Consider the following 108,632-nt stretch of genomic DNA (forward strand, 5'->3'; position numbering starts at 1 on the left):
TGATGCCAATCCTCTCGCGAAGGATTGTCGCATCGATCATCGCTTGCTAATCGCTGCGCCATGCTGCCGCCGCCCGAAGTCATCCGCGTCTCGCAACCCCGCGTCGCCTGCGACGGTGCGACCGATATTCCCGGCGGCGCCGCGCTGGGCCATCCCCGCGTCTGGCTCCAGATCGACGAGCACGGCTATATCGACTGCGGCTATTGCGACCGCCGCTTCGTGCTGATCGGCGGCGCGGCGGACGGCGTCGACCCCGCCACGCTGCCCGACATCTCCGAGGGTTCGAGCCCGCAGTAGTATCCGGGGCGGTACGCGCCTATCTTGGCGCACATGACCGATCCCCGCTCCTTCCTCTATCGCGATGCGCTCGACCCAGAGGCGGCGCTGCGCCTGACCGCGTCGGTGCTGGCCAAGGCCGACGACGGCGAGCTGTTCCTGCAATATCGCAAGGCGGAGGCGTTCGGGTTCGACGACGGTCGTCTGAAGACCGCCAGCTACGATACCAATGCCGGCTTCGGGCTGCGCGCGGTGTCGGGCGAGATGACCGCCTTCGCGCATGCCAACGAGCTGTCGGAGGCCGCGATCCGCCGTGCCGGCGAGACGATGGCGCTGATCGACCCCTCCGCGCAGCCGAAGGCCGCGCCCCCGGTGCGCACCAATACGCGGCTCTACACCGATGCCGATCCGCTCGACCTCATCCCCTTCGCCGACAAGGTGAACCTGTGCCAGACGATCGACGCGGCCGCGCGCGCGCGCGATCCGCGCGTGGCGCAGGTGTCGGTGGGTCTGTCGGGCACGTGGAGCGTGGTCGAGGTGGTCCGCCCCGACGGCTTCGTCGTCACCGACGTGCGCCCGCTGGTCCGCCTGAACATCTCGATCGTCGCCGAAGCCAACGGCCGTCGCGAAACCGGGTCGTTCGGGATCGGCGGACGCTATCTCTACGACCGGCTGTTCGACCCGGCCACCTGGAACCGCGGCATCGACGAGGCGCTGGCGCAGGCGCTGGTCAACCTCGACGCGGTCGATGCGCCCGCGGGCGAGATGACCGTGCTGCTCGGGCCGGGCTGGCCCGGCGTGCTGCTGCACGAGGCGATCGGCCACGGGCTGGAGGGCGACTTCAACCGCAAGGGCACATCCGCCTTCTCGGGTCGGATCGGCGAGCAGGTCGCGGCGCGCGGCGTCACGGTCGTGGACGACGGCGCGATCGCCGACCGCCGCGGCAGCCTGACGATCGACGACGAGGGCACGCCGACGCGCGAGACGATCCTGATCGAGGACGGCTTCCTCAGGGGCTATATGCAGGACCGCCTGAACGCGCGGCTGATGGGGGTGGAGCCGACCGGCAACGGACGCCGCGAAAGCTATGCCCACGCGCCCATGCCGCGGATGACCAACACCTTCATGAAGGCCGGGCAGGACGACCCCGCCGAGCTGCTCGCCCGCGTGAAGAGGGGCATCTTCGCCAAGTCGTTCGGCGGCGGGCAGGTCGACATCGTCTCGGGCAAGTTCGTCTTTTCCTGCACCGAGGCCTATCTGGTCGAGGACGGGAAGATCGGCGCGCCGATCAAGGGCGCGACGCTGATCGGCGACGGCCCCAGCGTACTCACCAAGGTGCAGGGCGTCGGCCACGACTTCGCGCTGGACGAGGGCATCGGCGTCTGCGGCAAGGGCGGGCAGAGCGTGCCCGCGGGCGTGGGCCAGCCGACCCTGCTGGTCGGCGGGCTGACGGTGGGCGGGACGGCGGCCTAGGCCGGCTTAGAAGCCGTTGATGAGAAAGTCCAAAGCCCCTTTGATCGCCCGTTCCTCATGCGCGAGCGAGGCCACCGGGACGGTCAGGGCTTTTGCATCGACCGTGGTCGCGAAATGGGTAGCCAGAACCCACGGCTTGCCGTCGATGCCGACGTGAGGGTCGAGACGCGATACGGAGGGCGTCGCGTCCTTCATGGCGATCAAGGGGATGACGAGGCGCGTCGCATGCACGGAGGCGAGCGGAGATTGAACGTCTACGACCAGCGTCCGATCGGCGAGGCGATAGACGTCGAATTGCGCCCTCACCACGCCTTGTATTTCTCCAGCGGGTGACCGTTCTCTTCATACCAACGGTTCCATGCCTCGATCTTCGGCGCGTTCTCCTCTCGCCAACGCCGCTCCTGCTCCACCTTGGTGGCGCAGAGAATCGCGTCCTCACTGATTTGCGAAAGATTCAGTCCGGCAGCACGCGCCGCGGCGACGACGCCCGTGTCGATCGACAGATTGACGGACTTTCGCTTGCCGGACCTGATCGGTCCGTGTTTCATGCGTGATAGTTATGCGCATCCCCATGCGCTTCAACGGAGCGCATCATGGAGTTCTTCCCCGCCCTCACCACCGGCCACCGCGCCTTCGTCGCGAGGCAGCCGGTGTTCTTCGTCGCGACGGCGGCGGAGGGCGCGCGCGTCAACCTCAGCCCCAAGGGGATGGACAGCTTCCGCGTGCTCGACGACGCCACCGTCGCCTATCTCGACGTCGCGGGCTCGGGCAACGAAACCAACGCGCACCTGCTCGCCGACGGGCGCATCACGATCATGTTCTGCGCCTTCGACAATCCCGCGCTGATCCTCCGCATCTACGGCAGCGGGCGCCCGGTGCTGCCGCAGGACGACGAATGGGCGACCTTGGCGCCGCGCTTCACGCTGCTGCCGGGCACGCGCCAGATTTTCGTCATCGCGGTCGATCAGGTGCAGACGTCGTGCGGCTGGGGCGTGCCGCACATGGCGTTCGAGCGCGGACGCGAGACGCTTTCGACCTATCACGAGAAGCACGGCGACGCGACGCGCTTCGCCAAATATGCGGTGCGCACGCACAGCATCGATGGCCTGCCCGTGCGAAACCCGACCGTGCCGCCCCCCGCGTCGGTCGCGTGATGGCACTGGTCGAACTGGGGCGCTACGACCGCAACCTCGCCAACATCCTGGTCGCGCGGCTGGAAGCGGACGGCATCCCCGCGCTCGCCTTCGATGGCGGGGCGTCGATCGCCGACGGCAGCTGGCTTCTGATCCCGGTCCGGGTGATGGTGGACGAGGACGACCTCGACGCGGCTCGGGCGATTGCCGGCACTGCCTGAAAATCGGGCAGTCGTTCCGCGCTGCACAATTTTTACCTTGCGTTAGTGATTGGCGCGCCGGCTCCGCCGCAAGCCTCCCCCTTGGATGGCGATTGGCACGCCGCTTGCGGAGCGTCTTTTCGGATCATTCGGAAGGGGGCGCGATGAAACTGGTCATTGCCATCATCAAACCGTTCAAGCTCGACGAGGTGCGCGAGGCGCTGACCACGGTCGGCGTGGCGGGGATGACGGTGTCGGAGGTGAAGGGCTTCGGTCGGCAGAAGGGCCAGACCGAAATCTACCGCGGCGCCGAGTACAGCACCAACATGGTGCCGAAGATCAAGATCGAGGTCGTCTGCGCCAGCGATGTCGCGGACCGCGTGGTCGAGGCCGTACAGGCCGCCGCGAACACGGGCGCGATCGGCGATGGCAAGATCTTCGTGCTGGATGTCGGGCAGGCGGTTCGCATCCGCACCGGCGAAACCGACGATACCGCACTCTGAGGGGGGTGAGATGATGAGACTGTCCAAACTGGCTGGCGGTGGCGCGGCGATCGCGCTGACCGCGCTGTCTGCGGCACCCGCCTGGGCACAGGCGCCCGCGCCCGCGCTGGTGGTGAACAAGGGCGATACCGCCTGGATGCTGGTGTCGACCGTGCTGGTGACGATGATGATCGTCCCCGGCCTGGCGCTGTTCTACGGCGGCCTCACCCGCGCGAAGAACATGCTGTCCACGATGACGCAGATCGGCGCTGTCGCGTGCCTCGCGATGCTGATCTGGGTCATGTACGGCTATACCATGGCGTTCGGCGACGGCGGCAACGACATCATCTCCGGCTTCGGCAAGGCGTTTCTCGCGGGCATCACGCCGGACTCGGTCGCCGCGACCTTCACCGCCGGCGTCGGCATTCCCGAATATGTCTTCGTCTGCTTCCAGATGACCTTTGCGGCGATCACCATCGCGCTGGTGCTGGGATCGGTGGTCGAGCGGATGAAGTTCTCCGCGGTCATGGTGTTCGGCGCGGTGTGGCTGACGATCGTCTACTTCCCGATCGCGCACATGGTGTGGGCATCGGGCGGGCTCTTCTTCAAGATGGGCGCGCTCGACTTCGCCGGCGGCACCGTGGTGCACATCAACGCCGGCGTCTCCGCGCTGGTCGCGTCGCTGATCCTGGGCAAGCGCCTGGGCTATCCGACCGAGCGGATCGTGCCGCACTCGCTGACGCTGACGGGCGTCGGCACCGGGCTGCTGTGGGTCGGCTGGTTCGGCTTCAACGCGGGCTCGGCGCTGGAGGCCAACGGCTCCGCCGCGCTGGCGATGATCAACACCTTCGTCGCCACCGCCGCCGGGGGCCTGTTCTGGATGCTCGCCGAGCGTCTCAACGGCCACAAGGGTTCGGCGCTCGGCTTCTGCTCGGGCATCATCGCCGGGCTGGTCGCGGTCACGCCGGCGGCGGGCAATTCCGGCCCGTTCGGCGCGATCGTCCTGGGCGCGGTCGCCTCGATCATCTGCTTCTACGCCGTGTCCGTGCTGAAGCCGAAGCTGGGCTATGACGACGCGCTCGACGCCTTCGGCGTCCACGGCGTGGGCGGCATCGTCGGCGCGATCGGCACCGCGATCGTCTATGCTCCGTCGCTGGGCGGCCCGGGCAAGCCCGACTATGCGATCGGCCACCAGCTGACGACGCAGCTCATCGCGGTCGTCACCACCATCATCTGGGCCGCGATCGGCACCGTGATCGCCACCTTCATCGCCAAGGCCGTGACCGGCCTGCGCGTCAGCGCGGACGTCGAGCGCGAAGGCCTCGACCTCGGCGAACACGGCGAGCGCGCCTACAATTCTTGACGAGATCGCGCCGGCGGGACGGTCCGCCGGCGCCCCACGGGTTCCTCCTGCGAACGCACTCTGGCCCGGTACGGCGACGTACCGGGTCTTTTTTCGTCTCAGGACGGCAGGCGGATCTCGAACAGCGTCGGCCAGCGCTTGCCCGTCACGAACAACCGCCGCCGGGCCGCGTCCCAGGCGATGCCGTTGGCCACCGATTCGCTATCGGTCACCCCGGTCTCCGCCAGGATCGCGCGCAGGTCGACGACGCCCGTCACCCGCCCGGACGCGGGATCGATCCGGACGATGAAGGGCTGGTGCCAGACGTTGGCGAGGATGGTCCCGTCCACCACCTCCAGCTCGTTCAGCTGGGTCAGCGGCCGCCCCGCGATCGTCACCCGCAACGTGCGGCGCACCGCCATCGTCGCCGGATCGTGGAAGGTCAGCGTCGCGCTGCCATCGGAACGTACGAAGCCGGCGGTATCGCTCGCCAGCCCCCACCCCTCGCCCGAATACCGCAGCATACCGCGCGACTTGAGCGTGCGCGCGTCCCAGCGGTGCGCGATACCGTCGTGCCAGGTGAGGCTGACCAGCTCGCCGCGCCACGCGGCCACGCCCTCGCCGAACTGGGCGGCGGGGATTGCCGCGCGGCGCTGCACCTTCCCGGTCGTCAGATCGACACGACGGACGTCGGACCGGCCCTCCAGCCCAACGCTCTCCACCAGCGCGTCGCGGTCCCAGAGCAGCCCTTCGGTGAAGGCGTTGGTGTCGTGCGGGTAGCGGGCGACGACGATCGGAACGATCAGCGGTGGCCGCGGCGCGGCATCCTCTGCCACGGGCGCAGCCTGCGGCACCGCCGCGACGGAGCCGGCAAACGCCAGCAACGGAATTATCGACCAGCGCATCATCCGTGTCGCGCTACGCCCGGCGAGCGACCGGGGCAAGTTGCGCGCGGCGGGGACCGGACGCCTCGACATCCGGCACGGGCTTGGCGCATCGCCACCCGCGGCTCGCGAGAAAACGGTATGGGAGCCACTCTACGTCCATGGCCGTGCTTGGAAGCCGATATCCTCCGCTTGATCCATGGACGACACAGCCTTCGTTCGAGCTCGGGAACGTAGGGGAGGGCCAAGGTCAGGTGGAGACAGGATTCGACGCTTGGCGCGCCGACCGCGGCTCCCCGGCGTGCGATCGAGGGCATCGACCGACAGGTCGCCCGTGATGCAGCCGGCGGGCGGTCGTGCCCATATCGTGACGGGGCCCATTCGGCGTCTTATCGCGGATCGTAAGGGTTCTGTCCGGCGGGACGGAGCAGATCGACGACGGGTTGGTGGAAGAATCCGCTTGTGGTTGGGCCTCGGCTGTTGGGAGACCTCTGCCACAGGCCACGCCGTGCTCCCGCGCAGGCGAGGAGCCCAGGGTTGCGCGTCCCACAAGTCGTGGCTCTGCCTGGCCCTGGGCTCCTGCCTGCGCATGCGCACGGCGTGGACGCGGCGATGTCGCACCCATTTTGCCAGCGTCCCGCCGTCGCCGGCAACGAGGCGACGCCACGTGCCAGCGGCTCGATACCATGTCGGGTTCGACGTTCACTCGTCCGGCATCGTCCGGACACGAGACATCGCACGCCTTATATATGTTCGAAAGGAATGAGGTCGTCGCAGCTCCCCACCCCGAGCGCTCCAACATGAAAACGGCCCGCCCGGCAATCGCCGGGCGGGCCGCATTCCCACCGATCGGAGGACGATCAGCCCTGGTTCGATTCCAGGTTCACCGCCGCATACTTGCCGCGGCGATCGACCTCGATCTCGAAGCTCAGGCGGTCGCCCTCGTTCAGGGTCGGCATCCCGGCGCGCTCGACGGCCGAGATGTGGACGAACGCATCGGGCTGGCCGTCGTCGCGCTGAATGAAGCCGAAGCCCTTCATCGCGTTGAAGAACTTGACGGTGCCGGTCGCCTTCTCGCCGGTCAGCTGGCGCTGCGGCGCGCCGCGGCCCGCATCGCGGCCCCCGTCACGACCGCCGAAGCCGCCGTCACGCGGTGCGCGCTCCTGAACCGCCATCGGCTCGCCCTCGATCTTGAGGTCGGTCGCCGAGATGCGACCGCCACGATCGACGAGCGTGAAGCCCAGCGGCTGCCCCTCGGCCAGCCCGCTCAGGCCGGCCTGCTCGACCGCCGAGATGTGGACGAACACGTCCTCGCCGCCGTCATCGCGCACGACGAAGCCGAAGCCCTTCTGCGCGTTGAAGAACTTGACCACGCCGGTGCCCTCGCCGACGACCTGCGGGGGCATGCCGCCGCCACGGCCGCCGCCGAAGCCACCACCGCCGCCGCCACGGAAGCCGCCACCGCCGCCACCGAAACCGCCGCCGCCACCATAGCCGCCGCCACCGCCGCCGAAGCCGCGCCCACCACCGCCGCCGCCGAAGCCGCCGCGGTCGTCATAGCTGAACCCGCCGCCGCCGAAGCCGCCGCCGAAATCGTCACCGCCGCCGAAGCCGCCGTCGCGCTTGTCGCGTCCGCGTCCGCCGCGGTTTCCGCGGCCGCCCTTGTCGTAACTCATAAACCTGTTCGTCTTCCCGGTCCGTCCGACACTCTCATCAGGGCCACGCGCAGGACGGCGAACGCGGCTCCCCGGGCGCATATCTGTTGCGCCTCGATCCACTGCATAGCCTATCCGATCCCAGACCGCGAATCGTTTCGCGCATCTTTTCGTGTCTTGTCCACAAGTAGCGCTATGGTCGTCGCACCGGCGCCACGCTCCGTCGCCCGTTGAGCCCGACGCGGCTGGGCGCTAGAGCGCGGTCATGACCGTTCATTTCCACGAACAAGACCTCCCCGGTGACGTCTTCGCGCCCGGCGCCGCCATCGCCGTCGATACCGAGACGATGGGGCTCATCACGCCGCGCGACCGTTTGTGCGTGGTGCAGCTGTCCGACGGGCTCGGCGACGAGCATCTCGTCCGCTTCTCGCCCGGCAGCGACTATGCCGCGCCGCACCTGCGCGCGATCCTCGCCGATCCGACGCGTCTGAAGCTCTATCATTTCGGGCGCTTCGACATCGCGGCGCTGCGCCACTATCTCGGCATCGTCGCGGCGCCGGTCTATTGCACCAAGATCGCGTCGCGGCTGGTGCGCACCTATACCGATCGCCATGGGCTGAAGGAGCTGGTCCGCGAGCTGCTGGGACAGGACATCTCGAAGCAGCAGCAATCGTCCGACTGGGGCGGGCCGGAGCTGTCCGACGCGCAGCGCGACTATGCCGCCTCCGACGTCCGCTTCCTCCACCGGCTGAAAGACGAGCTCGACCGCCGTCTGGCGCGCGAGGGCCGCACCGCGCTGGCGCAGGCCTGTTTCGACTTCCTGCCGGCGCGTGCCGAGCTGGACCTGGCCGGCTGGCCGGAAACGGACATCTTCGCGCATGTCTGAGCGGGCGGTCCGTGCCGTCTCCGCCCGACAGCGCTGGGCGCTGCCGGGCAGCCGGCATGACCGCATCATCGCCACTGCCAATTGGGTACTGCCGGTGTCGATCGGGGTACTCGCCGCCTTCCTGGTGATGGCGCCGCTGACGATGGCGGGCGATTCGTCGTTCATCCTCGACAAGAACCGCGTCGAGGTGGCGAAGGAGCGGCTGAAACTGCAGCAGGCGCGCTATCGCGGCACCGACGGCAGGGGGCAGCCCTTCTCGCTGACCGCGGGGTCCGCGGTGCAGCGCAGCTCCGCCGAGCCGGTCGTGCGGATCCAGGACCTCGCCGCGCAGATCCGCCTGTCGGACGGTCCCGCCGATGTCACCGCCCCCTCCGGCCGGTACGACATGGACAGCGAGCAGGTGAAGGTCGACGGCCCGATCCGAGTCACCGGGCCGAACGATTATACGCTGAATACCAACGACGCGGTCGTCGACCTGAAGTCGCGCCGGCTGCAATCGACCGGCGCGGTCAACGGCACCGTGCGGCAGGGGCAGTTCAGCGGCGACCGGATGAGCGCCGACCTCGAATCGCGGACCGTCACGCTGGACGGCAATGCGCGCTTGCGGTTCGATCCGCGAGCAACGAAATAGCCGCGATGCGAACCGCCGTCCTCCCTCTCCTCGCCGCCGCCCTGTCCGTCGCGTCCGGCGCGGATGCGCAGACGCGGCACGACACCAATGCGCCGATCGATTTCGGCGCCGACCATATCGAGTTGCAGGATCGCGCCAATCGCGCCGTGCTCGCCGGCAACGTCGCGGTGAAGCAGGCGGAGATGACGCTGAACGCCGCGCGGATGACCGTGGCGTATACCGGACAGGTGCTGAACGGGAACCCGCAGGTATCGCGACTCGACGCCTCGGGCGGGGTGACCGTGCGCCGGCCGGACCAGACCGCGCGCAGCCAGTTCGCGATCTACGACCTCAACCGCCGCGTCATCACCATGCTGGGCGCGGTGCGGCTCGACCAGGGCGGCAACACCGTCAACGGCGGACGGCTGACGATCAACCTCGATACCGGACGCGCGGTGATCGACGGCTCGTCGGTCGCGGGCGGCGGCGGCGGATCGGGTGGCACCGTGACGCAGGCGCCGGGCGGGCGCGTGACCGGCACCTTCTCGGTCCCGCGCCGCGGCAATTAGGTCCGCGACGACGGAGCTTGCCTCTCCGGCGGAGGACATGCATGAATCCTGCCAAACGGGTATCGTTCACCATTCGATAACCCTGTTCTGCGAGGCGTGACGGTGATGGACAGCATGACGACCCCCCTCGACCGTGTGGAGCCGATCCACGAGGCGCCGGTGTCGAGCGGACTGTCGGTGGTGTCGATCGCGAAGAGCTACGACAAGCGCGTGGTGCTGACCGACGTGTCGGTGTCGGTGGGGCGCGGCGAGGTGATCGGGCTGCTCGGCCCCAATGGCGCGGGCAAGACGACCTGCTTCTATTCGGTCATGGGATTGGTGAAGCCCGATTCGGGGCGCATCATGCTCGACGGCGCGGACATCACCGGGCTGCCGATGTATCGCCGTGCGATCCTGGGTCTCGGCTATCTGCCGCAGGAGACGTCGATCTTCCGCGGGCTGACGATCGAGAAGAACATCCTGACCGTGTTGGAGCTGGCGGAAAAGGACCCGGCGATACGCGCGGAGAAGCTGGAGACGCTGCTCTCCGACTTCGGCCTCGCCCGGCTGCGCGACGCGCCCGCGATGGCGCTGTCCGGGGGCGAGCGCCGCCGTGCCGAAATCGCGCGCGCGCTGGCCGCCGATCCGTCGATCATGCTGCTGGACGAGCCGTTCGCCGGTATCGATCCGATCTCGATCGCGGATATCCGCGACCTGGTCTGCCAGTTGAAGGAGCGCGGCATCGGCGTGCTCATCACGGACCATAACGTCCGGGAAACGCTCGACATCGTCGACCGTGCCTATATCATCTACGATGGCAAGGTGCTGTTCACCGGCAGCCCCGAAGAGCTGGTCGCGGACGAGAACGTGCGTCGCCTGTACCTGGGCGAGGGCTTCACGCTGTAGCGGCCATGACGACGCGGACCGTCTTTCGATGAGCTATTCCCGATGAGTCTGGCCCCGCGCCTGGACCTGCGTCAGTCGCAGTCGCTGGTGATGACGCCGCAGCTTCAGCAGGCGATCAAGCTGCTGACGCTGTCCAACCTGGAGATAGAGGGCGTCATCGCCGAGGAGATCGAGCGCAACCCGCTGCTCGATTCCACCCCCGCGGCCGAGGACGGCGCCAGCGCCCCCCCTGCGGAGACCCCCGTGCGGGACGAGCCCGCCGGCGCCGACGAACTGGTGATGGCCGGCGAGGCGACGGGCGAGGCGCTCGACGTCGATATCGCGGCCGAGCGGTTCGACGACGGTCCCGGCGATCACGCCGGGCCGTCGAGCGGCAATACGGTGTCGCCGTCCGCGGGCGAGGCGCCCGACCTCGACGCCTTCGCCGGAAGCAACGAAAGCCTCGCCGACGTGCTGCTGACGCAGGCGGGCGCGGCATTCGACGACGGCGACCTGTTCATCGCCCGCGCGCTGATCGACCAGATCGACGAGGCGGGCTACCTGCGCGCCGACCTGCTCGACATCGCACAGCGGCTCGGCGTGCCGCTGGCGCGGGTCGAGGCGGTGCTGGCGACGATCCAGCGCTTCGAGCCGACCGGGGTGGGCGCGCGCTCGCTCGCCGAATGTCTCGCGATCCAGGCGCGCGAGGTCGACCGCTACGACCCGTGCGTCGCGGCGCTGCTCGATCATCTCGACCTGCTCGCGCGCGGCGACCTGACCCGGCTCAAGCGCATCTGCCGCTGCGACGACGAGGATATGGCGGACATGATCCGCGAATTGCGCGGCTACGACCCCAAGCCCGGCTGCCGCTACGGCGGCGAGGCGCCGCCGCCGGTCATCCCCGACCTGACCGTGACGCGCGCGCGGGACGGCTGGGCGATCGAGCTGAACGCCGCGACGCTGCCGCGGGTGCTGGTCAACAAGAGCTACTACAGCGAACTGGCGTCCGGCCCGCAGGACAAGGCCGGCAAGGCATGGCTGGCGGAGAAGCTGGCCAGCGCCAACTGGCTGGTGAAGGCGCTCGACCAGCGACAGCGCACGATCATCCGCGTCGCGACCGAGATCGTGAAGCAGCAGGAGGCGTTCTTCCTCCACGGCGTCGCCCATCTGCGCCCGCTGACGCTGCGTCAGGTCGCGGACGCGATCGAGATGCATGAATCGACCGTCAGCCGGGTGACGAGCAACAAGTATCTCAGCTGCGCGCGCGGGCTGTTCGAGCTCAAGTACTTCTTCACCTCGGCAATCGCCGCGGCGGATGGGGGCGACGCGGTATCGGCGGAAGCGGTGAAGAGCGCGATCCGCGCCCTCATCGCGAACGAAGGGGCGGCGATCCTGTCGGACGATACGCTGGTGGACATGCTGAATGCCAGGGGCTTCGGCATCGCGCGCCGCACCGTGGCGAAGTACCGCGAGGCGATGGGGATCGGCAGCTCCGTCCAGCGGCGCCGGGCGCGCGCGCTGGCGGGCTAGCCCCCTTCCGTCACCCCGGGCTTGACCCGGGGTGACGAAGGGACGCTCAGTTCGGCCCGGTGGCCGGTCCCTCGCTCGCCGCCACCGTCGGCGTGACCGGCGGTGTCCCCGACAGGGCGACCGCCACCGCGCGGTCGTACCATGCCGCCAGGTCGCGCTTCATCGTCACCAGCGCCTCGGGGTTGAGATAGATCATGTGCCCGCCCGGATAGTAGGTGAAGCGCAGGTTCGGGCGCTGCGACGGCTCCAGCATCATGTGCCCCAGGTCGTTCTCGGTCCCGAAGAACGGCGTCGCCATGTCGTACCAGCCGTTCATCGACAGCACTTGCAGGTACGGGTTGGCGCGCATCGCCGCGGCGAGATCGATCGCGGTGTTGGGATTGTTCTGCTGCCCCATGCGGTTGGGGGCGTCGTGCCTCCAGTTCCACGTCCAGCCCGCCGCGTCGCGTGCCGACAGCCGGTACGGCATCTCGGTCCTGTAGCCGAGCCGATGGGTCACGTAATCCTGGAAGCTGCCGATGAAGGCGCCGCTGATCGCCTCCGACGACACGTCGGTTTCCGGCCGCTCGCCGGCGGCATCGCTGTCGGTGCCGATGTAGCGCGAATCGAATCGGCCAACGACGCGGCGCTGGTCGCGCAGCAGCTCCTTCTGGAACCGCGGCAGATCGACGCGCAGATTGGCGCGCTTGACGAAGTCCGCCGACAGGCCGGTCAGCTCGCTCATGCGCTGCGCCACCTGGTCGCGCTCCGCGGCGCCGATGTCCTGCCCCTTGGCCAGCGCGGACATGTACGCGCCGGTCGCGAACTCGCGCGCCTGCTGGACCGCGGTGGCGACGTCGGCGGGGCGGTTGGGCAGCCGGTTGTGGTACCATGCGGTCGCCGCATAGCTGGGCAGGTAGTTGATATAGACCTGATCCAGCCCCGGCTGGCGATAGCCGTAGTTCATGATCGAGCTGAACAGCACCACCCCGTTCAGCGCCATGCCGCGCTCCTGCAGCTGATACGCCAGCGCGCCCGAGCGCAGCGTGCCGTAGCTTTCGCCGAAGAGGAACTTGGGGCTGTTCCAGCGCCCGAACTTGGTCGCGTAGCGCAGGATCGCCTTCGCGAAGGCGTCGGCATCCTCGTCCACGCCATAGAAGGCGGAGGGCCTCATATCGCCCAGCGGACGCGAATAGCCCGCGCCGATCGCATCGAGGAACACCATGTCGGTCTTGTCGAGCAGCGTATAGGGGTTCGGCGCGACGTCATAGGGTGCCGGGCGGATGAACTCCGGGTTGCCGGTCTGGAGCCGAACCGGCGCGAACGATCCCATGTGCAGCCAGAAGGTCGGGCTGCCCGGGCCGCCGTTGTAGAAGAAGGTGACCGGGCGCTTCGTCCCCGGCTTCGTCCCGTCCAGCGTGTAGGCGGTGTAGAACATCGACGCGGTCGGCTTCCCCTCCAGATCGCGCAGCGTCAGCGTGCCCGCGGTCGCGGTATAGCCCAGCCGCTTGCCCGCCACCGTCACGCTGCCGGTCGATCGCTCCTCGCGCTCCTCGATCGGGGCGTTGGCATAGCTCGATTCGACCGCATCGCGTTGCGCCTCGGCGTTGCTGTTCGACGATCTGGCCGCCCTGTCCTGCGCGACGGCGGGACAGGAAGCCAGCAACAGTCCGGTGGCGAGCGCGACACGCATCATATTTCTTCCGTTCTTCATCGACATGCCCCGTCATCGACCGTACGGCCCCCGGGCGTCAACGACTGCTTAACCACGTTGCGGCATCGTAACGGCATGAACGGCACGTTCCATTTCCGGGTCGATCCCGAACGCAATCTGATCGTCACGACGATCGACGGCTTCTTCGACGAAGACGTGTACGCCCGGTACATGGAGGCGCGCGCCGCGGCGTTCCGCGAGTTGCGCTGCGGTCCCAACGAACATCTGTCGCTGTCCGACCTGCGCGGGATGAACATCCAGTCGCAGGACATCGTCGCGGCCTTCTCCGCGATGCTGGCACAGCCGACCTATCAGTCGAAACGGCTGGGCCTCGTCATCGGATCGTCGCTGGCGCGGATGCAGCTGAGCCGGGCGCTGGGGACGCGAGCCGGGGGCAATGCCCGGGTGTTCGAGCACTATGACGACGCGGAGCATTGGGTGCTTACGGGCGAGATCCGCGACCCGGCCTAATCGTCCTCGTCCTCGAACCCGACCAGCGCCAGGGCGCGCGCGCGGATCTGGCGCGTCATGCACCAATGCACCAGCGCTTCCTCGCGCCCGTGCGTCACCCATACCTCGCGCGGGGAGATTTCGGTCAGCGTCTCCGTCAGTTCGTCCCAGTCGGCGTGGTCGGAGAGGATCAGCGGCAGCTCGATATTCTTCTGCCGCGCGCGCTGGCGCACCCGCATCCAGCCCGAGGCCATCGCGGTGATCGGGTCGGGCAGCCGCCGCGACCAGCGGTCGTTGAGCGCGGAGGGCGGGCACATCACGACATGCCCCGCCATCGCCGCCTTCGGCACCCCCGTCGCGGGGATGAGCTCGCCCAGGCGGACGCCCAGCTCCTCGTAGAGATCGCACAGCCGCTGGAGCGCGCCGTGGATGTAGATCGGCGCCTCGTGCCCCCGCGCCCGCAATTCCGCGATCACGCGCTGCGCCTTGCCCAGCGCATAGGCGCCGACCACCACGCACCGGGTCGGATTGGCGCGGAGCCGCGCGATCAGCTTGTCGATCTCGTCCCCGGTGTCCGGGTGGCGGAAGACGGGAAGCCCGAACGTCGCCTCGGTAATGAAGACGTCGCACGCGACCGGCTGAAACGATGCGCAGGTCGGATCGGCGCGGCGCTTGTAGTCGCCCGACACCACGACGCGCTCGCCGCGGTGGTCGAGCACGATCTGCGCCGAGCCCAGCACATGCCCCGCGGGGACGAAACCGATCGTGACGTCGCCCATCGTGATGCTGCCGCCGTACGGCACGGGGTTGCCCGCCTGCGGACCGTAGCGCGCGTCCATGATCGCGAGCGTCTCCGGCGTCGCCCATACCGCGCCGTGCCCGCCGCGCGCATGGTCGGCATGACCGTGCGTCACCAGCGCGCGCGGCCGCGGGACGGAGGGGTCAACCCACGCATCGGCGGGCCGGACGTAGATGCCGGTCGGATGCGGTTCCAGCCAATCGCCCAGCGTCGCCATCTCCCGTGAACCCGCGACGCGGCGGATCGTATCCCCGCACCCGCTCGTTGATGGCGCACACGACGGGAGAAAGACGATGGTCGGAGATGGCCTGTGGAGTTTCGTGGTGATCGCCGGGCCGATCATCCTGGGGCTGGCGCTGCTGTACGCAATCCTGCGCAACCGCCGCACCCGCGAGCAGGAGGCGCGCACCGAGCAGGCGACGCACGAGCTGTATCGCGAAACCTCGGCAGAGGATCGCATCCATACGCCTTGAACGAGTTCACGCGGAGGCGCGGAGGCGCGGAGGGGTTGCGCATCGGGGCATGTCCTGGCCTTCACGGCGATGGGTTCGCGCGGAGCCGCAGAGGACGCAGAGGAAAGGTGCCGCAGGCCGATACATCTTCCTCCGCAAGCGTAACGATGCTGCTGCCGCGGACCCTTCCCGCTAGCGCGTGCTCTGCGCGAACATCACTACTGCGCTGGCGGGGAGCACGATCGTGTCACCAAAAGCGCGCCTCTCCGCGTCTCCGCGCCTCCGCGTGAACATCACTCTGGCGGCACGCCCCCCGGCTTCCTAGATCAACGACTTGTCCGCGCTGCCCCCCGCCCTCTCCGACTGGTTCGCGCGCCGTGGATGGCAACCGCGGCGGCATCAGCTGGCGATGCTGGAGGAGGCGCGCGCCGGGCGCCACGCGCTGCTGATCGCCGCCACGGGCGCGGGCAAGACGCTCGCCGGCTTTCTGCCCACCCTCGCCGAGCTGATCGACGCGCCGACCGAGGGCCTCCACACGCTCTACGTGTCGCCGCTGAAGGCGCTGGCGGTCGACATCCAGCGCAACCTCGTCACGCCCGTAGACGAAATGGGTGTGGCCATCCGCGTCGAGACCCGCACCGGCGACACGCCGTCCGACCGCAAGGCGCGGCAGCGCGTCAAGCCGCCGCACATCCTGCTCACCACGCCCGAATCGCTCTCGCTGCTGCTCAGCTATCCCGATGCCGCGACGATGTTCGCCGGGCTGCGCACGATCGTGGTGGACGAGGTCCACGCGTTCGCCACCGGCAAGCGCGGCGACCTGCTGGCGCTGTGCATGGCGCGGCTGCAGCGGATCGCGCCCGCGCTGCGCCGGGTCGCGCTGTCCGCCACGGTCGCCGACCCGGACGGCTATCGCGCCTGGCTGGCCCCCGACGGCGACATCGACCGCGTCGCGCTGGTGGAGGGCGACACGGGCGTCGATCCCGACATCGCCATCCTGCTACCCCAGGGCCGCGTGCCCTGGGCAGGCCATTCGGGCCGCTACGCCGCCGAGCAGGTGATGGCGGAGATCGAGACGCATCGCACCTCGATCGTCTTCTGCAACACCCGCAGCCTCGCCGAGCTGATCTTCCAGGACCTGTGGAAGGCGAATGCGATGCAGCTGCCGATCGGCATCCACCACGGCAGCCTGGAAAAGGAAGCGCGCCGCAAGGTGGAGGGCGCGATGGCGGCGGGGCGGCTGCGCGCGCTGGTCGCCACCGCCAGTCTCGACCTGGGGGTCGACTGGGGCGATGTCGATTGCGTGATCCAGATGGGCGCGCCCAAGGGATCGTCGCGCCTCCTCCAGCGGATCGGCCGCTCCAACCACCGGCTGGACATGGCGAGCGAGGCGATCCTCGTCCCCGGCAACCGCTTCGAATATCTGGAGGCGCGCGCCGCGCTGGACGCGGTGGAGGCGGGCGAACTGGACGCCGACGTCTTCCGCATGGGGGCGCTCGATGTGCTGGCGCAGCACGTCATGGCCTGTGCCTGCGCCGCGCCGTTCGATCAGGCCGAAATGCTGGACGAAATCCGCTCCGCGCTCCCCTATTCGGCCCTGACCGACGAGCTGTTCGACCGCGTGCTCGGCTTCATCCGCGATGGCGGCTATTCGCTGCGCGCCTATGATCGCTTCAAGCGGCTGACGCAGGATGCGGACGGCAAATGGCGTGTCAGCCATCCGAAGTTCGTCGCCCAGCATCGCCTCAACGCCGGGATCATCGTCGAGGCGACGATGCTCAAGGTCCGCTTCCGCAACGGCCGCGCGCTCGGCAAGGTGGAGGAAGGCTTCGCCTCGACGCTCAGCCACGGCGACACGTTCTTCTTCGCCGGGCTGAGCCTGGAGGTGGAGAAGATCGACACCGAGGATCTGATCGTCCGCGCCACGTCGCGGCCGGCGCGCATCCCGACGTACGGCGGCAGCCGGATGCCGCTGTCGACGAACCTCGCCAACCGTGTCCGCCATTTCCTGTTCGAGCCCGGCGAGTGGCACCGCTTCCCGGACGACGTGCGCGAATGGCTGGAGATCCAGCAGCGCCGCTCCACCCTGCCCGCCCCCGATCAGCTGCTGGTGGAAACCTTCCCGCGCGAGGGCCGGCATTACATGGTCGCCTACAGTTTCGAGGGCTGGAACGCGCACCAGTCGCTCGGCATGCTGGTGACCAAGCGGATGGAGACGATGGGACTGAAGCCGCTGGGCTTCGTCGCGAACGATTATGCGATCGCCTGCTACGGGCTGGAGCGGGTGGAGGACCCCGCCGCACTGTTCTCCGCCGACATCCTGGAGCATGAATTCGTCGAATGGGTCGAGCGATCGCACCTGCTCAAGCGTGCGTTCCGAGAGGTGGCGGTGATCGGCGGGCTGGTCGAGCGCCAGCATCCCGGCAAGCGCAAGACCGGCAAGCAGGTCACCTTCTCCACCGATCTCATCTACGACGTGCTGCGCAAGTACGAACCGGGGCACGTGCTGCTGGAGGCCGCCTGGGCCGACGCGCGCGCGCGGATGACCGATGTCGGCCGCCTCGCCAACCTGCTCGAGCGCGCCGCCGATACGATGGTGCACGTCGACCTGCCGCGCGTCACTCCGCTCGCGGTGCCGGTCCTGACGCTGATCGGTCGTGAGAAGGTCGCCACCGGCAGCGCCGACGACGCGCTGCTGATCGAGGCGGAGGCGCTGGCAGCTGAGGCGATGACGCTGGACTGAGCCCCCCGTCCTTCCGGCGGCGGCGGGGACGACGCGGTGGTTCGCGCTGGCAGAACGGCCGGATCGGGCGTAGCATGGACGCCATGGAGAGGTGGATCGCGCTGGCGCTGATGGCGGTGGCCGCGCCCGCGGCGGCGCAGGAGGCGGTCGCGCCTGCGCCGGCCGCCGAACCCCCGGGCGAGGACCTGTCCTTCCTCACCGCCGACACCCGCATGACCGTGCCGGTCCAGATCGCCGGCGCCGGGCCCTACGACTTCGTCATCGACACCGGTGCGCAGCGCAGCGTCATCTCGCGCCAGCTGGCGCGGCACCTGGGCCTGCCGGCGGGGCGGCGCGTCCGGCTGACGGCGATGGCGGGGACCAGCGAGGTCGACACCGTCATCGTCCCCTCGCTGTCGGTCAGCACGCTGGGCGGCCAGCAGATCGAGGCGCCCGCGCTGGAGGCCAACAACCTCGGCGCGCCCGGCATGCTCGGCATCGACACGCTCCAGGGGCATGCGCTGGCGATCGATTTCGATACCGAGCGGATGACGGTCGTCCCCACCGAACGCCGCCGCACCCGCCCCGCGGGCCCCGACGAGATCGTGATCCAGGCACGCGACATGTTCGGCCAGCTGGTCGTCACCAACGCGACCGTCGCGGGGCGGCGGGTGCGCGTGGTGCTCGACACCGGCACCGCGGTCAGCCTGGGCAACCCCGCGCTGCTCCGGCTGCTGGGCAAGCAGCGCAAGGGTGAGCCGGCGATCTTCACCAGCGTGCTGGGGCAGCAGCTGATCGGCGACTATGCGGTACTGCGCGAGATGACGCTGGGCAGCGCCACGATCCGCTCGCTCACCGTCGCCTTCGCCGATGCCGCGCCGTTCCGTGCCTTCGGCCTCCGCGACAAGCCCGCGATCCTGCTCGGCATGGACGCGCTGCGGCTGTTCCGCCGGGTGCGGATCGATTTCGCCAATCGCGAACTCCGGCTGGTGATGCCGCGCGACGCCATCCGCGCTTCCCCCTCCTAACCAGTTGCGCGGCGCGACTTTCGCTGCGACGTTCCCGCCCGAGAGAATGCAAGGGAGAGCGCATGCGCAAGGTGGGTTTGATCGCCGCGGCCGTGATGGCGGCGGTGCCGGTGGCAGCGGGAGCGCAGGCGCGCGCGGACGAAAAGGCGTTCTTCGACCTCTACAAGGAGATGGTCGAAACCAACACCGTCGCGAAGGTCGGCAGCTGCACCAAGGCCGCGGCGCAGGTGGGCGCGCGGCTGAAGGCGGCCGGCTATGCCGATGGCGACATCACCTATTTCTCGGTCCCCGAGCATCCCCAGGACGGCGGCATCGTCGCCGTGCTCAAGGGGACCGACGCGGGCGTGAAGCCGATGCTGCTGCTCGGGCACCTCGACGTGGTCGAGGCGAAGCGCGCCGACTGGCAGCGCGATCCGTTCACGCTCGTCGAGGAGGGCGGCTATTATTATGCCCGCGGCACCGTCGATGACAAGGCGATGTCCGCGATCTGGGCCGACGCCATGGTCCGCTTCAAGCAGCAGGGCTACCGCCCGAAGCGCACGATCAAGCTGGCGCTGACCTGCGGCGAGGAGACGACCTGGGCCTTCAACGGCGCGCAGTGGCTGGCGCAGAACAAGCCCGACCTGATCGCCGCCGAATTCGCGCTGAACGAGGGCGGCGGCGGGCTGCTCGATGCCAAGGGCAGGCGCCAGCTGCTGAGCGTCCAGGTGGGCGAGAAGGCGGCGCAGAACTATACGCTGCTGGCGACCAACCCCGGCGGGCACAGCTCGGCGCCGACGCCGGAAAATGCCATCTACGAGCTGGCCGACGCGATCAAGGCGGTGCAGGGCTACGAATTTCCGGTGAAGTTCACCGACACCACCCGCGCCTTCTTCGCCGCCAATGCCAGGATGCGCGGCGGCGAGCTGGGCGGCGCGATCACCCGGCTGCTCGCCGATCCGCAGGACAAGGCGGCGGATGCGATCGTCAGCCGCGACAAGGTCATGCACTCGACGCTGCGCACCACCTGCGTCGCGACACTGGTCGAGGCGGGCCATGCGGAGAACGCGCTGCCGCAGCGCGCCACCGCGAACGTCAACTGCCGCATCTTCCCCGGCGAGACGGTCGATACCACGCTCGCGACGCTGAAGGAGTTGGCCGGGCCCAAGGTGACGGTCACCGCCAACCAGCCGATCCGCCCGATCGCGGTCCCCCCGGCGCTCGACCCGAAGATCATCGGGCCGATGGAGGCGGTCGCGAAGAAGCACTTCCCCGGCGTGCCGATGCTGCCGACCATGTCGACCGGCGCCACCGACGGCATCTTCCTGGAGGCGATCGGCATCCCGGTCTATGGCGCGCCGGGCACGTTCCTCGATCCCGACTTCAACGGCATCCATGGCCTGAACGAGCGTATCCGGGTGTCGTCGCTGTACGGCGCGCGCGATTATCTGTTCGATCTGGTGAAGGCCTACGCGGGGTAGGAAGGGCCAGTCGGCCCGCCCCCGGCGTCCCGTCACCCCGGCCTCGTGCCGGGGTCCAGGGCTCCGCAAACCGTCAGGCGTGAGGCGCGGGAAGCCCGTGACGATCACACCGGCAGATCGATCGCCACCACCAGCCCGGGCGCAGCATCGCCCAGCCGGACCGCGCCGCCGTGCAGCCGCGCCACCGCCGCGACCAGCGACAGGCCCAGCCCCGCGCCGGTGCCGCTGCGCGCGCTGTCGAGCCGCCCGAACCGCCGCAGCGCCGCCTCGCGATCATGGGGCGCGATGCCGTCCCCCCGATCGGCCACCGACACCGTGACCATGCCCGGCGCGGTCGTCAGCGCCAGCGTGATCGTGCCCGCGCCGTATTTCAGCGCATTGTCGACCAGATTGCCCAGCGCCTGCCCCAGCAGTTCGCGGTGGACCGCCAGCACCACGCCGGACGCCGCCGCGACACGGATGTCGCGCCCGGCATCCTCCGCCACGGGGCCGTAGATCTCGGCGATATCCTCCAGCTCGCCCCCCAGGTCGACCGCGGTGAAGCTCTCGGTGCCGATCCCCGCCTCGGCACGGGTGATGCGCAGCGCGGTCTCGACCAGCGCCAGCAGCCGCTCGCCCTCCGCCAGCGCGCGATCGACCGCCTCCAGCGCGGCAGGCTCGGTCACCACCACCGCCGCGCGCTCCAGCGCGGAGCGCAGCCGGGTCAGCGGCGATTTCAGGTCGTGGGCCAGACCGTCGGTCGCGATCTTCAGCTCAACCACCAGCGCCTCGACCCGGTCGAGCATCGCGTTCACCGAGCCGGCGAGATCGGCGAAGGCATCTCCCGTCGCATCCGCGGGCACGCGGCGCGACAGGTCGCCGTCGCGTACCGCCCCCAGCGTCGCCACCGTCGTCTCCAGCCGTAGCACGATCATCCGTGCCGCCAGCCACGATGCCAGCGCGGCGAAGGCGACGGCGAGCGACAGCGCGAACAGCATCGCCGCCTCCAGCACGCGCACCGCGCGCCGCTCGCCCTCGACCACGCTGCCGGTCAGCAGCCGGCGACCGCCGGGCAGCGCGGTGGCGCGCACCCACATCGCCTCGGGCAGCGGGCGTCCGATGCGGTACAGCTCGACCGCGCCGGCGTGGGCGTCGGTCGCGACATTGGGCGGCCAGGCCGACAGGTTTCCCGCGATCGGCCGGCCCGCGGCATCGGCCAGCAGCAGCACGGTGCCGGGCGTCAGGTTGCGCGTCACGCGCTGCGCCACCGTATCGGCCAGCGCCGCATCGCCGCTGTCCTGCCGCACCGTCAGCAGGTCCTGCCGCAGCACCTCCGCGCTGGCCGCCGCGCCGGCGAACACCTGTCCGCGCACCATCGTACGCAGCGCGAACAGCAGCGTCCCCGCCGCCGCGATCTGGAGCAGGAAGACCAGGGCGGCGAAACGGAAGGTCGTGGAACGCAGGAACGTGCCCCGCCCCGACGCGCGGCTCAGGGCTCCACCCCCAGCCGATAGCCCGCACCCCGCACCGTATGCAGCAGCGGCGAGGCGAACCCCTCGTCCACCTTCTTGCGCAGCCGGCTGAGGTGGACGTCGATCACGTTCGTGCCGGGGTCGAAGTGATAGTCCCACACGCCCTCCAGCAACATCGTACGCGTCACCACCTGCTCGGCATGGCGCAGCATATATTCCAGCAGCCGGAACTCGCGTGGTTGCAGCTCGATCGTCTTGCCCGCCCGCGTCACGCGACGCGCCAGCAGGTCCATCGACAGGTCGCCGCACGACAGCACCGTCTGCACCGCGGGCGCGCTGGTGCCGCGCCGGATCAGCAGCTTGATCCGCGCCAGCAGCTCCGCGAACGCGAACGGCTTGACCAGATAATCGTCCGACCCGCCGGTCAGACCCTTCACCCGGTCCTCGGGCGATCCCAGCGCCGACAGGATGATGACCGGCGTCTCGATCTGTGACGCGCGCAGGGCGGCGAGCACCGCCATCCCGTCCATCCCCGGCAGCATCCGGTCGAGCACGATGCAGTCGTAGCTGCCGTCGGTGGCATGGAACAGGCCGTCGCGCCCGTTGGCGGCGCGATCGACGACATAGCCTTCCTCGGTCAGCCCCTTCGAGACGAAGTCGGCCGTGGTGTCATCGTCCTCTACCAGCAGGATCTTTGCCGACACGCTTCGTCTCCCCTTGCGCTGCGAGCGCCCGTGCCAGCGTCACGTGCACCGCCTGCATGCCGCGCCGGACACGCAGGTCGACGCTGTCGCCTGATGCCACCGCTTGCTCGATCGGGGCAAGCGAGGTCGCACCGCGACCGTCGACCGCTTCCATGACGTCACCCACCTGCAACCCGGCACGCTCCGCCACCCCGCCCGCCCGCAGCGAGGTGACGGTCAGCGCCGCGGGCGCACCGCCCGCCGGCATCGCCACGGTCGCGCCCAGGACGTCGGCGTCGGGTATCCGCGACGCGTGCAGCACGCGCACCGACATGAACGCCCCCACCAGCGCCACCGCAAGAAAGATCAGCAGCGCATGACGCAGCTGGCGCAGCGCATTGCCGGCACGCCGATCATGGGGTTCGACAGGGAGGCGGAGGTGCTCCATCCGGCTTTTCTAGCCGCTCAGCCCTGTGCACGACGTGGGCGCAAGATGACGGATCGCTCATCTTTCCGACAGCGCCCCGCCAGCCGCGCGCGCGCATAGCGGACGCATCATGCCACATGCCCCCGCTCCGCTGACCGACACCTGCGAATCCGGCCGCCACCTGCCCGGCACGCGGATCGTGACCGATGCGCGCGGGCTTCAGCACACGCGCTGCCGCCGCTGCGGCTGCGAGCTGGCGCGCATCCCCGCCATCCGGCGCTGGTACCAGTCGGGCATGCTGGGCGACTGACGACCGCACCCAGCATGACGAAACGGTAAGCCGCCGCCCAGCCCCGCCTCATCCACGAGCGCGTAACAGCGCATCATCTTCGACATCGTCATCCCGGAACCCACCATGGCCGATCCCATCTTCTTCGATCCTACCGGCAGGCGCAGCCGCCGGTCGCGCCGCGTGCTGGCCACGTTGCTGGGGATCGTTTTGATCGCCGCGATCGCCTTTGCCACCACGCTGATGATGGTCCGTCCGGCGCGCGACCTGGCGCTGCCGCTGCCCCAGGCGCGCGCCGCCGCCGCGCACGGGGCCGATGCGCCGCGCGGGCTGGCCCGCTGGCTGCCGCATCGCACGACCAGGGCGACGAACAGCGCGGAGCTGGACGTCGGCTTCTACGTGCCCGGTGACGATGCCAGCATCGCCTCGCTGCGCCGCCATGTCGGCGCGCTCGACTGGGTCGTTCCCGCCACCGTCGCGATCGCCGGGCCGCAGCACAAGGTGACGGTGGAGCCGGACCCGAAGTTCGATCGCATGATCGCCGCGATGCCGCATCCGCCCAAGGTGCTGCCCATGGTGCAGAATTTCGACAACGACCGGGCCGAGGGCGACTGGGACGGCGCCGGCGCCGCGTCGCTGCTGGCGAGCCCGGCGAAGCGCGACCTGTTCGCGCACCAGCTGGCGACGATGGTCGCTGAGCGCCACCAGGGCGGCGTGGTGATGGATTTCGAGGCGCTGCCGGCGTCCGCGATGCGCGACTACCTGACCTTCCTGCGCACGCTCCGCGCGGCGCTACCCGCGGGCAGCCAGTTGGCGGTGACCGCGCCGGCGGAGGACGAGGCGTGGCCGCTCGCGGCGCTGGCGCAGGTGTCCGACCGCGTCATCTTCATGGCCTATGACCAGCATTGGGAGGGCGGGCAGGCCGGCCCGATCGCGGCGCAGGGCTGGTTCGTCCGGCAGGTCGAGGATGCGAAGCGCAGGATCGGCGCGAACAAGCTGATCGTGGCGCTGGGCAGCTACGCCTATGACTGGCACGGCGACGACACCGATGCGCTGTCGATCGAGGAGGCCTGGCTGGCGGCGCACGACAGCAGCGCGCCGATCACCTTCGACAAGGCCAGCGGCAACGCCGCCTTCGCCTATGACGAGAACGGCCAGCACCACGACATCTGGATGATGGACGCCGCGACCAGCTGGAACCAGCTGCGCGCGCTCGACAGCATGGGACTGCGCGACGTCGCGATGTGGCGGCTGGGCAGCGAGGATCCGGGTTTCTGGAACGACCTCGCCGCGTTCCGCGCGCACAGGCTGCCCGACCTGCGCCGGATCGATTCGTCGCTCAATACCGACGTGGAGGGATCGGGCGAGATCCTGCGCATCACCGCCACGCCGACGACCGGGCAGCGGCTGCTGCGCGTCGATGCACAGAACATCGTCCGCGACGAACGTTATGCCGCGCTGCCGACGCCCTATGTCGTCCAGCGCACCGGCGCGGCCAACCCGAAGCTGCTGGCGCTGACCTTCGACGACGGACCCGACGCCACCTGGACCCCCCGCATCCTGAACGTGCTGGAGGCCGCGCACGTCCCCGCGACCTTCTTCGTCATCGGCGAGAATGCGCTGGCGCACCCCGCGCTCCTCAACCGCATCGTCAGCGACGGCAGCGAACTGGGCAACCACAGCTACACCCATCCCAACATGGCGACGCTGGGCCCGAGCGGCACCGCGCTGGAGATGAACGCGACGCAGCGGCTGGTGCAGGCCTATACCGGGCGGATGCTGACGCTGTTCCGCGCGCCCTATTTCGGCGATGCGGAGCCGACCACCGCGGACGAGCTCGGGCCGGCGCTGGCGGCGCAGCGCGCGGGCTATACCGTCGTCGGGCTGCACGTCGATCCAAACGACTGGCAGCGTCCCGGCACCGACGCGATCGTCCAGCAGGTCGTCGACCAGGTGCACGGCGCGACGCCGACCAATTCGGCCAACGTCATCCTGCTCCACGACGGCGGCGGCGATCGGTCGCAGACGGTGGCGGCGCTGCCGCGCATCATCGCGACGCTGCGTAGCGAGGGCTATACCTTCGTCCCGGTATCGCAGCTGGTCGGGCTGACTCCGGCGCAGGCGATGCCGCCGGTCGCCGGGCACGACCTGTGGGCGGTGCGGACCGATGTCGCGGTGTTCATCGCGCTCGCCGCGGTGACGGCGGTGATCGCGTGGCTGTTCTACATCGCCATCTCGCTCGGCATCGCGCGCGCGCTGATGATGACCGGGCTGGCATGGGTGCAGGCACGCCGCCGCCGCGCCGAACCGCCGGTGTTCACCCCGACCGTCTCGGTCGTGATCCCGGCCTATAACGAGGAACGCGTGATCGTCGCCTCGGTCGAGCGGGTGCTGTCGAGCGACTATCCCGGGCTCCAGGTCATCGTCGCCGATGACGGATCGAAGGACGCGACCAGCCATCTGGTCCGTGAGGCGTTCGGCGACGATCCGCGCGTCCAGTTGCTGACTCTGGTCAACGGCGGCAAGGCCGCGGCGCTCAACCGCGCGCTGCAGGAGGCCACCGGCGAGGTCATCATCGCGCTCGACGCCGATACCCAGTTCGAGCCGGCGACGATCCGTCGCCTCGCGCGCTGGTTCGTCGATCCGCGCATCGGCGCGGTCGCGGGCGATGCGCGCGTCGGCAACCGTATCAACCTGGTCACCCGCTGGCAGGCGGTCGAATATATCACCGCACAGAACCTGGAGCGTCGCGCGCTCGCCGGGTTCGACGCGATGACCGTGGTGCCCGGCGCGGTCGGGGCGTGGCGGCGCGCGGCGCTGGACTCGGTCGGCGGCTATCCCGAGGATACGCTGGCCGAGGATCAGGACCTGACGATCGCGATCCAGCGCGCCGGCTGGCGCGTGACCTACGATCCCGCCGCGATCGCCTGGACCGAGGCGCCTGAGACGTTCCGTGCGCTCGCCAAGCAGCGCTTCCGCTGGGCGTTCGGCACGCTGCAATGCCTGTGGAAGCATCGTGGCGTGCTGCGCCGGCGCAAGCCGTCGGGGCTGGCGCTGGTCGGGATGCCGCAGGCGTGGCTGTTCCAGATCGTTTTCGCCGCCATCTCGCCGCTGATCGATCTGGCGCTGCTGCTGTCGATCGTCGGCACCTTCGTCCGGGTGATGCAGCACGGCTGGGCGCAGACCGCGGGCGACGTGTCGACCATGGGGCTCTACTGGCTCGCCTTCACCGCGATCGACGTGGCGTGCGGCGCGATGGCCTATCGCCTCGACGGCCACAAGATCCGCTATCCGGCGCTGCTGCTGGTCGCGCAGCGGCTGGTCTATCGCCAGATCATGTACGGCGTGGTCCTGCGCGCCATCGCCGCGGCGGTACGCGGGCGGATCGTCGGCTGGGGCAAGCTGGAGCGCAGCGGGCGCGTCGACGGGGGGCCGGCGGTGGCAAGCCATTGATCTCGGGACTCCGGTAGGGCATGGCCTACGGGATGGTTCCCGTTCCGTTCGCCACGCTGTCGTTCGCCGGCCATGACTTCCGCGCGCTGCCGCAGGGCGCGCTGTTCTGGCCCGCACGCCGCGCGCTGCTGGTCGCGGACCTCCATCTGGAGAAGGCGAGCTGGTTCGCGCGCGGTGGGCAGATGCTGCCGCCGTACGATTCGATCGCGACGCTGGGCGAATTGTCCGCGCTGGTCACGGCAACCGGCGCGCAAGAGGTGTGGTGCCTGGGCGACAGCTTCCACGATGTCGCCGGATGCGATCGCCTACCCGCGCAGGCGCGTGCGCTCCTCACCGCGCTGACCGGCGCGACGCGCTGGACCTGGATCACCGGAAATCACGACCGCGCCTATGTCGACCGTTGCGGCGGCGCCGTCGTGGACGAGGCGGCGGTCGACGGCCTGATCCTGCGCCATGAGGCGCAACGCGGCGAGGCGCGCCCGGAACTGTCGGGCCACTTCCATCCCAAGCTGCGCGTCCGTGTCCGTGGCAAGATGATTGCCCGCCGTTGCTTCGTGGCGACGGCGACGAAGCTGATATTCCCCGCCTTCGGCGCGCTGACCGGCGGCCTCGACGTCACGCATCCCGAAATCGTCCGCGCGACGGGGGGCAGCGGCGAGGCGCTGGTCGCGCTGGAGGACCGCCTGCTCCGGTTCCCGCTGGCCGCGTAGCGCCTCCGCGGCCCCGGCTCAGACCATGACCCCCATCAGCAGCTTCGGCAGCTGTCCGCTCTCCCCGCGCGCCTCCGCCATGAAGCGATCCTTCAGCGGGGGCAGGCGGTCGACCGCGGAAATGCCGAACCGCCGCACCGCGCTCGCCGTCCTGCCCGGCAAGCCGAACAATCGCGTCAGCGTATCCGTCGCCGCCGCCACCATGAACGTGTCGAGCGCGCGCCAGTTCTGATACCGCGCCAGCAGCTGAGCATCGCCCGCCTGCAGCCCCAGCCGGCGTCCCTCGACCAGCACCTCGACCAGCGCGGCGACGTCGCGATAGCCCAGGTTCACCCCCTGCCCCGCGATCGGATGAATGCCGTGCGCCGCATCGCCGACCAGCACCAGCCGCTCGTCGGTAATCCGGGCGGCATGGTGGAAGCCCAGCGGGTAGCTGGCGCGCGGCGAGGCATGCGACAGCGCCCCCAGGAACCCGCCCATCCGCTTCTCCGCCTTGGCCAGAAACCCGCGGTCGCCCAGTTTCAGCATCCCCGCGGCATGCTCGCTCGCCACCGTCCACACGATCGCGGAGCGGTGACCGATCTCGTCGTCGGGCAGCGGCAGCAGCGCGAACGGCCCGGAGGAATAGAAGATTTCGTACGCGATATTCTCGTGGCTGCGCTCGTGATGGAACGCGCCGATGATCGCGGCATGGTCGTACTGCCACCGCGCCACCGCGATACCCGCCGCCTCGCGCGTCGGCGACTGCCGACCCTCCGCGGCGACCAGCAGGTCGGCCGTGACCGTCGCGCCCGACGACAGGGTCGCGCGCACGCCATGCGCATCGCGGTCCACCGATGTCGCGCGGGTCCGCATCCGCAGGTCGACGCGCTCGGCCGCCATCGCCGCCTCGTACAGCGAAGCGCGCAGCAACCGATTCTCGTACATCGTCCCCAGCGCGGCATCGTCCGCGTCCGGGATGAAATCCAGCTTGCCCGGCGCCAGTCCGTCGCTGACGCGGATCTGGCGGATGGCGCAACCCTTCCCCGCCAGCGCCGCGCCGACGCCGATCGCGTCGAGCATCTTGTGGCTGGCGCTCGCCACCGCGCTCGCGCGACCGTCGAAACCGGCGGTCAGCGTGACCGCCGGGTCGGCGGGATCGACCACGATCGCGGAAAGCCCGTGGCGGTCGAGCGCCACCGCCAGCGCGCTGCCCACCAGCCCGCCGCCGAGGATGAGGACGTCTGCATGGTCTGCCTGGTTCATGGTCCTGCCCTACGCGTCCGTCACGCCTCTGCCAACCGCGCGCCGGGGGCTGGCGGGCGCGCGCCATCTTGACGCCAGACTCGCCCGCGCGGAGAATACGCGCACTTTCACACATCGTTGCGGGGTTGGGGTATGGCGACGCGGGCGGATCCGCCGCTGTGGCGCGAAACGATCAAGGCGGGCGTGGTGCGCAGCGGCGTGGTCGCGACGGCGGTGGCGCTGGCCGGCGGCACCATCGCGGCCGCGCTCAGCCTGGCGAGCTACAGCCCCGGCGATGCTGCGTTCAACACTGCATCGGCGGGGGTGACCGGCAATCTGCTGGGGTCGCCCGGGGCATGGTTCGCGGATCTCGCGCTGACCATCTTCGGCCCCGCCGTCGCGCTGCTGTTGCCGATCGCGCCGGTCGTCGCGATGCGGCTGTGGCGAGACCAGCCGGCGGGCGAATGGTGGCGGATGCTGCGTTTCGCGCTGCTCGGCGTGGCGCTGATGGCGGTCGCGCTCGGGTGCGTCGCGCCCGGCGCGGTGCCGGCGCTGCCGTTCGGCTGGGGCGGGCTCGTGGGGCTCGGCACCGTCGGTGCGGTGCGCGCCGGTTTCGGCATGGTCGGCGATGCGCAGGTCACGTGGTGGGGCGTCGTCGCGCTCGGCATCGTCGCGGGCATTGCCGGAGCGGTCGTCTGGGGTCGCAGCCTCGAGATCGACTTCGCCCGCTTCGCACCGCGCCCCCGGCTGCAGCGCGCTCGCGCCGGTGACGACGCCGACGACATGCCGGAGGAGGATGAGGACGATGCTCCCTTCACCCTCGCCCGCGCGCCCGCCCCGCGCGCGGTGGCGCAGCCGGACGACCGCCCCGCCCCGGTCATCGGCGAGCGCACCGTCGCGCCGTCGGCCGCCCGCGCGCAGCCGCAGTCGCAACAGCGGCTCGACCTGCGCGACAGCTTCGTCCTGCCCTCGCTCGACCTGCTGACCCCGGCGCCCGCGAACCAGTCGAACCCGATCGACAAGGCCGCGCTGGAGCGCAACGCGCGCCTGCTGGAGACGGTGCTCGACGACTTCAACGTGAAGGGCAACATCACCGAGGTGCGCCCCGGCCCCGTCGTGACCATGTACGAGCTGGAGCCGGCGCCCGGCATCAAGGCGACCCGCGTCATCAGCCTGGCCGACGACATCGCGCGCAACATGTCCGCGATCTCCGCGCGCGTCGCGACGATTCCCGGGCGTACCGTCATCGGGATCGAGCTGCCCAACGCGCGGCGCGAGATGGTGTCGCTCCACGAACTGGTCGCCAGCCAGGCGTTCGAGGATCAGTCGGCACAGCTGCCCGTCATCCTGGGCAAGAACATCGCCGGCGATCCCGTGATCGCCGACCTGGCCCCCATGCCGCACCTGCTCGTCGCGGGCACCACCGGCTCGGGCAAGTCGGTCGGGCTGAACGGCATGATCCTGTCGCTGCTCTATCGGCTCACCCCGGATCAGTGCCGGATGATCATGATCGATCCGAAGATGCTCGAGCTGAGCATGTACGACGACATCCCGCACCTGCTCTCCCCCGTCGTCACCGATCCCGCCAAGGCGGTCCGCGCGCTGAAATGGGCGGTGGAGACGATGGAGGATCGCTATCGCCAGATGTCGTCCGTCGGGGTGCGCAGCCTCGCCAGCTTCAACGACAAGGTCCGCGCCGCGCGCGCCAAGGGCGCCCCGCTCGGTCGCCGGGTCCAGACGGGCTATGGCGAGAACGGCCAGCCGATCTACGAGGAGGAGCAGCTCGACTACGACGTTCTGCCGCAGATCGTCGTCATCGTCGACGAGCTGGCGGATCTGATGATGACCGCAGGCAAGGAGGTCGAATTCCTGATCCAGCGGCTGGCGCAGAAGGCGCGCGCCGCGGGGATCCATCTCATCATGGCGACGCAGCGGCCGTCGGTCGACGTCATCACCGGGGTCATCAAGGCGAACCTGCCGACCCGCATCAGCTTCCACGTCACCAGCAAGATCGATTCGCGCACCATCCTGGGCGAGCAGGGCGCCGAGCAGCTGCTGGGCCGCGGCGACATGCTCTACATGCCCGGCGGCAAGGGCATCGTCCGCGTCCACGGCCCCTTCGTCAGCGATGACGAGGTACGCGCCGTCACCGATCACTGGCGCGCGCAGGGCACCCCCGATTACATCCAGTCGGTGACCGAGGAACCGGAGGAAAGCTTCGCGCTCGACGGCGCGCCGACCGGCGAGGACACCGCGGAGGACCAGCAGTATCGCGCCGCGATCGCCCTGGTGTGCGGCAGCCAGAAGGCATCGACCTCCTGGCTCCAGCGCCAGCTGCGCATCGGCTACAATTCGGCGGCGCGCCTGATCGAGCGGATGGAGAAGGACGGCATCGTCGGCCGCCCCGATCACGTCGGCCGGCGCGAGGTGCTGCGCGACACCGACGGCAACCCGACCTGAGCCGATTTGCGAGTCCCGACAAAAGCCGTTATATTGCGGCCACTTGCCGGGACCACCCGGACGAATGTGGCCCGGCCTCTTGATGGAGAGGATGGGCCATGACCCTGACACAAGCATCCCACGACGGAGCCGTGGCCGCTGCCATGCTCGTGACGATGGCGCTGGCGGTGTTCGTCGCGCAGATGATCGCGACCGGCCTGATCGCGCTGGGCGAGTGGGCGATCGGCTGAACGCACCAGCCGACCGCCGATACCGTCAGCCGAGATGTTCGGCGAAGAACGCCGTCGTGCGGGCGTCCGCCTGCTGCGCCGCCGCATCGGAACGCCGCGCGCCGAACTCGGTCGCGAAGCCATGGTCTTCGCCCGGATAGTCGACCAGCGTCACCTTGGGGTGATCGTCCAGCCCCTCGTGCATCCGTGCCTGCGTGTCCTTGTCGACGAAGCCGTCGTCACCGGCGATGTGGAGCAGCAGCGGGTGCGCGATCGCATTCTTCTCGCCCAGCAGCCCGTCGACCCCGACCGCATAATAGCCGACGCTGGCATCCACGTCGGTCCGGGCCGCCGTCATATAGGCCAGGCGGCCGCCCAGGCAGTAGCCGACCGCGCCGACCTTCTTCCCACCCGATGCCTCGCGTGCATGACGGATCGTCGCCTCGATATCGCGGATGCCGCCGTCCTGGTCGAACTTTCCCATGAGCGACAAGGCGCGCTGCATTTCCTCGGGAACGTCGGGGTCCAGCTCGATCCCCGGTTCCATCCGCCAGAACAGGTCGGGCGCGACCGCCAGATAGCCGTCACGCGCCAGTGCGTCGCACTTGCTGCGGATCCCGGCGTTCACCCCGAAAATCTCCTGGATGACGACGATCGCGGCGCGCGGGGTGCCTTCGGGCGTCGCCTGATAGGCGGGCATGCTCTGTCCGTTCAATGTGGCGATCGTGATGTTCGTCGTCATGCAGGCTCTCCCTCGATCCGATGATCCCATGCCCGATTCGTGCGACCGTTGCGAAACACCCCGGTTCGCGGGCATATACGCGCCTCACGCTAATGCGCGCCCCTCGCGCGCTCAAGGGAGCGCGATCAGGATGAAGGTGACGATCGAAGCCGACTGCACGCCCGAGGAAGTGCGCCGGATGATGGGACTTCCCGACCTCACCCCGCTCCACGATCACTATATCGCCAAGATGCAGGAAGCGATGGAGAAGGGCACGATCGGCCCGGAGATCATGGGGGCGATGCTCAAGAGCTGGGCACCCGCCACCGATGCCGGAATGGACATGTGGCGGCAGTTGTTTTCCGCCACCGGCACCGGGACCAAGTCGGGCGGGTGACCGACACGATCTTCGCCTTGTCGAGCGGGCGTCCGCCGGCCGCGATCGCGGTCATGCGGATCAGCGGGCCGCGGGCGGACGCTGCGCTCGGCACGTTGGCCGGATCCCTTCCCGCTCCCCGGACGGCATCGCTCCGCGCCTTGCGCGATCAAGCCGGAGATCTGCTCGACCGCGCGCTGGTCATCCGCTTTCCCGGTCCGGCGACCGCCACCGGCGAGGATCTGGTCGAGCTCCATCTGCATGGTGGGCGCGCCATCGTCGCATCGGTCGAGCAGGAGTTGAGCCGGCTGCCCGGGCTGCGCCTCGCCCAGCCGGGAGAGTTCACCCGCCGCGCGTTGCAACACGGTCGGTTGGATGTGATCCAGGCCGAGGGGCTGGCCGACCTGCTCGAGGCCGAAACGGAAAGCCAACGGCGTGTCGCGATAGCGGCGAGCGAAGGCCGCGTCAGCCAGACCGCGCGCGAATGGCTGGGCCGCGCGGCGGACATCGCCGCCCGCGTCGAGGCGGAGCTCGACTTCGGGGACGAGGACGACGTTGCCTCCCATGCCGGCTACCACCCCGCGTCCGACGCCGGCGCGTTGGCGTGCGACATCGAATACGCGCTCGCGCAACCGAGCGTCGAACGCCTCCGTGACGGGATAACGGTCGTGCTCGCGGGGCCGCGCAATGCCGGGAAGTCGTCGTTGTTCAACGCGCTGCTTCAGCGCGACGCCGCCATCGTCACCCCGATCGCCGGCACCACGCGTGATGTGCTGGAGGCCGTGGTGTCGCGGGCCGGGATCCCCTATCGACTCGTTGATACCGCAGGGTTGATCGGGGACACGACAGACGAGGTCGAGCGGATCGGCATCTCGCGGGCACGTGACCTTATCGACCGGGCGGACCTCGTCCTGTGGCTCGGCGTACCGGACGATGCACCGTCGAACGCGTTGAAGGTTGCGAGCCAATGCGACCATCGCCGGCCCACGGACGAGCATGACATTGCGACGTCGGTCCATGTGCCTGAAACGGTCGACGCCCTCTGGACGGCGATCGACCAGCGGTGCCGCATCTATGTGGGGTGGAGCGACGGCATGGCCTTTCGGGAGCGGCAGCGGGAGGATATGGCATCCGCGGCCCGGGAGCTCCGCTGCGCCGCCAACGAAGACGATCCCTTGCTACAGGCCGAGCACCTGCGCCTTGCGACACGGTGGCTCGCCCGATTATTGGGCATCGACGCCGCGGAGGAAATGCTCGACGCATTGTTCCGCCGCTTCTGTCTCGGTAAATAGGCGTTCCACGTGAAACAATTTGATGTCGTCGTCGTCGGAGGCGGACATGCCGGCACCGAAGCCGCAGCCGCGGCCGCGAGGCGGGGCGCTTGCGTCGCGCTCATCTCCCAAGCCAAAAGCCAGATCGGCACCATGTCGTGCAATCCCTCGATCGGCGGCCTCGGAAAAGGCCATCTCGTTCGCGAGGTTGACGCCTTTGATGGCCTGATGGCGCGAGCCGCGGACGATAGTGCCATCCACCATCGCATGCTCAACCGATCGAAGGGCCTTGCCGTCCAGGGACCGCGCATTCAGGCAGATCGCACGCGCTATCGGAATTCGATCGCCCGCCAGCTGTCGACCTATCAGAATCTCACCATCGTGGAGGGTGAGGTCGTCGACCTTGTCGTCAGCGGCGATCGTGTGATCGGGGCGATACTGGCGGAGGGTGATACCGTACGATCCGGCGCTGTGGTGCTCGCGACGGGCACCTTTCTGGGGGGCAAGATCTTTCGCGGTGAAGAACGTCTCGACGGCGGGCGCGTAGGTGAAAGCGCTGCGCATCGGCTTGCGGCGCGGCTACGCGACCTCGCTCTTCCGATGCATCGTCTCAAGACTGGCACCCCTCCCCGCCTGGACGGACGAACGATCGATTGGGGTCGCCTCGCGCCGCAGCCAAGCGATGACGACATATGGTGGATGTCGACGATGCCGGCGGCTGAGCGTCTGCCGCAACTGGCATGTGCCATCACGCGAACCACGCCAAGAAGCCATGATATAGTCCGGCGGGGACTGGCATCCTCCCCACTCTTCGGCGGCGCCATCGAAGGTCAGGGCCCACGCTATTGCCCGTCGATCGAGGACAAGATCCATCGCTTCGGCGACCGCGACGGTCACCAGATATTTCTCGAGCCCGAAGGCCTGGACGATCATCTCGTCTATCCCAACGGCATCTCGACATCCCTCGATGCTCGGGTCCAGCAGGAGATGGTCACGAGTGTGCCCGGGCTTGAGCGCGCTCGTATCACCACGATGGGGTATGCCGTCGAATACGATCACCTCGACCCCCGGTCGCTGGACCACCGGCTCGCCCTTCCCCAACTGAAGGGATTGTTCTGCGCTGGCCAAATCAACGGCACGACGGGCTATGAGGAGGCTGCTGCACAAGGACTGATCGCCGGGCTTAACGCCGCCGCCCATGCGTGCGGTCTGCCCCATGTCACCATCGACCGCGCGGCGGGCTACATCGGAGTGATGATCGACGACCTCGTTCTGCAAGGCGTCACTGAACCATATCGAATGCTCACAGCAAGGGCGGAGTTTCGACTTTCCCTCAGAGCCGACAATGCGGAGACGCGCCTTTCTACCATCGCGATGGAGGCGAACTGCCTCAGCGGACAACGGCTGTTTCACGTGGAACGGCGACGCGAGCTTCGCGATCGGGCCAGGAGCGGCGATACCAACATACCCGTAAAGGATATCGACATCCTTCGGGAGGTTGAAGAGGACGCTCGCTACGCCCCCTATGTGGCACGGCAGGAAGAAGAGGTGGCACGCATTCGGCGTGACGAAAAGATTGTGCTTCCGCCCGCGACGTCATTGTCGGATGTGCCGGGGCTTTCGACAGAAATGATCGATCGTCTAAGGTCTTCGGCTCCGAGCACGCTTGGCGAGGCATCGCGGATAAGAGGAATTACGCCTGCGGCACTCGCTGCGCTATGGCTGCACGCGCGGAAAGCATCATGAACGAGGACGACGCGCACGATTGGGTGTCAGAGCGGTTCGGGGCTGCGGCCGTTGACCGTCTCCGCCACTATGAAGATATCCTGCTAACGGAAAGTGAGCGCCAAAACCTCATTTCACGTGGAACGATCCCGTCACTGTGGACCCGACACATCGTCGACTCAGCGCAGCTTATCGCCTTTGCGCCGGGCGATGCCAGCCGCTGGTGCGATATCGGAAGTGGCGCGGGGTTGCCGGGGCTCGTCGTGGCGATACTGCTACCAATAGAGGTGGTACTCGTCGAACCCCGGCGCAAGCGAGCTGAATTTCTGGCGGATGCCGCGAGCACACTTGCCCTCCCAAACGTTCAGGTCTCTCAATCGATGATCGAGAAGACGACCCTAGCTGGAAGGATAGATGTCATTTCAGCTCGCGCCGTCGCGCAACTCGACACAATTTTCCAGCTGACGAGCCATCTGGCTTCTTCCGCCACCCGTTTCATCCTGCCCAAGGGGCGGTCGGGTGTGGATGAGCTTGCGTCGGTGAAGCGTAACTGGCAAGGCGTGTTCCACGTGGAACAGAGCGTTTCAGACGCGGAATCCATCATTGTCATCGCTGACGGAGTGACGCGACGATGTTCTGCATCGCGGTAGCCAATCAAAAGGGCGGTGTCGGTAAGACGACGAGCGCCATCAATATCGCGACCGCGCTCGCGGCGTCCGGCCACTCGGTACTTCTGATCGATCTTGATCCGCAAGGTAACGCATCGACCGGCCTGGGCATTGCGCAGAACAAGCGCCAGCGGTCGAGCTATCACGCCCTGATCGATCGCGGCGGTCTGGTGGAGGCCGTTGTCCCGACGGGTATTCCGCACCTCGATGTCGTCCCGGCGACGGTCGATCTGTCCGGCGCGGAGATCGAGTTGGTCGATCTGGAGCAGCGAACGCATCGCCTCCATCGAGCGATCGAAGGGGCGTCCCGGCATTGGGATATCGTCCTGATCGACTGCCCGCCGTCCTTGGGTCTGCTGACCATCAACGCGATGGTCGCTGCCGATGCCCTCCTCGTGCCGCTTCAGTGCGAATTTTTCGCCCTGGAGGGGTTGAGTCAGCTTCTCAACACGGTCGAGCGGATACGATCGCGTTTCAATCCGTCCCTATCGATCCTGGGTGTTGCGCTGACGATGTACGATCGCCGCAATCGACTGACCGAACAGGTGTCGACCGATGTCCGTGCCGTTCTGGGCAAGGTCGTATTCGACACCGTTATCCCCCGTAACGTGCGCCTGTCGGAGGCCCCGAGCCATGGCCTGCCCGCCCTCATCTACGACCATCGTTGCAGTGGATCGGAAGCGTATATGGCACTGGCGCGAGAGGTCATCCAGCGTCTGCCCCGCCAGGAGGCCGCGGCATGAGCGACGCATCTTCCCGGCGGAACCGGGGCGGTCTCGGCCGCGGTCTCAACGCGCTGTTGGGTGATGTGGCGCAGGACGAGCGCGAAACGGCATCGGACGGCGCCGCTCGTGGGTCGGTCCGGATGATCCCGGTCAGCGCGATCGCCCCTCATCCCGATCAGCCGCGTCGTCACTTCGACGAACATGCGCTGGAGGAACTGTCACAGTCGATCGCCGAGCGCGGCGTGATCCAGCCGATCATCGTCCGGCCCCATGGCCACGATTATCAGATCGTTGCGGGCGAGCGCCGCTGGCGTGCGGCACAGCGCGCACGCCTTCACGAAGTTCCGGTCGTCGTCCGCGACTATAGCGACAGCGAGACGCTGCAGATCGCGCTGCTGGAGAATATCCAGCGGCAGGACCTCAACGCGATCGAGGAAGCTCAGGCTTACCAGCGGCTGCTCGACGAATTCGGGCATACGCAGGAAGCGTTGGCCCGTGCCGTCCACAAGTCGCGCAGCCATGTCGCTAACCTGTTGCGATTGCTCGATCTTCCTTCCGAAATTCAGGCTCGGGTGGTGGAGGGATCGCTGACCATGGGCCACGCCCGCGCGATTCTGGGGGCGGCCGACCCGATCGCGCTCGCCGATCAGGTCGTCGCACAGGGCCTGTCGGTGCGTCAGACCGAGAAGCTCGCCGCCGACGTGAAGCGGGGAACGTCGGGCGACGAGAGCAAGCGCGCTCGTGGCATCTCGGGCAGCGTCCATGGCAGCACGGGCAGTGCCGACATTGAGGCGCTGGAGCGCCAGCTAGCCGATCTGCTCGGGCTCAACGTCCATATCGTCTTCGCCCCCGACGGGCATGGCTCGATCACGCTCGACTACAGCACCCTCGAACAGCTCGATATGGTGTGTCAGCGTCTCAGCGGCGAGCGGATCTAGCCCCTCACGGTCGATCGCGGCGGCTTGCAGTCACTTTACGCCCGGAGACCTCAAAGACCGGCTACGCTTCGTGATCCCGTGAAAGGATCGCCCTATCGCTTCGCCCGTCGCGCCAGGCGGAGCAGAAACGCATCCGCGACGACCCGTCCCGCCAGCCCCGCGCCCATGACCTCCCGCTCGGTACGCCGCGCCGCCATCAGCGCGGCCTGAAGGTCGGGAAGCGTCCAGCGCCTCACCGCCGCCGCCGTGGCTGCCTGCTCCTTCCAGAACACGCCCCGACGCTTCATCGCCTGTTCCGCCGGCTCGCCGCCCTCCATCGCCTGCTTCAACTCTGCGAGCATCGTCAATCGCCGCGCCAGCGCGCGCAGGATCGGGATCGGGGAGACATCCGGGCCCGTGCCACGCAGCGCCTCGAGCAGCGGGCCGACGTCGCCGCCGGTCGCCGCCAACACCACGTCGCCCATCTCGCCGTCGACGAGTTCCGCGCCGATCGCCTCCAACGCGGCCTCGTCCGCCTCCTGCGGACGGTCTGGCGCCGCATCCAGATAGAGCGCCAGCTTCTCGACCTCACGCGCCATGATCGCGCGGTCGCCATCCGCCGCACGGGCGATCCGTTGTGCCGCCGCCGGTATCAGCCGAAGCCCCTCCCCCCGCGCCAGCTCCGCAACGAGCGCGGCGACATTGCGGGCATCCGGCGGATAGCAGGCGAAGGCCAGCACCCGGTCCGACTCGATGCCCGCCTTCACCAGCTTGCCGGTCGCCTTCACGGTCGGCGCGATCATCACCGCTGGATTGCCGGCGGCGGGCGCTGCCAGCAGCCCCTCCACCGCCTCCAGCGACTCCTCTCCCGCCGTGGTGATGCGGATGTGTCGGGCCTCTCCGAACAGGGATATCGCCGCCGCCTCGTCCGCCAGCCGCGCCGGGTCGCTCCGCAGCGTCGCACCGTCGAGGTCGATCCGCTCCGCCCCCTCCCCCAGCGCGCGCGCCAGCCGAGCCGCGAACGCCATCGCCGTGGATTCGTCGGGGCCGTGGAGCAGATAGAGCCGGATATCCGCCGGCGGACGATCCAGCGCAGCGGTCAGCCGCGCCTCGGTCGCCTTCATCGCCTGGCGGGCGCCGGCGCCTGCACGCGCCGCGCATATAGAGCGAGGCGTGCGACGATCTGATCCGCCACCGTGTCCGACAGGCGTTCCAGCGCGCTGCTTTCTGCCGCGATCGTCGCATATTCGGAGCCGACGACGTCGATCCCCGCGTCGGACCCCGCGGTCGCGTCGACCAGCACCGTCCCCTGCGCGGCATCGACCAGCTGGTAGCGGGCCCGCAACGTCCGCCGCTCGCGCGACACCGCATCATCGGCCCGCGCGCCCAGCCCGACGATCGTATCGTCCAGAACGACATTCAGCCGATACCGCGCCGGCCCCTCGCCCAGCGCCGCCAGCCGGTCGCGCAGCGCGTTCGCGACCAGCCAGCCCGACTTGCCCTGGATCGGCGCCACCTCGATCCCGGACAGGGTCGCCGCGATCGGCCCCGCGGTGCTGCCGCTATACAGCGGCGTCAGTCCGCACGCCGACAGCGCCACGGGCAGCAGCAAGGCAGCGAGCGCCCTCACGCGACCAGGTTCACCAGACGATCGGGCACGACGATGACCTTGCGCGGGGCCTTGCCCTCCAGCGCGCGGACGATCTTCTCCGACGCCAGCGCGGCGGCCTCGACCTCCTCTTTCGGCATGCCCTTGGGTAGCATCAGCGTATCACGCAGCTTGCCGTTGACCTGGATCGCGATCGTCACCTCGTCATCGACCAGCATCGCCGGATCGACCGCGGGCCAGGCGGCGTCGGCGATCAGCCCGCTTCCGCCCGCGAGCGCCCAGGCTTCCTCCGCCAGATGCGGCACCATCGGCGCGGACAACAGGACGAGCGTCCGCACCGCCGCCCGCCGCTCGACCGAGGGGGGCGCCTTCTCGATCGCGCTGGTCAGCGCATAGAGTGCCGCGACCGCCTTGTTGAACTGCAATCCCTCGACCGCGGCATGCACCGCGGCGGTCGTGCGATGGACCTGCTTGCGCAGGGCCAGGTCGTCCCCCTCGACCGGCGCGGCGTCGGGCGACAGCTCGGCATCGACCAGCCGCCAGAGCCGCTGGACGAAGCGCCACGCGCCCTCGATCCCGTTCTCGCTCCATTCCAGATCGCGTTCCGGCGGCGAGTCGGAGAGCATGAACCAGCGGACCGCGTCCGCGCCGTACTGATCCACGATCGGCTCGGGATCGACCGTGTTCTTCTTGGACTTGGACATCTTCTCGACGCGGCCGCGCCGGATCGGGATCGACGCACCGTCCTCGGTCTGCGCGAACAGCGCCCCGCCCTCGCCGACGATCAACGCGTCCGGGGATATCCAGAGGGCACCGGGAGGTCCCGCATAGTCGGGGATGTCGAGCTGGTACGTCTCATGCGTGACCATACCCTGCGTGAACAGCCCGGTGAACGGCTCCGCCAGGTCGATCAACCCGACATGACGCAGCGCCCGCGTCCAGAAGCGCGCGTAGAGCAGGTGGAGGATCGCATGCTCGACCCCGCCGATATACTGCCCCACCGGCAGCCAGCTCTCGGCCACCGCACGGTCGAACGGACGATCCTCGGGCTGGCTGGCGAAGCGGATGAAATACCACGACGAGTCCGCGAACGTGTCGAGCGTGTCGGTATCGCGCAGCGCATCGGCCCCGCAGGACGGGCACGCGACATGCTTCCACGTCGGATGGCGATCGAGCGGGTTGCCCGGCACGTCGAAGGTCACGTCCTCCGGCAGCTCCACCGGCAGCTGCTCGCGCGGCACCGGCACCTCGCCGCACGCCGCGCAATGGATGATCGGGATCGGGGTGCCCCAGTAGCGCTGGCGGCTCACCCCCCAGTCGCGCAGCCGCCACACGGTGGTGCCGTGTCCCCAGCCGCCGTCTTCGGCGCGGCGGATGACCTCGCGCTTGGCGTCGACCACGTCCATGCCGTCGAGAAAATGCGAATTGACCAGCGTCCCCGCGCCCGTCCACGCCTCGTCCCCGTCGAAATCGGGGTCGGTCCTATCGCCGTCCGATACCACGCGCCGGATCGGCAGCGCATATTTGGAGGCGAAGTCGAAATCGCGCTGATCGTGCGCCGGCACCCCGAACACCGCGCCGGTGCCATAATCCATCAGGACGAAGTTCGCGATGAACACCGGCAGGTCGCCCGCCCCGAACGGGTGAGCGGCGGTGATCCCGGTATCGAAGCCCAGCTTTTCCTGCGTTTCCAGCTCGGCGGCGGTCGTGCCGCCCTGCTTGCACCGCTCGACGAAGGCCGCCGCGTCGGCATTCGCTGCCGCCACCGCGCGCGCGATCGGGTGATCCGCCGCCACCGCGACGAAGCTGGCGCCGAAGATCGTGTCCGGGCGCGTGGTGAAGACCTCGACCGAGCCGCCGTCCGACAGCGCGAACCGGAATTGCAGCCCCTGGCTCTTGCCGATCCAGTTCTCCTGCATCAGCCGCACCTTGTCGGGCCACTGGTCCAGCCCCGCCAGCCCGTCGAGCAGGTCGTCGGCGAACTGCGTGATCTTCAGGAACCACTGCGACAGCTTGCGCTTCTCGACCAGGGCGCCGGAGCGCCAGCCGCGCCCGTCGATCACCTGCTCGTTCGCCAGCACGGTCATGTCGACCGGGTCCCAATTGACCGCCGATTCCTTGCGATAGACCAGCCCGGACGCGTAGAAGTCGAGGAACAGCGCCTGCTCGTGCCCGTAATAGCTGGCGTCGCACGTCGCCAGCTCACGCGTCCAGTCCAGCGCGAAGCCCAGCCGCTTCAGCTGCGCCTTCATCGTCGCGATGTTCTGGCGGGTCCACGCGCCCGGATGGACACCCTTCTCCATCGCCGCATTCTCGGCCGGCATCCCGAACGCGTCCCACCCCATCGGGTGGAGCACCTCGTGCCCGGTCATGCGCCGGTGCCGCGCCAGCACGTCGCCCATCGTATAGTTGCGGACGTGTCCCATGTGGATCTTCCCCGAGGGATAGGGGAACATCTCCAGCACGTACGTCTTCGGCTTGGCGCTATGGTCGTCGGCCGCGAAGGTGCGCGCCTCGTCCCACGTCTTCTGCCAGTGCGCGTCCGCCTTCAGCGCGTTGAAACGGGAGGCCATCGTCGGTCGTCGCCCCGCCTCAGCCGGTGATCGCACCGCGGCGCAGGTCGCGCGCACGGGTCAGGATGATGTCTTCGAGCTTCTGCGTCGTCGCCGCCTCGACCGGGGCGGACACCCATTGCCCGCCGCGGCTGACCTCGCGCAGCGCGGCGACGCGGACGGCATCGGCGCGCAGGTCCTGGTCCAGGATCGACACCGTCACCTTCATCCGCTCGCCGGGCAGCTGCGGATTGACGTACCAGTCGGTCACCACCACGCCGCCGTTGGAATCGGTCTGGAGCAGCGGCATGAAGCTCAGCGTGTCCAGCGTCGCCCGCCACAGATAGCTGTTGACGCCGATCGTCGTGACCCGGGACGCGGCCAGGTCACCCTCGGGTCGGCCACCGCGACCGCCGCAGGCGGAGAGAGCCAGAGCGGCGCTGAGCGCGACCGCAAGACGCGAGGGGCGGAACATCGGCATCGTCCTTCAGGAAAACGGGCAGGAAAACGGACAAGCCATCGCTCTACCCGCGCGCCTCACCCCCCGCAAGCGCGCCACATTGTGGACATAGTGCAACAGCCCGTCGAAAAGCGCCCGCGAGATGGCGCGTCGGTCATGGACTCGGAACCGAATCCTGATAGGTCCACTCTATCGATCGGCAGGTAAGGTGCCGATCAAAGGGGATGGGAACGAATCGTGGCTGTGCGTCGCCACATCGCTGTAGGGGTCGTCGTGGCATCGCTTGCCGCGGCCGCTGCGGCCGTTCCTGCGGTGGGCTTCGCCGACAACAGCGCACGTGTCGCCCGCAAGGCCCCTGTCCTGCCGCGCAGCGCCGGCTCCTTCACCCCGTCGGCGGCCGATCCGAAGCTGGCGGCGCTGTTCGCACGCGGTGGGCTGGATTCGACCGACTTCCGCTTCACGCCGTCGGAGGCACGCAACAGCAATCGCTCGATCACGGTCGCGGTACGCGCGCGTTCGTCGACCGCGATGAATCGCGACACGACCCGCTTCGCGGCCACGGCGCCGACCATCGGCGTCGCCCCGATCGCCTACAATCTGGGCGTCGCGGTGGGATGGAAGCGGTTTGCCGTCTCGGGCGACGTGGCGAAGGTCGACCTGGGTGTCGTCCCCGGCAGCCGGGAGGCGGCAGACGTCGCGCTCAGCTATTCGGGCAACAAGTGGACAGGCCGCCTCAGCGCCACGGCCGATCGCGCCCTGCCGGGCAGCGTCCGATCGCTGGAGGAGCCGCAGAGCTATTCGCTCGATGTGGGCGGCAGCTATTCGATCACCCGCAACATCGACCTGACGGCCGGCATGCGCCTCAAGAGCGAGCGCGACCGCCTGACCCGTATCGACGACGACCGCCGCGACAGCCAGGCCGTCTACGTCGGCACCGCCTTCCGCTTCTGACACGCTGCGGTCGGGGGTCGGCCGCGCATCCACTGACACGCCGTCGTCGGGCGACGGCGCGCGTCCTGTTGCGAGAGTGCGGCACAGACCTTCTCCGCGTCTCCGCGCGAACCAGCCGTCTTCGCGGCGCCGCATGGATCACGACCAGCCGTCGATCGCAGCGAACCCGGAGAACCCCAACCCCCGCACCCGCCGGAACCGCCGCTCGTTCATCCCACCGAGCGCGATCAACGGCACGCCCAGCCCGCGCCCGATGATTGCGGCCCGCAGCGGACCTCGCACCCCCGCGCCCGGATGCGACCGCGTCGCAAACACCGGCGACACGAACAACACTCGCGCCCCCGCACGAACGCCCCGCACCGCCTCGGCCCGGTCGTGCGCCGGCCAGGTCACCAATCCCTGCCCGCGCCGCGCATGGACGCCCTGCTCGCCCGCCATCCGCACCGCCCCTGCCCGCACCATCACCAGCCCGCGCCGCCGCGACACTCGCCGTACCTGCGCGAACAGCCGCCTTCGTTCGCCCGGCGGAGTCGCATAATGGCGAAACACCACCCCGCCACCGCGCGGCAGCCGCTCGAGCGCATCCCACAGCGCCTCGCCCATGCGTTCGTCGGTGAACAGCCAGCGGGTCGGGACGGGGTGGCGGCGCTGCATCGCGGCCCGTATAGCGCGCGCGATGAACTCTGCCGACCAACTAGGCGCGATCCGCGCGCGCATCGCCCACACCGCGAAGATCGCGCGGCGCGATCCGGCCGACGTCACGCTGATCGCCGTGTCCAAGACCCAGCCCGAAGAGGCGATCCGCCCGCTCCTGGCCGCCGGCCACCGCGATTTCGGTGAGAACCGCGTCCAGGAGGCGCAGGCCAAATGGCCCGCATTGCGCGACGCCTTTCCGGGCGTCCGATTGCACCTGATCGGCCAGCTCCAGTCGAACAAGGCCGCCGATGCGGTCGCGCTGGCCGACGCGATCCACGCCGTCGACCGCCCCTCGCTCGTCACCGCGCTCGCGCGCGCGATGGAGGCCGCCGCGCGACGTCCCGACTGCTTCCTCCAGGTCAACATCGGGGAAGAACCGCAAAAGGGCGGCTGCGCCATCGCCGACCTCCCCGCTTTGCTCGAGCAGGCACGCGGCGCCGATCTGCCCGTCGCCGGGCTGATGTGCATCCCGCCCGCCGGGCTGGAGGCGGCGCCCTATTTCGCGCTCTTGTCGAAGATCGCCCGCGACCATGGCGTCACCGGGCTCAGCATGGGCATGTCCGACGATTTCGAGACCGCGGTGATGCTGGGCGCGACCCACGTCCGCGTCGGCTCGGCACTGTTCGGGGCCCGCGCGTGACCCGCTTCGCCGCGCTGCTGTTCGACTTCGACGGCGTGCTGATCGAGAGCGAGTATAGCGGCAACCGCCACATCGCCGAGTATCTGACCGACATCGGCCACCCGACCACCGCCGAACAATCCATGGCGAAGTTCATGGGGCTGGCCGGCGCCGACTTTCTGGCGGCGGTGGAGGGCTGGATCGGCTGCCCCCTGCCCGAGGATTTCCACGCCCGCCGCCAGCTCGAAAACGAGCGCTGCCTGGCCGAGGGGATCGAGGAGGTCGCCGGCGCGGTCGCCTTCGTCCGCTCCCTGCCCGCCACCCTGCCGCGCGCGATCGTCTCGTCCAGCCGGGTGGGCTGGATCCGCACCCACCTGATGCATCTCGGCATCGCCGATGCGTTCGAACCGCACCTGTATTCCGGCAGCGAGCATGTCGCCCGCGGCAAGCCCGCCCCCGATCTGTACCTCCACGCCGCCGAACGGCTCGGCGTCCGTATCGGGGATTGCGCCATCATCGAGGACTCGCCCGTCGGTGCGACCGGCGCGGTCGCCAGCGGGGCCTATGTCATCGGATTGGTCGCCGGGTCGCATTGCGGCCCGGACCATGCCGATCGGTTGCGCGCGATCGGCGTCGACGCCATCGCCCGCGATTTCGCAGAGGTCGCCGCGCTGCTCTAAAGCTGGTGCCCTGTACGGTCGCGCTTCGTCGCCAGATACCGCGCATTGTGCGGGTTGGCGGGCAGGAAGTGCGGCACGCGCTCGACCACCGACACCCCTGCCGCCTCCAGTCCGGCGACCTTGGCGGGGTTGTTCGTCAACAACCGCACCCTTTCCTGCCCCAGGAGACGCAACATCCGCGCCGCCACGCCGAAGTCGCGCGCATCGATCGCGAACCCCAGCCGCGTATTGGCATCGACCGTATCGAACCCCTGGTCCTGCAACGCATAGGCGCGCAGCTTGTTGACCAGCCCGATCCCGCGCCCCTCCTGCCGCAGGTAGAGCAGGATGCCCCATCCCGCGGTCCGGATGGCGGCGATCGCCGCATCCAGTTGCGGCCCGCAATCGCACTTCAGGCTCCCCAGCACGTCCCCGGTCAGGCACTCGCTATGCAGCCGCACCAGCGGCGCCTGACCGTTGGGCGTCCCGATCAGCAGCGCGACATGCTCGTCGGCGCTTTCCGGGGTGCGGAATGCGACAACTTCGGCATCTTCCGCCTGCGCCACCGGAAGCCGCGCGCGCACCGCCAGCCGCAGCCGCGTCGCATCCTCATGCGCATCGATGTCGCCGATCGTCACCGAAACCTCGGGCGCGGCCGTACCACCGACGAAGAACGCCGGCAGCAACCCCGCCACCCGCGCCAGCCGCAAGGCGGCTGCCAGAATATCGTGCGGTTCCGGCGGGACGGTGCGGAACGGACCCTTCATCGGCATGGTCAGATCCAGCTGCGGGTCCGACAGCGCGGTCGCCATCGCCATGTCGAACCACGGCGCCCGCTCGATCAGCACCGGCCGGTCCGGATCGGCCGCCGCACGCTGGTTGGTCAGCTTCAGCGTCTCCGCGCGCCCGCTGGAGATCAGGATCGCGTAATCGTCGCCGAATGACGCCAGCCGATCCGCATCCGCGGTCTCCACCGCCAGCATCGTCACGTCGCCGATCGCGATCGGCCAGCCGCGCCGCATCGCGTCGATCGCGCGGGCCGCGTTGCGCGCGTCGCTCACCAGTCGAACTCGGTCATGATCGGTACGTGGTCGGACGGCTTCAGCCAGCTGCGGCAATCCTCGAACACGGTATGCCCGCGTGCGGTCGCCGCCACCTGCCCTGTCGCCCACATATGGTCCAGCCGCCGCCCGCGATCGTTCTTCGTCCAGTCGGGCGAGCGATAGCTCCACCAGGTGTGCAGCCGCGCCGGTGCCGGATGGAAATGGCGCCCCAGGTCGACCCAGTCGTTCGACGCCTTGAGCCGATCGAGCGCCTCGACCTCGATCGGCGTGTGGCTCACGACCTTCAGCAGCGCCTTGTGGCTCCACACGTCGCTGGGCAGCGGCGCGATATTGAAATCGCCGGTCAGGATCGTCGGCACGTCCAGCCCCTCCGACCAGCGCGTCATCCGCTCGACGAAGTCCAGCTTCTGCCCGAACTTCGGGTTCACCTCGCGGTCGGGCACGTCCCCGCCGGCCGGGACATAGACGTTCTCCAGCCGCACCCCGTTCGGCAGCCGGACGCCCAGGTGCCGCGCCTCGCGATTGGCCTGCCAGTCGAGCCGGTCGTCCTCCACCACCGGCACGCGTGCGATCGTCGCCACGCCGTGATGCATCCGCTGGCCGTGGAGCAGGACATGCTCGTAGCCCAGCGCGCGGAATGCCTCGACGGGAAAGTCGGTGTCGATCACCTTGGTTTCCTGAAGACACAGCACGTGCGGCTGCACCTCGCGCAGGAATCGCTCGACGATGTCGAGGCGAAAGCGGACCGAGTTGATGTTCCAGGAGACGATCTTCACGCGGATGTCGTTAGACCGCGGCCCACGGGGGGACAAGGGTCGCCCCGCGGCGGTTAGGCCTCCCGGGCGCCCCGTCGCAAACGGAATGGCCCCCGCTCCGGGGGCAAGGAGCGAGGGCCGACCGGCGTTCGTCACGCAGGCGGGACGGGGAATGTTCCGGGCAACAGGGGGAAAATCCCGGTAGCACCCCCGACCGCGATCCGGCTTCTAGGTCACCGTCCCTGTCGCTTCGATGAACGGAACCGCCGGTCTTCGTTCAGCCTGCGCGGCCCTGCCTCCGCGGGTCGTTCCAGCGGAACGTTCCGTCGCTCACCGGCGCATTGAACTTCTGATCCGACAGCCGGATCGTCGTGCGGTTCCCCTGGCTGTCGAGCGCCACCCAGCCGCTCAGCAGCAACCCCGCGGGCGCCGCGGCGCTGCGCTGGAACACCAGGGTGATCCGCCCGTACTCGGGATGCTTCGGGTCGTAGGCCTCGACCGACAGCACGGCGGGGTTCGGCGACGGCACGACCTTGGCGAACGTCGACAGGTCGCGACGGGGATCCAGCAGCACGCCCAGCGGCGAATTGCCGATCGGCCAGCGCTGGACCTGGCGCACCGAATAATCGATGAAGGTCAGTGCCTTGCCGTCGCCGACGATCAGCAGCGGCACGCCCTTCTGATACTGGAAGCGAATCCTGCCCGGCTTCTTCAACGTCAGCGTGCCGGTCAGCACCTGTCCGTTACGATCGGTCTGGCTGAACGCGGCCGTCATCGTCTCGACGCTCGACAGGTGGCGCTGCACCGCGACCAGATCGGGGTTGACCTGCGCCGCGGCGGGAACGGCGACGAGGCCGGCCGCAGCCAGCGGAAGTAGGAAGCGATTCATGCACACTCCGGGATTGAGCATCGTGCGATGCCACGACCGCTTTGAACGCGCACTGAACTGGACGGTTCAGATGGGGCGGTTCAGGTGAAGAGCGAGATGATACCCGGCGTGTTCTCCCCGCCGACCCAGCCTTCGTGGATCATGCGGAACGCCACGAACACGATCACCGCCAGCCCGACATAGGCGATCCAGCGATAGCGATCGATGATCCGGGCGATGAAGTTCGCGGCCAGACCCATCAGCGCGACCGACAGCAGCAGCCCGATGACCAGGATTCCGGGATGCTCTCGCGCCGCCCCCGCGACCGCCAGCACGTTGTCGAGGCTCATCGAGACATCGGCCACCGCCACGGCCCAGGCGGCAGAGGCGAACCCCCTGGCCGGGGTGAGCGCGGCGCTCTCGCCGTCCATCTCGGACGCGTCCGGGCTGTGGCTGCCGTGACGGATCTCGCGCCAGAATTTCCAGCTGACCCACAGGAGGAGCAAGCCGCCCGCGAAGATCAGACCGACGAGTCCCATCAGCCAGGTGACGATCAGCGCGAAGAAGATCCGCAGCACCAGCGCCGCGCCGATGCCGATCAGGATCACCTTCTTGCGCTGATCCGCAGGCAGTCCCGCCGCCAGCGCGCCGACGACGATCGCATTGTCGCCCGCCAGCACCAGGTCGATCATCAGCACCGAACCGAATGCGGCCAGCGCCGAGGGATCGGACAGGTTGGAGAAATCGGCGACGATATGCTGCCATATGTCGCCGAGCGACCCCGGCCCCTGGATCGAGCCCGCAGCGGCTGAGCCTGCTGCGGCAAGCATGGCGATCAGGCTCAAAACGTCACTCCCCGTGTTCGACCGGCATCAATGATGCGCCGGGGCATAACGTTCCGCGGCGGGAATGTCATAGCGGGAACGATGGCGTCCCCCCACGGACCCGGCGCCGAGCCCTATTGGTTCATGCTGTCGAAGAAGTCGGCGTTGGTCTTCGAATCCTTCATCTTGCCGAGCAGGAATTCGACCGCGTCGACGGTCCCCATCTGCATCAGGATACGCCGCAGCACCCACATCTTGGACAGCTGATCCTTCTGCACCAGCAGCTCTTCCTTGCGGGTACCCGACTTGCCCACGTCGATCGCCGGGAAGATGCGCTTGTCCGCCACCTTGCGATCGAGCACGATCTCGGCGTTGCCGGTGCCCTTGAACTCCTCGAAGATCACCTCGTCCATGCGGCTGCCGGTGTCGATCAGCGAGGTCGAGATGATGGTGAGCGAGCCGCCCTCCTCGATATTGCGCGCCGCACCGAAGAAGCGCTTCGGCCGCTGCAACGCATTGGCGTCGACGCCGCCGGTCAGCACCTTGCCCGACGAGGGAACGACGGTGTTGTAGGCGCGGCCCAGGCGGGTGATGTTGTCGAGCAGGATCACCACATCCTTCTTGTGCTCGACCAGGCGCTTGGCCTTCTCGATCACCATTTCGGCCACCGCGACGTGGCGCGTCGCCGGCTCGTCGAAGGTGGAGGACACCACCTCGCCGTTCACCGTGCGCTGCATGTCGGTGACTTCCTCGGGGCGCTCGTCGATCAGCAGGACGATCAGGAACACCTCGGGATGGTTCGCGCTGATCGCACGCGCGATGTTCTGCATCATGATCGTCTTGCCAACGCGCGGCGGGGCGACGATCAGGCAGCGCTGGCCCTTGCCGATCGGTGCGACGACGTCGAGCACGCGGCCCGACTTGTCCTTCAGTGTCGGATCCTCGATCTCCATCTTCAGCCGCTCGTCGGGATAGAGCGGCGTGAGATTGTCGAAGTTGACGCGGTGACGGACCCGCTCGGGATCCTCGAAATTGACCTGGGTCAGCTTCACCAGCGCGAAATAGCGCTCGCCGTCCTTCGGCCCGCGGATCTCGCCCTCGACCGTGTCGCCGGTGCGCAAGCCGTGCTTCCGCACCTGGTTCGGACTGACGTAGATGTCGTCGGGACCGGCCAGGTAATTGGCCTGCGGCGAGCGCAGGAAACCGAATCCGTCGGGCAGCACCTCGATCGTGCCCTCACCCATGATCTGCTCGCCGTTCTCGGCCTGCACCTTGAGGATCGCGAACATCAGATCCTGCTTGCGCAGCGTCGACGCGCCCTCGACGCCCAGTTCCTCGGCCAGCTGGACGAGGTCGGCAGGCGCCTTCTTCTTCAGGTCTTTCAGGTGCATGGATATGTGTCCGAGATGATTCGGGTGTGGGAAGGATGCTCGACCGGCGACAGGAACATGCGCAGGGAATGTAGCTTAGGGGGACGAAGCTGACAGGAGCACGGCGCGACCAGGACGGCCGCATCGTGGGCGCGAGGTAGGAGTCGGCTGCGGCTTAGTCAAGCCGCGACGCGCGTCAGAACGGCTTCACGATCACCAGGATGACGATCAGCGTCACCGCGATGCCGGGGACTTCGTTCAGCATCCGCAGCGCCCGATTGGACACGCCGCGCCGTCCGCGCGCCAGCTTCTTCGAATAGCCGACCGCCCAGCCGTGATAGCCCGACAGCAGGAACACCAGCAGGATTTTGACATGAAGCCAGCCGAGCCCCGGCAGGCCGTCTGCAATACCGGCGTTGAGCGCGAGCAGCAGCCCCAGCAGCCAGACGATCACCATCGCCGGGGTCAGGATGATGCGGCGCAGCTTGCTTTCGCGGTCGATCCACCGCGCTTCCTCCGCGGCGTCGCCCAGCCCTTCCTGGTGATAGACGAGGTACCGCGGCAGCATGAACAGTCCCGCCATCCAGAAGATGACGAAAATCAGGTGCGCGGCCTTCACCCAATCGTAGGTCACGCCCAGGAATCCAGCGATCATGCGCCCCTCACTCGTGCCAGCAGCTGCTCGACATGCGCGATCGGCGTATGCTGCCCGATGCCATGCCCCAGGTTGAAGACATGCGGTCGCGCCGGGAACGCCGCCAGAACGCGATCGATCCCCCGATCGAGCGCCTCACCGCCGGTCAGCAGCGCCAGCGGATCGAGGTTCCCCTGCACCGGCAGTCCGACCGGCAGCACCGCATCGGCCCATACCGGATCGACCGTCTCGTCCAGCCCAACCGCATCCACCGCGGTACCGGCGGCATAGGCCGGCAGCTTGCCCCCCGCCCCCTTGGGAAAGCCGATCACGGGCACACCCGGACACCGCGCCCGCACGCCGTCGACGATCGCGCGGTTGGGTGCGATGACCCAGCGGTCGAACTGGTCGGGCGACAGGCTGCCGGCCCAGCTGTCGAACAGCTGCACCGCCTCCACGCCATTGGCGATCTGGCCCGCGAGATAGTCGATCGTCGTTGCCACGATCGCGTCCACGATCTGCCCGAACGCCGCCGGGTCGGCATAGGCGAAGCGGCGCGTCGCCTCCTGATCGCGGCTCCCCTGTCCGGCGACCATATAGGTCGCGACGGTCCAGGGCGATCCGGCGAACCCCAGGAAGGTCGTCTCCGGCCCCAGCATCCCCGCCACGCGCGCGACCGTCGCGTAGACCGGGTCGAGCCGCACCGGGACCGCTTCCAGCGACGCCAGTGCGTGGTCGACCAGCGCCGGCGCCAGCCGCGGTCCCTCGCCCGCGCCGAACGACAGATCCTGGCCCAGCGCCCAGGGAACCATCAAAATGTCCGAAAAGAGGATCGCACCATCGAACCCGAAGCGCCGGATCGGCTGGATCGTCACCTCGGCCGCGGCCACCGGATCGGTCGCCAGCGCCAGGAAGCCGCCCTTGTCGGCTCGCAGCGCGCGATATTCCGGCAGATAGCGCCCGGCCTGCCGCATGAGCCACACCGGGGGACGTTCGCGTCGCTCGCCCTTCAGGACGCTCAGCAAGGGCTTTTCCACGATCGGGCGACCATCCTTCTTCAGTAAATGGATTCTTAAGAGAGTTGTTGCTGATGTAGGCGCGTTGGTTGCGGGGCTTATGCGGTCGTCCCGGAAATGCCAACAGCTTGACCGCGCGGACTCCGCGGCGGCTGCGGGATTCGATTCGTTCGTCCCCGTTATCCACAGCCTGTGGAGGAACCGCGGCGCTGGGGACGGGATTGTGGACGAATCGCCGTCCATCCACGTCGCGATCGGACGCTTGGCCGGGTGGCGAAGTTACGCTAGCCACCATCCCCATGTTGTCCACAGATCGGCCCCGCTGACCCCATCATGGTCCGTCTGCACCTCCATCTGCTGTCTGATTCCACCGGCGAGACGCTGGAGAACATCGCCAAGGCGGCGCTGGCGCAATATGACGACGTCGAGACGGTGCGCCATTTCTGGCCGATGGTGCGCACCGAGATGCACCTCGACCGCATCCTGCAGGAAATCGCGCAGAACCCCGGGCTCGTGATCTTTACGCTGGTGAACCCGACCACGCGTGCCGCGCTGGAAACACGCTGCCGTGCGCTGGGATTGCCGACGGTCGCGCCGCTCGATCCCGTCAACGACGCGCTGTCGATGCTGCTGGGGCAACAGGCCAAGGCGCGTCCAGGCCGCCAGCATGTGCTGGATGCCGCCTATTTCGAGCGGGTCGACGCGATCCAGTTCACGATCGCGCATGACGACGGCATCGCCTGGGAGGAATGGGAAGAGGCCGACATCGTGCTGGCGGGGGTCAGCCGTTCGTCCAAGACGCCGACGTCGATCTACCTCGCCAACCGCGGGTTCAAGACCGCGAACATCCCGATCGTCGTCGAAAGCCCGCCGCCGCCATCGCTGTTCGGCTTGCGCAATCCGCTGGTGGTGGGGCTGACGACCAGCGCCGACCGGCTGATCCAGGTGCGGCGCAACCGCCTGCTGTCGCTCAATCAGCCACCGGAGACCGATTACGTGAATCAGGACGCGGTCACGCGCGAGATCGCTTATGCGCGGCGGATGTTCGCCGATAACGGCTGGCCGGTGATCGACGTGACGCGGCGTTCGATCGAGGAAACCGCGGCGGCGATCATCGCGCTGGTCAACGAGCGTCGCGGCCTGGCGGCCCGGGCGACCGACTGATGCTGATCCTGGCGTCCCAGAGCGCATCGCGCACCGCGATGCTGTCGGCGGCGGGGGTACCCTTCACCGCGGAGCCGGCGCATGCGGACGAGGCCGCGGTGAAGGAAGCGATGGCGGGGCAGCATCCGCGCGACATCGCCGATGCGCTGGCCCAGCTGAAGGCGATGAAGGTATCGGCGCGGCATCCCGGGCATCTGGTGCTCGGCTCGGACAGTCTGGCGGTGCTGGACGACGGTACGATCCTGGACAAGCCGGCCAGCCGGGAGGAGGCGTTCGACCACCTGACCCGCATGTCGGGGAAACGCCATGACCTGGTCAGTGCGGCGGTGATCGCGGAGAATGGCCAGCCCGTGTGGCGCGTCGTCGACAAGGCGAAGATGTACGTCCGCGCGCTGTCGCCGGCCTTCATCGACGCGTATCTCGACGCGGAATGGCCCGCGATTGCGGGGTGCGTCGGGTGTTACCGCATCGAAGGGCCGGGCGCGCAGCTGTTCGCACGCGTGGAGGGCAGCCAATTCACCGTGCTGGGGATGCCGCTGCTGCCGGTGCTCGACTATCTGCGGACGCGAAAGGTGCTGCCGGCGTGACGAAACCCTATGCCGAGGTGATCGGCGACCCGATTTCGCACTCCAAATCGCCGCTGATTCACGGTTTCTGGCTCGAAAAGCTGGGGATCGAGGCGGATTATCGCGCGACCCGCGTGGCGCCGGACGCGCTGGGGGCGTTTCTGGCGGAGCGGCAGCGCGATCCGGCGTGGCGCGGGTGCAACATTACCGTACCGCACAAGGTGGCGGCGCTCGATCATGTGCCCGATCCGGGCGGGATCCGCGGGTCGATCGGGGCGATCAACACGGTGTTCCGGGGCGAAAACGACGCGTTCGTGGGCACAAATACCGACGCTGCGGGCTTCCTGTCGCCGATCGCGGACCTCGATTGGGCGGGTAAAAGCGTGATCGTCGTGGGGGCGGGGGGTGCCGCGCGCGCGATCCTGTTCGCTTTGTCGAGGGTGGGGGCGGGCCGCGTCACCATATTGAACCGCACGCCGTTGAAGGGTGCGGCGCTGCTCGCACAATTCGGACTGAAGGGCGATGCGCTGCCGCTGCCCGCTCGGCTGCCCGCGGCGGCGCTGCTGGTGAACACCAGCGCGCTGGGAATGACGGGCCAGCCGCCGCTCGATCTCGACCTCTCGCCGCTGTCCGACGACGCGGTGGTCTACGACATCGTCTATGCGCCGCTGGTCACCCCGCTGCTGGCGGCGGCGGCGGCGCGGGGGCTGGATACGGTCGACGGGCTGGAGATGCTGATCGGTCAGGCGGCGCTCGCGTTCGAGCTGTTCTTCGGAGCCGCGCCCCCACGCGAGCATGACGACGAGCTGCGATCGAGGTTGGCATCGGGGCGGACCGCATGATCCGCGTCGGGCTGACCGGGTCGATCGGGATGGGCAAATCGACGGTGGCGGCGATGTTCGCCGATGAGGGCGTGCCGGTGTTCGATGCCGATGCCACCGTCCACCGGCTTCAGGGACCCGGCGGCAAGGTGGTCGCCGCGATCGAGGCGCGCTTCCCCGGCACCACGGGCGCGGGGGGCGTCGACCGCACCTCGCTGGCGGAGGCGGTTCTGGGCGACGATGCCGCGATGAAGGCGCTGGAGGCGATCGTCCACCCCGCGGTGGGGGCGGAACGCGCCGCCTTCCTGGCGGAGCATGCCGACGCGCCGGTCGTCGTCTTCGACGTGCCGCTGCTGTTCGAGACGGGGGGCGACCGGCATGTCGATGCGGTCGTCGTCGTCTCCGCCGCGGCCGCGGTGCAGCGCGACCGCACGCTCGCGCGCGCCGGCATGACCCCCGCCAAGTTCGATGCGATCCTGGCGCGCCAGACCCCCGACGCGGAAAAGCGCGCCCGCGCCGACCACGTCATCCCCACCGACGTCCCGCTGGAGGAGACACGCGCGGCCGTGCGCCGGGTGATCGCGGCACTTGCCTAAGCCGGATCAAGGTCGGATAACGCTACGTCCATGCGCGAGATCGTCTTCGATACCGAAACCACGGGCCTGAGCTTCGCCGGCGGCGACCGGATGGTTGAAATCGGCTGCGTCGAACTGGTCAACCGGGTCGAGACGGGGCGCACGTTCCACGCCTACTACCACCCCGAGCGCGACATGCCGGCCGAGGCGGAGCGGGTGCACGGACTGTCCGCCACCTTCCTGGCCAAGCATCCCGTCTTTGCCGCGGCGGTGGCCGACCTGCTGGACTTCATCGGCGACGCGCCGCTGATCGCGCACAATGCGGGATTCGACTTCTCCTTCCTGAACGGCGAGCTGGAGCGGTGCGGGCAACCGCTCGTCTGCATGTCGCGGATGGTCGATACGTTGCAGATCGCGCGGTCGCGTCACCCCGGCGCGAAGCACACGCTCGATGCCCTGTGCAACCGCTACGGCATCGACCGCTCGCACCGCGTGCTGCACGGCGCGCTGCTCGACGCACAGCTGCTGGCGCAGGTCTATGTCGAGCTGACCGGCGGGCGCCAGATCGGGCTGGGGCTGGTCAGCGATGCGCCCAGGGTGGTGGTGGTGGAGACGGTCGCGCCGGTCGTCACCAAGGTGCGGCCATTGCGCGTGTTTTCGCCGTCGCCCGCGGAACTGGCGGCGCATGCGGCGTTTGTGAAAGGGGTGAAGGATCCGTTGTGGGGGCCCGGCGCGTCCGGTTGACGCGGCAGGCATCGGCGAGGGGGTTCGACGCCGGTGCGACAGACTGGAGAAAGATATGGAAATCCGCATTTCAGGCCATCAGGTGGCGATCGGCGACGCGCTGAAGGCCCATGTCGATGAGCGTCTCCAGGGAATCGCCGACAAGTATTTCGCGCGCGCGATCTCGGCCGAGGTCACCTTCGGCAAGGGTCCGCACGACAATGGCTTCAAGTGCGACATCGTCGCGCACGTGATGCGCGGGCTGGTGCTGAAGGGGCGGCACGACGCGCATGACGCGCACCTCGCCTTCGATGGCGCGGCGGAGAAGATCGAGAAGCAGCTGCGGCGCTACGTCCGCCGGCTCAAGGACCATGCCCCCGCGCATGCCGCGGCGGAGGCGGAGCGCGAGAGCAACGGCTACGACAATGCCGGCTACACGCTGTTCGCGGAATCGATCGACGAGGAGGAGGCGGGCGATGCGCCGCTGGTCATCGCCGAGACGCGCGTCGACGTGCCGGATGCCAGCGTATCGGACGCGGTCATGATGCTCGACCTGCGCAACACGCAGGCGCTGCTGTTCAGGAACGCCGGCACCGGCGCCTATAACATGGTCTATCGCCGCGGTGACGGGACGATCGGCTGGGTCGAACCGCAGCGCGGCGGCTGAGCCACGCCGCCGCTGCTGCCTCCGACGAACCGGATCATGATCGACCTGAGCGACCTCCTGGTTCCCGATGGCGTTGCCATCGGGCTGACCGCCGCCACGAAGAAGACGCTGTTCACGCAGATCGGCGGGCTGGCCGGCCCGCTGCTGGGGTTGAACCCGCGCGAGGTCGCGGAGGCGTTGCTGGCGCGCGAGAAGGCCGGGTCGACCGGGTTCGGCGGCGGGGTGGCGATACCCCATGCGCGGATCGAAGGGCTCGACCGGATCGCCGTCCTAGTCGTCCGGCTGGCGCAGCGGCTCGACTTCGGCGCACCCGACGATGTCGGGGTCGATGTGGTGGCGGCGATACTGTCGCCGCCGCAGGCGGGCGCGGCGCACCTGAAGGCGCTGGCCCGCGTCGCGCGGCGGTTCCGCGACCGGCGCTTCGTCGAGAAGCTGCGCGGCGCGGGGTCGCCCGATGCGGTCTATGCCCTGCTGACGACGGACGAGACGCGTGACGCGGCCTGAGGGGGCGGAGGCGCATTATCGTGCGCTCGAGTCGCTCTATGCGGCGGCGCCGATCAACCGCTTCTTCGCATCGCGGATGGAGATCGCCGAGGCGGGGCGGTCGACGATCCACTTCACCGTCGACCAGCGCCATTTCCACGCCGCGGGCGCGGCGCACGGTACCAGCTATTTCAAGATGCTGGACGACGCCGCCTTCTATGCGTGCAACAGCCTGGTGACCGACCGCTTCCTGCTGACCACACAGTTCAGCCTCCTCCTGACGCGTCCGATGCGCGAAGGGCCGGTGGTCGCGGAGGGACGCTGGGTCAGCGGACAGCGCCGGGTCTTCGTCGCGGAGGCACGGCTGGTCGCCGCGGATGGCGAGGAGGTGGCGCGCGGGACGGGCACCTTCATGCGGTCGCAGATCCCGCTGGCGACACTGCCCGGCTACGCGCCGGCGTGACCGACTCGGCCCGATGACGGCGCGATTGCCGACTCACCTGACGGTCGCGGCGTTGCTGCGTCGGGTCAACGATGCGGGCGGGCTGGGCGTGGTGCGCGCCTCGGGCGACGCGCAATCCGGTAGCCTCTTGATCCTGCTCGACGAAGGCATGCGCGTCCGCGCGCTGGAGCGGATGCGCGACCTCGACGACCGCGATACGCTGGTACCAGCGGGGCCGGCATCGGGCGAGGAACGCGCGGTGGAGGAGTATTGGCAGGCACGGCGCGCCCGCGACCCCGATCTGTGGGTCATCGAACTGAACGTCCCGCACGCCGAACGGTTCGTCGCTGAAACGATCCTGCACGATTGATTCCGTTAACCCCTGGCCGGATAGGCGGTTCCCATCACAGGCAAGCGTTGTGCCGGTGCGGGGTGCGATCCCGAACGGTGACGCAGTCGGGGGGAATACCGGCCGATCCTGAAGCCTTGCGCTTCTCCAGCGATCGCGTCCGCACGCCCACCGCATAATATCGACGTGGAATGCTTTTTACTTCGCGCGTTGCGACGCTCGCAACGTTCACCCTTTCGATGGTCGGGTTGATCGCCCAGGGTTCCGCGGCGCTGGCCGCCGAGAGCGCTTCGATTCCCACGACCACCCCGGTGACCGTCGCCGTCGCGACCGCGGTTCCGACCGCCGCCTTCCCCACCGCCCCGCTGTCGTCGGTTCAGGGCACCATGCCCGCGGTGATGATCCAGACGCCGCCATTGCCCGCCGATGAGGCCGTGAGCACGCCGTCCGAGAATGAGCAGGTCGCCTATCCCACGCTCGCCGCTGCCGTCGCCGATCAGTCGGTGCCGTCGAACACCGGCGACGACCTGCGCTGCCTCGCCGGCGCCATCTATTTCGAGGCCCGCGGCGAGCCGCTCGCCGGCCAGCTGGCGGTGGCCGAGGTCATCCTGAACCGTACCCGGTCGCGCCGCTTCGGCGGCGACGTGTGCAGCGTCATCACCCAGCCGGGCCAGTTCTCCTTCGTCCGCGGTGGCCGCATCCCGGCCGCGCCGACCAACGACGACTGGCGCACCGCCGTCGCGGTGGCGAAGGTCGCGCTGAAGGATGCGTGGGAAAGCGACGCGTCCGAGGCGCTGTACTTCAACGGCCGTGGCGTCGGCCACCCGGCGCGGGTCCGCATCGCCGCGATCGGCAACCACCTGTTCTATCGCTGATAGACGTCGCATCGGCGGCACGGAGGGCTTTACCTCCGTTCCTTGGATGTTCTATCCGGCGGGGATGCTGTCTCCGCCTCCCTCCTGCACCGACGCCGGCGACGACGCGCTATGCGCCGCCGATGTCGCGCGCGGCGTCACCCGGATGCTGCTGCGCCACGAGCTGACGGCGATCGGCGAAGTACCGCTGGAGGGCGGGCGCCGCGCCGACCTGATGGCGCTGGATGCGCGCGGACAGCTGGTGATCGTCGAGATCAAGGTGTCGCGCGCCGACCTGCTGGGCGATGCCAAGTGGCAGGATTATCTCGCGCATTGCGACCGCTTCTACTGGGCGGTGCCGGCCGGGTTCGATGCCGCGCCGATCGACGGCCCCGCGTTCCTGCCCGAGCGGACCGGCCTGATCGTCGCCGATCGCTACGACGCGGCGATCGTGCGCGAGGCGCGGACCGATCCCCTGCCCGCCCATGTCAGGAAGCGGTGCACGCTCGCCTTCGCGCGGCGCGCCGCGCGGCGGCTGATCGCGGCGCACGATCCCGAGGCGGGCGTGGCGGTCTAGCGCAGCTTCGGCCCCGCCACCGCGCGCGGCGCCTTGCGCGGCGTATCCTCGATCAGCTTCAGGATCGCGGTCGCCCGGCTGTCGCGCCTGGCATAGTCGCGCGCCGACAGGCCGGCGACATTGTCGGTCTGGTCCGGATTGCCGCCCGCGGCTAGGATGGCGCGGGTCAGCGCCAGATCGCGACGCTCGACCGCGCGGATCAGCGGGGTTTCACCGCCGGCATTGCCGAGGTTGGCATTGGCGTTGGCGGCGGCGAGGATGCCGACCAGCTCGCTGTTGCCCGCCTCCGTCGCCAGCATCATCGCGGTATTGCCGTTGCGATCGCGCAGGTTCGGGTCGGCCCCCTTCGCCAGCAGATAGCGCAGATAGGTCGCATCGCCGCGCTTCGCGACGATATGGATCGCGCCCTCGCCACTGCCGATGTCGCGGGTGTTGACGATCGTCTGCCCGGGCTGGTCGAGGATCGCGATGACGGCGTTGCCGTCCGCCTTTCGCACGGCCTCCAGGAACTTGTAGCTTTGCGACTGCTGCTGCGCGGCGGCGGGGGTGGCGACCGCTGCGACCAGCGGGAGGAGCCAGGGGAGGGTCGAGCGGTGGGACATAGGCCTCTGACACGGAAAAGGGGGCAGGGTTGCGGATCGCGATATAACCCATCACATCTGCCGTCACCATGAACATGCGTATCCCGGCCATCGCGCTGACCCTTTTCCTGGCCGGATCGCTCGCGGCCTGCTCGTCCGAACCGGCCGCCACGGCCGCGGCGCAGCCGCCGCTGGCGGGGGCACGGATCGGGGGGGCGTTCCGGCTGACCGATCAGGACGGGCGCACCGTGACCGACCGCGACTTCGCGGGGCGGTACCGGATCGTCTATTTCGGCTACACCTTCTGCCCCGATGTCTGCCCGGTGGACGTCCAGAACATCGCCGCCGCGCTGAAGCTGATCGAGGCGAAGGATGCCGCGCTGGCGAGACGGATCGTGCCGATCTTCATCACCGTCGATCCGGCGCGCGACACGCCCGCGGTGCTCAGGCAGTTCGTCAGCGCGTTCCACCCGCGCATGGTCGGGCTGACGGGCAGCGAGCAGGCGATTGCGGCCACCGCCAAGGCGTATGGCATCTATTACGCGCGCGGTAAGGGGACGGCGGACGGTTACATGATGGACCACAGCCGCCAGATCTATCTGATGGGGCCCGATGGTCAGCCGCTGGCGCTGCTGCCCGAAACGCCGCCGCAGGCGATGGCGGACGAGGTCATGAAATGGGCGCGCTGACGGGTCGTTTCTGGGAGGACGTGCCGCTCGACCGGCTCGACCGCGCGCAGTGGGAGGCGCTGTGCGACGGATGCGGCAAATGTTGCCTGCACAAGCTGGAGGATGAGGAAACCGGCGAGCTGATCGCGACCAACGTCGCGTGCCGGCTTTTGGATCGGCGCAGCGGTCAATGCTCCAACTATCGCCATCGCCGGGCCTATGTGTCCGAGTGCGTGCGGCTGACCAGCGGCAATGTCGATTCGATCGACTGGCTGCCCTCGACCTGCGCCTATCGGCTGCGGGCCAACGGCGAGCCGCTGCCGGCATGGCATTACCTGGTCAGCGGCGACCGCGAGGCGGTGCACCGCGCCGGCGAGTCGGTGCGCGGCTGGACGATCAGCGAGGACGATGCCGGCGACCTCGAACATCATATGGTCGACCGGCAATTGTGACGGGTGAGTTCGACGTCGTGCGGCATCCCCGCGCACGGCGCACGAAGCTGTCGTTCGACCCGCTGACCGGCCGCGCGCGACTGACGCTGCCGCCGCGCGCTTCGGTCGAGCGCGCGGTCGTCTGGGCGCGGGGGCAGCAGGCGTGGCTGGCGCGCCAGCGTGACGCCATGCCGCAGCCGCGACCTTTCGTCGCCGGCGCGACGATCCCCGTGGAGGGGGCTGAGCTGCAGTTGATCCACGACGCGGGGGCGTCGCGACTGCCGGTGGTGGCAGGCGGTTGCCTGACGGTCGGGGGGCCGGCGGACATGGTCGAGCGGCGCGTCGCCGCCTGGCTGAAGCGACGAGCGCTGGCGGTGCTGGAGGAGGAGACGAATCTTTATGCGGCCCGCGCCGGTGTCTCGGTCGCACGGGTGGGGATCGGCGATCCGCGCGGGCGCTGGGGCAGCTGCGCGCACGACGGCACGATCCGCTACAGCTGGCGGCTGATCCTGGCCCCGGTGGAGGTGCGGCGGGCGACCGTCGCTCACGAGGTCGCGCACCGGCTGCACATGGACCATTCGCCCGCCTTCCACGCGGCGGTCGAGCGGCTGTTCGGCCGCGATCCCCGTCCCGAACGCACGTGGCTACGCACGCACGGGGCGGCGCTTCACTGGTTCGGGCGGTCCGTGTCGCGCGGCGGCTGAGCGCGCGGCGCATCACGCCGCGGCGCCTGCTGCTGGCCCGTCACGCGGTCGAGCCAATCCTGATCCAGCCGCTCCGTCCCGGTATCGGGCGGGGTGAGGTCGTCGCGGGGGCGTGACGGTGGGGGGGGTGACCGGACGCTCGACGCCGAAGCCGGTGTCGTCATCGCCCGGTACCGGCGGGCGCGGCGGCGTGTCGCCGACCGACCGACCGTCGTCGTCGACGAAGCTCATATTGTCGGGCGCGCCGTAATAGCTTTCCGCATCCGGCTCCAGCTGCGCCTCGGGCAGCGTCACCTGGGTGTCGAACTGCTCGATCGGGCGGCTGGCGACCGCGGCGCTCATGAACTGCGCGAACGCCTTCGCGGGAGCGGTGCCGCCGTGGAGCCCGGCGATCGCACGCGCGTCGTCGCGGCCCATCCACACCCCCGTCGTCAGCCCGCTGGAAAAGCCGAGGAACCAGCCGTCCTTGCTGCTGCTGGTGGTGCCGGTCTTTCCCGCGACCGGACGCCCGATCTGCGCCGCACGCCCCGTGCCCGTATTGACCGCGGTCTGGAGCAGGTCGGTCATCTGCGCGGCGACGTACGGTGCCACCAGCACGCGGCTGCGATCCACCTCGTGGGTGTAGATCTCTTCGTTGTCGGCGGTGACGCGGGTGATGCCGAACGGCGTGATCTCCACGCCCTTGTTCGCGACGGAGGCGAACGCCCGCGTCATGTCGATCAGCCGCACGTCCGAGGTGCCCAGCACCATGGAGGGGTGGGTGTTGACCGGCGTGGTGATGCCGAAGCGGCGCGCCATGTCGGCGACGGTCTGGAAACCGACCGCCTGCCCCAGCTTCGCCGCGATGGTGTTGAGCGAATAGGCGAAGGCGGTGCGCAGCGTCACCTCGCCCGAATTGCGGCGCGAATCGTTGCGCGGGGACCAGCCGTCGATCGTCACCGGCTCGTCGATCTCCTTGTCCTCCGGCGTGCGCCCGGCCTCGAGTGCTGCGAGATAGACGAAGAGCTTGAAGGCGGAGCCGGGCTGGCGCTGCGCCTGGGTGGCGCGGTTGTAGATCGAGCTGACGTAATCGGTGCCGCCCACCATCGCGCGCACCGCCCCGTCACGGTCGATCGATACCAGCGCACCCTGCGCACCGCGCGGCACGTTGGCCCGCACCGCGGCATCGGCGGCGCGCTGCATCGCCGGGTCGAGCGTGGTCCACACCTCCAGCGGCTTGACCGTCTCGTCGATCAGCAGATCGAGCTGCGGCAGGGCCCAGTCGGTGAAGTAGCGGACGCTGTTCTGTTTCGGCGCGGGGGCGAGCGCGACATCGGCGGGGTCGGCGGAATCGGCCTGCCCCTGGGTGATGAAGCCGTTGCGCACCATCTGTTGCAGCACGACGCCCGCGCGGCCCTTGGCGGCGTCGGCATCGGCGGTGGGGGAGTAGTTGGACGGCGCCTTGACCAGCCCGGCGATGACCGCCGCCTCCGCCAGCGTCAGCCGGTCGGCGCCGTGGCCGAAGAACTTCCGGCTGGCGGCGTCGATGCCATAGGCGCCGCCGCCATAATAGACCTTGTTCAGATACAGTTCGAGGACCTGATCCTTGGTGAACTTGCGCTCCAGTGCCAGAGCCAGGATCCACTCGCGGAACTTGCGACCGAACTTCTTCTGGTTGTTCAGGAAGATGTTACGCGCGAGCTGCTGCGTGATGGTCGAGCCGCCCTGGATCCAACGGCCGCGCTCGATCCGGATCGCGGCCGAGCGCGCGATGCCGATCGGGTCGACGCCCAGATGGCTGCGGAAGCGACGATCCTCCACCGCGACCGTCGCATCGCGCATCACCGCGGGGATGCGATCGTAGGGAAGCCATTCGCCGTAGCTCGGCCCGAGCGACACCAGCACCGAGCCATCGGCGGCATGGACGCGGATCATCTGCCCGTTGGGCGAGGACTTCAGGCTTTCGAAGCTCGGCAGCTGGGCACGCGCGATATAGACCGCGGTAACGAGCGCACCGAGCAGCAGTACCGCGAGCGCGATCGCCGCCTTCGTGGCAAACCACAACCGCCCCCGCCAGCGCGAGGGGGTTGCGGATCGGCGTTTGGGGGAGGAGGCGCGGGCCATGGCGTGCGCCTTGCCGGATAAAGGCTTAGGCCATGGTTAACAAGAAATGGATTTCAGGCCGCGGCGCGCGCGCGGAAGTCGAGCGACACCGAGTTCATGCAATAGCGCAGCCCGGTCGGCGGCGGGCCGTCGGGGAAGACGTGGCCGAGGTGGCTGTCGCACCGCGCGCAGCGGGTCTCGACACGCGTCATGCCGTGGCTGGTGTCGCGGTGATCGGTCACCGCATCGGGCGTGATCGGCTGGGTGAAGCTGGGCCAGCCGGAGCCGGAATCGTATTTGTCGACGCTGTCGAACAGCGCCAGCTCGCACGCGGCGCAATGGTAGATGCCGTCGGCCTTGTTATCGTTGAGCCGCCCGGAAAAGGCGCGTTCGGTGCCGGCCTGGCGCAGGACGTGATATTGTTCGGGGGTCAGCCGCTGCTTCCACTCGGCTTCGGAGAGATTGATCTGTTCCATGGGCGCGATCTGGTTCCGGGAGGGTCGTTGTTCAATGGGTTGCGTGATCGATCCGTGTCAGCCGCGCGATGACGTGGATCAGCCCGGTGCGGGCGGCGATCGACAGCAGCGGCGCGGACAGGGCGGGGCGTTCCGCGAGTGCGCGTACCGTGCCGGCGATGCGCAACGGATGCGCGGCGCGATCGGCGAAGTCGCGCTGCCACCGCGGGGCGGCGTTCGCCCCTCCCGCGAGCCACGCCGATGCCGCGGACGCGCCGCTGGCAAGCGCGATGCCCATTCCCTCGCCGGCAAGCGAGGGGATGACCGCGGCCTGGTCGCCCAGACGGAAGCGGCCGGATACACCGGCGGTCGCGCGCCAGCCGTAAGGGACGTTGGCCACCGCCTCGACCGCGGAGCCGTCCCCGGCGTAAAGGCGATCGCCTAGGGCGGGGGCGTCGTCGGCCAGCTCGGCCAGGAGCCGCGCGGGATCGCCCGCCGCGTCGAGGCGGGAGCGATGCACCGCGAGGCAGATGTTGGTGCTGCCGTCCTCCTGCCGCGCGATGCCGGCATAGCCACGGTCGAACAGATGCAGCTCGATGGCGTCCCCGACGAGCCGGTCGAGCGTGACGCAGCGCGACCGGCGCTGGCGAAGGCCGAGCGTCGGGTCGCTGCCGCGGGCGTCCGCCGGGCGGGCGGCGCCGCGGACGTCGTGCTTGCCGGTGGCCAGGAAGAGGGTTTCGGGGGTCAGCGTCGCGCCATCCGCGGTGCGGATCGTCCCTTCTTCCACCGCGCGTACCGCGACGCCGCGCTCGACCCCCGTGCCGAGCGCGGCCGCGTGGTCGATGAGGAGGGTGTCGAGGTGGCGCCGCGATACCGCGATGGCGGGGGCGGGCAGGCGGGCCTCCGCCATGCGCCCGCCGGCGAAGAGGCGGACGCGGGTGATCCGCTCGACGCTGAGGCGGTCGCGCTCGATCCCCAGCGCCGCGAGCGCATCGAGCGTGCGCCAGCTGAGGAAGCCGCCGCACAAGGCGTCGCCGGTGTCGCGGTGACGCTCCAGCACGGTGGCGCGGATGCCGGCGCGCGCGAGCACGATAGCAGCGGCGGCGCCCGCCGGCCCGCCGCCCAGGATCAGCGGCGTCATCGGTGGCGCTCGACGCACAGCCGGAAGGGGAAGGCGCGGTAGATACGCGCATCCTCTACCCCCGCCGCGTCGAGGATCGCGGACCATTCGCCGGGGCGATAGCTGCGCGCGATCGACAGATGGCCATCGTGGCGGACGATCGGATGCCAGCGGAACAGCGCCGCGAGCAGCGGCCAGCCGCGATAGGCGAAGGCGTGCCGATGCAGGTCGTTGACCAGCCAGCCGACCGCGGCATGGCGTTGCATGAAGCGCAGGAAGGCGACGAGCTGCGCCTCGGTCATATGGTGCGCGACGAGGCTGGAGACGATGAAGTCCCATGTCTCCCCCGTCAGACCGGCATAGTCGCCGGTCCGCCAGTCGATGGCGGTGCCGGGCGGCGTGTGCGCGCGCGCCGCCGCCTCGCTACGCGGGTTGAGATCGATGCCGACCAGGTCGAACGCGACGCCGCGACGCTCCCCCCAGCGCGCGATCCGACGCAGCATATCGCCGTCGCCATAACCGACGTCGAGCAGGCGATAGCGCTGCCCCGGCGTCGTCAGCCGGCGCAGGAAGGCGAGCGTCGGGCGGGCGGCGAGCGTGACCCGGTTCACCCTGGCCAGATCGGCGACGACATCGGCATAGGTGGCGGCGGGCAGATCGTCCGAGTCCATCCATTCCTCGGCGACGGCGCGGGTCGCGAGCGTCATGCCGACCGTCCGAACGCGAACCCCTCCGCGGCGAGGCCGGGACCGAAGGCGAGCGCGATGCCGTAATCGGGCACGGGGCGTTCCAGCAGGCGGGCGAGAACGAACATCAGCGTCGCGGAGGACATGTTGCCGTTGTCGGCCAGGACGCGTCGCGACGCGTCGAGCGCATCCGTGGGCAGATCGAGCGCGATGGCGACCGCATCCAGGATCGAGCGTCCGCCGGCATGGACCGCCCAGGCGTCGGGTGTGCGACCGCCGGTGATCGCGGTGACCAGCGCGGAGTCCCTGAGTGCCGCGGCGATCCGGCCGGGCACCTCGCCCGAGAGATGCATCGCGAAGCCGCGATCGGTGATGTCCCAGCGGATCAGCGCATCCGAATCGGGAAGGGTGGTGGCGAAGGGGCGCCCCATCGGCAGCCCGACGGCATCGGCGGTGACCAGCGCGGCGGCGGCGCCATCGCCGAACTGGAGCATCGCCAGCAGCGGCTCCAGCCGATCCTCCGCCTGCAGGTGGAGCGTGGACAGCTCGACGGTGACGACGAGCACGCGTGCCTCCGGTTCCGACCGGACGATGTGGCGCGCGGTGCGCAGCGCGGCGACCGCGGCGTAGCAGCCCATGAAGCCCACCAGCGTCCGCTCGACCGCGGGCGACAGGCCGAGCGCGGCGGCAATGCGCTGGTCGATACCGGGGGCGACGAAGCCGGTGCAGCTGGCGACGACCAGATGGGTGATGGCGCCGGTCGACACGCGGGTCGCCAGATCGGCGATCGCGGCAAGCGCCAGCACCGGCGCCGCCCCGGCATAGAGCGCCATCCGCGCGGCGGTACCGGGATGCGGTTCCGCGGCGTAGAAGCCGCCCGGTGCGACCGGCGGGTCGGGAAGCACCGACCAGCGGTGGCCGATCCCGGAGCGTGCGGCCATGCGATCGAAGAGCTTCGCCTCCGCCGCCGGCAGGCGCGCGCGCGCCCAGTCGACGAACGCGGCATGGATGTCCTGCGCGGGAACGGCGGTGCCGATGGCGTTGATATGGGGCTGGGTCGCCATCGCGACTCTCAACGCCTCAGCCCGGGATTCGGGTACCGGATCGCCTCAACGGGCGAACCTATCCGCCGGGATAGGATGGTGCGGTCGAGAAGACTCGAACTTCCACGTCCTTTCGGACACAACGACCTCAACGTTGCGCGTCTACCAATTCCGCCACGACCGCACGTGGATGTACGACGGGGCAGCCCCGACGTTTGGCAAGGACGCGCCCCTAGCATCGCCATTATGGACTGGCAACGTCGAAAAACGCGGGTCAGCCCGCCTCGCCGACGAAGCTGAGGTCCAGCCGTTTCGAACTGGCGGGGACGTCGACCTGCGCCGAATTGAAATCGATCGCGGCGTTCGGCGCCAGCGTGCGCTGCTGCGGGGTGATCGTCCAGCTGAACACGATCTTGTCCTGCGCATCGCGCAGGTCGGCGCGGATGTCGGGGACGCGCTGGCGCGTGGGCGACGGGTTGGTGATCTGCCCGCTGACCGCGAACAGCTCCGAGCCGTTTGCCATCTTGCGCCGCTCGATCGGGTTGTCGACGATGCGCAGCGGCAGCTCTTCCGGCCCGATCGACAGGCCGATCTGCTGCGCCAGCCCCGGCGCGGTCGTCCACAGGATGATCCCGACCGCGATCAGCATCAGCAGCCCCGCCGCCAACGACGCGATCGTGCGTACCCGCGTGTTGTTGCGGGTGGGGCGGAACGGCGGGCGATGCGCGAAGGCGTCGTAGCCGGGCGTCCCGGCCGGCGGTGCGACGAACGGCTCGGGCGGGGGCGGGGGCGGGGGCGCCGCGGCCGGCATCGGGGCGGCCGGGGGGACATCCTCCACCGCCGCGGCCGGTATCGCTGGCGCTGCCTCCGGCTCGTCCTCCGGCTCGTCCTCCGGCTCGTCCTCCGGCTCGGGCGGATCCTGATACCAGCTGTGGCGGCAGTTGGCGCAGCGCACGGTGCGCCCCGTGGTCCCGATCGCGCTGTCGGGGACCAGGTAGCGGGTGCGGCATTCGGGACATTCGAGAAGCATGGACGCAGGCACCGGCTGGACGGAAACCGAATCTAAACACCTGTCCCGCCCCGATGGCAAGCACGTCGCGCCGTGCTTGAAGCGTCCGAAGGCGCGTGCGATGGCAGGCGACGTTTACACAGGTTGAGGCCGGGTGGCGGGAATCGTCCAGTTCGAGAATGTCGGATTGCGCTACGGCCAGGGCGACGAGGTGCTGCGCGACCTGTCGTTCGCGCTGGCGCCGGGCGAATTCTATTTCCTGACCGGCGCCAGCGGTGCGGGCAAGACGTCGCTGCTGAAGCTCCTCTACCTCGCGCAGCGCCCCAGCCGCGGCGTGATCCGGCTGTTCGGCACCGACGTGGTGACGCTGCCGCGGCAGCGCATTCCCGGTTTCCGGCGGCGGATCGGCGTCGTCTACCAGGACTTCCGCCTGGTGCCCCACCTGTCGATCGCCGACAATGTCGCCTTGCCGCTGCGCATCGCCGGCGTGCTGGAGAGCGAAGTGCGCGAGGCGGTGGGCGAGATGCTGGCCTGGGTCGGCCTCACCCACCGCGCCGATGCGCGCCCGCCGACGCTGTCCGGTGGCGAGCAGCAGCGCGTGGCGATCGCGCGTGCCGTCATCGGCCGGCCCGAGATCCTGGTCGCGGACGAGCCGACCGGCAACGTCGACGAGGCGATGGCGGAGCGGCTGATGCAGCTCTTCGCCTCGCTCAACGGCCTGGGCACGACGGTGGTGATGGCGACGCACGACCTCAGCCTCCTGAACCGCGTGAAGGCGGCGCAGATGATCCGGATCGTCGATGGCCGGCTGCACGATCCCACCGGCAGCCTGCGCTTCCCGCCGGCCCGCCCGGCGGAGCGGGGCGCGGCATGACGCCGTCGACCACCCGCGTTCTCGACGCCGCGCGGCAGGGGCGCGTCATGGCGTGGGTGCTGGCGATCATGCTGTTCCTGACCATCCTCGCCGCCGCCGCCGCGATCGGCACCGCGGCGGCGGCGGGCGCGCTGGGTCGCGAATTGGCGGGACGTGCTACGGTACAGGTGACCGCGGCCGACCCGCCGGTGCGGCAGGCGACGGCGGCGCGGGTGCTGGCGGCGCTGCGGCAATCCTCCGCCGTGCGCCATGCCGAGCCGGTGCCGGCGGCGGAGCTGGAGCGGTTGCTGGGGCCATGGCTGGGCGAGGCCGGCAACGACGACCTGCCGATCCCCGCGCTGATCGACATCGATCTGGCCGATCGCGTCGATGCGGTGGAGCGCGTGCGCACGCTGCTGAGGCAGGTCGCGCCGGGCGCCACGCTGGAGCGGCACGGCGATGCGATGGCGCCGGTGGGGCGGTTGCTGACGAGCTTCACCACGCTGGCGGTCGTGCTGGTCGCGCTGATGGCGACCGCGACCGGGGCCGTCGTGGTGCTGGCGGCGCGCGCCGGGCTGGACGCGCACCGCACCACGATCGAGGTGATGCACGGGCTGGGCGCGACCGACGTGCAGGTCGCCCGGCTGTTCCAGCGGCGCATCGCGCTGGACGCCGCGCTGGGCGCGCTGGTCGGCGGGGTGGCGGCGTGGATCGTCGTGGCCGTGCTGGGATGGCAGGTCGCGGCGGCGGGGTCGCAACTGCTGGGCGGCGCGGCGCTGGGGCAAGGCGGCTGGATCGCGATCATCGCGCTGCCCTTCGTCTTCGTCGCGCTGGCGGCGACGGTGGCGCGCCGGACGGTGACCGCATCGCTGGCGCGCACGCTGTGATCCGCCGGCTGATCGCGCTGGCGCTGCTGGGCTGGGCGCTGGGCTTCGTCGCGTTCATGTGGCTGTTGCCCGGCCCGGCCGCGCCGGCGGTGCGTACCGACGCGATCGTCGTGCCGACGGGCGCCGCGGGGCGGATCGCCCGCGGTCTGGAGCTGCTGGAGGCGGGGCGGGCGCGGCGGATGCTGGTGACGGGGACCGCACCGGGGGTGACGCGCGCCGACCTGATCCGCGTGGCGGGGCATGCCCGCACGATCGCCTGCTGCGTCGATCTGGGCGCGGATGCGGTGGATACGCGGGGCAATGCGGAGGAAACCGCGGCGTGGCTGGCGCGGCATCGCTACCGCACGATCCGGCTGGTGACGTCCGACTGGCATGCGCGGCGGGCGCGGCTGGAGCTGGCCTACGCATTGGGGGACGGGGTGGACATCGTGGTCGACGGGGTGCCGAGCTTCCCCACGCTGGGGCAGGCGTTCAACGAATACAACAAGCTGCTGCTGCGCGCCGCCGCGATCGGCGGGCAGGCGGTGTGGCGGCGCGTGCCGCATGGGGGACGGGCATGACGGCGTGGCGGATCCTCAGGGCGCTGGCGTTCCGGCTGGTGTTCTATGCCGGATCGGTGCCGATCCTGTTGATCGTGCCGCTGGTCGCGTTGATCGGCGGGCAGCGGATGATGGTCCCCTATGCGCATGGCTGGTCGCGCTTCCATCGCTGGGCCGCGGCGACCTTCCTGGGGGTACGCACCCGGTTCGAGGGGACGCTGCCCGACCATCCCGTGCTCTACGCCGCCAAGCACGAGGCGATGTACGAGACGGTCGAGCTTTCGTTCCTGCTCCATGGCCCCGCCGTCGTGCTGAAGCGCGAGCTGATGCGGATCCCGTTGTGGGGCTATGCGACGAAGGTGTACGGCGCGATCGCGGTCGACCGCGACGCGTCGGCCAGTGCGTTGCGGCGGATGGTCAAGGACGCCGGCGTGGCGAAGGCGCAGGGGCGCTCGGTGATCGTCTATCCGGAGGGAACGCGCGTCCCGCACGGCGCCACCCCGCCGCTGCGCTCGGGATTTGCCGGGTTGTACAAGACGCTGGGCTATCCGGTGGTCCCGATCGCGACCGACAGCGGGCGGTTCGTGCCGCGCAGGGGCTGGCCGCGCGCCGGCGTCGTCACGATCCGGCTGGGGGAGGAGATTCCCGCCGGGCTGCCACGCAAGGAGGCGGAGGCGCGGGTCCATGCCGCGATCAACGTGCTTGCCGCTACGGGTGGCGAGGGGTAGCCGCAGCGGATGCGCCGCCTGATCCCTGCCCTCGCCCTTCTGCTGATCGCCACCCCGATCGCCGCGCAGCGTGCCGACCGGGCCACGCCGGGCTGGGTCCGGGTCAAGCTGGAGACGGCGGACGGACCGATCGTCCTCGCGCTCGACCGGCGGCATGCGCCCGCCACGACCGACAATTTCCTGAAATATGTCGACGACGGGCGGTTCGACGGGGTCAGCTTCTATCGCACCGCGCGCAACCGCAAGGCGCCGCAGTTCGGCTTCATCCAGTCGGGCATCCGCACCGATGCGCGCCGCTTCCTCGACATGATCCCGCACGAATCGACGAAGAAGACCGGCATTCGCCACCTCGACATGACGATCTCGATGGCGAGGAAGGGCCCGCCGGGATCCGCCAACGGCAATTTCTTCATCACGGTCGGCGCGCAGCCATCGATGGACTGGACCCCCGCCAACCCCGGCTATGCCGCGTTCGGCCGCGTCGTCGGCGGACAGGCGACGGTGAAGCGTATCCTGGCGGAGAAGACCGGCGGGGGTATGAACGGCACGCTGATGCTGAAGCCCGTCCGCGTCGACCGCGCGATCCGGCTGGACGGCACCCCCAGGCCGACCGGGCGGCCGCGCCCCTGGCTGATCGAGCAGCGGCGCGACGGCTGAACCCTTCCGCCGCCTCCATCCGTTGATGCCGGACGAGGAGAGCGACGATGGTGGAACAGCCCAACAAGCCCGGCGGCGATTTCGACACGAGCGACGGCACGCCGCGCCCCGCCGGCGACGAACAGGCGGTGAAGAACCAGGGCGAGGTGTCGCCCGAGGACTATCCCAAGAAGGACGGCGGGCGCGCGTCCGGGGACGATGTGGTGTGATCCGCCGCCGGCTGGTCGTGACCGGGCGGGTGCAGAACGTCTTCTTCCGCGACTGGTTCGTCGAGCATGCGACGGCGCTGGGGCTCGACGGCTGGGTCCGCAACCGCGCCGACGGCAGCGTCGAGGCAGTGGTGGAGGGTGCCGCCGAGATGGTCGAGACGATCGCCGGGTGCGCCCGGCAGGGCTCGCCGGCGTCGCGGGTCGAGCAGGTGACGGTCAGCGACGATGCGCCGGCGGAGACGCTGGCGGGGTTCGGGAAGCGCGCCACGCTTTGACGCGGGCCGTGGCGGCGGCGTAGGCGCGGTGCATGACCGACCCCGTGCTCGATCCCGGCTGGGCCGCCGCGCTGCGCGGCGAATTCGATGCGCCGTACATGGCGGCGCTGCGTGCGTTCGTCGCCGCGGAGGAGGCGGCGGGGAAGCGCATCTTTCCGCCCGCCGCGGATCGCTTCGCGGCGCTGGCGCTGACCCCGCTCGACGCGGTGCGCGTCGTCATCCTGGGGCAGGACCCGTATCACGGCGCGGGGCAGGCGCATGGCCTGTCCTTCTCGGTGCGGCCGGGGGTGAGGGTGCCGCCCAGCCTGGCCAACATCTACAAGGAACTGGCGAGCGACTGCGGCATCGTGGCGCCGGCGCACGGCCATCTGGCGCATTGGGCGCGGCAGGGCGTGCTGCTGCTCAATACCGTGCTGACGGTCGAGGAAGGCCGCGCCGCGGCGCATCGCGGGCGGGGGTGGGAGCGATTGACCGACGCGGTGGTGCGCGCCGTGGCTTCGAGCGATCAGCCGGTCGTCTTCCTGCTGTGGGGCAGCCATGCGCAGAAGAAGGCGGCGTTCGTCCGCGACGTCGCGGCAGGCGGGCGGCACCTGGTGCTGACCGCGCCGCACCCATCGCCGCTGTCGGCGTACAAGGGGTGGTTCGGATCGCGTCATTTCAGCCGGGCCAACACCTTCCTTGAGCAGCACGGGCGGGGCACGATCGACTGGTCGCTGCCGGCGATCGGTTAGCCCGCCGCCCCGGGCCGTACCGGGGCGGCGGGACGACGGCTCACCGGGCCGGGGCGAGCACCTCCGGCGCGGCGGGCGCCAGCGCGGCGGCACCGTCGATGTCCCAGCGCGTCATGTCCTGTCCCGCGCAGGAATAGGTCGCCTGATTGCGCAGGTCGGCGGGGACCATGGCGCCGGCAAGCGCGGGCTGCCGGGCGGCGAGCAGCCGGCGCGCGTCGTCGGGATGCGAGGAATAGATCAGCGTCGTCAGCTTGCTGCCGTCGGTCAGCGGCGCCTTCGTATAGGGGCTGAAATCGCCGAGGTAGACGACCTGCCCCGCGGCCACCGCGAAGGTGGGCGCGCCGAAGCAATGCGTCGTCACGTGCGGCTGGTTGTTTAGCGACAGCGAGTTGATGACATAGTCGCCGGGCGTCACGCGTACCACCTGCACCTCGTACGCCGACGTCTTGTCGTGGCTGGGCACGATGCTGGTATAGGTCGTCTTGTCGCCGGTCTTCTTCCAGTCCTTCGGCTGGAACATGACATCGCGGTGCGCGATGTCGTAGCGCAGCAGCGACACCGATGCCGAGCGCCCCGCGGTCGACGGATCGACGCGGCGGAACGCGACGACGATCGCGCCCTCGCCCGGCGCCAGCGCGAAGGGCGCGGCGGCGTCCACCTTCTTGCCCAGCCACAGCGTCGCGGGCTGCGTCAGCGGGGCATCCAGTCGCAGCGCGGCATCGGGCGCGAGCGAGAAGCGCGTCCGCTCGGTCACCGTGCCCGGCACGGTCTGCGCACCGATCATGGTGTCGAAATGCGCGCGGCGCTGATCCGGCGTCATCGCCGCCACGCGCGCCGCATCGGCGGGCGGCACGTCGACCAGCCGCCACCCGCGGATCATCAGGCAGTTGCGGCGATTGGCGCGGCGCTGCTGCCCCTGCGCAATCGCTCCCGCGATCAGACCGCCGAGCAGCCCTCCGACCCCGATGGCGACCGGCGAGACGAGAGCGGGGTTGTAGTGATAGGGGATCATGCCGGTCGGCGTGCGCGAACCGCGCGCGATCAGCCGGCACTGCTGCCAGTCGTCGTTGAAGGCGGCACGGGTCGCGCCGGGCCTGTTGTAGAAGCGCGCGTCCTTCAGGTCGCCCTCGGCATCCTTCGCGATCTCCTCGGGCGAGTCCTGCGGATCGGCCGCGTTCTGCGGCATCGCCGGGCCGCCGTCACCGCCAGTCGGGATCATCATGGTCTGCGTTTGCGCTGCGACGGACACGGGCATGGACATGAGCGCGGCCCAGAGGGCCGCCTTCCTGAAATTCATCGACACTGGTTTCCCCCCCGGGTGAAGCGCCACGGCCGTGGCGCCTGATCTGATTAGCAAGGTGGCCGGTGCGGCGGAAGCGCCGATGTCACCGCTATGGATCGACCGGAAGTTGACAAAGTTTACGCCACGTCGGCGCCGGAGGCGGGGTCGGCGGGAAAGCGGCCGAGCGCCGTGCCCAGCTTCTGATCGGCATCGGCGGCATGGTAATGCCGCTCGTGGTCGTTCCACGCGCCGTAGCGGCGCGGGTCGCGGTAGCGCAGCAGGAACATGGTCAGCTTCTCGTCGAAACGGCGGCGCTCGCCGATCTGCTCGCCCTGATAGAAGACGGGTGTGGCGACGCCGTGGAGCGCGCGCGCCATCGCCGCATCCGACAACCGCGCCACGCCGACGTCGAGCGCGGCATCCCACGCCTCGCGGAACGCCGCGGCGTCGGGGCGGCGGCGCAGCGCATAGGCCGCGGCACGCGACAGCCCGACATGCTCCGCGGCCTCCTCGACACAGGCGGTTTCCGCCAGCGCGAGGATGAAGGCGCGCTGGCGCTGCGGCGTCCAGCCGTCGTGGCGCGCACGCAGCGGAACGGGGGCGAAGGGCGGCAGCGCCGGCCCGGCGGGCGAGGGGGTGTCGTCGGTCATGCCGGGGAGGAAGGCATATGTTGGAGGGTGTAGGACAGGGGAAAAGTGGCGATTGACGTTGTCCAATCCTTTGTCCATATTCCGGGCATGCAAGCTGTCAGCTATTCCGAAGCGCGCGAGAACCTGAAGTCGATGATCGACAAGGTGGTCGCGGATCGCGCCCCGCTCGCCATCACGCGCCAGCGCGGCGAGGGTGCGGTGCTGATCTCGGCGAGTGAATGGGCGTCGATTGAGGAGACGCTGTACCTGCTGCGCTCGCCGAAGAACGCCGAGCGACTGCTGGAGGCGGTACGCGGGTTCGAAGCGGGCGATACCAAGGCTGTGCCGCTGCCGTGAACGTGCAGTTCTGGCCGACGGCGTGGGAAGACCTGCGCCACTGGCAGGATAGCGACGAGAAGATCACCGCGAAGCTGATGGGGCTGATCGACGAATGCCGGCGACACCCGTTCAAGGGCACCGGCAAGCCCGAGCCGCTGGGCGGCAATCTGTCAGGCTGGTGGTCGCGCCGGATCAGCCACGAGCATCGGCTGGTGTATCGCGTGACGGGAAGTGGCGACGAGCAGGTGTTGCAGGTGGCGCAGTGCCGGTATCATTATTGAAACTTACGATTAGTTTGAGCCCTTACCGAAAATGTAGGCGACCGCCGCTGAACCCAACCCAAATGCACGCTCCGCCTGCTTTGCCCAAAACTCGGCCTGTGAAGCTTGGACAGCAGCCATAATTAAGCACCCAATTGCCGCCGCAAAAGCTATCACCACAACAAGCATGGCGACCACAACAGGTGCGGTCTTTTCGCCGCCGATGAGTTTTCCGAAGAACCCGAGATCTTTATCGCGTTTGGCTTCTTCGTGTCTATTCTGCTCGCGGGCAAGCTCAAGCTGAAGGCGGCTAGCTGCTCCTAAAGCGCTATCCAGCTCAGCATCGTCAGATTCCCGCCTGACGATCTGGCCTTTGGCCTCATCGCGATCAGACGCCATACAGGAACGAGAGCCTGTTTTTCATAGCTGGTACTGATACGGCGAAAAGACGCGACATTTGCTGGAGGCTAAGCCTATCCCAATACTCATCCATCATGTCGCGCGGCATTAGCAGGCTGGCCGCAAATGCATTAGCTTCTTTTTCACGAAAATCTTGGTTCTGCCGAGTAGGATCACGCCACATAACTTGATAATCGGCGGATCTCGCCCAATCGCCATGCAAAACACTGTGGCCTAATTCATGAGCGACTGTAAAGGTTTGCCTGAGAGGAAACTCCTCCTCATTGACAAAAATTGCATTTTCTTCGCAATCGTAGAACCCCGAGATGCCGCGACTTTTTCCCGAGAAAGTTGCAAACACAACCTCCACACCTAGATTTTTGGCAACCTCTACCGGATTAACCGGCGGAGTAACCACTCTCATATCATCCAAAATACGCTGGGCTTCGCGTTCTGCTCGCGTGTAATTTGGACGATTTAGCATCAACGCCGCCATGGCTCAGCCTTCCTCATCCATCAGTCGAAAGCGGAGACGCGACGTCCCCGCTTTGTTCTCGCCTACCACAAATTTTGGGGGTTGACAAGCGAAATTCAAGTGCCGGGCTGTGCCTCATTGCAAGTCTACTACTCTCTTCGATTCGCTATCGATTTCGCCCGGCGTTGGTATACAGTTCACGACCGCCTTCGTTGTAGAGCTCGCTCATCCGCGTCATCCCCGCCTCGGCGTCCTCCGCAGCGACGAACGTCTCCACCGGCGCGTTCTGCTTCGCGGCGAAGTCGCGGACCTCCTGCGTGATCTTCATCGAGCAGAATTTCGGGCCGCACATCGAGCAGAAGTGCGCGGTCTTGGCGCCTTCGGCGGGGAGGGTCTGGTCGTGGTACGATTCCGCCGTGTCGGGATCGAGCGACAGGTTGAACTGGTCGCGCCAGCGGAATTCGAAGCGCGCGCGGCTCAGCGCGTCGTCGCGCAGCTTGGCCGCCGGGTGGCCCTTCGCGAGGTCGGCGGCGTGGGCGGCGAGCTTGTACGTCACCACGCCGACCTTGACGTCGTCGCGGTCGGGGAGGCCGAGGTGCTCCTTGGGGGTCACGTAGCAGAGCATCGCGGTGCCGTACCAGCCGATCATCGCCGCCCCGATGCCGCTGGTGATATGGTCGTAGCCCGGCGCGATATCGGTGGTGAGCGGCCCGAGCGTGTAGAAGGGCGCCTCGCCGCAGACCTCGAGCTGCTTGTCCATATTCTCCTTGATCTTGTGCATCGGCACGTGGCCGGGGCCCTCGATCATGACCTGGACGTCCTGCGCCCAGGCGCGGTGGGTCAGCTCGCCCAACGTGTAGAGCTCGGCGAACTGCGCCTCGTCATTGGCGTCGGCGATGCTGCCGGGGCGCAGGCCGTCGCCGAGCGAATAGGCGATGTCATACGCCTTCATGATCTCGGTGATCTCGTCGAAGCGCTCGTAGAGGAAGCTTTCCTTGTGGTGCGCCAGGCACCATTTCGCCATGATCGAGCCACCGCGCGACACGATGCCGGTCACGCGCTTCGCGGTGAGCGGGACATAGGGCAGACGGACGCCGGCGTGGATGGTGAAATAGTCGACGCCCTGCTCGGCCTGCTCGATGAGCGTGTCGCGGAAGATCTCCCACGTCAGCTCCTCGGCGATGCCGCCGACCTTCTCCAGCGCCTGATAGATGGGGACGGTGCCGATCGGCACGGGCGAGTTGCGGATGATCCACTCGCGCGTGTCGTGGATGTTGCGCCCCGTCGACAGGTCCATGACCGTGTCCGCACCCCAGCGGATCGACCAGACGAGCTTGTCGACCTCGGTGGCGACGTTGCTGGCGACCGCGGAATTGCCGATGTTGGCGTTGATCTTGACCAGGAAGTTGCGGCCGATCGCCATCGGCTCGCTTTCGGGGTGGTTGATGTTCGACGGGATGATGGCGCGGCCGCGCGCGACCTCGTCGCGGACGAACTCGGGCGTCACGTAATCGGGGATCGCCGCGCCGAAGGACTGGCCGTCGCGGACATATTCGCGCGCCATCTCGCGGCCCAGATTCTCGCGCGTGGCGACATATTCCATCTCGGGCGTGATGATGCCGCGGCGGGCATAGTGCATCTGGCTGACGTTGGCGCCCGCTTTCGCGCGCAGCGGGCGCGGGATGGCGCGCGGGAAGCGGGGGACGCCGCCGGAGCGGTCGGGGCCGAGCTGGCCGTTATCCTCCGGGCGGACCTCGCGCGCGTCATACGCCTCCACGTCGCCGCGCGCCTCGATCCAGGCGCGGCGGCGCTGCGGCAGCCCGGCCATGATGTCGATGCGCGCCTGCGGATCGGTATAGGGGCCCGACGTGTCGTAGACGTTGAGCGCGGGCTCGCCCGAGGACGGCTCCAGGTCGATCGCGCGCATCGCGACCTGCAGGGGACCGACGTGGATCTTGCGGCTGCCGCGGATCGGGCCGGTGGTGACGCCAATTTCGGTACGGGCGGGAATGTCGGCCATCGTCGTCTCTCCTCATGGCGGAAGAGGACGGACGTGGGGTGACGCGCCGCTCCCTCCCTACGCCGGTGCAAGCCGGATCAGGTTCAGCGGGTCGGGGGCTGCTGCCCCCCTCTCAGCCGCGCGCCAGCGGCCCCCCGGGGTGAGGGGGAGCATAGCGGCGATGGCGGCGAAGGGGAAGCGCGATCAGCGTGGCGTCGCGGTGGCGGTCGGCGTCGGAGTGGGCGTCGCGGTCGGTGCGGTGCTGGTGCGCAGCGATTCGAGCGAGTTGTTGGTGCCCGCGGGGAAGAAGCCGCCGCCGATCCCGGCGTCGCGGCGCAGGTAGACGATGTTGTGCACCTGGCCCGTGGAGCGGCTGTAGGCGACGCCGTTGCCGTCGGCGGGCACGATGTTGGCGACCGTCAGATTGCCGCTGGCGTCCGCCGTGGCGATGCCCGCGTCGAGCGTGCCGGTGCCGTCGAGCGCATCGCGCGCGGCGGCGATCTTGTTGGCGTTGCTCCGCGCGGTCAGCCCGCGCTGGAACAGCTCGCTGCGGATCAGACCGGCGTGATACGCCTCCGCCGCCAGGATGCCGGCCGCGGCCTCCAGATAGGTGGCGTTGGTGATGAGCGGCGAGGCGCCCTTGTACGCGGTGACGCCGACATCCTCGAAGAGGAACGCGGCGAGCAGGAAGTTCTCGTCCGAGGCATAAGGATCGAACGTCTCGGTCGCGCCGACGACGCCCGCCGCGCGCGCCGCGGCGGTGAAGGCGCCGGTGGCGCCGCCGTCGATGTTGATCGCGGGCATGTTGATGACGAAATTCGGGCTGGCGGCGGTGATGACCGCGCGCAGCGCGTCGACGTGCGCGATCTCGTCCGCGGCGATCTCCCGCGCGTAATTGGCGATGACGCGGTCGTCGAAGATGCGCTGGCGCCCGCCGGTCACCGCGCCGGGCGTGCCGACCACGCCGCCGGTGCTGGAGGCGGGCAGGTACCGGCCGAAGGCGGCGATCGAATAGAATTGCGCCTCCAGATATTCGAGGTTCAGCGCCAGCTGGAGGATGGCGATGTCGTTCGGCACCGCGGTCCCGGTGGGGGAGGGCGTCGGCGAGGGGGAGGGCGACGGCGTGGGCGACCCGCCCCCGCCACCGCAGGCGGAGAGCAGCGCCAGCCCGCCCGCGGCGGCGCTGGCCCCGCCCGCGAACTTCAGGAAGCGGCGGCGCTCCGCGCGGCGCTGGTTGGCGAGGTCGAGGGCGGCGAAGACGGAATCTTTGATCATGACGGCATTCCTGCAGGGGTCGGGGAGGGTGACGGACGCTCCCGTCAGGTCGCCGCCGCGCTGCTCTTGATCGTTCCGTTGACGCCGGCGGGGAAGAAGCCGCCCGAGGTCGCCGTGGTGTTGTTGAGATAGGCGATGTTCAGCACCTGCGCGGGCGAGCGGCTGTAGACGATGCCGTTCTCGTTCGCGGGGACGATGTTGGAACGGTCGCCGTCGGCGGTGCTCTGCGTCGCGATCCCCTGATCGTCGTCGGGGGCGATGCCGCGCACCTTGTCCTCGGCCGGATTGCCGTCGAGGCGGTCGCGCGCATCGGAAATACCGCCCGCGCGGGTGATCGCATTGGGGGCCGGCGCGTCGATGCCGCGGCGATAGAGCAGCCCGCGGATCGTCGCGGCGTGATACGCCTCCACCGCCAGGATGCCGGCGGCGGCCTCCAGGATCAGCTTGTTGCCGATCAGCGGGGCCGCGCCCTTGTAGGCGGTGACGCCGACGTCCTCGAACAGGAAGGCGGCGAGGAGGAAATTCTCCTCCGACGCATAGGGATCGAACACCGAATTCGTGCCGGTGATGAGCCCGGCGGCGCGCGCGGCGACGCTGAACGCGCTGTTGACGCCGACCGACAGGTCGATCGCGGGCTGCGCGATATAGGTGGTCGTGGTCAGCTGGCCGCGCAGGAAGCGCACGTGTGCCAGCTCGTCCGCCGCGATCTCACGCGCGTAGCTGGCGAGCGTGGCGTCGGTGAAGGTCACCGCGCGCCCGCCCGACGCCGCGCCCGCGGTGCCGACCGAGCCGCTGATGTCGGCCGACCCCAGCCCCGAGCCGGTGACGGCGAGGGCGTAGAAATTCGCCTCCAGATATTCGAGGTTCAGCGCGAAGTTGAGGACGTCGACGTCGCTGAGCACCGGCGCGGTCGAGGTGGGAGAGGGCGACGGCGATGGCGATGGCGAGGGCGTCGGCGTGGCGGTCTGCGCGGCGGCGGTCCCGGCGAGCAGCGTCGCGCCGGCGGCCATCCCCGCGGCCTGGGTGAAGAAGGCGCGGCGCGTCTCGCGACGCCGCGCGCGGGCGTCGAGCGCCTCCATCATCGGCTCGAAATCGCTCATGCCACACCCTCTTTCCGTTCTGACGCAGACCCGTCGGCTGGACCGGCGATGCTGAACCGCGCCTGTCCGGCCCGCGCTTTCCCTAACGCGGTGCGTCCGGGGACGCTACCGTTCAGAACGTATAGCCCAGCCCGACCGCGGCGAGCCACTGGCTGCGCGAGCCCGCGATCGACGTCACGGGCGAATCGCCGAAGTCGTTGAGCATCCTCTTGTAGCTGCCGCCCGCGATCAGCTTTGCACCCTTCAGGAGATTGCCGGTCAGCGCATAGGTGCCGGCGAGGCCGACCGTCCAGTGCTTCCACCCGCCGCGCGCGGTATAGACGGGAAGCCCGCCCGCGGCGGAGCCTGCGGCGTCGACATCGAAATAGGTGCGCGCGAAGCCGCGCTCGACATGCTCCGCGGCGGCGAACAGCCCCACCGCCGCCTCCAGGCTGAGCGGGGTGAAGTAGTTGACGGAGGGCGTCAGGATGCCGCTCTTGTGCACGCCGTTGACGTCGTAGCGGTAGCTGATCGACGCGGAGAGCTTGTCATAGGGGCTGGTGACGACCCCGGTCTTGCCGATCCCGGCATAACCGCCGAGCTCGATCGCAGTGCCGCGCTTGCCCAGCGCGCGGACGCGGACGTCGTCGATCGCGTTCAGGTTGGTGCGGTTGAAGTTGATGACGCCCACCGGCCCCGCCTGCACGTCCCAGGTCGGACCCGGACGGTTGGGGATCAGGTCGATCGAGGCGCGGTTGCCGAGCACCTGGAACGACAGGTTGCGGAACGAGCCGATCGCCGCCGGGCCGGGGACGAGGCGGTAATCGTCCGACCCCTCGTAATCCGGCAGATAGGCGCCGGCCACCGCGACGGTGACGGTGTCGCCGACCAGCGTCGGATCGGGCGCCGCGATCGGCTCTGCGGGCGCGTTGCCGGTCTGCGCGGCGACCGGCGTGGACAGCGCGAGCGCGCCGACGAATGTGGCGCGGACGGCGGCGCGAAGCATCGAGTGCACGGAAATTTCCCCTTTATTCCTGCGCGCTCAACACCCTGACGCCGGATTGGCTCCGGCGGTGCCGGGTCACAGCATGTAACGCATCCGGATCTGTTGCGATTCGGCATCACTGTCGATGCGGAAGCGTGCCGCGGTGAAGCGCGGCGGGCCGAAGCGGATCGGCGGATTGCGCGAGAAGCCGAACCCTTCCTTGGGGATGCCCATGAACGTGTCGAGCTTCGCATTGCCGTTCTCGTCGTGGATCACCGCCACGGCATAGTCGCCGCGCGGCAGCGCACCGAAGTGGAGCGCGTGCTGCCCCGCGGGGATGGTGCGCGTCACCGCATCGCGATCGTCGACGCAATTGGGAAAATTGTCCGGGTCCGCGGTCAGGCAGATGCGGATCAGCCCCCTGGCCGAGCGCATGTTCTCGACCGCGACGTCAAGCGCGGCGAGCGGGGTCGCCCCGATCAGCGGCACCGCCAGCAGCAGCGCCGCGCCCGCCCTGCGCACGCGCATGACTGCGCGCGAAGTCGCCGAGCCCGTCATCGGTCCCGCACAGTCGATCCCAGAACCGGAAATAGAGCCCATAATTGCACCCGTACCGCTCATGATGCCGCTGGTGGTGGCTGGCGGTGATGAGCCAGCGTCCCACGCGCCCGCCCCACATGAATCGCGGGAACATTTCCCAGCCCATGTGGTTGGTCACCCCCATAACCGTCATGATCGTCAGCACCAGAGCGAGTGCGACGACATGAATGGGAATTGCGAAGACCAGTAGCGGAATGGCCACAGCGCCGGTGATCGCCTCGACCGGATGGAACGCCATCGCGGCCCAGGCGGTCGGCGGGCGGCTGGCATGGTGGACCGCATGCGCCAGGCGGAAGACCCGCGGGCGATGCATCCAGCGATGCGTCCAGTAGAACCAGGTGTCGTGCGCGGCGAGGTAGAGAAAGACCGACAGCGGCCAGTACCACAGGGGCCAGGCGTGCAGGTCGGCGTAGATCCGCGTCCAGCCGTGGTTCTGCCAGCCCCAGGCGACGACCCCGGCGGGCGCGCCGTAGATCGCGGCGGAGGCGAGGCTCCACGCGATCTCGCGCCGGATCTGCGGGTCGAGCCCGGCGTACAGCCCGCGATGCTTCGCCCTCGTGGCGAGCGCGAATCCGCCGCTGGCGGCGAGATAGCGCACCGCGACGATCGCCGACATCGCCAGCGCGGACAGCAGGATGGGGACGATCGGCATCGCCGGGCGTGTACCGGACGGCGGGCGTTTCGTCACCCCGGACGTGATCCGGGGTCCGGCTTGCCCCCGCGGCGGCGGAGAAGAAGCGGGACCCCGGGTCAAGCCCCGGGTGACGGGTTTTTGGGGGCGGGCGTCGTTCCTCTCACCGTCATCACCGTGGAAGGGGGCCGGACGCGCAGGTGATCGATGGGCCGCGACGGCAGCGTGTATGGATTCCCGCCTGCGCGGGAATGACGGGGCGGTGGGGGTGGGCGTTGCCGCAGGAACGGGCTCGCCGTCTTCCTTCGTCATGCCGGACTCGTTCCGGCATCCAGGGTTCCGTCCACCCAACGTCGGCGAGGCGTGTGGGGCCCCGGACCCCGGAACAAGTCGAGACCTCTGCGAAACTCAGATCCTTGTTCCCCGGCGAAGGCCGGGGCGCAGCTGGGGGACGGTGGTGACGGACGGAAAAGCCACGCCAACTGGGCCCCGACCTTCGCCGGGCCTTTGCAAAACGGGTGCAACGGCATCGACCCGACGCCGTGCTCCCGCGCAGGCAGGAGCCCAGGGCCCAGCAGAACAACGCCTTATGGGACCCGCAACCCTGGGCTCCTGCCTTCGCAGGAGCACGATGCCGCTTTTGCAAAGGTCTCGCCTTCGCCGGGGAACGGCGAAATTGTCGAGCGATCCGCGATTTTCGCAGAGGTCTCGAACACGTCCGGGGTGACGGCGGGTTTGGGGTAATCGTCCCGTCGCCCGGACCCCCCCTTTCCCCGCACCCCCGCCCTTCCCCCCGCCCCGCCGGATCGGTTAGCGCTCGACGCCATGCCAGCGATCCACAAATGCGACCTCGCGATCGTCGGCGGCGGGCTGTCGGGGGCGATGATCGCGCTGGCGGTGGCGGCGCGGCATCCGCAACTGGACGTGCGGCTGATCGAGCACGGCGACGTCGTCGGCGGCAACCATTTCTGGTCGTTCTTCGGCGCCGATGTGGCGGCGGCCGACCGCGCGCTGGTGGCGCCGCTGATTACCCACGCCTGGGGCGATTACGACGTGCGCTTCCCCGCGCATGCCCGCACGCTGACGCAGCCTTATTACACGGTGCGCTCGGCGCAGCTCGACGCGCATGTCCGCGCCACGCTGCCGCCGCGCGCGATCATGACGGGGCGGCGGGTGGTCGCGTGCAGCCCGACCGCGGTGGTGATGTCGGGGGGCGAGCGGGTCAATGCGACCGGGGTGATCGACGCGCGCGGTCCCGCCGACCTGTCGCATCTCGACTGCGGCTGGCAGAAGTTCGTCGGGCGCGAGCTGTCGGTCAGCGCGGGGCACGGGGTCGAGCGGCCGGTGGTGATGGACGCCACGGTCGAGCAGATCGACGGCTATCGCTTCGTCTATCTGCTGCCGTTCAGCGCCGACACCCTGCTGATCGAGGACACCTATTACAGCGACACGCCCGCGCTGGACCAGGCGGCGCTGGCGCGGCGGATCGGCGACTATGCCCGGACGAAGGGGTGGACGACCGGCAATCCGCTGGGCGAGGAGCGCGGCGTGCTGCCGGTCGTCTTCGGCGGCGATTTCGAGGCGTATTGGCGCTCGGGCGGCGACAAGGTGGCCAAGGCGGGCGCGCGCGCCGGGCTGTTCCACCCGACGACCGGCTATTCTCTGCCCGATGCGGTGCGGCTGGCGCAACTTGTCGCCGCGCAGCGCGATTTTAGCGGGAGCGCGCTCCACGCGCTGACCCATGACCATGCCGCGCGCCTGTGGGCGCAACGCGGCTTCTACCGGATGCTCGACCTCATGCTGTTCAAGGCCGCCGACCCCGACCAGCGCTACCGCGTGCTGGAACGCTTCTATCGCCTCTCGCCCGCGCTGGTGTCGCGCTTCTATGCCGGGCAATCGACGCTGTGGGACAAGATGCGCGTGCTGAGCGGGAAGCCGCCGGTGCCGGTCGGGCGCGCGGTGGCCGCGCTGCTGGGCGGAGGTGCCGCATGACGCGCGCGGTGGTGGTGGGCGCCGGCTTCGGTGGCCTCGCGCTCGCGATCCGGCTGCAATCCGCGGGGGTCGAGACGACGATCCTGGAATCGCGCGACAAGCCGGGCGGGCGCGCGTATTTCTGGGAGCGGGACGGCTTCACCTTCGACGCCGGGCCGACCGTCATCACCGATCCGGCGTGCCTGGAGGAATTGTGGGCGCTGTCGGGCCAGACGATGGCCGACGACGTCGCGCTGGAGCCGGTCCAGCCCTTCTACCGGCTGCACTGGCCCGACGGGACGACGTTCGACTATACCAACGACGACGGCGTGCTCCACGCCGAGATCGCGAAGCTGAACCCGGCGGACGTCGCGGGCTATCAGCGGTTCGTCGACTATTCCGCGGGCGTGTATCACGAGGGATACGAGAAGCTGGGGCATGTCGCCTTCCTCGACTTCGCATCGATGATAAAGGCGGCGCCGGCGCTGGCGAAATACCAGGCGTGGCGTTCGGTCTATTCGATCGTGTCGAAGTTCGTGAAGGACGAGCGGCTGCGGCAGGCGCTGTCGTTCCACACGCTGCTGGTGGGCGGCAACCCGATGACGACCAGCGCGATCTACGCGCTGATCCACAAGCTGGAGCGCGACGGGGGCGTGTGGTTCGCGCGCGGCGGGACCAACCGGCTGGTGGCGGGGATGGTCGCGCTGTTCGAGCGGCTGGGCGGCACGCTGCGGCTGGGCGACCCGGTCGCGCGGATCGAGACGCTGGGCGACCGCGTGACCGCGGTGGAGACGCAGGGCGGCTATCGCGCGGAGGCGGACATGCTGGCGGCGAACGCCGACATCATGCACGTCTATCGCGACCTGCTGCCCGGATCGGGCGCGGCCAGGCGGACCGCGGCGGCGCTGGAGCGCAAGCGCTTCTCGCCGTCGCTGTTCGTCGTCCATTTCGGGATCAAGGGGACGTGGCCGGGCATCCCGCATCACATGATCCTGTTCGGGCCGCGCTATAAGGGGCTGCTCGCCGACATCTACGAACACGGCATGCTGAGCGAGGATTTCTCGCTGTACCTGCACCACCCGACCGTGACCGATCCGGGGCTGGCGCCGGAGGGGTGCTCGACCTTCTATGCGCTGGCGCCGGTGCCGCACATGGGCAGGTTCGCGGGCGACTGGGAAACGGTGCGCCCGATCCTGGAGAAGCGCATCCTGGACGAGGTCGGGCGGCGGCTGATCCCCGACATCCACGACCGCATCGTGACGAAGTTCAGCTATGCGCCGACCGATTTCGCGCACGACCTGAACGCGCACCTGGGCAGCGCCTTCTCGCTGGAGCCGATCCTGACGCAGAGCGCCTATTTCCGCGTCCACAACCGCGACGATGCGATTCCGAACCTGTTCTTCACCGGCGCGGGCACGCACCCGGGCGCGGGGATTCCCGGCGTGGTGGGGAGTGCGAAGGCGACCGCGGCGCTGATGCTGTCGGGGCGGTAGCGGCTCTCCCCGCCCCCGTACCGGCGGTCGCTCCGGCGGTCGTTCCGGCGGTCAGTCCGCCTCGCGGCGGCGCCACAGCCCGGCGAGCTTGGCGAAGCCGATGAACTGCGCGCGCAGATAGGGATCGCCGACCTGCGCCACGTCGTCCTTGATCGTGTCGAGGAACGCGGCGCCGGTGCGGTCAGCGGGCATCTGCATCGACCAGCGCGGAAACTCCCGCGCACCGACGTCGGTGCGCTGGACATAATCGATCTCGTGATGGCGACCGTCGCGGGCGATCCGCTCCATCGTCGCCTCGATCGGCGCGCGCTCGCCCTCGATCGCCTGGAGGAAGCGCAGGCCGTCGAACAGCAGCAGCCCGGTGATCCCGTCCGCGACGTTACGTTGCTGCGCCACGTCGCACAGCGCGGTCACCTCCGTCGCTGCCAGGAGCCGCGACGCGCGACTCGCATAGATGATCCTGAACACGCCCGCCCCCCGGTTGCGCGATGTCTGACGCGGTCGCGCGCCCTTGGCTAGTGATCCACCACGGTTTGTAAACAAAAGCGCGGCGGCGTGCGCTCCATTGCCCGCCGGTCGGGCATCCGGTAGCGGCGGGGGATGAAACGCCTCGCCATCTATTGCGGCTCCGCCACCCCCGCCGACCCCTTCTACCTCGACCTGGCGCGGGAGGTCGGCGCGACGCTGGCGACACGCGGGATCGGCGTCGTCTACGGCGGCGGGCGGCTGGGGCTGATGGGGGCGATCGCCGATGCCGCGCTGGCGGCGGGGGGCGAGGTGATCGGCGTCATCCCGCAGGCGCTGGTCGATGCCGAGGTCGCGCACCGCGGCCTGTCCGAACTCCACGTCGTGCCGGGGATGCACCAGAGGAAGCAGCTGTTCACGGATCTGTCGGACGGCTTCGTGACGCTGCCCGGCGGCACCGGCACGATGGACGAATTGTGGGAGGCGCTGAGCTGGGCACAGCTGGGCTATCACGCCGATCCGGTCGGGCTGCTCAACGCGCGCGGCTATTACGACCATCTCGTCGCCTTCTGGGCGCAGATGGCGCAGGTCGGTTTCCTGCGCGCGCAGCACCGCGACCTGCTGATCGTGGGGGACACGCTCGACACGCTGCTGGACCGGATGGGCGGGCATGTGCCGACGCAACCGATCGTGCGCATGGACGCGGGCGACCTGTGACGCCGGACCGCGCCGCATTGGTGGCGGCGGCGCGCACCTCGATCGCGAAGGGATCGAAGAGCTTCGCTGCCGCATCGACGCTGTTCGCGCCCGACGTGCGCGAGCGCGCCTGGCTGCTGTATGCCTGGTGCCGGCGGTGCGACGATCTGGTCGACGGGCAGGATCACGGCCACGACCGCGTGATCGTCCACGACGCGCGCGAGCGGGTGGCACAGGTGCGCGCGATGAGCGAGGCGGCGCTGCGCGGCGAGCCGACCGGCGACCCGGCGTTCGATGCGCTGGGCGTAGTGGCGGCGGAGACGCGGCTGCCCGCGCGTTACGTCCACGACCTGCTCGACGGGTTCCAGCTGGACGCGGACGACTGGATGCCGCGCAGCGAGGACGATCTGTATCGTTATTGCTACCATGTCGCGGGGGCGGTCGGGTGCATGATGGCGATCGTGATGGGGGTGCCGCCGGAGGACGAGGCGGTGCTCGACCGCGCGTGCGACCTGGGGCTGGCGTTCCAGCTCGCCAATATCGCGCGCGACATCGAGGAGGACGACCGGGTCGCGCGCTGCTACCTGCCGATGGAATGGCTGGTGGAGATGGATATCCCGCCGGGCCAGCATATGAAGCCGCCGTTCCGCGACCGGCTGGTCGTGCTCGCGCGGCGGCTGGCGACGCGCGCCGCCGCGCACGAGGCGAGCGCGCGGGTGGGCGCGACGGCGCTGTCGTTCCGCTCCGCCTGGGCGGTGCTGGCGGCGGCGGGGATCTACGGCGATATCGCACGCACCGTCGCGGCACGGGGGCGACATGCGTGGGATCACCGCGTGACGACGGGCAAGGCGGCGAAGCTGGGGTGGATCGCGAAGGCCGCGGCGCAGGCGGCGCGGCGCGGCGCGATTCCCGAGGTGCCGCGGGGGCGGGAATTGTGGACGCGGCCACGGTAGAGCACGCGTCGTTCCGTTCGTGCCGAGCGACGTCGAAGCACAGCCACGATCGTCGGTGCGTGGCCTTCGACTGCGCTCAGGCCGAACGGCGGTGCTGAGCAGCGTCGCTATTCCTCGTCGATCCCCCAGTTCAGCCCGCGCGAGATCGCGGGGTCGGCGACCGCGGTGACCAGATAGGCGACGAACTGCTTGGCGCGCTGCCACCAGCCGGTCGCGGCGACATAGGCGGGCAGCGTCACCTCCTGCGACCGCGCGACCTCGGCATCGACATAGCCGCGCACGTGGCGGGCGAAGGCGCGATTCTCGATCCGCAGCATCAGCTCCAGATTGATGAACAGACTGCGCATGTCGAAGTTCGCGCTGCCGATCCACACCGTGTCGTCGATGACGTACAGCTTCGTATGCAGCTTCGTCGGCAGATATTCGAACACGCGCACGCCCCGGCGCAGCAGCCCGGCGTAGGTGAATCGCGCCGCGGCGATCGTGACATTGTTGTCGGAGGTATGCGCGGTGACGATCCGGACCGCGGCGCGGCGGCGCCCGGCCTTCTCCAGCCGGCGCAGGAGCAGCGGGCTGGGGGTGAAATAGCCCGCGATCATGTCGATGCTGCGGGCATAGGTCATGTCGTGGCGGATCGCGCGCGCCCATGGCGACAGGCGCCGCGTCGGCCCCCCGATCGTCCAGCGCAGCCGCCCGCGCGTCTCGCTCCACTTCGCCAGCGAGCGATTGAGGCGGCGGATCCGGCCGCCGTCGCGGATGCCGGCGTGGAGCGCGTCGAAATAGCCCGCGATCCGCGCGGCGGCCGGCCCCTCGACCAGCAGGCCCAGGTCGCGCCACGCCTGCTGCGCGGGGGTGCCGAAGTAATCGTCCTCGATATTGAAGCCGCCGATGATGATCCGCGCGTCCTGCTCGGCATCGGCCAGCGCCAGCTTCTGGTGATTGCGCAGCAGGTAGCGGCGCCCGAAGCGCGGCGAGAAGCGGCACAGCGCGACCCCGGCCTCCTCCAGCGGACGGAAGAAGTCGGTGTCGCCCGTCGCGCCGAAGCCGTCGACGATCAGCGCGACGCGCACGCCGCGCCCGGCGGCGGCGATGAGGGCCGCATTGACCCGCTGCCCGGTCGCGTCGTCGGCATAGATGTAATAGAGGATGCGCAGGTAGACGCGCGCGCCGTCGATCAGCCCCAGCAGCGCGTCCAGCCGGCGCGGGCCGGTGTCGAGCAGCGTCAGCCGGTTGCCGTCGACCGTGAACGTGGGTTGCGGGGCGGCGTCGTCCATCGCGGTGGGAATGGGGGCTGGCGCTGGCGGGGGCAAGAGGCGGGCTTTCCTTGACGGATCGCGGCCATACCGCTAGGGACCGGCGCTTCCCGTAGCTTAGCGACAGAAGGATACGCGATGGCGCGCGTCACCGTCGAGGATTGCGTCGACAAGATTCCGAACCGTTTCGATCTGGTCCTGCTCGCCGCGCAGCGCGCGCGTCAGGTGTCGGGCGGCGCGGAGCTGACCATCGATCGCGACCGCGACAAGAACCCGGTCGTGGCGCTCCGCGAAATCGCGGAGGAGACGGTCAAGCCCAAGGACCTGCACGAATCGGCGGTGCAGAGCCTGCAGCGCGTCCAGATCGACGACGAGGAGGAGGCCGACGAGATCGGCAGCCTGGCGGCATCGGCGGAGGCGCTGCGCCTGACCGCGGTCGCGCCGCCGCGCAACCAGAATCTGGGTGCCGATTACGACGGCTGAGGTCGTCGGTCCCGGTATCGGTGAAAAGGCCGGCGTTCCGTGGGGGACGCCGGCCTTTTCGTGTGTGATCGTGCTCCTGCGCAGGCAGGAGCCCAGGGTTGTGGAGCGTGACGCAAGTGATCCTGCCGGGCTCTGGGTTCCTGCGTTCGCAGGAACACGGGGAGGGGCGCGGGCGCTTGGGTGACGGATGCTCGGCGCGTGGAACCCTGGATGCCGGGACGAGCCCGGCATGACGGGTGGGATGGGGTGATCGGGTCGCGCTATCCAGCACGACACCCCGGCTCACGGCGGGACGTTTGCGAAACAGGTGCGACGGCATCTAGCCCACGCCGTGCTCCTGCGCAGGCAGGAGCCCAGGGCCCATCAGATCAACGCCTTTTGGGACCTGCAACCCTGGGCTCCTGCCGGCGCAGGAGCACGGTGTCGCCTTTTGCGAAGGTCCCGCCTTTGCCGGGGTCCGGGGTTCCGGCTCCCGCACGCCGGCGAGGCGCGCGGAACCCTGGATGCCGGGACGAGCCCGGCATGACGGGGGAGTGGGCCGGCGACCTCCTGCCGCTCAATGGCGGAAGTGGCGCATGCCCGTGAAGACCATCGCCAGCCCCGCCTCGTTGGCGGCGGCGATCACGTCGGCGTCGCGGATCGAGCCGCCGGGCTGGATCACCGCGGTGGCGCCCGCCTCGACCGCGGCGAGCAGGCCATCGGCGAAGGGGAAGAAGGCGTCCGACGCCACCGCGGAGCCGATCGTGCGCGGGGCCGACCAGCCCGCCTTGTCGGCGGCGTCCTTCGCCTTCCACGCGGCGATGCGCGCGGATTCGAGCCGGTTCATCTGGCCCGCGCCGACGCCGGCGGTGCTGCCGTCCCTGGCATAGACGATCGCGTTCGACTTCACGTGCTTGGCCACCGTCCAGGCGAAGAGGCAGTCGGCGAGCTCCTGCTCGGTCGGCTGGCGCTCGGTCACGACCTTCAGGTCGGCGGGCAGCACGCGCCCGCCGTCGCGCGACTGCACCAGCCAGCCGCCCGCGATCGACTTCGCCACCAGCCCGGCGCGCGCCGGGTCGGGCAGCTCGCCGGTCAGCAGCAGGCGCAGATTCTTCTTCGCCGCGAACAGCGCGATCGCCTCCTCGTCGGCATCGGGCGCCACCACCACCTCGGTGAAGATGCCGGTGATGGCCTCCGCGGTGGCGCGGTCGAGCGGGCGGTTGACCGCGATGATGCCGCCGAACGCGCTGACCGTGTCGCACGCGAACGCCGCCTCATAGGCCTGCGCCAGCGTCGCGGCGGTCGCGACGCCGCACGGGTTGGCGTGCTTGACAATGACGCACGACGGCGCGGCGTCGCGGAACTCCGCGATCAGCTCCAGCGCGGCGTCGGCGTCGTTGTAATTGTTGTAGCTGAGCGCCTTGCCCTGCACCTGCCGCGCCTGTCCGATGCCGCGCGCGGCAAGGCCGGTGGCGGCGTAGAAGGAGGCGGTCTGGTGCGGATTCTCGCCGTAGCGCAGCTCCGGCCCGGCGCGCTTCAGCGTCAGCGGCAGCGTATCGGGGAAGGTCATCCCCTGATCCGCGAAGGCGAACCAGCTGGCGATCGCGGCGTCATATTCCGCGGTCAGCGCATAGGCCTTGGCGGCGAGGCGCTTGCGGTTGTGGAACGTGGTCTCCCCGCTCGCCACCAAAGGATAGTCGGCCGGGTCGGTGACGATCGCGACGAAGGCGTGGTTCTTCGCCGCGGAGCGCACCATCGAGGGGCCGCCGATATCGATGTTCTCGACGATCTCGTCGCGGCCGGCGCCCTTCGCCACGGTCTGCTGGAAGGGATAGAGGTTGACGACGACCAGATCGATCGCGCCGATGCCGTGCTCGTCCATCGCGGCGACGTGCGCGGCATCGTCGCGCACCGCCAGCAGGCCGCCGTGGACCTTGGGGTGGAGCGTCTTGACGCGGCCGTCCATCATCTCGGGAAAGCCGGTCAGGTCGCTGATGTCCTTCACCGGCAGGCCGGCGTCGCGCAGTGCCTTTGCGGTGCCGCCGGTGGACACCAGCTCGACCCCCTTCGCGGCGAGCGCGGTGGCGAGATCGACGATGCCGGTCTTGTCGGAAACCGAGAGAAGGGCGCGGCGGATGGGGATGGTCGTCATGCGCGCGGCCCTAGAAGGTGCGGCGCGGTGGCTCAAGTCGTTACGTCACCCCGGGCCCTTCTGCGGAGCTGAGTACAGGCCTGGCCCGGGGCCTTTGCAAAATGCCTTTGCAAAATGCCTTTGCAAAATGGATGCAACAGCGCCGCGTACCGGCCGTGCTCCTGCCTTCGCAGGAGCACGGTGGAGACTTTTGCAAAGGTCCCGCCTCGACCCGGGGTGACGGAAGTATCACCGCGCCTTCTTCATGATCCAGCCGATGCTGGCGCCGCCCGGCGGCGCGTGGCCGGGGACGACGATCTGGCGGATCGTGACCAGCCGGCCGAGCGGATCGCTCCACAGGCTTTCCTCGATCGCCAGCGTCTCGCCCTTGGTGCGGAAGTGCCAGAAGGCGCCGCCGGGGGTCCGCAGCATCGCCGCTTGTCCGTCCGCGGTCGCCACCGCCTCCACCCCGGGGCCGAGGTGGAAGCGCAGCGAGAAGGGCGTGCCGCTGCCGCTGCCGCGACGGTGCCAGCCGCTGCGCTCGACCGGCAGGAGCGAATCCTCCCCGCGCAGCTCGCGCCCGTCGCCGGTCAGCAGCAGCTGGCGGCGATGGTGGAAGCCGTGGTGGCGGGCATAGCCGTCGTGGCGCGCCTCGATCCGGCTGCCGGCCTCCGATTCCTGGCGCGACAGCTCGACCTCGCCGACGCCGCGCCCCAGCGTGCCGTCGGGGTTGATCGCGGTGGAATTGGTGTCGGCGACCACCAGCGTGGAATGCGCCGCGGTGGTGCGCAGCCCGGTCGCGAGCGAGGGCGACACCCGCACCCCGGCATGGCGCGCCCCGCCGCAATTGACCACCAGCCGCTCCGCACCGTCGGAGAACTCGAACGCCAGCGTCGAGGCGCAGCCGCCGTCGGCGACCTCCGCGGTGGGGGGCGGGGCGGCGTCCATGACGACGATCGCGGCGCCCGCGGCCAGCCGCTGATAGCCCCATTCGCGCGACTGGCGCAGCGGGCGGCCATAGGCGCCGCTGGCGAGCAGCACGTCGTTGATATGCCCCGCGCCCAGCGGCAGCCCGCCCTGCCAGCTCGACAGCCCGCCGTCGCCCATCACGGTGCCCAGCAGCGCGGGCGTCATCCGCGTCATTGCGCGCTGGATCGCGTCGGGCAGCGGCTGGCGGCGCGCGTCATAGGCGGCACGTAGCGTCCCGATGAGCGCCAGTGCGTCGAGCAGCGCGGCGGGGGATCGGGTGACGATGCCGCCGTCCTCCGACAGAGCGGTCGCCAGCGCGCGCTGGAACCCGGCCTCGCCGAAGGTGAGCCGCGTCTCGCCCGCCGGGATCAGCAGCCCGGCGACGATGACCCCGGCCCAGGCGGAGAGCCGCGGGGTGCCGGGCGTCGCCTTGTCGGCGGTGCGATCGAGGTGACGCGCGGCGCGCGCGATGCCGTTGAGCAGTCGCGAGCGGAAGATGAGGTCGGTCGAGGACAGCAGCAGCGCGGCGTGGAAGATCCAGTTCACCAGCCGTGCGGCGGTCACGTCGGGGCGCCAGGCCGGATCGGACACGCGATCGGCATGCGCGGCGAGCCAGCGCGCGGTCAGCCCCTCCGCCACCGGCACGGTGCGCGCCCGGTCGCCGACCGCATCCAGATCGCGCAGCCACGCGAAGCCGTGGACATAGTCGGTGAACGCCGACGTGTCCGACAGCCGCGCCATGTCGAGCTTGTCGAGCGCCACGCGCTCGCCGCCGCCGACGATCCAGCCATCGAGCAGCGCCTGTCCCGCCCCGGCGTCGCCGGGCAGGGGATCGACCGGGGTCGCGATCAGCCGGATCGGGTGGCGCCCGTCGAGGCGGCGGTCGTGGAGCGGGGTGCGCCACGTCAGCCGCTCGAAATATTGCGCGATCCGGTGGGTGAGCGACAGCGCGCCGTGCGGCGCGACCTTGATGAGGCGCTTGCCCTGATCGATACCGTCGGCGGCGGGGCTGTCGGGAGCGGGGTCGCTCATCCCCCGCGCAACGCCCGGATGTTCCCGGCGTATTCTTCCGCGCCGCCGCGGAAGGTGGCGGTGCCCGCGACCAGCGCGTCGGCGCCCGCCTCGATACACTGACGCGCGGTGGTGACGTCGACACCGCCGTCGACCTCCAGATCGATGTCGCGGCCGGACTGGTCGATCAGCTTGCGGATCGCGGCGATCTTCCTGAGCTGGCCGGGGATGAAATGCTGCCCGCCGAAGCCGGGATTGACGCTCATCACCAGCACCAGGTCGACCATGTCGATCAGATAGTCGAGCATCTTGGCGGGGGTGCCGGGGTTCAGCACCACGCCCGCGCGCTTGCCCAGCCCCTTGATATGCTGGAGCGTGCGGTGGATGTGCGGCCCCGCCTCCGGGTGGACGGTGATCGTGTCCGCGCCCGCCTCCGCGAAGGCGTCGAGATAGGCGTCGACGGGGGAGATCATCAGATGGACGTCGAACGGCTTCGTCGTGTGCGGGCGCAGCGCCTTCACGACCGCGGGGCCGATCGTGATATTGGGGACGAAATGGCCGTCCATGACGTCGACATGGATCCAGTCCGCGCCGGCGGCGTCGATGGCGCGCACCTCCTCGCCCAGTCTGGCGAAATCGGCGGACAGGATGGACGGCGCGATGCGGACGGGCTTGGTCATGATGCGCTGTCCCTTATCGCGTGATGTGCGCAAGGTGAACCGGCGTGTTGTGTCGTTTCCCGGCGTTCGCCGCGGAACGGATCACCCCGTGCGGCGGACCCGCGCGATGAAGAAGCCGTCGCAGCCGCCGGCGTCCTCCAGCGTGCCGGGGAGGGTGCGGATGCAGCCGCGATCCGTGACGGGGATGCCGGGGGGCAGTTCGCCATCCTGCGGCGGCGCGAGCGCGAAGTCGCCGTGCCGGGCGAGGAAGCGGTCGAGCTGCTCCTCGCCCTCCGCCGGTTCCAGCGAACAGGTGGCGTAGACGAGCGTCCCCCCCGGCGCGACCGCATCGGCGGCGCGCGCGAGGATGCGCGCCTGAAGCTCCGCCATGTCGGCGACGATGCCGGGGTGCGCGCGGTACAGCACGTCGGGGTGACGGCGGAAGATGCCGGTCGCGCTGCACGGCGCATCGACCAGCACCGCGGGGGCGGGGGCATCGGGCCGCCAGTCGAGGACATCGGCGATGGCGATGGCGAACGGCAGCGCCATGCGGTCGCGGTTCTCGCGAAGTCGCGCGGCGCGACTTTCCGACGCATCGACCGCGGTCACGCGCCAGCCGGCGGCGGCCAGCTGGAGCGTCTTTCCCCCCGGGGCGGCGCACAGGTCGAGCGCGATGCCATCGCCGCGCCCCAGCAGGCGCGCGGGGAGCGAGGCGGCGATGTCCTGCACCCAGAAGGCGCCGTCGTCGTAGCCGGGAAGCGCGGCGATGTCGGTCCCGGCGGGGACGCGGCGGTGCGCCGGGGCGAGCGAGGGGGCGTCGATGCCGTCCCAGCCGGCGTCGCGCAGGCTGAGGTCGATCGGCGGCGGCGCGGCGATGGCGCGGGCGGCGGCGTCCACCATGCCGTCGCCCCAGGCGGCGCGCCAGCGCTGCGCGACATCGGCGGGGAGCGTCGGCACCTCGGGCAGCGATGCCTCCGCACGCATCAGCGTGCCGAAGACGCCGTGGACCAGCTTGCGCGGGCCACCGTCGACCAGCGGCAGGACGGTGCTGATCGCGGCATGCGGCGGGGTGCCGAGCGACAGCGCCTGGACGAGCGCGATGCGCAGCGCGAAGCGCGCCTTGGCATCGTCGGGCAGCCGCTGGCGGGTGGCGCCGTCGATCAGCGCGTCGAGATCGGGGAGGCGGCGCAGCGTCTCCGCCGCGATGGCGTGCGCGAGGCCCCGGTCGGGGCCGCCGTGGAGCGCGCGGGTCGCCATGGGCAGCGCGGCCTCGAGCGCCTCGCCGCGGCGCAGGACGGCGTCGAGCAGGCGCAGCGCGGCGCGGCGGGCGGGGGTGCCGAGCGGATCGGGGCCGCCCTTCACGTGGCCGCGGGTTGGTTGCGGGCGGGCCACGTCAGGCGAGCGGATCGAGCGCGCTGGAACGTCGGCGGGTGACGGGCACGGAAGCGGAGGGAGCAGGGGGGGCGGAGGGGGCAGGGGAGGTCATCCCCATCTCCTGCGCGATGGCGGCCAGCGCGGCAATGCGGTTGTCGGTGTCGGGGTGGGTCGAGAACAGGCTGTCGCCCGATCGGCCGGGGACGATGTACAGCTGCTGCGCGGCGGGGATGCGCGCCGCCGTCGCGCCGGGGATCATGCTGGCGCCGCGTTGCAGCTTGGCCAGCGCGCTGGCGAGCGCGCGCGGATCGCCGCTGATCTCCGCGCCCGCCCGGTCGGCGCCATATTCGCGCGTGCGGCTGATCGCCATCTGGACGATCATCGCGGCGAACGGCGCGACCAGGACCGCCAGGATACCGGCCCAGCCGGGGCCGCGTCCCTCTCCACCACGAAAGAACAGCCCGACATTGGCGAGCATCGATACCGCCCCCGCAATCGTCGCCACCATCGTCATGATGAGCGTGTCGCGGTTGCGGACATGGCCCAGCTCGTGCGCCATCACGCCCGCGATCTCCTCGCGCGTCAGCAGGTCGAGCAGCCCGGTGGTGGCCGCGACCGCCGCATTCTCCGGATTGCGCCCGGTGGCGAAGGCGTTGGGCGAGGGATCGTCGACGATATAGACGCGCGGCATCGGCAGGTTCGCGCGGCGCGCCAGCGCGCGCACCAGCCCCACGAATTCGGGCGCGGTCGCGTCGTCGACCTCGCGCGCATGGTGCATCGACAGCACGATGCGGTCCGCGTTCCAGAAGGTGAAGAGGTTCATGCCGCCCGCGACCAGCAGCGCGATCGTCGCGCCGCCGGCACCGCCCAGCGTATAGCCCAGCGCCATGAACAGGGCGGTGAGCGCGGCGAGGAGCATCGTCGTCTTGAAGCCGTTCATACGCGTCAATATGTGCGTGGACGTCACGCGCTTCAATCGGAGGACCCCATGGGCCAGCGCCCCGACCATGTGAAGCCGCCCGCCTATCTCTCCCCCAACCCGCCGGTGCCCGCGCCGGAGAAGGTGGAGCGCAAGGAGCAGGACCCGCTCGGACGCGACCCGGTGCGCTACGGCGACTGGGAGCTGAAGGGTATCGCGATCGATTTTTGAGGGCGAGCGCACTGCTTCCTTCGTCACCCAGGCCTTGAGCGAGACCTGCGCAAACGGCGTGGACCCGGTGCCGTTGCATCCGTTTTGCAAAGGCCCGGCCTTGAGCCGGGGTCCCGCTCCACACGCGGCGGGCAGAATAAGTGGGACCCCGGGTCAAGCCCGGGGTGACGAAGCGTCGGGGGTGAGGCCTCACTCTTCCCGCAACGGCCGCGCCAGCAGCGCGTCGATCACGCCGCGGACGTCCTCGCCGTCCAGCAGGCGGCAGACCGCGTCGGTGATCGGCATCTCCACGCCGGCCGCCAGCGCGACCTCGCGCAGGACCGGCGCGGTGAAGGCCCCTTCCGCGACGGTGCGGCGGTTCGCCAGCAGGTCCGCCGCCGCCTCGCCACGCCCGATCCCCAGGCCCAGCGCGAAGTTGCGCGACGCGGTGGAGGAGCAGGTGAGCACCAGATCGCCCAGCCCCGACAGCCCGGCGAGCGTTTCCGCGCGCGCACCGCGGGCGAGGCCGAAGCGCGTCATCTCCGCAAAGCCGCGTGCGATCAGCGCCGCGCGCGCATTCTGGCCCAGCCCCGCGCCGTCGACCACGCCGCACGCGATCGCGAGCACGTTCTTCACCGCGCCGCCGATCTCCGCGCCGATCACGTCGCCGCTGGCGTAGGGGCGGAAATGCGGCAAAGCGAGGGCGGCGGCGAGCAGCGTGCGGGTCGCCTCGTCCTCCCCCGCCAGCGTCACCGCGGTGGGCAGGCCGCGCGCGACCTCGTGCGCGAAGGTCGGGCCCGACAGCACCAGCACGGGGGAGGCGGGATGCTGCTCCTGCGCCACCTCGCTCATCAGGCGGTGGGTGTGCGCCTCGATCCCCTTGCAACAGACGATCAGCGGCTGGGCGTTGGCGGGCAGCCGCGCCAGCACGCCGCGCATCGCCTGCGCCGGGGTGACGATCAGGTTCGCCGCCGCGTCCGCCGCCTCCGCCAGGTCGGTCGTGGCGCGGATGCCCGCGGACAGCGGGATGCCGGGGAGGTAGGCGGCGTTCTCGTGCGTGGCGTTGATCGCCTCGACCAGCGCGGGGTCGCGTGCCCACAGCCGCACCGCATGCCCGTTGCCGGCGGCGACCTGCGCCAGCGCGGTGCCCCACGCGCCCGCGCCGATGACGCCGATCGCCGCGCTCACGCCTTCACCCCCGCGCCGCGGACCTTCTCCGCGGTCGGGTCGAGCGGCCAGCGCGGGCGCGCGGCGACGTCGAGCGGGTCGGTCAGGCCGGCGGCGAACCGCTCCGCCCCGGCCCAGGCGATCATCGCGGCATTGTCGGTGCACAGCCACGACGGCGGCGCGACGAAGCGCAGGCCGTGCCGGCCGGCGAGCGCGTGCAGCCCGGCGCGCACCGCGCCGTTGGCGGCGACCCCGCCCGCGACGACGAGCGCGGTCGCCTCCGGCGCGCGGACGATCGCGCGCGTCGTGCGGTCGAGCAGGCAGTCGACGACCGCGGCCTGGAAGCTGGCGGCGACGTCGACGGCGGCGTGATCCGGGGCGGCGCGCGCCACCGCGGCCTTCAGCCCCGCGAAGGAGAAATGCGGCTCCGCCGATCCCTTGAGCGGGCGCGGCAGCGGCACCGCCTGCGGATCGCCCTGCGCCGCGGCCTGCTCGACCGCGGGACCGCCGGGGAAGCCGAGGCCCAGGATCTTGGCGGTCTTGTCGAACGCCTCGCCCACCGCATCGTCGATCGTCGTGGCGAGGCGGCGGTAGGCGCCGACCCCCTCCACCAGCAGCAACTGGCAATGCCCGCCCGATACCAGCAGCAGCAGATAGGGGAAGGCGAGGTCGGGGTCGGCCAGTCGCGGGCTGAGCGCATGGCCCTCCAGGTGATTGACCGCGACCAGCGGCTTGCCCGCGGCATGCGCCAGCGCCTTGCCGGTGACGAGCCCGACCATCACCCCGCCGATCAGCCCGGGGCCGGCGGTAGCGGCGACCGCGTCGACATCCGCCAGCGTGACCTTCGCATCGGCGAGCGCGGCGGCGATCAGCGGCTCCAGCACCTCGACGTGCGCGCGCGCGGCGATTTCCGGCACGACGCCGCCGAACGGGCGGTGCGCGGCCTCCTGCCCGGCGAGGCGGTGGGCGAGCACCTGCCGGTCGCCGGTGACGAGCGCGGCGGCGGTTTCGTCGCACGAGGATTCGAGGCCGAGGATGAGCATGGAGCGTATCTAGGGGTTTCGCCCACGGTTCGTCACCCCGGACGTGTTCCGGGGTCCGGGGCGGCGAGCACTTTACGCGCGTCGGCGTGCGGAACCCTGTATGCCGGGACGAGCCCGGCATGACGGGCGGGTGTTGCGGCGGGCCCGCGAAGGCGGCAAGGAGGCGCGCATGTTCCGGCTCGGCACCCGTGGTTCCCCGCTCGCGCTCACCCAGGCGGGGATGGTGCGCGATGCGCTGATGGCGACGCATGGCTGGCCGGACGTCGAGATCGTCGTCATCCGCACCACCGGCGACCGCGTGCAGGACCGCGCGCTGGCGGAGATCGGCGGCAAGGCGCTGTGGACGAAGGAGCTGGACCGCGCGCTGCTCGCCGGGGAGGTCGATGCCTGCGTCCATTCGATGAAGGACGTCGAGACGCTTCGCCCCGATGCGATCGCGATCGCCGCGATCCTGCCGCGCGCGGACGTGCGCGACCGGCTGATCGGGGCCGACGCGATCGACGCGCTGCCGCACGGCGCGACGATCGGCACCAGCAGCCCGCGGCGCGCGGCGCAGGTGCGGCGGCTGCGCCCCGATGTCACGACCACGCTGTTCCGCGGCAATGTCGACACCCGGCTGGGCAAGCTGGCGGCGGGCGAGGTGGATGCGACGCTGCTCGCCGCCGCCGGGCTGGAGCGGCTGGGGCGGCACGATACCGGGGCGGCGATCCCGCTCGACGTGATGCTCCCCGCGCCCGCGCAGGGGGCGGTCGGGATCGAGACGCTGGTGGACGCGGAGGCGCGCGCGCTGGTCGCGGCGATCGACCATGGCGATACGCACCGCGCGGTGGCGGCGGAGCGCGCGTTCCTGGCGGCGTTGCGCGCCGACTGCCACTCGCCGGTCGCGGCGCTGGCGACGGTCGAGGGCGGGGCGCTCAGGCTGCGCGCGCAACTGCTGACCGAGGCGGGGGAGCAGGCGATCGAGGGCGAGGCCGTGGGCGAGGACGGGGTCGAGCTGGGCGCGCGGCTGGCGGGCGATCTGCTCGACCGCGCGCCCGACGCGATCCGGGCGCTGTTCGGTTGAGGCGGGTCGGCTGACCATGGCCCGCCGCGCGCTGGTGCTGCGGCCGGAACCGGGGAATGCGCGCACCTGCGCCGCGTTGCGCGCGGCGGGGGTGGAGGCGGTGGCGCTGCCGCTGTTCGCGGTCGTGCCGCGGCGATGGACGGTGCCCGCCGCGGAGCGGTTCGACGCCCTGCTGCTGACCAGCGCCAATGCGGTGCGCCATGCGGGCGAGGGGATGCAGGCGCTCGCGCACCTGCCGGTCGTCGCGGTGGGTGAGGCGACCGCGGCGGCGGCGCGGGCGGCGGGGCTGAGCGTCGCGGTCACGGGGGACGGCGATGCGGCGCGGGCGGTGGCCTTGGCCGCGCGCTACCCCCGGCTGCTCCACCTGGCGGGGCGCGACCGGGTGGCCGCGCCGGGGGTGGAGGCGGTGACGGTCTATGCCAGCGAGCGGGTCGCCGTACCCGGTGACGCCATGGCGGCGGCACGGGGGGCGGTGGTGCTGCTCCACTCGCGGCGCGCGGCGACGCGGTTCGTGGCCATGCTGGGGGCGGTGCCGCGCGCGAGCGTCCGGGTCGTCGCCCTGTCGCCGGCGGTCGCGGACGTGCTGGGGGCGGGGTGGGACAGCGTGACGGTCGCCGCGCGGCCCGGCGATGCGGCGATGGTCGAGGCGGCGGCGCGCGTCGCGATTGACCCGTGACCGCGGTCGCGGGATAAGCGACGTGATGACCGATTTCTCCGGCACGCCGCGTGGCCCCTCACGTCCCCGGATCGGTCCGGTGCTGGCGATCGCCATCGTCGCGTTCGTGATCGGGCTGGGGCTGATGGCCTATGCGGTCCGCAACACGCCCGGTTTCTTCGTCCGCTCCGGCACGCCCTCCCCGACGCCCTCGCCCGCCGCCGCGCCGACCCTGGCGGCCGCGGCGGCGGGCAGCGCCGATCTGGATACGCTGGCGCTGCGCGAGGCCGCGCTGGCCGCGCAGATCGCCAATCTGGAGGCGCGCGTGGCGCGCACCGATGGCGACAGCGCGCAGGCGGCGGCGCGCGCCGGCCGCGCGGAGGCGATCCTGACCGCCTTCGCCGCGCGCCGTGCGATCGATCGCGGGGCGGGGCTGGGCTATCTGGAGGCGCAACTGCGCGAGCGGTTCGGCCCGACACTGCCCAACGACGTCAACGCGGTGATCCGCGCCGCGCGCGCCCCGGTGACGCTGGAGGACCTGCGCGAGGGGCTGAACGGTGCCGCGCCCGTGCTGCTGTCGCAGCGCAGCGACTGGTGGGCCGGCATCGGCAGCGAGTTGCGCAGCCTGATCGTGATCCACCGTGCGGGCACGCCCTCGCCCCTGCCGTCCGACCGGCTGGCGCGCGCGCGGCGCATGATCGACATGGGCAATGTCGACGGTGCGCTGGGCGAGGTGCGCCGGCTGCCCGGCGCGGGCGACGCGGATGGCTGGATCGCGGCGGCGCGGCGCTGGATCGCGGCCCGCCGCGCGCTCGATACGCTGGAGGCGGCGGCGATCACCGGCGCGATCGCGCCGCCCAGGGTGATGGGGGCGCCCGCGATGCCGGCACCCGCGCCGTCGCCGAGCGCCGAGCCGGAGGATCAGGGACTGTTCTGATCGTCGCGGTGTGGGGATGGGGTGGGGCGGAGTGTCCCACCCGGCTCAATCTGCTCCACGCGCAGGGCATCGGCATATCGCCGCATCCCGGCGAAGGCCGGACCTCTGCAAAACCGCCGGGACGGATCCTCACAAGCGCCGTGCTCCTGCGCAGGCAGGAGCCCACAGCCAGGCAGAACAACGCCTGATGGGACCTGCAACCCTGGGCTCCTGCCTGCGCAGGAGCACCGCACCGTCTTTCACAAAGGTTCCGCGAGGACCGGGGCCCGGTGGTCCTGGATTGGGGGATTCTGGTATCCGTCCCGGGTGACGGGGTCCTCGGGGCTCGCGGCGGTGAGATGCACGACGGTCCCCGCGCGGGAAGGACCTACGCCGCGAGCGGCCGTGCGGCGTCGATCAGCAGGACGGGAACGCCGTCGCGGACCGGATAGGCGAGACGCGCGGCGTCCGACACCAGCTCCCCCGCCGCTTCGTCCCACCGCAGCGGCGTGCGGGTCAGCGGGCAGACCAGCCGTTCGAGCAGCCACGGATCGAGGGCGCTCACTGCAACGTCACCCGGTCCTCGCCGCCGTGGCGACTGAAGAATTGCATCAGCTGGACCAGCTGGTCGGCGCGCGTCGCGATGTCGGGCGCCTCCAGCAGCGCCTGCTTCGCGGCGACGTCGAACGGGGCGATCTGCGCGATGCCGTTGACCAGGCTCATGTCGTCGAGCCGCCCGACCGCATCCCAGTCGACCGCATAGCCCTGCGCCTCGGCGAAGCGGCGCGACTCCAGTTCCAGCGACGATCGCGCGCCCAGCGCCAGTACCTCGTCCACCGGCGACGGGATCAGCATCGCCTCGACCTGGCGGAAGGCGGTGGTGACGTCGAGTTCCTCGATCACGCGGAACAGCGACAGCCCCTCCAGGATCAGGTTGTAGCGGCCGTCCTCCATCGCCTCCACCTCGGCGACGCGCCCGACGCAGCCGATGTCGAATAGCGCGGGCCGGTCGCGGTCCGGGCTGTCGGGGCGCGGCTGGATCATCGCGATGCGGCGGTCGCGCGCCATCGCGTCCGACACCATCGCCCGGTAGCGCGGCTCGAAGATGTGCAGCGGCAGGTGCAGCCCCGGGAACAGCAAGGCCCCGGGGAGCGGGAACACCGACAGGCGGGTGGTGTCGCCGGGCATCAGCCGAACAGGATCGCCGACAGTCGCCGGCGCTGCGCCGACACCCAAGGATCCTCCAGCCCGACGACCTCGAACAGCTTCAGCAGCTGCTGCCGGGCCGCGCCCTCGTTCCAGTCGCGCTCGCCCTGGACGATGGTCAGGAAATGGTCGGCCGCAGCGTCGCGGTCGCCCGCGGCCATGCGCGCGTTTGCCAGGTCGAAGCGCGCCTGCCAGTCCTGCGGGTTCGCCGCGACGGCGGCCTCCAGCGGGGCGAGATCGTCGACCGCGGGGGCAGAGCGCGCCAGCGCCAGCGCCGATTGCGCGCGCGCGATGTCGGGCAGCTTCGTCAGTTCCTCGGGCAGGGTCGCGATCAACGCCTCCGCGGCGTCGGGATCGCCGAGCGCGATCAGCGCGCGGATGCGACCCGAGAGCACCGCGTGATGATCGGGCGCCATCTCCGACAGCTGGTCGAAGATCGACAGCGCACGCTCGGCATCGCCGTCGGCCAGCACCTGTTCCGCCATCGCGATCAGCGGCTCCAGCTCGGCCTCCTGCGCCTGCGCCTCGCCGGTGACCGGCAGCTGGCGCAGCAGCTGGTCCAGCATGGTGCGCAGCTGTGATTCGGTGCGCGCGGGGGTCAGGTCGGCGACCAGCTGCCCCTGGAACATCGCATAGACGGTCGGGATCGAGCGGATCTGGAATTGGTTGGCGATGAACTGGTTCTTGTCGGTATCGACCTTGGCCAGCACGACGCCCTTGTCGGCGTAATCGGCGGCGACCTTCTCCAAGACCGGCGCCAGCGCCTTGCAGGGGCCGCACCATTCGGCCCAGAAATCGATGATGACGAGCCGGGTCATCGACGGTTCGACGACCTCGGCGCGGAAGGTCTGGACGGCTTCCTTCTCCGCCGGTGACATGCCTAGAGTGGCCAAGGGGCGCTCCTGCTTGATGGATGCCCCTTATGTGGGAACGGGGCGGGGGATACAAACCCCCCGCCCCGCGGCCGGTTCACGGGTGACGCGATCAGAAGGCGGCGGTGAGCGAGAAGACCACGCGCGACGCCGCGATCGACCCGCTGCCGTTCTGGCCGCGGCTGAAGCTGGGTTGCAGATAGGCGGACTCGCCGGCGGTGATGTCGGTATCGACATAGGCGACGCCCAGCGTCAGCGGGGTCGACGGGATCGCGTAATCGGCACCGACCAGCCAGTCCCAATAGACGCCGGTCGGGGCGACGCTGGTCGCGAACGGCCCCAGGCCGCGGTTGCCGGCGGAATAGCCGATATGCGCCTTCGCGGTGACGCCGGTATCGGGGATGCCGACCGCGCCGTCGCCCCAGACGTACAGATTGTCGCCCTTCGCGCCGGGACGGTCGTAGACGCCGTTCGCGGCCGACGTGCCGTTGGCGTACCAGGCGCCCAGCGCCTCCTGCTTGGGGGCATAGGCGACGCCCGCGGTCAGGCTGACCGGGCCGGCGGTGCCCGACAGCTTCGCATAAGGCTCGATGAAGTCGGTGTTGTCGAAGCCGCCCGGATACATGTACCAGGTCGCGCCCACGTCCAGCGTGCCGCCCCCGCCGATCGGCGTCTTGTAGCCGGCGATCAGGTCCAGCTCCATGTTGGCGCCGCCGAAGGTGCCCCAGCCCGCGAGGTTCGAGCCCCAGGTGCCGACGTAGAAGCCGCTTTCGTGCGCGACGGTGAAGCCGCCCTGGATCGCCGGGTTGCGATCCGACTGCGACACGCCGCGGAAGCGATAGTCGTTGACGACCGCGACCGAGCCGGAAACCGTGACGGGCTTGGGCGGGGCCTCTTCCTGCGCGGCGGCGGGAACGGCGATGGCGGCCAGCAGAGCTGCCGGGATCAGAGATGCGTACTTCATGGAACCTCCTTTGGATGAGAGGCTCCTCCTGCGTGTGGTCGGCGGTCGCTCTCTCCCGCTGGGGGATGGCGACCGCTCGTCCGCACATCATTGGGTTATTCCGGCTTCGCTGCCGTATTATGTCTGTTTCGTGTCAAAAGATGTCGCTGCACCTGCTCAGTGGCTTCCCGCCGCAAGTGTGGCGATCCGGCCACGCGCGCCGGTGATCTCGACCCGCGTACCCGATGCGCGGCGCCGCTGGAACCAGTCGCGCAGCATCTCCGCGCTGGTGTGATCCACCGCATCGAGTCGCGAGGCGTCGATGCGGACATGGGTGCCGGCGGGGACGCGGTCCAGCGTCTCCGACAGCTTGGGCAGCGTGACGAAGGTCGCGGTGCCGTCGAGCGTGATCGCGTGCGCGTCGCCCTCGCTCGCCTCGAACACCTTCAGCCGCAGCCGGCGCAGGTGCGGAACCAGCTCCAGCATGGTGAGGCCGATGCCGACCAGCACGCCGGTCAGCAGGTCGGTCGCGACCACCATGACGAGCGTCGCGGCCCAGATCGCGACCGGCAGCACGCCATAGTCGCGGAACAGGTGCGTCGCATGCTTCACGCTGACGAGGCGGAAGCCGGTGACGACCAGGATCGCGCCCAGCGCCGCCATCGGGATCGCGGTCAGCACGAACGGCAGCGCCGCGACGAAGCCGAGGATCCAGACGCCGTGGAGGATGGCGGACAGGCGCGTGACCGCCCCCGCCTGCACGTTGGCGGAGGAGCGGACGATCACGCCGGTCATCGGCAGCGCGCCCGCGAAGCCGCACAGCAGATTGCCGACGCCCTGCGCGCGCAGCTCCTTGTTATAGTCGGTGCGGACCCCGGCGTGCATCTTGTCGACCGCAGCGGCCGACAGCAGCGTTTCCGCCGAGGCGATGAACGCGATCGCGACGCCCGCGGCGATGACGGAGGGGTCGAGCAGCCGCATGAAGGCGTTGCCGGTCGGCGGCGTGATCGCGCCGACGATCGAATCGGGGACCTGTACGCGCGCGACCTCGACCCCCAGGATCAGCGACAGGATCGTCCCCGCGACCACGCCGACCAGCGCGCCGGGCAGCAGCTTCATCGAGGCCGGGCGCAGCTTCTCCCATCCCAGCATCGCCGCGATCGTGGCGAGCGCGATCGCGAACGCGAACTCGGTCGCGCGCAGGTCGGACGACAGCCCGAGCAGGCGGCTGGGCGCGGCGGCCAGGTTCTGCAACCCGCTGGGCAGCGGGCGGTGGTCGAACAGGACGTGGAACTGGCCCACGACGATCAGCACGCCGATGCCCGCGAGCATGCCGTGCACCACCGCGGGCGAGATCGCCTTGAACCAGCCGCCCAGCCGGAACACGCCGGCCGCGACCTGTACCGCGCCGGCGAGCACGAGGATCGGGCCGAGCGCGCTCAGTCCCTGGTCGCGCACCAGCTCGTAGACGATGACCGCGAGGCCCGCGGCGGGGCCGCTGACCTGCAACGGCGAGCCCGCCAGCGCCCCGACGATGATGCCGCCGATGATGCCGGTGATGAGCCCCTTCTCCGCGGGCACGCCGGAGGCGATCGCGATCCCCATGCAGAGCGGCATGGCGACGAGGAAGACGACGATCGATGCGGTGATGTCGCGCCCCAGGAACTGGAGGCGGGGGATCGATACGCCCGGCCGATCGGCCGGTGCGAGCGGTAGCGGTTCGGCAGCGGCGGCGGTCACGGGCAAGACTCCTGCGAGCAATCTTCCGGCAGTAGGACTCGCCGATTGCTGTGTCCGCGCAGGTTTGTGTTGTTTCGTTGCTTGGGGACGGCGGCGGCCGCCCCACCCTCCCGACGTCACACCGGGTCAGGCCCGGGGCGACGACGACACGTGCTGGACCCGCCCCGTGTGCGGCAGCACGATCTGCGCGCACAGACCGCCCTCGCGCCGGTTGGCGAGCGTCAGCGTGCCGCCCTCGGTCGCGACCGCCAGCTGGACGATCGGCAGCCCCAGCCCGAACCCCACCGTATCGCGCCCGCGCGCCGGGTCGAGCCGCACGAAGGGTTCGAGCACATGCTCCAGCTCGTCGTCGGGGATGCCGGGGCCGTCGTCCTCCACGCGGATGGTGAGCGTCTCGCCGCCGGGGATCAGCGTGATCGTCACGCGCTCGCCGTAATGAAGCGCGTTGTCGACCAGGTTCATCAGCGCGCGCTTGAAGCCGATGCGGCGGACGCGCCACTCGCAATGGTCCGGCCCGACATAGGCCGCGTCGCGCCCGCGGTCCTGCGCATCGTCGGCCAGCGTCGCGCACATCACCGCCAGATCGACCGACGTCGGGCGCTCCGGATCGGCGTCGCCGCCCAGGAAGGCGAGCAGCGACGTAATCATCGCCTCCATCTCCTCGACATCGTGGACGATCGCATCCCGCGTCTCGTCCGCGTCGAGCGCCTCGATACGCAAGTGGAGCCGCGCGAGCGGGGTGCGCAGGTCGTGACCGACCGCCGCCAGCGCCTGCGTGCGCCCCGCGATCAGCGCCTGGATGCGGTCCTGCATGCGGTTGAACGCGGTGACGACGCGGCGCACCTCGCCGGGGCCATCCTCCTCGACCGGGACGACCGCACCCCCCATCCCACCGCGACCCACCTGCTCGGCGGCGACCGCGAGCCGGCGCAGCGGCAGGAAGGCGCGCCGCAGCAGCACGCCGCCCAGCACCATCAGCGCGATCGCGGGGATCAGCGCCAGCGCGATCCGCTCGAACGCCAGGTTGATGTTCGCCACCGGCTCCAGCGTGCGGAAGTACAGCCAGCTGCCGTCCGCCAGCCGCAGCCCGCCCGCCACGACCGAGCTGCGCCCCGGCGATTGCAGCCGCACGCGCAGGTCAGAGCCCTTGAGCGACGGCTCCCATTCGACGATCTGGCGTCGCATCTCGTTCAGCGAGGGCGAGATGCGCGGCGGCTCGGGCAGCGCCATGCTCCATTGCAGCGCATAGCGATCGGTGGTCAGCTCGGCCGCCATCGCCGGACGCTGCGCCGGCGCGCGCTCGTTCATCAGGCGGCGGCTGATGACCAGATGCTCGGCCAGCCGGTGCGCCTCGTCGTCGCGGACGGCGAAGCTGCTGGCGCGCTCGTAGAGAAGCGTGCTGGTGCCGAATTCGATCAGCAGCGTCAGCAGCAGGATCGCGACGACCTGTCCCAGCAGGCCGATCGCGGGACGCCTGAAACGGGTCAAACGCGCTCCACCGGGGCGTTGAGCATATAGCCGACGCCGCGCACCGTGACGATCGGCGCCGGCGCGCCCGCGCTCCCCAGCTTGCGACGCAGCCGGCTGATGAGCACGTCGATCGAGCGGTCGGAGCTGTCGCCCAGGCGCGTGCGCGACAGCTCGATCAACCGCTCGCGCGCGATGACGCGCTGCGCATGGTCGGCCAGCACCACCAGCAGGTCGAACTCCGCCCCCGTCAGGTCGACGATCGCGC

The 108,632-nt window shown here is 69.8% G+C and carries 118 protein-coding genes, 1 tRNA gene and 1 riboswitch (1 of these 120 only partly in view); of the genes, 62 read left to right on the forward strand and 57 right to left on the reverse strand.

Annotated elements, in window-relative coordinates:
• Nucleotides 1–60 precede the first annotated feature (60 nt).
• Both PGN23_RS01615 and tldD read left to right on the forward strand, forming a co-directional pair.
• Complete coding sequence (locus PGN23_RS01615) at nt 61–297, forward strand: zinc-finger domain-containing protein (protein ID WP_335301104.1); 237 nt, start codon at nt 61–63, stop codon at nt 295–297.
• Nucleotides 298–330: 33 nt separating this feature from the next.
• Nucleotides 331–1,749 (forward strand): metalloprotease TldD, encoded by a 1,419-nt coding sequence (tldD, locus tag PGN23_RS01620; RefSeq protein WP_335301105.1) that lies wholly within the window; start codon nt 331–333, stop codon nt 1,747–1,749.
• A gap of 6 nt (nt 1,750–1,755) precedes the next feature.
• Here tldD and PGN23_RS01625 read toward each other — a convergent pair whose 3' ends face one another.
• Both PGN23_RS01625 and PGN23_RS01630 read right to left on the reverse strand, forming a co-directional pair.
• Nucleotides 1,756–2,055, reverse strand: coding sequence for a CcdB family protein (locus PGN23_RS01625; protein WP_335301106.1), 300 nt, complete (start codon nt 2,053–2,055; stop codon nt 1,756–1,758).
• A complete protein-coding gene (locus tag PGN23_RS01630; RefSeq protein ID WP_335301107.1) occupies nt 2,052–2,297 on the reverse strand; it encodes a type II toxin-antitoxin system CcdA family antitoxin in 246 nt (81 codons plus the stop codon). The genes PGN23_RS01625 and PGN23_RS01630 overlap by 4 nt, the downstream gene beginning before the upstream one ends.
• A 42-nt stretch (nt 2,298–2,339) precedes the next feature.
• Between PGN23_RS01630 and PGN23_RS01635 the strand changes: the two genes are divergently transcribed.
• From PGN23_RS01635 to PGN23_RS01650, 4 genes are all read left to right on the forward strand, one after another.
• Entirely contained in the window at nt 2,340–2,903 is a 564-nt protein-coding gene (locus tag PGN23_RS01635; protein ID WP_443019736.1) for a pyridoxamine 5'-phosphate oxidase family protein, read from the forward strand.
• Nucleotides 2,903–3,103 carry a putative signal transducing protein gene (locus tag PGN23_RS01640; protein ID WP_335301109.1) on the forward strand — a complete coding sequence of 67 codons (201 nt, stop codon included), beginning with the start codon at nt 2,903–2,905 and terminating at the stop codon, nt 3,101–3,103. Before PGN23_RS01635 ends, PGN23_RS01640 begins: the two co-directional genes overlap by 1 nt.
• 143 nt (nt 3,104–3,246) lie before the next feature.
• Nucleotides 3,247–3,585, forward strand: coding sequence for a P-II family nitrogen regulator (locus PGN23_RS01645; protein WP_335297818.1), 339 nt, complete (start codon nt 3,247–3,249; stop codon nt 3,583–3,585).
• 10 nt (nt 3,586–3,595) lie between these two features.
• Nucleotides 3,596–4,927, forward strand: coding sequence for an ammonium transporter (locus tag PGN23_RS01650; RefSeq protein WP_443019707.1), 1,332 nt, complete (start codon nt 3,596–3,598; stop codon nt 4,925–4,927).
• A gap of 98 nt (nt 4,928–5,025) precedes the next feature.
• Here PGN23_RS01650 and PGN23_RS01655 read toward each other — a convergent pair whose 3' ends face one another.
• Both PGN23_RS01655 and PGN23_RS01660 read right to left on the reverse strand, forming a co-directional pair.
• Complete coding sequence (locus tag PGN23_RS01655; protein ID WP_335301110.1) at nt 5,026–5,814, reverse strand: glutaminyl-peptide cyclotransferase; 789 nt, start codon at nt 5,812–5,814, stop codon at nt 5,026–5,028.
• 836 nt (nt 5,815–6,650) lie between these two features.
• The gene (locus PGN23_RS01660; protein ID WP_335301111.1) at nt 6,651–7,466 is read right to left on the reverse strand and encodes a cold-shock protein; all 816 of its coding nucleotides are present in this window, start codon (nt 7,464–7,466) and stop codon (nt 6,651–6,653) included.
• A 244-nt stretch (nt 7,467–7,710) separates the two neighbouring features.
• On the opposite strand from PGN23_RS01660, the gene PGN23_RS01665 reads away from it, so the two are divergent.
• The 5 genes from PGN23_RS01665 (at nt 7,711) to rpoN (ending at nt 11,904) form a co-directional block, all read left to right on the forward strand.
• The gene (locus tag PGN23_RS01665) at nt 7,711–8,331 is read left to right on the forward strand and encodes a ribonuclease D (protein WP_335301112.1); all 621 of its coding nucleotides are present in this window, start codon (nt 7,711–7,713) and stop codon (nt 8,329–8,331) included.
• Nucleotides 8,324–8,962 carry an LPS export ABC transporter periplasmic protein LptC gene (lptC, locus tag PGN23_RS01670; RefSeq protein ID WP_335301113.1) on the forward strand — a complete coding sequence of 213 codons (639 nt, stop codon included), beginning with the start codon at nt 8,324–8,326 and terminating at the stop codon, nt 8,960–8,962. The genes PGN23_RS01665 and lptC overlap by 8 nt, the downstream gene beginning before the upstream one ends.
• A gap of 5 nt (nt 8,963–8,967) precedes the next feature.
• Nucleotides 8,968–9,510, forward strand: a complete 543-nt coding sequence (locus tag PGN23_RS01675; RefSeq protein ID WP_335301114.1) for an LptA/OstA family protein — start codon at nt 8,968–8,970, stop codon at nt 9,508–9,510.
• A gap of 114 nt (nt 9,511–9,624) precedes the next feature.
• On the forward strand, nt 9,625–10,395 hold the full coding sequence (lptB, locus tag PGN23_RS01680) for an LPS export ABC transporter ATP-binding protein (protein ID WP_335301115.1): 771 nt from the start codon (nt 9,625–9,627) through the stop codon (nt 10,393–10,395).
• 42 nt (nt 10,396–10,437) lie between these two features.
• The gene (rpoN, locus tag PGN23_RS01685) at nt 10,438–11,904 is read left to right on the forward strand and encodes an RNA polymerase factor sigma-54 (protein ID WP_335301116.1); all 1,467 of its coding nucleotides are present in this window, start codon (nt 10,438–10,440) and stop codon (nt 11,902–11,904) included.
• Between the two features lie 46 nt (nt 11,905–11,950).
• Here the strand turns inward: rpoN and PGN23_RS01690 are convergent, their stop codons facing one another.
• A complete protein-coding gene (locus tag PGN23_RS01690; protein ID WP_443019737.1) occupies nt 11,951–13,576 on the reverse strand; it encodes a S10 family peptidase in 1,626 nt (541 codons plus the stop codon).
• A gap of 96 nt (nt 13,577–13,672) precedes the next feature.
• On the opposite strand from PGN23_RS01690, the gene PGN23_RS01695 reads away from it, so the two are divergent.
• Nucleotides 13,673–14,068 (forward strand): hypothetical protein, encoded by a 396-nt coding sequence (locus PGN23_RS01695; RefSeq protein WP_335301118.1) that lies wholly within the window; start codon nt 13,673–13,675, stop codon nt 14,066–14,068.
• Here the strand turns inward: PGN23_RS01695 and PGN23_RS01700 are convergent.
• Nucleotides 14,065–15,063: a ligase-associated DNA damage response exonuclease gene (locus PGN23_RS01700; protein ID WP_335301119.1), complete on the reverse strand. Its 999-nt coding sequence runs from the start codon at nt 15,061–15,063 to the stop codon at nt 14,065–14,067. The two genes, PGN23_RS01695 and PGN23_RS01700, sit on opposite strands and share 4 nt — an antisense overlap.
• 76 nt (nt 15,064–15,139) lie before the next feature.
• Between PGN23_RS01700 and PGN23_RS01705 the strand changes: the two genes are divergently transcribed.
• The 4 genes from PGN23_RS01705 to PGN23_RS01720 all read left to right on the forward strand — a co-directional run bounded on the left by PGN23_RS01705 (nt 15,140) and on the right by PGN23_RS01720 (nt 20,508).
• Nucleotides 15,140–15,319, forward strand: a complete 180-nt coding sequence (locus tag PGN23_RS01705; protein ID WP_335301120.1) for a hypothetical protein — start codon at nt 15,140–15,142, stop codon at nt 15,317–15,319.
• A 313-nt stretch (nt 15,320–15,632) separates the two neighbouring features.
• Nucleotides 15,633–18,041 (forward strand): ligase-associated DNA damage response DEXH box helicase, encoded by a 2,409-nt coding sequence (locus PGN23_RS01710; protein WP_335301121.1) that lies wholly within the window; start codon nt 15,633–15,635, stop codon nt 18,039–18,041.
• A gap of 83 nt (nt 18,042–18,124) precedes the next feature.
• Entirely contained in the window at nt 18,125–19,048 is a 924-nt protein-coding gene (locus PGN23_RS01715; protein ID WP_335301122.1) for a retroviral-like aspartic protease family protein, read from the forward strand.
• 62 nt (nt 19,049–19,110) lie between these two features.
• A complete protein-coding gene (locus PGN23_RS01720; RefSeq protein ID WP_335301123.1) occupies nt 19,111–20,508 on the forward strand; it encodes a M20/M25/M40 family metallo-hydrolase in 1,398 nt (465 codons plus the stop codon).
• Nucleotides 20,509–20,612: 104 nt separating this feature from the next.
• Here PGN23_RS01720 and PGN23_RS01725 read toward each other — a convergent pair whose 3' ends face one another.
• From PGN23_RS01725 to PGN23_RS01735, 3 genes are all read right to left on the reverse strand, one after another.
• Nucleotides 20,613–21,863, reverse strand: coding sequence for a sensor histidine kinase (locus PGN23_RS01725; RefSeq protein ID WP_335301124.1), 1,251 nt, complete (start codon nt 21,861–21,863; stop codon nt 20,613–20,615).
• Between the two features lie 113 nt (nt 21,864–21,976).
• Nucleotides 21,977–22,663, reverse strand: coding sequence for a response regulator transcription factor (locus PGN23_RS01730; RefSeq protein WP_335301125.1), 687 nt, complete (start codon nt 22,661–22,663; stop codon nt 21,977–21,979).
• Entirely contained in the window at nt 22,629–23,090 is a 462-nt protein-coding gene (locus PGN23_RS01735) for a PDZ domain-containing protein (protein WP_335301126.1), read from the reverse strand. Before PGN23_RS01735 ends, PGN23_RS01730 begins: the two co-directional genes overlap by 35 nt.
• Before the next feature lie 109 nt (nt 23,091–23,199).
• On the opposite strand from PGN23_RS01735, the gene PGN23_RS01740 reads away from it, so the two are divergent.
• The 3 genes from PGN23_RS01740 (at nt 23,200) to pdeM (ending at nt 27,521) form a co-directional block, all read left to right on the forward strand.
• A complete protein-coding gene (locus PGN23_RS01740; protein WP_335301127.1) occupies nt 23,200–23,379 on the forward strand; it encodes a hypothetical protein in 180 nt (59 codons plus the stop codon).
• A 105-nt stretch (nt 23,380–23,484) separates the two neighbouring features.
• A complete protein-coding gene (locus PGN23_RS01745) occupies nt 23,485–26,811 on the forward strand; it encodes a glycosyltransferase (protein WP_335301128.1) in 3,327 nt (1,108 codons plus the stop codon).
• Between the two features lie 32 nt (nt 26,812–26,843).
• Entirely contained in the window at nt 26,844–27,521 is a 678-nt protein-coding gene (gene pdeM, locus PGN23_RS01750; RefSeq protein ID WP_335301129.1) for a ligase-associated DNA damage response endonuclease PdeM, read from the forward strand.
• Nucleotides 27,522–27,539: 18 nt separating this feature from the next.
• Here pdeM and PGN23_RS01755 read toward each other — a convergent pair whose 3' ends face one another.
• Nucleotides 27,540–28,766 carry a UbiH/UbiF/VisC/COQ6 family ubiquinone biosynthesis hydroxylase gene (locus PGN23_RS01755; protein ID WP_335301130.1) on the reverse strand — a complete coding sequence of 409 codons (1,227 nt, stop codon included), beginning with the start codon at nt 28,764–28,766 and terminating at the stop codon, nt 27,540–27,542.
• A gap of 132 nt (nt 28,767–28,898) precedes the next feature.
• Here PGN23_RS01755 and PGN23_RS01760 point away from each other — a divergent pair, with 132 nt between their 5' ends.
• Entirely contained in the window at nt 28,899–31,205 is a 2,307-nt protein-coding gene (locus tag PGN23_RS01760; protein WP_335301131.1) for an FtsK/SpoIIIE family DNA translocase, read from the forward strand.
• A gap of 255 nt (nt 31,206–31,460) precedes the next feature.
• Here PGN23_RS01760 and PGN23_RS01765 read toward each other — a convergent pair whose 3' ends face one another.
• Nucleotides 31,461–32,156, reverse strand: coding sequence for a dienelactone hydrolase family protein (locus tag PGN23_RS01765; RefSeq protein ID WP_335301132.1), 696 nt, complete (start codon nt 32,154–32,156; stop codon nt 31,461–31,463).
• A gap of 130 nt (nt 32,157–32,286) precedes the next feature.
• Here PGN23_RS01765 and PGN23_RS01770 point away from each other — a divergent pair, with 130 nt between their 5' ends.
• From PGN23_RS01770 to PGN23_RS01795, 6 genes are read left to right on the forward strand one after another with little or no spacing between them, the layout of a single operon-like run.
• Nucleotides 32,287–32,532 (forward strand): DUF6489 family protein, encoded by a 246-nt coding sequence (locus PGN23_RS01770; RefSeq protein ID WP_335301133.1) that lies wholly within the window; start codon nt 32,287–32,289, stop codon nt 32,530–32,532.
• Nucleotides 32,529–33,803, forward strand: coding sequence for a tRNA uridine-5-carboxymethylaminomethyl(34) synthesis GTPase MnmE (gene mnmE / locus PGN23_RS01775; RefSeq protein ID WP_335301134.1), 1,275 nt, complete (start codon nt 32,529–32,531; stop codon nt 33,801–33,803). The genes PGN23_RS01770 and mnmE overlap by 4 nt, the downstream gene beginning before the upstream one ends.
• 9 nt (nt 33,804–33,812) lie before the next feature.
• Nucleotides 33,813–35,528, forward strand: a complete 1,716-nt coding sequence (mnmG, locus tag PGN23_RS01780; protein WP_335301135.1) for a tRNA uridine-5-carboxymethylaminomethyl(34) synthesis enzyme MnmG — start codon at nt 33,813–33,815, stop codon at nt 35,526–35,528.
• Entirely contained in the window at nt 35,525–36,157 is a 633-nt protein-coding gene (rsmG, locus tag PGN23_RS01785; RefSeq protein WP_335301136.1) for a 16S rRNA (guanine(527)-N(7))-methyltransferase RsmG, read from the forward strand. The genes mnmG and rsmG overlap by 4 nt, the downstream gene beginning before the upstream one ends.
• A complete protein-coding gene (locus tag PGN23_RS01790) occupies nt 36,139–36,918 on the forward strand; it encodes a ParA family protein (protein WP_335301137.1) in 780 nt (259 codons plus the stop codon). The genes rsmG and PGN23_RS01790 overlap by 19 nt, the downstream gene beginning before the upstream one ends.
• Nucleotides 36,915–37,838 (forward strand): ParB/RepB/Spo0J family partition protein, encoded by a 924-nt coding sequence (locus PGN23_RS01795; RefSeq protein ID WP_335301138.1) that lies wholly within the window; start codon nt 36,915–36,917, stop codon nt 37,836–37,838. The genes PGN23_RS01790 and PGN23_RS01795 overlap by 4 nt, the downstream gene beginning before the upstream one ends.
• Before the next feature lie 92 nt (nt 37,839–37,930).
• On the opposite strand, the gene holA is transcribed toward PGN23_RS01795, so the two are convergent.
• Genes holA through PGN23_RS01815 form a run of 4 tightly spaced genes read right to left on the reverse strand, consistent with a single transcriptional unit; the run spans nt 37,931 to nt 42,453 of the window.
• Nucleotides 37,931–38,941 (reverse strand): DNA polymerase III subunit delta, encoded by a 1,011-nt coding sequence (holA, locus tag PGN23_RS01800; protein WP_335301139.1) that lies wholly within the window; start codon nt 38,939–38,941, stop codon nt 37,931–37,933.
• Nucleotides 38,938–39,447, reverse strand: coding sequence for an LPS assembly lipoprotein LptE (lptE, locus tag PGN23_RS01805; RefSeq protein ID WP_335301140.1), 510 nt, complete (start codon nt 39,445–39,447; stop codon nt 38,938–38,940). Before lptE ends, holA begins: the two co-directional genes overlap by 4 nt.
• Nucleotides 39,444–41,999, reverse strand: coding sequence for a leucine--tRNA ligase (gene leuS / locus PGN23_RS01810; RefSeq protein ID WP_335301141.1), 2,556 nt, complete (start codon nt 41,997–41,999; stop codon nt 39,444–39,446). The genes lptE and leuS overlap by 4 nt, the downstream gene beginning before the upstream one ends.
• A gap of 19 nt (nt 42,000–42,018) precedes the next feature.
• Nucleotides 42,019–42,453, reverse strand: coding sequence for a DUF3576 domain-containing protein (locus PGN23_RS01815; protein WP_335301142.1), 435 nt, complete (start codon nt 42,451–42,453; stop codon nt 42,019–42,021).
• A gap of 258 nt (nt 42,454–42,711) precedes the next feature.
• On the opposite strand from PGN23_RS01815, the gene PGN23_RS01820 reads away from it, so the two are divergent.
• The gene (locus PGN23_RS01820; RefSeq protein ID WP_335301143.1) at nt 42,712–43,389 is read left to right on the forward strand and encodes a hypothetical protein; all 678 of its coding nucleotides are present in this window, start codon (nt 42,712–42,714) and stop codon (nt 43,387–43,389) included.
• A gap of 138 nt (nt 43,390–43,527) precedes the next feature.
• On the opposite strand, the gene PGN23_RS01825 is transcribed toward PGN23_RS01820, so the two are convergent.
• A complete protein-coding gene (locus PGN23_RS01825; protein WP_335301144.1) occupies nt 43,528–44,043 on the reverse strand; it encodes a thiamine phosphate synthase in 516 nt (171 codons plus the stop codon).
• 22 nt (nt 44,044–44,065) lie between these two features.
• On the opposite strand from PGN23_RS01825, the gene PGN23_RS01830 reads away from it, so the two are divergent.
• Together PGN23_RS01830 and PGN23_RS01835 are read left to right on the forward strand one after the other, a co-directional pair.
• Nucleotides 44,066–44,725, forward strand: a complete 660-nt coding sequence (locus tag PGN23_RS01830) for a YggS family pyridoxal phosphate-dependent enzyme (protein WP_335301145.1) — start codon at nt 44,066–44,068, stop codon at nt 44,723–44,725.
• Nucleotides 44,722–45,384 carry an HAD family hydrolase gene (locus PGN23_RS01835; RefSeq protein WP_335301146.1) on the forward strand — a complete coding sequence of 221 codons (663 nt, stop codon included), beginning with the start codon at nt 44,722–44,724 and terminating at the stop codon, nt 45,382–45,384. The genes PGN23_RS01830 and PGN23_RS01835 overlap by 4 nt, the downstream gene beginning before the upstream one ends.
• On the opposite strand, the gene ribA is transcribed toward PGN23_RS01835, so the two are convergent.
• The 7 genes from ribA to hemE all read right to left on the reverse strand — a co-directional run bounded on the left by ribA (nt 45,381) and on the right by hemE (nt 51,939).
• Nucleotides 45,381–46,385 carry a GTP cyclohydrolase II gene (gene ribA / locus PGN23_RS01840; RefSeq protein ID WP_335302052.1) on the reverse strand — a complete coding sequence of 335 codons (1,005 nt, stop codon included), beginning with the start codon at nt 46,383–46,385 and terminating at the stop codon, nt 45,381–45,383. The genes PGN23_RS01835 and ribA overlap by 4 nt on opposite strands.
• Nucleotides 46,386–46,420: 35 nt before the next feature.
• Nucleotides 46,421–47,203, reverse strand: a complete 783-nt coding sequence (locus PGN23_RS01845; RefSeq protein ID WP_335301147.1) for an exodeoxyribonuclease III — start codon at nt 47,201–47,203, stop codon at nt 46,421–46,423.
• Between the two features lie 256 nt (nt 47,204–47,459).
• Nucleotides 47,460–48,071 carry a LolA family protein gene (locus tag PGN23_RS01850; protein ID WP_335301148.1) on the reverse strand — a complete coding sequence of 204 codons (612 nt, stop codon included), beginning with the start codon at nt 48,069–48,071 and terminating at the stop codon, nt 47,460–47,462.
• An 80-nt stretch (nt 48,072–48,151) separates the two neighbouring features.
• On the reverse strand, nt 48,152–48,880 hold the full coding sequence (locus tag PGN23_RS01855) for a TerC family protein (protein ID WP_335302053.1): 729 nt from the start codon (nt 48,878–48,880) through the stop codon (nt 48,152–48,154).
• A 128-nt stretch (nt 48,881–49,008) separates the two neighbouring features.
• Nucleotides 49,009–50,265, reverse strand: a complete 1,257-nt coding sequence (gene rho / locus PGN23_RS01860; protein WP_335301149.1) for a transcription termination factor Rho — start codon at nt 50,263–50,265, stop codon at nt 49,009–49,011.
• Between the two features lie 175 nt (nt 50,266–50,440).
• Nucleotides 50,441–50,899, reverse strand: a complete 459-nt coding sequence (locus PGN23_RS01865) for a CopD family protein (protein WP_335301150.1) — start codon at nt 50,897–50,899, stop codon at nt 50,441–50,443.
• Nucleotides 50,896–51,939: a uroporphyrinogen decarboxylase gene (hemE, locus tag PGN23_RS01870; protein ID WP_443019738.1), complete on the reverse strand. Its 1,044-nt coding sequence runs from the start codon at nt 51,937–51,939 to the stop codon at nt 50,896–50,898. The genes PGN23_RS01865 and hemE overlap by 4 nt, the downstream gene beginning before the upstream one ends.
• Nucleotides 51,940–52,227: 288 nt before the next feature.
• Here hemE and PGN23_RS01875 point away from each other — a divergent pair, with 288 nt between their 5' ends.
• From PGN23_RS01875 to PGN23_RS01925, 11 genes are all read left to right on the forward strand, one after another.
• Nucleotides 52,228–53,058, forward strand: coding sequence for a pyruvate, water dikinase regulatory protein (locus tag PGN23_RS01875; protein WP_335301152.1), 831 nt, complete (start codon nt 52,228–52,230; stop codon nt 53,056–53,058).
• Entirely contained in the window at nt 53,058–53,645 is a 588-nt protein-coding gene (locus tag PGN23_RS01880) for a Maf family protein (RefSeq protein WP_335301153.1), read from the forward strand. The genes PGN23_RS01875 and PGN23_RS01880 overlap by 1 nt, the downstream gene beginning before the upstream one ends.
• On the forward strand, nt 53,642–54,466 hold the full coding sequence (locus PGN23_RS01885) for a shikimate dehydrogenase family protein (protein WP_335301154.1): 825 nt from the start codon (nt 53,642–53,644) through the stop codon (nt 54,464–54,466). The genes PGN23_RS01880 and PGN23_RS01885 overlap by 4 nt, the downstream gene beginning before the upstream one ends.
• The gene (gene coaE, locus PGN23_RS01890) at nt 54,463–55,041 is read left to right on the forward strand and encodes a dephospho-CoA kinase (protein WP_335301155.1); all 579 of its coding nucleotides are present in this window, start codon (nt 54,463–54,465) and stop codon (nt 55,039–55,041) included. Before PGN23_RS01885 ends, coaE begins: the two co-directional genes overlap by 4 nt.
• A 30-nt stretch (nt 55,042–55,071) precedes the next feature.
• The gene (gene dnaQ / locus PGN23_RS01895) at nt 55,072–55,764 is read left to right on the forward strand and encodes a DNA polymerase III subunit epsilon (protein ID WP_335301156.1); all 693 of its coding nucleotides are present in this window, start codon (nt 55,072–55,074) and stop codon (nt 55,762–55,764) included.
• 55 nt (nt 55,765–55,819) lie between these two features.
• Nucleotides 55,820–56,410 (forward strand): ribosome hibernation-promoting factor, HPF/YfiA family, encoded by a 591-nt coding sequence (gene hpf, locus PGN23_RS01900; protein WP_335301157.1) that lies wholly within the window; start codon nt 55,820–55,822, stop codon nt 56,408–56,410.
• Between the two features lie 36 nt (nt 56,411–56,446).
• Nucleotides 56,447–56,914, forward strand: coding sequence for a PTS sugar transporter subunit IIA (locus PGN23_RS01905; RefSeq protein WP_335301158.1), 468 nt, complete (start codon nt 56,447–56,449; stop codon nt 56,912–56,914).
• The gene (locus PGN23_RS01910) at nt 56,901–57,356 is read left to right on the forward strand and encodes a PaaI family thioesterase (RefSeq protein WP_335301159.1); all 456 of its coding nucleotides are present in this window, start codon (nt 56,901–56,903) and stop codon (nt 57,354–57,356) included. The genes PGN23_RS01905 and PGN23_RS01910 overlap by 14 nt, the downstream gene beginning before the upstream one ends.
• Before the next feature lie 25 nt (nt 57,357–57,381).
• On the forward strand, nt 57,382–57,705 hold the full coding sequence (locus PGN23_RS01915) for a DUF1491 family protein (protein ID WP_335301160.1): 324 nt from the start codon (nt 57,382–57,384) through the stop codon (nt 57,703–57,705).
• Between the two features lie 290 nt (nt 57,706–57,995).
• Nucleotides 57,996–58,559 carry a cell wall hydrolase gene (locus PGN23_RS01920; RefSeq protein WP_335301161.1) on the forward strand — a complete coding sequence of 188 codons (564 nt, stop codon included), beginning with the start codon at nt 57,996–57,998 and terminating at the stop codon, nt 58,557–58,559.
• 64 nt (nt 58,560–58,623) lie between these two features.
• Nucleotides 58,624–59,115, forward strand: coding sequence for an MmcB family DNA repair protein (locus PGN23_RS01925; protein WP_335301162.1), 492 nt, complete (start codon nt 58,624–58,626; stop codon nt 59,113–59,115).
• Here the strand turns inward: PGN23_RS01925 and PGN23_RS01930 are convergent.
• Complete coding sequence (locus PGN23_RS01930) at nt 59,112–59,717, reverse strand: ankyrin repeat domain-containing protein (protein ID WP_335301163.1); 606 nt, start codon at nt 59,715–59,717, stop codon at nt 59,112–59,114. The genes PGN23_RS01925 and PGN23_RS01930 overlap by 4 nt on opposite strands.
• A 74-nt stretch (nt 59,718–59,791) precedes the next feature.
• Here PGN23_RS01930 and PGN23_RS01935 point away from each other — a divergent pair, with 74 nt between their 5' ends.
• The 3 genes from PGN23_RS01935 to PGN23_RS01945 are packed head-to-tail and all read left to right on the forward strand — an operon-like array spanning nt 59,792 to nt 61,499.
• The gene (locus PGN23_RS01935; protein ID WP_443019739.1) at nt 59,792–60,385 is read left to right on the forward strand and encodes an SCO family protein; all 594 of its coding nucleotides are present in this window, start codon (nt 59,792–59,794) and stop codon (nt 60,383–60,385) included.
• Nucleotides 60,373–60,816 (forward strand): YcgN family cysteine cluster protein, encoded by a 444-nt coding sequence (locus PGN23_RS01940; RefSeq protein ID WP_335301165.1) that lies wholly within the window; start codon nt 60,373–60,375, stop codon nt 60,814–60,816. The genes PGN23_RS01935 and PGN23_RS01940 overlap by 13 nt, the downstream gene beginning before the upstream one ends.
• On the forward strand, nt 60,813–61,499 hold the full coding sequence (locus PGN23_RS01945; RefSeq protein ID WP_335301166.1) for a M48 family metallopeptidase: 687 nt from the start codon (nt 60,813–60,815) through the stop codon (nt 61,497–61,499). Before PGN23_RS01940 ends, PGN23_RS01945 begins: the two co-directional genes overlap by 4 nt.
• Nucleotides 61,500–61,511: 12 nt before the next feature.
• On the opposite strand, the gene PGN23_RS01950 is transcribed toward PGN23_RS01945, so the two are convergent.
• The 7 genes from PGN23_RS01950 to PGN23_RS01980 form a co-directional block, all read right to left on the reverse strand.
• Complete coding sequence (locus PGN23_RS01950; protein ID WP_335301167.1) at nt 61,512–63,602, reverse strand: transglycosylase domain-containing protein; 2,091 nt, start codon at nt 63,600–63,602, stop codon at nt 61,512–61,514.
• A gap of 53 nt (nt 63,603–63,655) precedes the next feature.
• Nucleotides 63,656–64,057, reverse strand: a complete 402-nt coding sequence (msrB, locus tag PGN23_RS01955) for a peptide-methionine (R)-S-oxide reductase MsrB (protein ID WP_335301168.1) — start codon at nt 64,055–64,057, stop codon at nt 63,656–63,658.
• 31 nt (nt 64,058–64,088) lie between these two features.
• Nucleotides 64,089–65,177, reverse strand: a complete 1,089-nt coding sequence (locus tag PGN23_RS01960) for an NAD(P)/FAD-dependent oxidoreductase (protein ID WP_335301169.1) — start codon at nt 65,175–65,177, stop codon at nt 64,089–64,091.
• The gene (locus PGN23_RS01965; RefSeq protein WP_335301170.1) at nt 65,174–65,863 is read right to left on the reverse strand and encodes a methyltransferase domain-containing protein; all 690 of its coding nucleotides are present in this window, start codon (nt 65,861–65,863) and stop codon (nt 65,174–65,176) included. The genes PGN23_RS01960 and PGN23_RS01965 overlap by 4 nt, the downstream gene beginning before the upstream one ends.
• Nucleotides 65,860–66,906: a type III polyketide synthase gene (locus PGN23_RS01970; protein WP_335301171.1), complete on the reverse strand. Its 1,047-nt coding sequence runs from the start codon at nt 66,904–66,906 to the stop codon at nt 65,860–65,862. Before PGN23_RS01970 ends, PGN23_RS01965 begins: the two co-directional genes overlap by 4 nt.
• A 76-nt stretch (nt 66,907–66,982) precedes the next feature.
• Nucleotides 66,983–67,069, reverse strand: a tRNA-Leu gene (locus tag PGN23_RS01975).
• Between the two features lie 90 nt (nt 67,070–67,159).
• Nucleotides 67,160–67,915, reverse strand: a complete 756-nt coding sequence (locus PGN23_RS01980) for a zinc-ribbon domain-containing protein (protein ID WP_335301172.1) — start codon at nt 67,913–67,915, stop codon at nt 67,160–67,162.
• A 133-nt stretch (nt 67,916–68,048) separates the two neighbouring features.
• On the opposite strand from PGN23_RS01980, the gene ftsE reads away from it, so the two are divergent.
• Genes ftsE through ung form a run of 8 tightly spaced genes read left to right on the forward strand, consistent with a single transcriptional unit; the run spans nt 68,049 to nt 72,773 of the window.
• On the forward strand, nt 68,049–68,768 hold the full coding sequence (ftsE, locus tag PGN23_RS01985; protein WP_335301173.1) for a cell division ATP-binding protein FtsE: 720 nt from the start codon (nt 68,049–68,051) through the stop codon (nt 68,766–68,768).
• Nucleotides 68,765–69,634 carry a cell division protein FtsX gene (locus tag PGN23_RS01990; RefSeq protein WP_335301174.1) on the forward strand — a complete coding sequence of 290 codons (870 nt, stop codon included), beginning with the start codon at nt 68,765–68,767 and terminating at the stop codon, nt 69,632–69,634. The genes ftsE and PGN23_RS01990 overlap by 4 nt, the downstream gene beginning before the upstream one ends.
• On the forward strand, nt 69,631–70,194 hold the full coding sequence (locus PGN23_RS01995) for a YdcF family protein (RefSeq protein ID WP_335301175.1): 564 nt from the start codon (nt 69,631–69,633) through the stop codon (nt 70,192–70,194). Before PGN23_RS01990 ends, PGN23_RS01995 begins: the two co-directional genes overlap by 4 nt.
• A complete protein-coding gene (locus PGN23_RS02000; protein ID WP_335301176.1) occupies nt 70,191–70,901 on the forward strand; it encodes a lysophospholipid acyltransferase family protein in 711 nt (236 codons plus the stop codon). The genes PGN23_RS01995 and PGN23_RS02000 overlap by 4 nt, the downstream gene beginning before the upstream one ends.
• A gap of 9 nt (nt 70,902–70,910) precedes the next feature.
• Nucleotides 70,911–71,558, forward strand: a complete 648-nt coding sequence (locus PGN23_RS02005; RefSeq protein WP_335301177.1) for a peptidylprolyl isomerase — start codon at nt 70,911–70,913, stop codon at nt 71,556–71,558.
• A gap of 47 nt (nt 71,559–71,605) precedes the next feature.
• Entirely contained in the window at nt 71,606–71,767 is a 162-nt protein-coding gene (locus tag PGN23_RS02010; protein WP_335301178.1) for a hypothetical protein, read from the forward strand.
• On the forward strand, nt 71,764–72,042 hold the full coding sequence (locus PGN23_RS02015) for an acylphosphatase (protein ID WP_335301179.1): 279 nt from the start codon (nt 71,764–71,766) through the stop codon (nt 72,040–72,042). The genes PGN23_RS02010 and PGN23_RS02015 overlap by 4 nt, the downstream gene beginning before the upstream one ends.
• A gap of 32 nt (nt 72,043–72,074) precedes the next feature.
• Nucleotides 72,075–72,773, forward strand: a complete 699-nt coding sequence (ung, locus tag PGN23_RS02020; protein WP_335301180.1) for a uracil-DNA glycosylase — start codon at nt 72,075–72,077, stop codon at nt 72,771–72,773.
• 40 nt (nt 72,774–72,813) lie between these two features.
• Here ung and PGN23_RS02025 read toward each other — a convergent pair whose 3' ends face one another.
• Together PGN23_RS02025 and PGN23_RS02030 are read right to left on the reverse strand one after the other, a co-directional pair.
• The gene (locus PGN23_RS02025) at nt 72,814–73,995 is read right to left on the reverse strand and encodes a hypothetical protein (protein WP_335301181.1); all 1,182 of its coding nucleotides are present in this window, start codon (nt 73,993–73,995) and stop codon (nt 72,814–72,816) included.
• A 197-nt stretch (nt 73,996–74,192) separates the two neighbouring features.
• Complete coding sequence (locus PGN23_RS02030) at nt 74,193–74,705, reverse strand: hypothetical protein (RefSeq protein WP_335301182.1); 513 nt, start codon at nt 74,703–74,705, stop codon at nt 74,193–74,195.
• Nucleotides 74,706–74,792: 87 nt separating this feature from the next.
• Here PGN23_RS02030 and PGN23_RS02035 point away from each other — a divergent pair, with 87 nt between their 5' ends.
• Complete coding sequence (locus PGN23_RS02035) at nt 74,793–75,041, forward strand: type II toxin-antitoxin system Phd/YefM family antitoxin (protein ID WP_335301183.1); 249 nt, start codon at nt 74,793–74,795, stop codon at nt 75,039–75,041.
• On the forward strand, nt 75,038–75,304 hold the full coding sequence (locus PGN23_RS02040; RefSeq protein ID WP_335301184.1) for a Txe/YoeB family addiction module toxin: 267 nt from the start codon (nt 75,038–75,040) through the stop codon (nt 75,302–75,304). Before PGN23_RS02035 ends, PGN23_RS02040 begins: the two co-directional genes overlap by 4 nt.
• Before the next feature lie 9 nt (nt 75,305–75,313).
• Here PGN23_RS02040 and PGN23_RS02045 read toward each other — a convergent pair whose 3' ends face one another.
• The 8 genes from PGN23_RS02045 to PGN23_RS02080 form a co-directional block, all read right to left on the reverse strand.
• Nucleotides 75,314–75,682, reverse strand: a complete 369-nt coding sequence (locus PGN23_RS02045; protein WP_335301185.1) for a hypothetical protein — start codon at nt 75,680–75,682, stop codon at nt 75,314–75,316.
• A complete protein-coding gene (locus tag PGN23_RS02050; RefSeq protein WP_335301186.1) occupies nt 75,672–76,178 on the reverse strand; it encodes an ImmA/IrrE family metallo-endopeptidase in 507 nt (168 codons plus the stop codon). Before PGN23_RS02050 ends, PGN23_RS02045 begins: the two co-directional genes overlap by 11 nt.
• 145 nt (nt 76,179–76,323) lie before the next feature.
• Nucleotides 76,324–78,177, reverse strand: a complete 1,854-nt coding sequence (gene thiC, locus PGN23_RS02055) for a phosphomethylpyrimidine synthase ThiC (protein ID WP_335301187.1) — start codon at nt 78,175–78,177, stop codon at nt 76,324–76,326.
• Nucleotides 78,178–78,214: 37 nt separating this feature from the next.
• Nucleotides 78,215–78,324, reverse strand: a riboswitch (TPP riboswitch).
• Nucleotides 78,325–78,360: 36 nt separating this feature from the next.
• The gene (locus PGN23_RS02060; protein ID WP_335301188.1) at nt 78,361–79,431 is read right to left on the reverse strand and encodes a ferritin-like domain-containing protein; all 1,071 of its coding nucleotides are present in this window, start codon (nt 79,429–79,431) and stop codon (nt 78,361–78,363) included.
• A 44-nt stretch (nt 79,432–79,475) separates the two neighbouring features.
• Nucleotides 79,476–80,531 carry a ferritin-like domain-containing protein gene (locus PGN23_RS02065; protein WP_335301189.1) on the reverse strand — a complete coding sequence of 352 codons (1,056 nt, stop codon included), beginning with the start codon at nt 80,529–80,531 and terminating at the stop codon, nt 79,476–79,478.
• 112 nt (nt 80,532–80,643) lie between these two features.
• Nucleotides 80,644–81,516 carry a MipA/OmpV family protein gene (locus PGN23_RS02070; RefSeq protein ID WP_335302054.1) on the reverse strand — a complete coding sequence of 291 codons (873 nt, stop codon included), beginning with the start codon at nt 81,514–81,516 and terminating at the stop codon, nt 80,644–80,646.
• Between the two features lie 75 nt (nt 81,517–81,591).
• A complete protein-coding gene (locus PGN23_RS02075; RefSeq protein WP_335301190.1) occupies nt 81,592–82,023 on the reverse strand; it encodes a DUF2141 domain-containing protein in 432 nt (143 codons plus the stop codon).
• Nucleotides 81,947–82,747, reverse strand: coding sequence for a sterol desaturase family protein (locus tag PGN23_RS02080; RefSeq protein WP_335301191.1), 801 nt, complete (start codon nt 82,745–82,747; stop codon nt 81,947–81,949). Before PGN23_RS02080 ends, PGN23_RS02075 begins: the two co-directional genes overlap by 77 nt.
• Nucleotides 82,748–83,551: 804 nt before the next feature.
• Between PGN23_RS02080 and crtY the strand changes: the two genes are divergently transcribed.
• Both crtY and PGN23_RS02090 read left to right on the forward strand, forming a co-directional pair.
• Nucleotides 83,552–84,718, forward strand: a complete 1,167-nt coding sequence (crtY, locus tag PGN23_RS02085) for a lycopene beta-cyclase CrtY (RefSeq protein ID WP_335301192.1) — start codon at nt 83,552–83,554, stop codon at nt 84,716–84,718.
• A complete protein-coding gene (locus PGN23_RS02090; RefSeq protein WP_335301193.1) occupies nt 84,715–86,190 on the forward strand; it encodes a phytoene desaturase in 1,476 nt (491 codons plus the stop codon). Before crtY ends, PGN23_RS02090 begins: the two co-directional genes overlap by 4 nt.
• A gap of 51 nt (nt 86,191–86,241) precedes the next feature.
• Here the strand turns inward: PGN23_RS02090 and PGN23_RS02095 are convergent, their stop codons facing one another.
• Nucleotides 86,242–86,658 (reverse strand): BLUF domain-containing protein, encoded by a 417-nt coding sequence (locus PGN23_RS02095; RefSeq protein ID WP_335301194.1) that lies wholly within the window; start codon nt 86,656–86,658, stop codon nt 86,242–86,244.
• 132 nt (nt 86,659–86,790) lie between these two features.
• Here PGN23_RS02095 and PGN23_RS02100 point away from each other — a divergent pair, with 132 nt between their 5' ends.
• Both PGN23_RS02100 and PGN23_RS02105 read left to right on the forward strand, forming a co-directional pair.
• Nucleotides 86,791–87,372, forward strand: coding sequence for a TIGR00730 family Rossman fold protein (locus PGN23_RS02100; protein WP_335301195.1), 582 nt, complete (start codon nt 86,791–86,793; stop codon nt 87,370–87,372).
• Nucleotides 87,369–88,304, forward strand: a complete 936-nt coding sequence (locus PGN23_RS02105; protein WP_335301196.1) for a phytoene/squalene synthase family protein — start codon at nt 87,369–87,371, stop codon at nt 88,302–88,304. The genes PGN23_RS02100 and PGN23_RS02105 overlap by 4 nt, the downstream gene beginning before the upstream one ends.
• A gap of 107 nt (nt 88,305–88,411) precedes the next feature.
• Here the strand turns inward: PGN23_RS02105 and PGN23_RS02110 are convergent, their stop codons facing one another.
• Nucleotides 88,412–89,578, reverse strand: coding sequence for a phospholipase D-like domain-containing protein (locus PGN23_RS02110; protein ID WP_335301197.1), 1,167 nt, complete (start codon nt 89,576–89,578; stop codon nt 88,412–88,414).
• 117 nt (nt 89,579–89,695) lie between these two features.
• On the opposite strand from PGN23_RS02110, the gene rpoZ reads away from it, so the two are divergent.
• Nucleotides 89,696–90,040, forward strand: coding sequence for a DNA-directed RNA polymerase subunit omega (rpoZ, locus tag PGN23_RS02115; protein WP_335301198.1), 345 nt, complete (start codon nt 89,696–89,698; stop codon nt 90,038–90,040).
• Between the two features lie 556 nt (nt 90,041–90,596).
• On the opposite strand, the gene purH is transcribed toward rpoZ, so the two are convergent.
• The 5 genes from purH to PGN23_RS02140 all read right to left on the reverse strand — a co-directional run bounded on the left by purH (nt 90,597) and on the right by PGN23_RS02140 (nt 97,103).
• A complete protein-coding gene (purH, locus tag PGN23_RS02120) occupies nt 90,597–92,171 on the reverse strand; it encodes a bifunctional phosphoribosylaminoimidazolecarboxamide formyltransferase/IMP cyclohydrolase (protein ID WP_335301199.1) in 1,575 nt (524 codons plus the stop codon).
• Between the two features lie 228 nt (nt 92,172–92,399).
• Nucleotides 92,400–94,151, reverse strand: a complete 1,752-nt coding sequence (locus PGN23_RS02125) for a heparinase II/III family protein (protein WP_335301200.1) — start codon at nt 94,149–94,151, stop codon at nt 92,400–92,402.
• The gene (gene rpe / locus PGN23_RS02130; protein WP_335301201.1) at nt 94,148–94,810 is read right to left on the reverse strand and encodes a ribulose-phosphate 3-epimerase; all 663 of its coding nucleotides are present in this window, start codon (nt 94,808–94,810) and stop codon (nt 94,148–94,150) included. The genes PGN23_RS02125 and rpe overlap by 4 nt, the downstream gene beginning before the upstream one ends.
• A gap of 81 nt (nt 94,811–94,891) precedes the next feature.
• Nucleotides 94,892–96,181 (reverse strand): RsmB/NOP family class I SAM-dependent RNA methyltransferase, encoded by a 1,290-nt coding sequence (locus tag PGN23_RS02135; RefSeq protein WP_443019709.1) that lies wholly within the window; start codon nt 96,179–96,181, stop codon nt 94,892–94,894.
• A 1-nt stretch (nt 96,182) separates the two neighbouring features.
• Complete coding sequence (locus PGN23_RS02140) at nt 96,183–97,103, reverse strand: M48 family metalloprotease (protein WP_335301203.1); 921 nt, start codon at nt 97,101–97,103, stop codon at nt 96,183–96,185.
• Between the two features lie 48 nt (nt 97,104–97,151).
• Here PGN23_RS02140 and PGN23_RS02145 point away from each other — a divergent pair, with 48 nt between their 5' ends.
• Nucleotides 97,152–97,313: a DUF1674 domain-containing protein gene (locus PGN23_RS02145; RefSeq protein ID WP_335301204.1), complete on the forward strand. Its 162-nt coding sequence runs from the start codon at nt 97,152–97,154 to the stop codon at nt 97,311–97,313.
• Between the two features lie 189 nt (nt 97,314–97,502).
• Here PGN23_RS02145 and PGN23_RS02150 read toward each other — a convergent pair whose 3' ends face one another.
• Entirely contained in the window at nt 97,503–98,480 is a 978-nt protein-coding gene (locus tag PGN23_RS02150; protein ID WP_335301205.1) for an NAD(P)H-dependent glycerol-3-phosphate dehydrogenase, read from the reverse strand.
• Nucleotides 98,477–99,502, reverse strand: a complete 1,026-nt coding sequence (tsaD, locus tag PGN23_RS02155; RefSeq protein ID WP_335301206.1) for a tRNA (adenosine(37)-N6)-threonylcarbamoyltransferase complex transferase subunit TsaD — start codon at nt 99,500–99,502, stop codon at nt 98,477–98,479. The genes PGN23_RS02150 and tsaD overlap by 4 nt, the downstream gene beginning before the upstream one ends.
• 169 nt (nt 99,503–99,671) lie before the next feature.
• Between tsaD and hemC the strand changes: the two genes are divergently transcribed.
• Genes hemC through PGN23_RS02170 form a run of 3 tightly spaced genes read left to right on the forward strand, consistent with a single transcriptional unit; the run spans nt 99,672 to nt 102,157 of the window.
• Nucleotides 99,672–100,565 (forward strand): hydroxymethylbilane synthase, encoded by an 894-nt coding sequence (gene hemC / locus PGN23_RS02160; protein WP_335301207.1) that lies wholly within the window; start codon nt 99,672–99,674, stop codon nt 100,563–100,565.
• Nucleotides 100,566–100,581: 16 nt separating this feature from the next.
• Entirely contained in the window at nt 100,582–101,241 is a 660-nt protein-coding gene (locus PGN23_RS02165) for a uroporphyrinogen-III synthase (RefSeq protein ID WP_335301208.1), read from the forward strand.
• Nucleotides 101,242–101,266: 25 nt separating this feature from the next.
• The gene (locus PGN23_RS02170; protein ID WP_335301209.1) at nt 101,267–102,157 is read left to right on the forward strand and encodes a hypothetical protein; all 891 of its coding nucleotides are present in this window, start codon (nt 101,267–101,269) and stop codon (nt 102,155–102,157) included.
• Between the two features lie 367 nt (nt 102,158–102,524).
• Here PGN23_RS02170 and PGN23_RS02175 read toward each other — a convergent pair whose 3' ends face one another.
• The 7 genes from PGN23_RS02175 to PGN23_RS02205 all read right to left on the reverse strand — a co-directional run.
• Complete coding sequence (locus tag PGN23_RS02175; protein WP_335301210.1) at nt 102,525–102,701, reverse strand: Trm112 family protein; 177 nt, start codon at nt 102,699–102,701, stop codon at nt 102,525–102,527.
• On the reverse strand, nt 102,698–103,324 hold the full coding sequence (locus PGN23_RS02180; RefSeq protein WP_335301211.1) for an LON peptidase substrate-binding domain-containing protein: 627 nt from the start codon (nt 103,322–103,324) through the stop codon (nt 102,698–102,700). The genes PGN23_RS02175 and PGN23_RS02180 overlap by 4 nt, the downstream gene beginning before the upstream one ends.
• Nucleotides 103,324–104,220: a tetratricopeptide repeat protein gene (locus PGN23_RS02185; RefSeq protein WP_335302055.1), complete on the reverse strand. Its 897-nt coding sequence runs from the start codon at nt 104,218–104,220 to the stop codon at nt 103,324–103,326. Before PGN23_RS02185 ends, PGN23_RS02180 begins: the two co-directional genes overlap by 1 nt.
• A 106-nt stretch (nt 104,221–104,326) precedes the next feature.
• Nucleotides 104,327–105,178, reverse strand: coding sequence for a TorF family putative porin (locus PGN23_RS02190; protein ID WP_335301212.1), 852 nt, complete (start codon nt 105,176–105,178; stop codon nt 104,327–104,329).
• Nucleotides 105,179–105,334: 156 nt separating this feature from the next.
• On the reverse strand, nt 105,335–106,837 hold the full coding sequence (locus tag PGN23_RS02195) for a SulP family inorganic anion transporter (RefSeq protein ID WP_335302056.1): 1,503 nt from the start codon (nt 106,835–106,837) through the stop codon (nt 105,335–105,337).
• 186 nt (nt 106,838–107,023) lie between these two features.
• Entirely contained in the window at nt 107,024–108,385 is a 1,362-nt protein-coding gene (locus PGN23_RS02200) for an ATP-binding protein (RefSeq protein WP_335301213.1), read from the reverse strand.
• A protein-coding gene (locus PGN23_RS02205) for a response regulator transcription factor (protein WP_335301214.1) crosses the window boundary here: on the reverse strand, nt 108,382–108,632 show its 3' portion. It continues 460 nt past the right edge of the window; 251 of the gene's 711 nt are visible here — the last part of the coding sequence; its start codon lies beyond the right edge, outside the window — the gene reads right to left on this strand; its stop codon occupies nt 108,382–108,384. The genes PGN23_RS02200 and PGN23_RS02205 overlap by 4 nt, the downstream gene beginning before the upstream one ends.

This window comes from Sphingomonas adhaesiva, from assembly GCF_036946125.1.
Taxonomy (GTDB): Bacteria; Pseudomonadota; Alphaproteobacteria; order Sphingomonadales; family Sphingomonadaceae; genus Sphingomonas; species Sphingomonas adhaesiva_A.

Excerpts from the sequence above, each read along its gene's own strand:
- PGN23_RS01675 (WP_335301114.1), top strand. The coding sequence starts at position 8,968 with ATGCGAACCGCCGTCCTCCCTCTCCTCGCCGCCGCCCTGTCCGTCGCG.
- PGN23_RS02185 (WP_335302055.1), bottom strand. The coding sequence starts at position 104,220 with ATGTCACCGGCGGAGAAGGAAGCCGTCCAGACCTTCCGCGCCGAGGTC.
- PGN23_RS01930 (WP_335301163.1), bottom strand. The coding sequence starts at position 59,717 with ATGTCCCACCGCTCGACCCTCCCCTGGCTCCTCCCGCTGGTCGCAGCG.
- rpoZ (WP_335301198.1), top strand. The coding sequence starts at position 89,696 with ATGGCGCGCGTCACCGTCGAGGATTGCGTCGACAAGATTCCGAACCGT.
- PGN23_RS01655 (WP_335301110.1), bottom strand. The coding sequence starts at position 5,814 with ATGATGCGCTGGTCGATAATTCCGTTGCTGGCGTTTGCCGGCTCCGTC.
- PGN23_RS01715 (WP_335301122.1), top strand. The coding sequence starts at position 18,125 with ATGGAGAGGTGGATCGCGCTGGCGCTGATGGCGGTGGCCGCGCCCGCG.
- PGN23_RS01935 (WP_443019739.1), top strand. The coding sequence starts at position 59,792 with ATGCGTATCCCGGCCATCGCGCTGACCCTTTTCCTGGCCGGATCGCTC.
- PGN23_RS02045 (WP_335301185.1), bottom strand. The coding sequence starts at position 75,682 with ATGGCGTCTGATCGCGATGAGGCCAAAGGCCAGATCGTCAGGCGGGAA.
- PGN23_RS01880 (WP_335301153.1), top strand. The coding sequence starts at position 53,058 with ATGCTGATCCTGGCGTCCCAGAGCGCATCGCGCACCGCGATGCTGTCG.
- PGN23_RS02145 (WP_335301204.1), top strand. The coding sequence starts at position 97,152 with ATGGGCCAGCGCCCCGACCATGTGAAGCCGCCCGCCTATCTCTCCCCC.
- PGN23_RS01740 (WP_335301127.1), top strand. The coding sequence starts at position 23,200 with ATGCCACATGCCCCCGCTCCGCTGACCGACACCTGCGAATCCGGCCGC.
- PGN23_RS01745 (WP_335301128.1), top strand. The coding sequence starts at position 23,485 with ATGGCCGATCCCATCTTCTTCGATCCTACCGGCAGGCGCAGCCGCCGG.
- PGN23_RS01925 (WP_335301162.1), top strand. The coding sequence starts at position 58,624 with ATGCTGTCTCCGCCTCCCTCCTGCACCGACGCCGGCGACGACGCGCTA.
- PGN23_RS02080 (WP_335301191.1), bottom strand. The coding sequence starts at position 82,747 with ATGCCGATCGTCCCCATCCTGCTGTCCGCGCTGGCGATGTCGGCGATC.
- tsaD (WP_335301206.1), bottom strand. The coding sequence starts at position 99,502 with ATGCTCATCCTCGGCCTCGAATCCTCGTGCGACGAAACCGCCGCCGCG.
- PGN23_RS01640 (WP_335301109.1), top strand. The coding sequence starts at position 2,903 with ATGGCACTGGTCGAACTGGGGCGCTACGACCGCAACCTCGCCAACATC.
- rpoN (WP_335301116.1), top strand. The coding sequence starts at position 10,438 with ATGAGTCTGGCCCCGCGCCTGGACCTGCGTCAGTCGCAGTCGCTGGTG.
- ung (WP_335301180.1), top strand. The coding sequence starts at position 72,075 with ATGACCGACCCCGTGCTCGATCCCGGCTGGGCCGCCGCGCTGCGCGGC.
- PGN23_RS02140 (WP_335301203.1), bottom strand. The coding sequence starts at position 97,103 with ATGAACGGCTTCAAGACGACGATGCTCCTCGCCGCGCTCACCGCCCTG.
- PGN23_RS02070 (WP_335302054.1), bottom strand. The coding sequence starts at position 81,516 with ATGCTTCGCGCCGCCGTCCGCGCCACATTCGTCGGCGCGCTCGCGCTG.
- PGN23_RS01725 (WP_335301124.1), bottom strand. The coding sequence starts at position 21,863 with ATGGTGCGCGGACAGGTGTTCGCCGGCGCGGCGGCCAGCGCGGAGGTG.
- lptC (WP_335301113.1), top strand. The coding sequence starts at position 8,324 with ATGTCTGAGCGGGCGGTCCGTGCCGTCTCCGCCCGACAGCGCTGGGCG.
- coaE (WP_335301155.1), top strand. The coding sequence starts at position 54,463 with ATGATCCGCGTCGGGCTGACCGGGTCGATCGGGATGGGCAAATCGACG.
- PGN23_RS01980 (WP_335301172.1), bottom strand. The coding sequence starts at position 67,915 with ATGCTTCTCGAATGTCCCGAATGCCGCACCCGCTACCTGGTCCCCGAC.
- PGN23_RS01700 (WP_335301119.1), bottom strand. The coding sequence starts at position 15,063 with ATGGCGACGCTGGGCGATTGGCTGGAACCGCATCCGACCGGCATCTAC.
- PGN23_RS02000 (WP_335301176.1), top strand. The coding sequence starts at position 70,191 with ATGACGGCGTGGCGGATCCTCAGGGCGCTGGCGTTCCGGCTGGTGTTC.
- PGN23_RS01690 (WP_443019737.1), bottom strand. The coding sequence starts at position 13,576 with ATGCGTGTCGCGCTCGCCACCGGACTGTTGCTGGCTTCCTGTCCCGCC.
- PGN23_RS02170 (WP_335301209.1), top strand. The coding sequence starts at position 101,267 with ATGACCGATTTCTCCGGCACGCCGCGTGGCCCCTCACGTCCCCGGATC.
- PGN23_RS01705 (WP_335301120.1), top strand. The coding sequence starts at position 15,140 with ATGGTCGGAGATGGCCTGTGGAGTTTCGTGGTGATCGCCGGGCCGATC.
- PGN23_RS02190 (WP_335301212.1), bottom strand. The coding sequence starts at position 105,178 with ATGAAGTACGCATCTCTGATCCCGGCAGCTCTGCTGGCCGCCATCGCC.
- PGN23_RS01795 (WP_335301138.1), top strand. The coding sequence starts at position 36,915 with ATGAGCGACGCATCTTCCCGGCGGAACCGGGGCGGTCTCGGCCGCGGT.
- PGN23_RS02035 (WP_335301183.1), top strand. The coding sequence starts at position 74,793 with ATGCAAGCTGTCAGCTATTCCGAAGCGCGCGAGAACCTGAAGTCGATG.
- PGN23_RS01735 (WP_335301126.1), bottom strand. The coding sequence starts at position 23,090 with ATGGAGCACCTCCGCCTCCCTGTCGAACCCCATGATCGGCGTGCCGGC.
- PGN23_RS01825 (WP_335301144.1), bottom strand. The coding sequence starts at position 44,043 with ATGCAGCGCCGCCACCCCGTCCCGACCCGCTGGCTGTTCACCGACGAA.
- PGN23_RS01695 (WP_335301118.1), top strand. The coding sequence starts at position 13,673 with ATGAACGGCACGTTCCATTTCCGGGTCGATCCCGAACGCAATCTGATC.
- dnaQ (WP_335301156.1), top strand. The coding sequence starts at position 55,072 with ATGCGCGAGATCGTCTTCGATACCGAAACCACGGGCCTGAGCTTCGCC.
- PGN23_RS01865 (WP_335301150.1), bottom strand. The coding sequence starts at position 50,899 with ATGATCGCTGGATTCCTGGGCGTGACCTACGATTGGGTGAAGGCCGCG.
- PGN23_RS01850 (WP_335301148.1), bottom strand. The coding sequence starts at position 48,071 with ATGAATCGCTTCCTACTTCCGCTGGCTGCGGCCGGCCTCGTCGCCGTT.
- PGN23_RS01755 (WP_335301130.1), bottom strand. The coding sequence starts at position 28,766 with ATGAACCAGGCAGACCATGCAGACGTCCTCATCCTCGGCGGCGGGCTG.
- crtY (WP_335301192.1), top strand. The coding sequence starts at position 83,552 with ATGCCAGCGATCCACAAATGCGACCTCGCGATCGTCGGCGGCGGGCTG.
- PGN23_RS02005 (WP_335301177.1), top strand. The coding sequence starts at position 70,911 with ATGCGCCGCCTGATCCCTGCCCTCGCCCTTCTGCTGATCGCCACCCCG.
- PGN23_RS01960 (WP_335301169.1), bottom strand. The coding sequence starts at position 65,177 with ATGACGCCGCTGATCCTGGGCGGCGGGCCGGCGGGCGCCGCCGCTGCT.
- PGN23_RS02090 (WP_335301193.1), top strand. The coding sequence starts at position 84,715 with ATGACGCGCGCGGTGGTGGTGGGCGCCGGCTTCGGTGGCCTCGCGCTC.
- rsmG (WP_335301136.1), top strand. The coding sequence starts at position 35,525 with ATGAACGAGGACGACGCGCACGATTGGGTGTCAGAGCGGTTCGGGGCT.
- PGN23_RS01765 (WP_335301132.1), bottom strand. The coding sequence starts at position 32,156 with ATGACGACGAACATCACGATCGCCACATTGAACGGACAGAGCATGCCC.
- PGN23_RS01950 (WP_335301167.1), bottom strand. The coding sequence starts at position 63,602 with ATGGCCCGCGCCTCCTCCCCCAAACGCCGATCCGCAACCCCCTCGCGC.
- PGN23_RS02110 (WP_335301197.1), bottom strand. The coding sequence starts at position 89,578 with ATGGACGACGCCGCCCCGCAACCCACGTTCACGGTCGACGGCAACCGG.
- PGN23_RS02010 (WP_335301178.1), top strand. The coding sequence starts at position 71,606 with ATGGTGGAACAGCCCAACAAGCCCGGCGGCGATTTCGACACGAGCGAC.
- PGN23_RS02065 (WP_335301189.1), bottom strand. The coding sequence starts at position 80,531 with ATGAGCGATTTCGAGCCGATGATGGAGGCGCTCGACGCCCGCGCGCGG.
- PGN23_RS01815 (WP_335301142.1), bottom strand. The coding sequence starts at position 42,453 with ATGTTCCGCCCCTCGCGTCTTGCGGTCGCGCTCAGCGCCGCTCTGGCT.
- PGN23_RS01720 (WP_335301123.1), top strand. The coding sequence starts at position 19,111 with ATGCGCAAGGTGGGTTTGATCGCCGCGGCCGTGATGGCGGCGGTGCCG.
- pdeM (WP_335301129.1), top strand. The coding sequence starts at position 26,844 with ATGGTTCCCGTTCCGTTCGCCACGCTGTCGTTCGCCGGCCATGACTTC.
- PGN23_RS01615 (WP_335301104.1), top strand. The coding sequence starts at position 61 with ATGCTGCCGCCGCCCGAAGTCATCCGCGTCTCGCAACCCCGCGTCGCC.
- PGN23_RS01665 (WP_335301112.1), top strand. The coding sequence starts at position 7,711 with ATGACCGTTCATTTCCACGAACAAGACCTCCCCGGTGACGTCTTCGCG.
- rho (WP_335301149.1), bottom strand. The coding sequence starts at position 50,265 with ATGCACCTGAAAGACCTGAAGAAGAAGGCGCCTGCCGACCTCGTCCAG.
- msrB (WP_335301168.1), bottom strand. The coding sequence starts at position 64,057 with ATGGAACAGATCAATCTCTCCGAAGCCGAGTGGAAGCAGCGGCTGACC.
- purH (WP_335301199.1), bottom strand. The coding sequence starts at position 92,171 with ATGACGACCATCCCCATCCGCCGCGCCCTTCTCTCGGTTTCCGACAAG.
- PGN23_RS01965 (WP_335301170.1), bottom strand. The coding sequence starts at position 65,863 with ATGACGCTCGCGACCCGCGCCGTCGCCGAGGAATGGATGGACTCGGAC.
- PGN23_RS02030 (WP_335301182.1), bottom strand. The coding sequence starts at position 74,705 with ATGACCGACGACACCCCCTCGCCCGCCGGGCCGGCGCTGCCGCCCTTC.
- PGN23_RS01760 (WP_335301131.1), top strand. The coding sequence starts at position 28,899 with ATGGCGACGCGGGCGGATCCGCCGCTGTGGCGCGAAACGATCAAGGCG.
- ribA (WP_335302052.1), bottom strand. The coding sequence starts at position 46,385 with ATGCGGCGCGGCTGGCCGATCGCGATCGGCGACGTGACGATGCTGGCG.
- PGN23_RS02060 (WP_335301188.1), bottom strand. The coding sequence starts at position 79,431 with ATGATCAAAGATTCCGTCTTCGCCGCCCTCGACCTCGCCAACCAGCGC.
- PGN23_RS01660 (WP_335301111.1), bottom strand. The coding sequence starts at position 7,466 with ATGAGTTACGACAAGGGCGGCCGCGGAAACCGCGGCGGACGCGGACGC.
- PGN23_RS01790 (WP_335301137.1), top strand. The coding sequence starts at position 36,139 with ATGTTCTGCATCGCGGTAGCCAATCAAAAGGGCGGTGTCGGTAAGACG.
- PGN23_RS02180 (WP_335301211.1), bottom strand. The coding sequence starts at position 103,324 with ATGCCCGGCGACACCACCCGCCTGTCGGTGTTCCCGCTCCCCGGGGCC.
- PGN23_RS02050 (WP_335301186.1), bottom strand. The coding sequence starts at position 76,178 with ATGGCGGCGTTGATGCTAAATCGTCCAAATTACACGCGAGCAGAACGC.
- PGN23_RS01770 (WP_335301133.1), top strand. The coding sequence starts at position 32,287 with ATGAAGGTGACGATCGAAGCCGACTGCACGCCCGAGGAAGTGCGCCGG.
- PGN23_RS01830 (WP_335301145.1), top strand. The coding sequence starts at position 44,066 with ATGAACTCTGCCGACCAACTAGGCGCGATCCGCGCGCGCATCGCCCAC.
- thiC (WP_335301187.1), bottom strand. The coding sequence starts at position 78,177 with ATGGCCGACATTCCCGCCCGTACCGAAATTGGCGTCACCACCGGCCCG.
- PGN23_RS01630 (WP_335301107.1), bottom strand. The coding sequence starts at position 2,297 with ATGAAACACGGACCGATCAGGTCCGGCAAGCGAAAGTCCGTCAATCTG.
- hpf (WP_335301157.1), top strand. The coding sequence starts at position 55,820 with ATGGAAATCCGCATTTCAGGCCATCAGGTGGCGATCGGCGACGCGCTG.
- PGN23_RS01645 (WP_335297818.1), top strand. The coding sequence starts at position 3,247 with ATGAAACTGGTCATTGCCATCATCAAACCGTTCAAGCTCGACGAGGTG.
- PGN23_RS02165 (WP_335301208.1), top strand. The coding sequence starts at position 100,582 with ATGGCCCGCCGCGCGCTGGTGCTGCGGCCGGAACCGGGGAATGCGCGC.
- rpe (WP_335301201.1), bottom strand. The coding sequence starts at position 94,810 with ATGACCAAGCCCGTCCGCATCGCGCCGTCCATCCTGTCCGCCGATTTC.
- PGN23_RS01650 (WP_443019707.1), top strand. The coding sequence starts at position 3,596 with ATGATGAGACTGTCCAAACTGGCTGGCGGTGGCGCGGCGATCGCGCTG.
- PGN23_RS01855 (WP_335302053.1), bottom strand. The coding sequence starts at position 48,880 with ATGCTTGCCGCAGCAGGCTCAGCCGCTGCGGGCTCGATCCAGGGGCCG.
- hemC (WP_335301207.1), top strand. The coding sequence starts at position 99,672 with ATGTTCCGGCTCGGCACCCGTGGTTCCCCGCTCGCGCTCACCCAGGCG.
- holA (WP_335301139.1), bottom strand. The coding sequence starts at position 38,941 with ATGAAGGCGACCGAGGCGCGGCTGACCGCTGCGCTGGATCGTCCGCCG.
- PGN23_RS01875 (WP_335301152.1), top strand. The coding sequence starts at position 52,228 with ATGGTCCGTCTGCACCTCCATCTGCTGTCTGATTCCACCGGCGAGACG.
- PGN23_RS01970 (WP_335301171.1), bottom strand. The coding sequence starts at position 66,906 with ATGGCGACCCAGCCCCATATCAACGCCATCGGCACCGCCGTTCCCGCG.
- PGN23_RS01990 (WP_335301174.1), top strand. The coding sequence starts at position 68,765 with ATGACGCCGTCGACCACCCGCGTTCTCGACGCCGCGCGGCAGGGGCGC.
- PGN23_RS02075 (WP_335301190.1), bottom strand. The coding sequence starts at position 82,023 with ATGCGCGTGCGCAGGGCGGGCGCGGCGCTGCTGCTGGCGGTGCCGCTG.
- lptB (WP_335301115.1), top strand. The coding sequence starts at position 9,625 with ATGACGACCCCCCTCGACCGTGTGGAGCCGATCCACGAGGCGCCGGTG.
- leuS (WP_335301141.1), bottom strand. The coding sequence starts at position 41,999 with ATGGCCTCCCGTTTCAACGCGCTGAAGGCGGACGCGCACTGGCAGAAG.
- PGN23_RS01905 (WP_335301158.1), top strand. The coding sequence starts at position 56,447 with ATGATCGACCTGAGCGACCTCCTGGTTCCCGATGGCGTTGCCATCGGG.
- tldD (WP_335301105.1), top strand. The coding sequence starts at position 331 with ATGACCGATCCCCGCTCCTTCCTCTATCGCGATGCGCTCGACCCAGAG.
- PGN23_RS02100 (WP_335301195.1), top strand. The coding sequence starts at position 86,791 with ATGAAACGCCTCGCCATCTATTGCGGCTCCGCCACCCCCGCCGACCCC.
- PGN23_RS02125 (WP_335301200.1), bottom strand. The coding sequence starts at position 94,151 with ATGAGCGACCCCGCTCCCGACAGCCCCGCCGCCGACGGTATCGATCAG.
- PGN23_RS01940 (WP_335301165.1), top strand. The coding sequence starts at position 60,373 with ATGGGCGCGCTGACGGGTCGTTTCTGGGAGGACGTGCCGCTCGACCGG.
- PGN23_RS02025 (WP_335301181.1), bottom strand. The coding sequence starts at position 73,995 with ATGATGATCCCGACTGGCGGTGACGGCGGCCCGGCGATGCCGCAGAAC.